The sequence below is a fragment of the Nonomuraea sp. SYSU D8015 genome (genome assembly GCF_008065375.1).
Lineage (GTDB): Bacteria > Actinomycetota > Actinomycetes > Streptosporangiales > Streptosporangiaceae > Nonomuraea.
Window position 1 is genome coordinate 451,863 of record NZ_VJYI01000006.1, and the last position, 112,398, is coordinate 564,260.

Sequence of the window (112,398 nt, forward strand, 5' to 3'; positions counted from 1 at the left end):
GCCGGCAGGATCACGGTGACGGAGGCGTTGAGCGTGCCCGATCATCCGGAGATCTTCGTGGCCGGCGACCTGGCCGCGCCGCCGAAGCCGCTGCCGCAGCTCGCCCAGCCGGCGATCCAGATGGGCGAGCACGTCGGCAGGCAGATCCTGGCGGCCGCCCAAGGGCGGCCGTGGCAGCCGTTCCGGTATCGCGATCCGGGGATCATGGCCACCGTGGGCAAGGCGGAGGCCGTGCTGCAGTTCCCCAACGGGATGACCATGCGCGGGTTGCCCGCGTGGCTGGTCTGGATCTTCATTCACGTGTCTTACCTGCTGGGCGGGCGCAACCGGCTGAGCGTGCTGCTCAACTTCTTCTGGCGCTACTTCGGGCCGCGCCGCAGCCGCACCAGCGTCACCCAGTGAGCGCGCCGGTGAGTGACAGCGCCAGGGCCCGCAGGCCGTGGTCGAGGTCGGTCTCGGGGATGTTCAGCGCCGGGCGCAGCCGTACGGAACGAGGCCCGCAGGGCAGCACCAACACGCCGTGATCCTCCCTGAGCCTGGTCACCAGGGCGTCGCGGGCGGCCTGGTCGGGCAGGTCGAACGCGCACATCAGGCCGCGCCCCCGGACGTGGGACAGCCGCTCCGGGTGCTCGGCCTCCAGCTTGGTGAGGCGTTCGAGCAGCAGGTTGCCGAGCGTGGCGGCCCGCCGGATGAGGCCGTCGCGCTCGATGATCTCCAGGATGCCCCGGCTGCGGACCATGTCGATCAGGCCGCCGCCCCACGTCGAGTTGATCCGGCCGCTCAGCTGGAACACGTTGTCGGGCACCTGGTCGACTCTGCGGCCCGCCATGATGCCGCCGACCTGCACCTTCTTGGCGAACGCCACCACGTCCGGCTCCAGCCCGAGCTGCTGGTAGGCCCACGGCGTCCCGGTCGTCCCGCCGCCGGTCTGGACCTCGTCGAGGATGAACAGCGCGTCGTAGTCGTGGCACAGACGCTGCATGGCCTGCAGGAACTCCGGCCGCATGTGGTTGTCGCCGCCCTCGCCCTGGATGGGCTCGGCGATGAAGCAGGCGATGTCGTGCGGATGGCGCTCGAACGCCTCCCGTGCCTGCGCCAGCGCGCGTTCCTCGGCCGCCTCGACGTCGCCGAAGTGGATGGCGGGCACGTCGATGCGCGGCCAGTCGAACGTGGGGAAGCGGTCGGTCTTGGCCGGCTCGGTGTTGGTCAGGCTCATGGTGTAGCCGCTGCGCCCGTGGAAGGCCTTGGTCAGGTGGAGGACCTTGGTGCCCAGCTCGCGGGGGCGGCCCGCGGCCTCGTTGCGGCGGCTCTTCCAGTCGAAGGCGGTCTTGAGCGCGTTCTCGACGGCCAGGGCGCCGCCCTCGACGAAGAACAGGTGCGGCAGCTCCGGGTCGCCGAGCACGCGGACGAAGGTGTCGACGAAGTCGGCCAGGTGCTCGGTGTACATGTCGGGGTTGGCGGGCTTGTTGCGCGCGACCTGGCCGAGCAACTGGACGAAGTCGGGGTCGAAGGGAGGGTTCACGCCGAGCGGCGCGGAGGCGAAGAACGTGTAGAAGTCCAGATAACGGCGGCCGTTTCGGGCGTCGACGAGCCATGAACCGCGGCTGAGCTCGAGGTCGAGCACGAGACGGTAACCGTCGACGAGCAGGTGGCGGGCAAGGCGGGTGTGTACGTCCATGTCGCCTCCACTGTGGGCAGATGGGTCGCACGTTCCTTCGGGGGAACGCCGTCACATGCGTAAAATTTACGGTACATCTACCCACAGAGTGGAGTTCTTTATGCGTGGGAGTAGACCACGATCGACACCGCGATGTACTGGACGAGGTATGCGGCGATGGTGAACGCGTGGAACACCTCGTGGAAGCCGAACCAGCGGGGCGAGGGATCCGGACGGCGCATCCCGTACACGATCGCCCCGGCCGAGTAGAACACGCCGCCGACGGCCACCAGTACGACGGCGGCCACGCCCGCGCCCTCCAGGAGTTGCGGCATGACGAAGATCGCCGTCCAGCCGAGCGCCAGGTAGAGGACGGTGTAGAGCCAGCGCGGGGCGTTCATCCAGAACATCCGGAACAGCACCCCCGCCAGCGCGCCTCCCCAGATCACGCTCAGCACCGCCACCCGGGCCGCCCCGCCGAGGGCCAGCAGGGCGAAAGGCGTGTAGGTGCCCGCGATGATCAAGTAGATGTTGGCGTGATCGAAACGGCGCAGGAACTCCGCCAGCCGCGGGCCGAGCGTGCTGCGGTGATAGGTCGCCGAAATGCCGAACAACAGAGCCGAGGTGATCGCGTAGACGGAGGAGGCCAGACGGGCCTGCAACGTCGGGCCGAGCGCCACGAGCACGAAACCCGCGACCAAGGTCACGGGCAGTGCTCCAGTGTGCAACCAGCCTCGCAGCCTGGGCTTAACGGTGATGGTCGTCATGAAACCTACGGTACCGTAGGTTACCCCACCGTAGGTTACAACCCGTTCAGGAAGCGCGCGGCGATGGGCACGGCGGTTCCGCGGCCTGACCCGCCGTGCCGTACGAACACGCAAAAGGCCAGGTCGTCGTCGCTGTAGCCGATGAACCAGGCGTGCGGCTCCAGGCCCTCGCCGACCTCGGCCGTGCCGGTCTTGCCCGCCACGCCCTCCGGGAGTCCGAGGTTCGCGGCGGTGCCGTAGTCGACCACGGCGGTCATCATGTCCCTGAGCGCCGTCACGACCCCTTCGTCCATGGGCGCGTCCTCGGGCGGCGTGCCCTCGACGCGGCTCACCTGGTCCTTCGACAGCAGCCTGGGCGAGCGCCAGGTGCCGCTCTGCACGGCGGCGGCGAGCGCGGCCATGCAGAGCGGGCTGGCGACGACCTGGCCCTGGCCGATGGAGTTCTCGCCGAAGAGGTTCATGTCCTCGGTCGCCCGCACGTCTCCGCAGGTGCCGCGGATGCCGGTCACGAACGGCCTGGCGAACCCCCACTCGGCCGCCGTCTCCGCGAGGTCCTTCGAGCTCAGCCTGGTGGTGGCCTGCTCGACGAACGTCGTGTTGCAGGAGTGCGCGAACGCCTCGGTGAAGGTGATGAGGCCGCGATCCACGTCGCCGTCGTTGTTGAAGGCCCGGAATCCTGGGATGGCGTACGTGCCGGGGCACGCGACCTCGGCCGACGGGCCGAGACCGCTCTTGAGCAGCGCCGCCGCCGTGATCGTCTTGAAGATGGAGCCGGGCGGGAAGGTGTCCACCACCGCGCTGTAGTTGTCCTCCAGGCGGTCGGCCAGACCGAGGATCTCGCCGGTGCTCGGCCGGATGACCACGATCGCGGAGTCCGCGACCCCGTCCAGCGCCCGGGCGGCCGCCGCCTGGACCGGGCGCGACAGCGTCGTGCGCTCGACGTTCGCCTCGGGCCGCTTGCTCAGCAGCGGCTTGTCCGGCTGTCCCGGTGCCTTCAGCACCAGCTGCCAGCCGCGGTTGACCTCCTCGAACTCCGGCTTGAGCGGGTCGAGGTACGCCTCCGCGTAGCTGTCGTTGGGGATCTTCGCGCCCTCTGTGGTGACGAACTCGACCGCCGACGTCTCGAGCTCGCCCAGCTCCAGCCGGCCGCCGTCCTTGAGCAGCGGGTGGAGCGTCTCCGGCGTCCACAACACCTTCCAGGCCCGGTCCCGCACGCCCAGCCGCAACGTGCTGTCGAACGGCCACGCCCCGAACTCGGCGAGCTCCCGCACCCCCTCGAACGGCACCTCGGCGGCTCCGTCCCCCAGGCTCTTCAACGGCCCGGGGGCCAGCTCGATGGACTGGACGTGCAACTCCTCGGACAAGGCGCGATGCCGGGCGATGAAATCAGGGGGCGGCTGGTACACCAGCCGTGCCATGGTGGTGACGTCCCCCTTGCGCCATGCGTCGAAGTACTCGGCCGCGGTCCGCGAGGCGGTCCCTTTGACCCGGTTCGACGCCAGCACCGCGAACGCCGACGCCCCGACTATCGCGACAACCGCGATGACGAGCACAATCAGCCTTCTGCGTCGCATACCGTTTCTCCCAGGAGGGATCAGCGTGACACGTGGACAGCGGCAACCGATGCCTGGCCTGTATCCGGTGACGTTCGGCGAGGTCGAACTCCTCCGGGACCTGGACAGGCAGGACGGCTGGGTGCTGTCCAAGGATGGCGTACCTCAGTCATATGTTGATCTGAAAGACCCGACATTTCTGGAATTCGAATACGTCCGTCTCATGGCGGACGTGATCGACCTCCTCGACGAGGGTCCGCTCAGCTGTGTCCACGTGGGCGGCGGCGCCTGCACGATCCCCCGCTACGTCGCCGCCACCCGGCCCGGCTCCAGGCACATCGTGATCGAGCCCGACGGCCTGCTGGTCGACCTGGTGCGCCAGCAGCTCGACCTGCGCTCGGTGCCCCGGCTGAAGGTCATCGTCGAGGGCGGCCGCGAGGGCACGGCGAAGGTGTGGGACGCCTCGGCGGATCTGGTCGTGCTGGACGCGTTCACGGGGGCGACGATGCCGGTGGAACTCGCCACGACCGAGTACATGGGAGACATCGCCAGGGTGCTGCGCCCGGACGGCACCCTGCTGATCAACATGGCGGACGGCAAGGGGCTGGCCTTCGCCAAGCGCCTGCTGGCGACGGTGACCGAAGCCTTCCGGCACGTGGCGCTGCTGGCCGAGCCGGGGATCATGCGGGGGCGGCGCTTCGGCAACCTGATTGTGGCGGCGTCGCGGACGGACCTGCCGGTGGACCTGCTCACTCGGCGGGCGGCGGGCGGGCTGACGCAGGCCAGGTGCGTGCAGGGGGAGGCGCTGAGCAATTTCATCGCCGGCGCGCGCCCCATCAAGGACGGCGATGCGGTGTTAGCCCCGGTCCCCCCACCCGCCGTCTTCGGCTAGCGCGAGGGGCCTCAGCCCCTCGCGCGGAATCTCAGGTGCCCCTGCCGGACCACTTGATCTCGTAGGGCGCCAGCGTGACCTGGCGGCCGTCGACCGTGGCCGTCACCTGCTCATCGGACGTGTTCACCATCACGACCTGGCGCTCCTGACCCAGGACCTTGACCCGCTCGTCGGACGACTGCACCTCGGCCAACGCCACCCCCGACGGGAACCACTTCGTGAAGCCGCTCAGCAGCCCGGCCATCGGCATCTCGTCGCCGGACTTCGGGGCCCACAGGCAGCCGGCGCACTCGCCCGCCTCCTTCTGCTGCGGGTTCCAGTAGAGCGCCGTCGTCACGCCGCTCCTGGCGAACTCCATGAGGGCCGTCGCCTGCACGGCCGTGCGCTTCTTCTCCGACCACCCGGAGTTCTCCGGCTCCACGTACCACTCGGCCCACCACACCGGCAGGTTGTCGCTCTTCTCGCGCAGCCACGTCGTGATCGCGCTGAACTTGGCCTGCGCGGCGAAGTCGTCGGGGACGTTGCCCTTGTCGTTCGTCATGGAGGCGCCGTCGACCACGATGAAGTCGGCGCCCTTCTTGTTGGCGATCCAGTATTCGATGGCCTCCAGCGCCCGCTGGTCGATCGTTCCCCACGGGCCCTTCAGCTCAGAGGGGCGAGGGGAGCGGGCGTTGCTCTCGACCGGGATGTACGGCCCTCCGACCTGGATGTCCTTGTTCACCTTCTTGAGGGCCGTGTAGACCTTGTTGTACATCTCGGTGTAGCCCCTGGCATCCCACTGGTTCGTGGCCGGGTCCCAGAAGCCCTTGAACTCGTTCCACACCATGTAGTGCTTGACGGTCGGATACTGCTTGGCCACCTGGACGGCCAGCTTGGCGAAGTCGTCGAAGTGCTCGGGCTCGGGGGCGACCGTGTGGTTCTTGCTCCAGTCCGTGCGGCCGGCCTGCCCGCCCTTCATCCAGTCGGGCGCGCAGCACAGCGTGATCACGGGCACCGCCCGGGACGACGCCATGAACTTGAGCCGCCGGTCGAGGTCGCGGAAGTAGAACTGGCCCGGGCTCGGCTCCGGGTTGCCGACGCCCCAGCCCATGATGTGCTGGTTCTGCAGCATCGGGACCCGGCCGAGCACACCCCTGGCCTGCTCGACGACGTCCTGCGGCTCGTTGTCGGCGCTGAACTGGGTGTGCGTGACGCCCCAGCGCGGCCAGCTCTCCAGCGCCGGCGGCTGCTCCAGCTCGGGCGCGGGCGAGGTGGGCACCTTCGTGGCCACCTCGCCGCCGACGAACGCGGTGCGGGGCTTGGATCGAACGGAGGCGTACACCATGATGCCCGCCACTAGGACGACCGCGAGGATTCCTGCTCCGAGTGCAAGCGGCCAGGGCGATCGTCGGCGCGCGTGTCGGCCGTCGGTCGGGATCACTGAAGGCTCCTCACGGGTCGCGGACGTAACCGAGGCTGAGTCGTGGCCCAGCCCTCTTTACGTTAGTCGTCCCTCTTGCAAGCGACTTGCCATCAATCGACGCGAGGCGGCAGTTGTCCGCCCGCGGGGCCGGGAACTCCGGCGTAGCGGTACGGAACCGGCGGCCGGCCCGGCTGGACGATGAGGAGGGTGCCGGGAGTGTCGGTGTAGAAGGCGGACTCGACGGCGGCGGCCACGTCCTCGGCCGTCAGCAGCGGGAACCCGGCGTTGACGAACAGCTCCCGCGCCTCGGCCACCAGGGGCGTGTCGGTGAAGCCGGGGCAGACGGCGCTGATCCGGACGTTCCGCGCCGCCAAGGGCTCGGCCAGGGCCCTGACCAGACCGACGACGGCGTGCTTGGTCATGGTGTAGATCGGGTCGCCGGAGTAGCCCACGAGGCCGGCCAGCGACGAGGTGACGACGATGGCGCCGCCGCCGGAGCGCACCAGCAGCGGCACGGCGGCGCGTACGCCGAAGACCACGCCGTCCACGTTGACGCCCACGACCTGGCGGTAGCGCGCCGGGTCGAAGTCGGTGACGTCGACGTCCCCCTTGATCCCGGCGTTGAGGTGCACCAGGTCGAGCCGGCCGTAGCGCCGCTCGGCCAGCGCCACGGCCTCGAGCGAGGCCTCCTCGGCGCTGACGTCGGCCGCCAGCCACGCGCCGTCCACCTCTTTGGCCAGCCGCTCGACCCCCTCGGCGTCGAGGTCGACGAGGACGCACCTGACGCCGCCCGCCGACAGGCGCCGCGCCGTGGCGGCGCCGATGCCGCTCGCCGCTCCGGTGATCAGTGCAACTGTGCTCATGGCGCTCGCTCCTTGCGGATCCTGGTGACGACGTTCAGGGCTGGTCGAGCATGCGGTGCGCGCGGGAGACCAACGTCGGTACGGCGGATCCGATGCGGTCGAATCCCTCCCCCACGGTCTTACCCTGCCGGAAGCGCGCGTGGATACCCTCCACGATGACGGCCAGCTTGAAGTTACCGAAGGCCACATAGAACCCAAGATCCGAAATATCACGCCCAGACACCTTCGTGTAGTGCTGGGCGAACTCGGCGGCGTTCATGAACCCCGGCGCCACCGTCACGTCCCCCGCCACCGGGATCGTCGCCCGCTCCTCGTCCCCCCGATCGTGCCAGTACGTCAGCGTCAGCCCCAGGTCCGCGAGCGGGTCGCCGAGGGTGGACATCTCCCAGTCCACCACCGCCATGATCTCCATGTCGCCGGGCCGGATCAGCGTGTTGTCCAGCCGGTAGTCTCCGTGCACCAGCGTGCCCGCGGTCTCGGCCGGCAGCCGCTCCCGCAGCCGCTCCACGAGCCGGTCGTACTCCGGCAGGTCGGCCGTCTTCGACCGCTCCCACTGCTGGCACCACCGGTCGAGCTGCCGGGACATGTACCCCTCGGGCCGCCCGAAGTCGCCCAGCCCCACCTCGCGGTAGTCCACGGCGTGGATGGCGGCCAGCACCTCGGCCAGCCGCTCCGACAGCCGCCGCGCCTGCTCCGGCGGCGGGTCGCCGAGCTGTTCCCTGGTCCGCACGGCGGCGCCTTCCACGTACCCCATGAGGTAGAACGGCGCCCCGATCACGTCCTCGTCGCCGCAGAACGCGACCGGCTCGGGCACCGGCACGGGCGTCGGTGCGAGGGCCGAGATGACCCGCCACTCGCGCCGCATGTCATGCGCGGTGGGCAGCACGTGGCCGAGGGGAGGGCGGCGCAGCACCAGCCGGCGCTCGCGCGCCTCGACCAGATAGGTCAGGTTCGACCGGCCACCGGAGATGAGGGAGACGGACTGGAGCTCGCCCGCGTCGGGCACGTTCCGGCCCATCCACGCGACCAGGCGGGGCCGGTCAATGCCAGGTACGGTCATGGACAAACATTAGAACGTCACTCGGTCCTGAAAACCAGCTGCCAGTTCTGTAACGTTCCGGAGCTGCGTGGATGACCATTGGCGAGATCCCTTACCCTGGGTAAATACATGTCTGCCAGCATGCTGGAACCCGAGCATGCCGTCAGTGGGAGCCCATGCGCGTAAGTCTTGCCCTCCCCCGAGAGCTGGGAGACAACGAAGTGAGCCGTTGGCGGGCTCTGCAGGAGTCGAGCCCCGCCTTCGACAACCCCTTCCTGTCTCCGGAGTTCACGATCACCGTGGGCGAACTCCGAGAGGTCGTCCAGGTCGCCGTCCTCTACGAGGGCCCTGACATCGTCGGTTTCTTCCCGTTCGAGCGACATCCGATGGGCATCGGCAGACCCGTCGCCGCGGGGCTGACCGACGCGCAAGGGCTGGTCCACGCCAAGGATCTCGAGATCGACGCACGCCGGCTGATCAAGGCCTGCGGGCTCGCGGTCTACGAGTTCGACCACCTGGTGTCCGGGCAGCCGCTGCTGAGCGACCGGCACGACCGCTACCCGTCGCCGATCATCGATCTGCGGGACGGCTACGAGCGCTACACCGCGACGCTGAAGGAAAACTCCGGCAAGACGTACAAAAGCACGCTGGCCAAGTCGCGCAAGCTCCAGCGCGACGCCGGCACGCTGCGCCACGACTACGCCATCACCGACGTGGGCCCGTTGCGCACGCTGCTCGGCTGGAAGACCGATCAATACCGGCGCACGGGGCGCACCGACAGGTTCGCGCACCGGTGGATCGTCGAGCTCGTCGAGCGGCTGCTGGCGACCCAGACCGACGCCTTCGCCGGCGTGCTCGACATGGTCTACGTCGACGACCGGCCGGTGGCCGGCCACTTCGGGGTGCGCACCCGCACGACGCTCGCCGGCTGGTTCCCCGCCTACGACACCCGCTACGCCAAATACTCCCCGGGCCTCATCCACCACCTGGCGATGGCCGAGCGGGCCGCCGCCTCCGGCATCCAGGTGATCGACATGGGCCGGGGCGACAAGGAATACAAGGAGAAGCTCAAGAACGGCGAGCTCGAGGTGGCCGAGGGCCGGGTGGCCACGGCCAGCCCGGCGGCGGGCTTCCACTGGATGATGCGGGTGCCGGTGCGCAAGACCCGGGCCACGGTGATGGCCAACCCGCTGCTGCTCAAGACGGCTGACAAGGCGTTGAAAACCTACGGGCGGTTCCGTACTGTCATACAGCGGTGAACGTCATCGCAGAGCGCACGGGCCGTCACTGCCTGCCGCTACCGTCCAACCGTCTCGGCCTCTACCTGGCACTACGCCACTGGTGCACGCCCGGGCAGCGGTTGCTCATGTCGCCCATCTCGGCCGACGAGATCCTCTTCCTGGTGCTCGCGGCCGGTCTGCGCCCCGTGATCGCGCCGCTGTCCCCCCGTGACGGCAACATCGACGCCTCGCGCGTGGATCTCAGCACGGTCGACGCCGTCCTGACGACCAACCTGTACGGCCTCCCCGACGACGCCCCCGCCTACGCGGGGAAGATCCTGATCGAGGACGTGGCGCACGCCATGGAGACGAGCATCGGCGGCCGGCCGGTGGGGACGTTCGGCCAGGCGGCGGTCTTCAGCCTCTCCAAGCACCCGGCGGCGGGCTCGGGCGGCGTGCTGGCCGTGGAGCGCGAGTCCGACCTGCGGGCCCTGGCCCGCGCGCGAGACGAGCTGCTCGCCCCGGGCTCGCTCAAGGCCGACCTGATCAGCGTGGCCACCTCGATGGCCCGCCAGGCGGCGCTCAAACTCGGCCTCGTACGCCCGGCGCTCGCGCTCATGCGAGCCCTCGGCATGCAGGAGGAGCGCGAGGGCTATCGCATCGCCCTCGACCCCGAGCAGCTGACGCTGGCGCTCAAGGAGGCCCCCGAGCTGCCGCCCTTCGACCCCTGGGTCCGCGCCGACCTGCACGACTACCGCGCGCGCCGCGGCCGGCCGGCCCTCTGGTACCAATCCAGGCGCCTGGCCAAGGTCGCCGCCGACCGCGGGCGCAGGCTGGCGGGCGTCGCCCGGCTGGCCGGGCTCCCCACCGTCGCGCCGGCCGTGCGCGACCACCTGGACCAGCCGCTGTTCCGGGTCCCGCTGCTGGTGCGCGACCGGGACGCGGCCATCGCCGAGCTGGAGCGGCACGGGGTGGCGACCGGCTATCTGTACGACCCGCCGTACGACGACTATGCCCCCGACTTCACCGAGGCGTCCCCCGACCCCGCTCCGGCGCGCTGGTGGGCCCGTCACGTGCTCCCTGTGGACCCGAGCTACGTTCACCGCTCCTTCCCGGTCCTGCGCGACCTGGAGCCCCCTACGGAGCGTCCGTGCGGATCATCCGGAGGAACGCCTTCAGCCCTGTGATGATCTCCTGGTGGTCGCCGAGCCCGTCCACGGTCTCGTCGAAGCGCCGCGTCATGAGGGTGATCCTGCGGTTCAGGTCGTGGTCGGCCTGCTCGAGCTCATGGCGGGCGACGGCCAGGTTCTGGCCGGTCTGCTTCAGCCCGTCCTGGAGTTCGTGGACCGCCGTCTCCAGCGCCTTGACCTGCTCATGCAGGGAGACCACGTCGGCGCGCGGATAGCGGATCTCCCCGCCGAGCGTCCTGACCCGCTCGCGCAGGTGCGAGGTGTACGCCCCGATCGGGCGGAAGCCGGTCGCGAGCAGGTAGAAGCCGGAGAAGTAGTAACCGATCTGCGCACCGGAGAAGTACGTGATCATCGCGATCACGGCTGCCGACACGACGTGGCCGGAGATCGCGAGGACGAGCATGCGGCGCGCGATGTGCCTGGCCTCGTCCTCGCGGTGCCGCGCCACCTCGATGCCCGCCTCCCGGGAGACCTGGATCTCGTGCACCACGTGGCGGGCGGCGAAGCACAGGTTCCACGGCACGGTCAGGACGACGACCAGCCAGAGCAGGCAGATCGCCCCGAAGCCCAGCGAGATGAGCGTGGCCAGCGGCACGCCCGCGTAGAGGACGAGCCAGACGGTGATCAGGGTGACGATCAGCGAGACGAGCAGCAACCACCATTTCATGCCCCCAGCGTGCTCCCCGGGCAGTCACGGCACGAGGGGACCGCTACTCAGAGGGACGCGGGGCCTGGTACTCAGATGCGATCAGCTCGGCCAGGATCCGGCAGCCGCGCCGGACGTCCGCGAGCGACGCGGAGCCGTACCCGATGACCAGGCCGTGCAGCCGCTCGCGGCCGTGGTGGTGGCGGCCGGTGGAGTCGAGCAGGACGCCGCGTTCCCTGGCGCGCTCGATCACGGCGGGCACCACGGCCTCCGGCAGCTCCGCCAGGAGGTGCAGGCCGGCCGTGTCGCCGCGCAGCCGGCAGACGGGCCCGAGGAGCTCCACGACGGCGGCGCGGCGGCGGGAGTACTCCAGGCGCATCCTGCGCAGGTGCCGGTCCAGGTCGCCGCGCTCCAGCAGGGTCGCCACGGCCTGCTGCACGGGGCCGCTGGTGCGGTCGGCCACGGTGCGGCGCAGGCCGGCGATCTCGGCGACCAGCGCGGGGTCGCCGACCAGCCAGCCGACGCCGACGTCGGGCGAGAGGGTCTTGGAGAGCGTGCCCAGCAGCACCACCCGCGACGGGTCGAGGCCGTAGAGGGCGGGAAGCGGGGCGACGTCGTAGCGGAACTCGGCGTCGTAGTCGTCCTCGACGATCGTCGCGCCCGTGCTCCTCGCCCAGGCCAGCAGCCGCTCCCTGCGCGGGATCGGCAGCCGTCCGCCCAGCGGGTACTGGTGGGCCGGGGTGGTGTAGAGCACGCGGAGATCGCCGGGCAGCCCGTCCACGATCACGCCGTCCTCGTCCACCGGGCACGGCACGATCTCGGCGCCCCGGGCCGCGAACACCGTCCGTGCCACGTGGTAGCCGGGGTCCTCGACTCCGGCGCGGGTGCCGGGGCCGAGCAGGGCGAGCGCGCACAGGTCGAGGCCGTTGCCGGTGCCCCTGGTGACCAGGATGTTCTCCGGGCCGACGGCCATGCCCCTGGCGCGGCGGAGGTGGTCGGCGAGCAGCTCTCTCAGCCGGGGCAGGCCGTACGGGTCGGGGGAGGCGACGGGCGGCAGGTCGGCGGCCTTGCGCCAGGCCCGCTTCCAGGCCGCGTGGTCGTAGTCGCGCACCCAGGGCTGGCCGGCCGTGAGGTCGATCCCGGCCTCGGGACGGGCAGGCGGGGGCGGGGGAGGCGTCTCGCGGGGCGGTGTAGGCGCCTCCATGTCGGCCACGAACGTCCCGGAGCCGTGGCGCCCGTCCAGCCATCCCTCGGCGTACAGCTGCTGGTACGCCTCCGTGACGACGGTCCGGCTCACTTCCAGCTGGGCGGCCAGGGCCCGGGTGGACGGCAGCCGCTCGCCGGGCGTCAGCGTGCCGTCCAGCATGGCGCGGCGCAGCCAGTCGGCGAGCTGCGCGCTGAGCGGGTCGGCCGACTCACGTGACAGGGAAACCGGCAGGTCAACAGAGGTGCGCACGAAAGTGGTCCCTGAGAAGAGGGCAATAGTGGCCCTATAGGATAGGTCCACTTCGCGGCTACGGTCGAATCATGCCGCTCTCCACCACACCCCGCACCATGCTCGGCCGCTCGAAGGAACGCGGCAGCACCGACCGGAACGACCTGTACGAAGTGCTCGACACCGGCCTGATCTGCCACCTGGGCGTCGTCGTGAACGGCCACCCGATGGTGGTGCCCACCGGCTACGGCCGCGTCGGCGACACCCTCTACGTGCACGGCTCCACGGGCGCGAGGTCGCTGCGCGCGGCCGACGGCGGCGAGGTCTGCGTCACGGTCACGCACCTGGACGGCATCGTGCTGGCCCGCTCGGTCTTCCACCACTCCGTCAACTACCGCTCGGCGATCGTCTACGGCCGGGCCAGGCTCGTGACGGACGAGGACGAGCGGCTGACGGGGCTGCGGGCCGTGACGGAGCAGCTCGCGCCCGGCCAGTGGGACTACGTCAGGCCGCCGACGCGCAAGGAGCTGGCGGCCACGGCCGTGCTGGCGCTGTCGCTGGAGGAGGCGTCGGTAAAGATCCGGCGCGGGGCGCCCATCGACGACGAGGAGGACTACGCCCTTCCCGTATGGGCCGGGGTGCTGCCGCTGGTCACCGCGTGGGGCGAACCGCAGCCGGATCCGTCGCTCCCAGAAGGTATCGAACCGCCTGTTCACATCCTCCGTCGGGAGTAGTTCCATGAATCAGGTACCACCTGGCAAACCCGACTCCTTGATCGCACGTCTCATCAGGTGGGCCGACTCCTGATGGGAGAGGCATATGGAGTGGAGCGCTCCCGGGTACACCGAGATCAAGCAGCTCGGCGCGGGCGCCGGCGGGCGGGTGGTCCTGGCCGTGCACAACGAGACCGGCGTCAAGGTCGCGATCAAGTATCTCTCGGCGGAGTTGCTCCGCGATGACGCGGCCGTGGCCAGGTTCCAGGCGGAGGCGCGGCTGCTGACCACGCTGCGCGACCCCCACATCGCCACGATGTGGGAGTACATCCAGGACGCCGGCGGCGCCTGCATCGTGATGGAGCTGGTCAACGGCGTCTCGCTGCGCGCCCTGATGCGCGAGAACGGCACGACCGAGCCTGAGGCGGCGCTGGTAGTGCTGAAGGGCTCGCTGCTGGGCCTGGCGAGGGCGCACGCGTTCGGAGTCGTCCACCGGGACTACAAGCCCGAGAACGTGCTCGTCAGGGAGGACGGGGTCAGCAAGCTCGTCGATTTCGGCATCGCCGTGCGGCAGGGGTCGGCCGGGCACCCCGAGGGCACGCCTCCGTACATGGCGCCCGAGCTGTGGGAGGGGCGCCCCGCCTCGCCGGCCACCGACGTGTACGCCGCCACCGCGGTCTTCTTCGAGTGCCTGACCGGGCACCGGCCGTACCGCTCGACCGAGCCGAGCGTGCTCGGCTACCAGCACATGTACGCCCCCGTGCCGCTCCATGACGCGCCCGAGCCGGTGCGCGGACTGATCAGCAGAGGGCTGGCCAAGGACCCGGCGCGGCGGCCGGAGAGCGCGCACGCGTTCGTGGCCGAGTTGGAGGCCACGGCCAGGGCGGCGTACGGGGAGGACTGGGAGGAGCGGGGCAGGCGGCGGCTGGCCGCGCTGGTGGCCCTGCTCGCCCTGCTGCTGCCCACGCCGCCCGCGGCCACGCCCGAGGTGTCCACGTCGTTCGCCAGGACGGTGTTCCGCGGGCTGCGCTCGAACGCCGCCCGCGTGGCGATGGGCGGCGGACTGGCGGCGGCGGTGGCCGTGGCGGCGGTGGTCGTGCTGGCCAACAGGGAGCGGCCGCCCGCGGGGCCGATCGGCGCGGCGGCGGCCGTGCCGCCGTCGCAGGTCACCCCGGAGCTCGCCTCGGTCACGCCGACGACTCCGGAGGCGACGCCCGAGAGCAGCCCGGAGAGCAGCCCTGAGGGCGCGCCGGAGACGGACCCGCCGAGCACGCCTGAGGCCGTCCTGCCCGAGGAGAGCCCCACCGCCTCGCTCGCGGTGCCGCCGACCGCCACCGACCCCGCCACGACGCCGTCGGCCACACCCACCCGGACCCCGGCGCCGTCGGCCACTCCGACCCGGACCCGGACGCGCACCCCGACCCCCACTCCGACCCGGATCCGGACGCGGACTCCGAGTCCGACCCCCACTCCGATCCCCACGCCGACCCCCACCCCGACGCCCACGGTGACCACTCCGTCGCCGATCACGTCCGTGCTCGGGGCGAGTGTGGGCGATCTCACGGTGAACGAGGACGGGGTGGCCCGCGCGACGATCGCCGTGCGCGCCGACGGCACCGCCCCCGTCACCGCCACCGCGGCGTGGACGGCCTCCGGCACGGACGGCCGCACCGAGCGCGTCCGCCTCCTCGGCTCCACCGCCTACACCCGCACCCTCACTTGGTCCATGGGGGAGCGACCGTGCGGCAAGACGGTCACGCTGACCCTCACCACTTCCCCGGCGGCGCCCGGCGGCCCCAGGACGGCCTCGGTGTCCGTGCCGCCCTGCCCGACTCGGGTGACCGGTCTGCGCGTCGCCCTCGACGTGCCGGCCGCGCCGGCCCGCGCCGCGCACGCCCGGATCGGGGTGACGGCCAGCGGCACCGCCGAGATCCCGGTCGAGGCCCAGTTCGCGGTGAACGGCGACCCGGTCGGCACCCGCACGGCCACGCTGTCCGGCCGGACCTCCTACACGCGCACGCTCACCCACGCCTTCAGGTCCCGCCCCTGCGGCTCGACGCTGTCGGTGAAGGTGACCGCGGGCGGCAGGACGGCCACCGCGCGGGCCTCGGTCCCCTGCCCGCCGCAGGTGCGCCAGGTGTCCATCGTCCGGGCGAGCGCGGGCGACGGGCTCACGGCGACCGTGCGGGTGCTCACGTCGACCACCCAGCCGGTACGGCTCAATGTCGCGTTCTCGGCCGGCGAGGTCGGCGACACGCGGTCGGAGGCGCTGTCCGGCGCGACGTCTTACGTCAGGACCTTCACCCTCCCCGTCAAGCGGCTCCCGTGCGGCACGAGGTGGTCGGTGACGGCCTCCACCGACCCGGCGGCGGCCGGCGGCGGCGACACGGCCAGTGGGACGACCGCCGAGTGCCCGTCCGAGGAAGAGCCGCCGAAGTCCCCCGAACCCGAAATTTCGGAAGAGCCCAACAAGATCGACTAACTTCGCAATTCAGACTTATTGGGATATCGGTAGCGGGACTGCGGTTCTCTCTGGTTAAGCTACGGACCGTTTGATGCGGGTGGGGGCCCAGACAACTCCAGAGGAGACCGTATGTACGGTGACGGGCAGTGGGGGGTCCCGGGCTACACCGAGGTCCGCGAGCTCGGCTCGGGAGCCGCCGGTCGCGTCGTGCTGGCCACGCGCGACCACGACGGCGTCGAGGTGGCCATCAAATACCTCAGTGACGAACTGAGGTCCGACATGGGCTTCGTCGCCCGCTTCCGGCACGAGGCCCGGCTGCTGGGAACGTTGCAGAGCGCGTACCACGCCCGCCTGATCGACTACGTCGAGTCCGGCCAGGGCGCGGCGATCATCATGGAGCTGATCAACGGCGTCTCGCTGCGCGAGATCCTCAGATCCGAGGGCCCGACCGGGCCTGAGGCCGCGCTGGCCGTGCTCAAGGGCTCGCTCCAGGGTCTGGCCTCCGCGCACGCCATCGGCGTCGTGCACCGCGACTTCAAGCCCGAGAACGTCATGGTCCAGGGCGACGGCACCAGCAAGCTCGTGGACTTCGGCATCGCGGTCCGGGCGGGCGAGGAGGCCGACGCCGCGGGCACCCCGCCGTACATGGCGCCCGAGCAGTGGTCGGGCACGCCCGCCGGGCCCGCCACCGACGTGTACGCCGCCACCGTGGTGTTCTTCGAGTGCCTCACCGGCACCCGCCCCTACCAGGCGACCAACCTGGCCGCGCTGGCCCGCCAGCACCAGATCGCGCCGATCCCGGTCGAGTCGGTGCCCCCGCCCCTGCACGGCCTGGTCGAGCGCGGCCTGGCCAAGGACCCCGCCGAGCGGCCGCCGTCGGCGGAGGCGTTCCTGACCGAACTGGAGGCCGTCGCGGCCGAGGGGTACGGCCCCGACTGGGAGGAGCGCGGCCGCCGGCGCCTCGCCGCCCTCGCGGGCCTGCTGGTCCTGCTGTTCCCGAGCCCGCTCCAGGACCCCGCGGAAACGCACACGTCGCTCGCCGAGACGCGGTTCGACGCGCCGGTCCGCGTCATGAGCAAGCTCTCCACGAAGATCGCCCTCGGCGCGGTCGCCGTCGGCGTGCTGGTCGCCGCCGTCGTGATCATCTCCACCTCGTCCTCGGACGAGCCCGTGCTCCAGGCGCAGACGACCCGGGTCACGCCGACCGTGGAGGCGGCCGTCACGGAGGAGCCGCCGGAGACGGAGGAGCCGTCGCCCACCCCCGAGGGGACCACGCCGGAGCCGGAGCCGACGCCGACCGCTTCGACGAGCCACGCGCCGCCGCCGGCCGTCGTCCCGACGACCGCCAAGCCCACGAAGACGGTCACGACCAAGCCCAAGCCGACGCCCACCCCGGTCAAGACCCCTCGCAAGACCAGGAAGCCGACCCCCACCCCGACCGAGACGCCCCAGCCCCAGATGAGCGGCGATCTCCCGGACGGCACCCGGCCGCCGTCCTCACCCACCCCGACGCCGACCGCCGGCTCTCCCACGAGCCGGCCCTCCCAGGTTCCCACCACGCCTTCGTCCACGCCCCCGACGGAGACGCCTGACGACGAGGTCCCCAGCGAGGTGCCCCGGCTCACCGTCGGCGGGGCCCAGGCCGCGCTGGTCGCGTTCGGCCTGATGACGTCCGGCGCGGTTCCGGTCACACTTGCGGTGGGACGCCGGATGGCGGGACGCCACAGAAGGAAGCGCTAGACGCGCGCCGGGGGGACGGCGATGGACAACGCTGCGAACGATATCGCCGGATTCCGGCTCACCGAGCACACCTGGATGACCGAGCTCGGCAATTGGATCGACGCGATCTCGCCCGACGGCCGCCGGGCCGGGGCGCTGCTGTTCGATCCGCGGATCATCGGCCTGCCCGGCGTGCGTGACCGCGTGGTCAACGCGGTCATGACCGACCAGCGGCTCGTGCTGGGCGGCCTGACCGGGCTGATCCCGGTCGCGGACGTGGTGGCGGTCGGCGACCAGGTGTGGCTGCTCACCGGCCAGGCGGTCAGCCCGACCCTGGCCGACCTCCTCACCAGCGGGCCCGTCGACCCGTCCGGCGCGGCCTCCGCGCTGGTCGAGACCGCCCAGACCCTGATGGCGCTGCACGCCGCCGGGGTCACGCACGGCTCCGTGCACCCGGGCACCGTGGTGATCACCGCCGAGGGCGCCGCGCTGCTGTCGGAACGCGGCCTGTCCGACGCCATCCGAGGCCTGGTCTCATTGCCCGACCGGGACGCGGCCGGCTGGGCGGCGCTGGCGCGCGGGCTGGCGGCCTCCTTGACTCCGGGCTCGACGCAGGCGGCCCAGCTCTTCGAACGCGCCGCGGCAACGGCGGGCACGCTGGGTCTGGGGGCCGCGCGGGATCTGCTGGTCGCCGAGCAGACGACGCTGCCCGGCGGCGCGATCGGCAGGGAGGGGCTGGCCAGGGCGGCGCGCGGCAGGTCGGCGTTCGCGCAGCCACGGGTGCACGCCCCCACGCCGGTCATGCCGAGGGACGAGGGCGACATCGTCACGCTGCTGCACGTCCCCGGCCGCTCGGCGGGTCCCGTGCAGTTCGGGCCGGGGGTCGGCACGCAGGTGCAGCGACCGGAGACGACGGCCGAGCGGATCTGGCGGGCCGGGCGGGACGGAGCCGCCACCATGCACCGCCCGGGCGGCAAGCGGCCGAGGGCGGCGCGCGCCCGGCGGTGGCGGACGATCTTCGCCACCGCGGTCTTCGCCGCGGTCATGGCGGGGGCGATCCTGGCCTGGTTCAAGCTGAGCGGCGAGCCCGAACTGGCGGTCAAGTCGATCGACGTGGTGGCGCCGAAGAAGACCCAGGGCTGCAACAGCAAGGTCCTGATCACCGGTACGGTCGTCACGAACGGGGCGCCCGGCGAGATCACCTTCGAGTGGCGCAAGAACCTCGACGAGGACGTCGTCAGGGGAACCCTCCGCACGACGTCCGACAAGACGTCCTACACGGTGCCGCTGAGGTGGTCGCTGCAGGGCAAGAGCAACGTCAAAGCCACCGCCACGCTGCGGATCCTGACACCGGGACCGGTGCGCACGGACAAGGCCAGCTTCACGTACAAGTGTTGATGCCCGCCCAGCAATGCATATCAAAGCGGTTCTTACTAATCTGGCGAACATGACCACGCAGACCCCCGCGGGCTGGTATCCGGACCCGTACGGCGAGCCCCAGCTCCGCTGGTGGGACGGCAACCAGTGGACCGACGCCACGCACGCGCAGGAGCACGGGCAGGCGCAGCCCCAGCAGCAGCCGGCCTCCGGGCCGCAACAGCAGACACGACCCGACTGGACGGCCACGCCGGCGAACCCCACGCTTCAGTACGGCCGGCCCACCTACGGTCAGTCCGCCTACGGCCAGCCCACGCCTCCCTCCCAGCAGTGGAGCGGCCCGCAGCTGCCGGGCCCCGGCTACGGCCCGCCGCCCAAACAGAGCAACCCGCTGCCGTGGGTGTTCGGCGGGCTGGCGGCACTGGTGGTGGTCGTGCTGATCGCGGTGGCCGGGATCTTCTACGTCAACAGGAGCAACGAGGCCGCGCTCCCCTCACCGTCCGACACCTTCGAGCCCCAGCCGCCGTCCAACGAGCCGCCGTCGAGCGAGCCGCCGTCCGGCCGGCCGCCCAGCCAGGGGGCCGGGCAACTGCCCCAACCTGCCGGCGGCCGCATCACCGACCCGCAGGCCGGCATCTCGTTCGCGGTGCCCGAGGGCTGGAAGGTCCCGCAGGCCGTCAACCCTCCGACCCCGCCTCCCACCCTGCAGCTGTGGACGGCCGGCGTGGACGCCGTCTCGCAGGAGTCCTTCGACGGCGAATCCGACTGGATGGGCAACGTCTACAGCGGGGTGCTCAACGAGCTCTACCCCTACTCCGACGTCGCGAGCATGGGTGACACGGCCAAGGCCGTCTTCGTGGACTTCTCCGCGCGCTACTACTCGCTGCCGCACGAGAGCAAGATCGTCGCAGACAAGGCCATGAAGATCGGCGACCGGGACGGATGGGTCTTGCAGTTCGAGCTCGACTTCACCAAGGTGTCGGAGCAGAAGGGCTACAAGTGGAAGAAGGAGAACGGCGCGATCGTGCTCATGGATCGCGGCTCCGGTGAGCGCCCGACCATCCTCTACACCTCGGTTCCCGACAATCTGGGCACTGACGTGGTCGGCAAGGTTCTCAGCTCGCTGAAGCCCGCGTAACCAGTGGCACTAGGCTGGTGGGGTAACAAGCGGGCGGATTGCTCCGAGCCGCTGGGCGAGGAGATCGTATGAGTGACTTGCTGGTCTGGATCGACTGCGAGATGACCGGACTCGACCTCGGGCGTGACGCGTTGGTGGAGGTGGCGTGCGTCATCACCGACAGCGAGCTCAACCAGGTCGACGAGGGCGTCGACGTGGTGATCAAGCCGCCGTCGGAGTCGCTGGAGCAGATGTCGGAGGTGGTGCGTGAGATGCACACCGCCTCTGGGCTGCTGCCCGAGCTGGGCAGCGGGGTGACGTTGTCGGAGGCGGAGTCGCTCGTGCTCGACTACATCCGCCGCCATGTGCCCGAGCCGAAGAAGGCGCCGCTGTGCGGCAACTCGATCGGCACCGACCGCACGTTCATCGCCAGGGACATGCCCGGGGTGGACGCCTATCTCCACTACCGGATGATCGACGTGTCGTCGATCAAGGAGCTGGTGCGCCGGTGGTATCCACGGGTCTACTTCGCGGCACCCGAGAAGCAGGGCGGGCACCGGGCGCTGGCCGACATCACGGAGAGCATCAGGGAGCTGCGTTACTACCGCGCGGCGATCTTCGTGGAGCAGCCGGGGCCCGACACGCTGACCGCGAGATCTCTCGCAGAGCGCGTCAGCGGATAAGGAGTGGCGTAAAGACTCCCGAACCCCGCTACACTTTTCCTGTGCCGCCACGCAGTGGGCGGCCGTGGTGGGTGTAGCTCAGTTGGCAGAGCGCCAGGTTGTGGTCCTGGATGTCGAGGGTTCAAGTCCCTTCACTCACCCCAAGTCGGCAACGGCCGGTCCTTCTGGACCGGCCGTTGCCGTTTTCTCCCGACAATCGCCCCAAATGGCGGCATTGCGAGTTATGCTCGCTGTCTAATACCGCTAACGCCGGAAGCACGGGGGCCCTCGGCGATCTGACCGTCTTCGCGCCCCCGGAGGCCGGATGAGAGTCGACGACGCAGCGTTCGATAGCGTGTTCACGTCCTTGAGCAAGCGTGAGGCCGAGGTCATGGACCTCATCGCCACGGGCCAGTCCAACGGCCAGATCGCGCAACGGCTGTTCCTCAGCGAGAAGACCGTCAAGAACCACGTCAATCGCATCTACGCCAAGCTCGGGGTGGACTCGCGCGTCACCGCCATCGGCCTCTGGCTGTCCCGCCGGCAATAGCCGCGCCGCGGGAGGCGCCGGTCTTTCAGGCGCCGAGCTCGGCCGTCCGCAGGTGGCGCTGTGGCCGCCTGCCGCGGCACGTGCACGGGCAGACGGCCACCCGGTGCTCACCGCACGATGTCGCCCAGGCCGAAATGGGGCAGGCAGCTCTCCAGGCCATCGATCTTCACCGGGACCGGGCTGGTGAAGTCGTCGCGGTCGAGGCGCAGGCGTTGCTGGATCGCGCGCCGCCCCCGTACCTGATGGACGGACAGGCCGTCGGGCCGGTAGCCGAGCTTGCGGGAGACCCCCAGCGACGCTGGGTTGTCCAGGAACGCGCCTGAGACCGCCGTCTGGGCGCCCAGCCCGGTGAAGGCGAGGTGAAGTACGGCAGCGCGCATTTCCGTGCCCAGCCCGGCGCCCTGGTGGGCGCGGCCCAGCCACGAGCCCGTCTGCACCTCTCGGGTGACGGCGAAGTCGGAGGCCGACACGTCCTGGGTGCCGATCACGCGGCCCTCGTGGACGACCGCGAAGTTGCAGCACCACTGGTCGGTCCGCCACCGCGCCATGACGCCGAGCTGGTAGCGGATGAGGGCGCCCGGCAGTTCAGCGGCGGGGACGTCGGTCCAGGGCACGCTGAACGGCATCCTCTCCGGATCGTGCACCCCTTCCACGGCCCGGTCGGCGAGCTCGTCGAGGTCGTCCAGGGACGGCAGGCGCAGTTCGAGACGGGGAGTGGTCAGACGCAGGTTGAAGAGAGGCCAGTGACGCATGCCGATCCATTGTTCCGGACCCCGTCGGACAGATCACCTGAATATCGCGCGGTCTGTGTGCTTGATCACGCTGATGAGCCGGCGCGGCGGGCAGAGCCCGGTTTGCGCCAGTACGTGAGGTAACGCAGCAGCCACTCCACCGGCCCGTACCGGTGCCTCTTGAGCCACCAATGGCTGTAGAGGACCTGGGCGGCGAAGATGCCGAGGGCGATCAGCACCTCGACGGGCGGGCTCACCCGGTCGACGAGCGCCAACCCGTACCCCGTGAAGATCAGGGCGCAGATCAGCGACTGCGCCAGATAGTTGGACAGCGCCATCCGGCCGGGCGCCGCGAGGGCCCGGCCGATGCGCGGCATGTGGGGGAGCAGGCGCAGGAACGTGGCCGCGTACGCGGCGGCCAGCAGCGGCGCCGTCACCAGGTCCACCGCCTCGCCCCAGAACTTGTGGACGGTTCCGTTCCAGGCCGACAGCGTGTAGAAGAACGAGCCCGCCAGCCCGGCCGTGAAGCCGATCCACTGCAGCCTGCGCAGCGTCGCCGTGTGGGCGGACAGGTCGTTGAAGGCGGCCAGCTTGCCGACGGCCAGGCCGATCAGGCAGGCGGCCAGGACGGCGGGACCCTGGAAAAGGACGCGGAACACGATGATCAGGGAGAGTTTCCGCACGTGCTCGGAGATGATCTGCCAGGCGGACCCGCCCAGGGCCGCGTCGGACTTGGCGGCCTCGGCCGTCGTGTCCGAGACCGTGCCCGACAAGTCGAGGCCGGTCATGGCCAGGACGGCCAGCAGCACGAAGCCGAGGGCCAGCAGCGCGGTCAGCCCGGCCGCCAGCAGCACCGCGGTCCTCGGCTTGATCCGGCGCAGCACCAGCAGGGCCAGGCCCACGGCCGCGTAGGTGGTCAGGATGTCGCCGGGGAACAGCAGCACGGCGTGCGCCAGCCCGAGCAGGAACAACCCGCTCAGCCGCCGCAGGAACATCGGGACGAAGGGCCGGCGCTGCCGGACGGCCGAGTCGAGCTGGAGCGTGAAGCTGTAGCCGAACAGGAAGGAGAACAGCAGGTAGAACTTGTTCTCCAGGAACAGCGTCACCGCCCACCGCACGCCCCAGTCCAGCGACGAGTCGAACGCGGGCTCCGCCATCCCGGCCATCCGGTAGCCGGAGGCCAGGAAGGCGATGTTCACCACGAGGATGCCCAGGAGCGCGAAGCCTCTTAAGGAGTCGACAGAAGCGATCCGCGCCCCCGCGGCGGGAGGCCGTAGGTCAATAGTTGCGGGGAGTGTCCTCTGTGCCCTCATCGAGTGACATCATTCCGCACATCCTGAGTGTTTCCTGTGGATTCAGTTATTTTGTGCGATGTAGACGAACCGCTCGACGATCACCGCGATGGCCACCACGAAGGCCGGAACCGCCAGGTAGAGGAGGCGCCTGCGGGCCTTCCGCGCCCGGTTCGGGCCGTTCAACCGGATGATTTCGTACCCGAAGAGAGCGACCCATGTCACACCCAGCGCGCCGACGCCCACCGGCGTCCAGGGCGAAGTGGGGTCGCCGCGCCCCTGATACTGGTTCGGCTCGGGGATCTCCGTGCCGCGGACGAATTTCTTCCAGGTGTAGAGCGCCGCGTCCTTGTTCGAGTAGACCCGCTTCAGGTCGGGTGAGGCGTCCAGCGCCGCACGGAACCTCTCGCCCCAGTCGGCCGGGAAGCCCTCGTTGAGCTGCAGGTAGCTGACCTGGCCGCGGCTCACCATGAGGTACGAGTTCCGGGCCGACTCCTTCAGCTTCTTGACCGCGTCCGCGATCTTCGTCGGATCCTTGTGGACGAGGGCCTGCTGGTTGAAGCTGACGATCTCGACGTCCCGCTCGCCCCACGGCATGGTGGGCGTGACCTCGGGGCCCTCCTTCGGCACCAGGTAGATCACCCTGGCGCTGGGCTTGTCGTGGTCGTAGACGTAGTGCATGGCCGCCACCTCGCCGGCGGTGACCCGCTCGAACTTCTCGTTGCCGTACCTCGCCAGGAAGAACGCGAACGCGAACAGCACCGCGAAGCAGGCGGCGAGCACCACCGAGATCTTCCGGGTGAGCTGCGGGTTGAAGCGCACGTTCCGCTTGCGCAGCGGCACGGTCTCCTCGCGCACGTCCGCGCTGTCGGCAGGCAGGTTCGGGAAGAACGCGTACGCGGCCAGCAGACAGGCGCCGGGCAGCGCGAACATGTAGATCCGCAGCCCGATCTCGCCGCCGTAGCTCTGCAGGCCCAGCGCCAGCACCGGCACGCACAGCAGGATCAGCGCCGACCGGTCGAACACGCCGCGCCGCAGCCGCCGGAACAGACCGGCCGCGGCCAGGCCGAGGATCACCACGAGGATGCCGAGCCGTGCCTGGAGCACCATCGCGTGCGCCGGGTCGCTGCCCTCGATCCGGTCGCCGGTGTTGCTGCGGAGGTTCTGCAGGATGTTGCCCAGGCCGCCGAAGATCGCGTCGATCTGGCTCGCCCAGAACCCGACCGTCATGTAGCTGATCCAGGCCAGCACGACCAGCCCGAGGAAGAACGGCAGCGCCCACGTCAGGGAGGTCCGCTTGAAGATCAGGAACGCGGTCACGACGCCGAGCATCATGAACGGCGTGATCTGGTGGGAGGCCACCGCCGCGAAGAACAGCGCCAGCAGCATCATGAGCATGAGCAGCTTGTCGGCGCGGTACGTGCCGGTGTTGGCCAGTTCGCCCGGCGTCATCGCGTCGAGCCTGCCGAGCAGCCTGCGCAGGCCCTTCGGCGGGATCGGCTTGGTCCGCGGCTCCACCCGGCCGAACCAGCGCAGCAGGATCGCCACCCACGCCAGATAGAGCGCGAACGTGAAGCCCTGCGGCGAGAAGTAGTCCTGGCCGATCCACTGCACCAGCACGAACAGCAGCGCCGCGAACCACCGCGCCCGCGTGGTGGCCACGACCTGGCGCAGGATCAGCACGAACGGGAGCAGGTAGAGCAGGTTCGACAGGAGCGGCGTCCACTGCAGGATCGGCGTCATGTCGGTGATGCCGGCGGCCTTCGTCACGAACGCGAACAACGCGAAGAAGCCCGGCCAGCCCATGCGGGCGTCGATGCTGATGGCGGTCTCGCCGGTTCTGCTGATGAAGTCGACGAAACCGGCATGGATGTACGCCGTGGGGAAACGCGGCTCCTCGGCCACGAGGGCGCCCGCGCCGTGCAGGGCGAACGTGATGGCTGCGATCTGGAACAGGAGCAGGAACTTGCGGTCCGTGCTCTGGGCGACCGTGACGAAGAACGACACGATCATGATCAGGATCGCGATGAACGCCGTGGCCGGGAGGGCCGAGATCAGGCCCAGGCCGTCGATGTCGTTGGGATCCACGCCGCGCAGGGGGCCCGGGGGGACCTTGAGGGCGAGGACGTACATGATCAGGCCCTCGAGGACCAGCAGCACGGGCAGCCACTTGGGCGCGCTGGCGATCAGCGCCCCGATCCGGCCGCCGGCGGTGCGCGGCCTTGAGGCCGCCTCTGCCGCCGCTTGCCGCGGTGGGGACTGCTGGGGGAGGGCCGACGGCCCTCCGGGCCCGCTGGGGGCCTTGGAAGGCGCTCCGACGGGCTGCACCAACGCCGACGGCCCGCCGGCGGCCGGCCCGCCGGTGGTCGGTGCTCCGGTGGTCGGTGCTCCGGTGGTCGATGCGCCCGTGGGCGGTGCTCCGGTGGGCATGACGTTCCTGGGCAGCGTCCCGGCGGCGGCCGACGCATCGGCGGCCTTACCCCCGGCGGAGGGCGTTCCCGTCGCCGGCCGCTTGGTCGTCTCCTTGGCGGGCGCCTCGGCAGGCGACGCACCCTTGGATTCGCCCGCGTTCTCCTTCGCCCCCACATTGCCCTGCGCGGCAACGGGCTGCGGCCCGCCGGTGGACTTGCCCCCGGCGACCTGCTGCGGCCCGCTGGTGGGTTGAGGGCTGCCGGTGGACTTGGCGCCGGTCGCCGGTTGAGGGCCACTGGGCGCCTTGGCACCACCGGAGGATGGCGACGTGTTACGCGCCTGACCGCCACCGGCGGGCTGCGGCCCATTGGTCGGCTGGGGTCCGCCGGCAGGCTGGGGTCCGCTCGTCGGCTGGGTGCGCAGGCCGGGGTTGGTCGGGGTCGTGTCAGGGGTCGTCGGCGACTGCGGTTGACCCGTCTTCGCGGACGGCTGCTCCTTGCCCGTCGGGGTGTCGCCCGTCTTCGCGGGCGGCGGCGCCTGGCCCGTCTTCCCCGTCGCGGTGTCGTCGGTCTTCGGCGGCGCGTCCGCGGCTCCCGCCTTCGCCGCCGCACCCTCCGGCGTGCCCGCCTCGGCAGGCGTGGCGGTCGCCGGGGCGCTCGCCTTCTTGGGCGCTGCAGCCGTGGGGGTGCCGGTCTTGCCGGATGCCGGAGACCCGGCCTTGCCGGATGCGGTCTTCGCCTTCCCGGGCGACGTGCTCGGGCCGGGCTTTCCGGGCGACTCGGGCGCGCCGTCAGCCCGCTCGGCGGCGCCGTCAGCGTCCGGGGAGGAGGTGCCGTCGGCCTCCGGGGAGGAGGCGTCGTCGGGACTCTGGACGGGCATGGAGACCGTCCCGGCGGCCCCGGGATCGGAGTCCTCGGCGGCGGTCGGCGGGTGGCCGATGTGGAGAGGGCCCGGGATCCGGAACGTCGTGGTCTGGTCGGCGGCCGCCTCGTCCGGATCGGCCGGGGAGTCCGGGCCCTCGGATCCCTCCGGTGCGGAGGGCTCCTTGTCGAACGTCAGCTTCGGGATGACCCCGGTAGCCTCCGGATCGAAGGGCACGTCTGACTCCTCCTTGTCCCCACGCACGTCCGAGGAGCCGGTGATCCCCGTTGTCATGCCATCGCCGTCCCGTTGCCTCACGTTGACCATCATGAAGCCCCGGACGACCCCTGGGTGACAGTCGCCTTCGCTGCATCGCCGAACTTGAGAATTTTACGTAGATTACCGAAGATCAGGAGTGCCACGAGCAGCTCGCTGAAGAGCAGTCCGTACCCCACCGCGTTCACATGGGCGAACGGGAACAGCGCCAGGGTGGACACCAGCACGAGCACGGCGAGGCCGATCTGGACGGTCGCCAGCGCCCGCGCCCTGCTCTGGGCCCGCAGCGCGCTCAGGTACACCTCGATCAGCACCCGCGGCAGCACGGCAAGCGCCATCAGCCGCAGCAGCAGCGTGCCCTCCTCGGCGAACTCCGACCCGAAGATCGTGAGGATCAGCGGCGCGCCGAGAATCGCCACGGTGATGATGGGTGTGACGATCACGAAGGCCCGTCGCAGGGCCCGCCGGCAGTTCGCGGCCAGCTGGGCGGGGTCGAAGGAGCCCTCGACGGTCAGCGACACGGCCATGTTCATGGCCAGCAGCTCGATCATGCTGGCCAGCGTGTGCGCCATCGAGAAGCGCCCGAACGTGGCCTCGCCCACCTGCGTGGCGATCACCACGGGCACGAGGTAGACGATCGCCAGGATCGACAGCGTCCCGGGGAAGTCCCCTGCTAGGAACCTTCCAATTTCACGCAGGCGGGGCGGCTCCTGGACGGGAGCGGCCTGCTTGACGTGCCGGGGCACGACCACGAAGAAGATCAGCCAGTTGACCGGGATCAGCGCCAGCGCGGTCGGGATCACCCAGGAGACGAAGATCCCGCCCTCGGGCAGCGCGCCCGCCAGCGCGACCAGCAGCCCCATCTTGACCAGGCCGAAGACGAGGTTGTTGAACGGCACGAACGGGGCCCTGCGCAGCCCGGTCAGCACCACGTCCTGCAGCGTGAAGACGGCCCACACGACCACGGACGCCAGGAAGAACAGGCCGGGCCCGAAGCCGCCCAGCACCTGGTACGTCTCGCCCCACATCGGCAGCGTCAGCAGGAAGCCCAGTGCGGCGACCCCGCCGGTGGCGGCGGCCAGGCCGTACCCGCGCAGGATCAGCTCGGGCGTGCGGCGGCCCGCCACCGGCAGATAGCGGGCCAGAGCTCCCACGAACCCCAGTGCGGTCAGCGACGCGAACAGCCGCATCGCCGTGATCACCGCCTGCCCGCGGCCGAACTCCTCGGGCGTGTAGTAGTGGGCGGCCAGCAGCCAGTAGCCCATGCCGAGCACACCGGTGATGACCGTGTTCCCCATGAGCGCGTAGCCCTGGCGGAAAAGGGGGTTGCGGAGGTCGTGGAGGAGCTTCCGCCAGACGCTAGACATTTCCGCGCACCCGCTGCAGCCCGTACCTCGTGCGCCGCACGACCGCGTACCCCTTGGTGAGGATGCGTTCGCGCAGGTAGATGAGAGGTACGGCGGTGCCTTCGACGGCGCGCTTGAACATGTTGATGGTCGTGCCCTTGCCGACCGTCAACCGGGGGATGGCGAGCATGTCGTGCCGGTCCGCGGCGATCGTGTTGGCCACGGCGCAAGCTGCGAAATATCCGGCCTTGCGTACTTCGCGGCGCACCCGGGCGCTGGAGTACCCGTAGGGGTAGGCCATGGTGGCGACCGGCTTGCCGATCTTGTCTTCCAGCAGGCCCTTGTTCCTGCGCAGCTCCTGCCGCAGGTCCTCGGTGCGGAGCTGGTCCAGCTGCGGGTGGCTGTGACTGTGGCCGCCGATCTCGATGCCGGTCTGCGCGGCCTCGCGGGCCTGGCCCCAGGACAGCATGTCGTCCAGCGGCCGGCCCGCGGCCTCCTCGCCCGCGTCGGACACCCAGCCGCTGGTCAGGAAGACCGTGGCCGGGAAGTTGTAGCGATCGAGCAGCGGCAGCGCATGGGTGTGGAAGTCGGCGTAGCCGTCGTCGAAGGTCACCACGACCGGCTTGTCCGGCACCGTACGGCCGTCGATCTTGTTGAGCGCGGCCACCAGGTCACCCAGCGTGAGCGGCGTGAAGCCGCTCTCCTTCAGGTAGGCGAGCTGCTCCTCCAGGTCCGACGGCCGCACCGAGTGCGGGCGGGTCTCGTCGTTGGGGGTGTCGGTGACGGAGTGGTACATCAGGATCGGTACGCGGATCATGACCGTGCCGCCTTAAGCCGTACGGAACCCACCACGTAGCCCCAGGTCGTCCAGGCCAGCCCGATGACGATCGCGGCCGCCCGGCCGAGCCCGCCCAGGTCGCCGCGCACGGCCTCGCCGATTCCGCGCAGCGCGCCGAGCGGGAGCGTCTTGAGTGCGTGCGCCCGCTCGCTGGCCAGCCCGTCCTGGGTGCCGACCTCCTGGGTCACCAGGGCCTTCGACAGCCCTTCCGCGTAGCACCTGGACCTGAAGTACGCGAACCGCTCGCGCTGCCTGGACACCTTGTGCCCGATCACGGCGCGCGGCTCGAACAGCATGACCGAGCCGGGTTTGCGCTGGCTCAGCCGGATGCAGAACTCCGTCTCCTCGCACCCCAGCGGGCGCGACTTGCGCCCCTGCACGCTGCGTCCGATGCCGCTGTGGAAACCGCCCACCTCGGACACGACGTCGCGCAGGAACGCCGCGTTGCCACCCATCACGTTACGGATCGGCGCACGCACCTCGGGCATGCCGCGGTACGTGCAGCCGACCGTCCAGTCGAACTCGTACGGGAACCACCGGGGCCGCCGCCCCGACGCCCACAGGGGGTCGGTGCGGCCGCCCACGCCCACCACTCCGGACTCCTGGAAGCCCTCCTCCAAAGCTTCCAGCCACCCCGGATCGGCGACCGCGTCGTCGTCGAGGAACGCGACAATTTCCCCGTTGGCCGTGGCCACACCGGTGTTCTTGCCGCCGGACAGCCCCTGCTCGTGAGTGTTCTCCACCACGATGGCCTGCGGGTACTCGCGCTTGAGCTTGAGGTGCAGGTCGGGGTTGTGATCGACCACCAGGATCAGCTCGTGTGCCGGGCGTGTCTGGTTCTCGACCGACTCGACTGCCTGCCTGATGTCCTCCCACCGGTCCTCGGTGTAGACGCAGATGACAACAGACGTGTTCACAACGTTCCTTCTTAAGCGACGCCTCGGTCAGCGGCGGGAGTGGCCTTGGGCTCAGGCTGAGGGGAAGTGGGCTGGCGCTTCCACTCCTTCAGGATGGTCTTGAGCACGCGGAAGCCGTCTCGTACGACGTGAAGATTGCTCTCGCCGTGAATGCGGTTGCGCTCGTGGCTCGGCACCTCGTGCACCTTCAGCCCGGCCTTGGCGGCCCGCACGTTCATCAGGGTCTCCACCTCGAAGCCGTCGCAGTCGAGGTTGAGGGTGTCCAGGTGGCGGGCCCAGAAGGCGTTGTAGCCGTAGCACAGGTCGGTGTACTTGGTGTTGTACATGACGTTGACGATGCCGGTGAGGATCTTGTTGCCGAGCCGCCGGTTGAACGTCAGGTCGTCGCTGCCGCCACCCGAGGCGTACCGCGAGCCCTTGACGAAGTCGGCGCCCGTCACCAGCGCGCCCACGAAATTGATGATCTCGCGGCCGTCGGTCGAGCCGTCGGCGTCGATCATCACGATGATGTCACTGGTGCACGCGGCGAAACCGGCGGCCAGGGCATCGCCTTTGCCCTTGCCGGTCTGCGTGATCACCTTCACGTTGGGGCGCAGCCGTTTGGCCACGGCCACCGTGTCGTCGGTGGAGTTGCCGTCGACGAGCACGATCTCGTCGATCCACTGCGGAATCGTGGCGAAGACATGGGGGAGGTTCTCGGCCTCGTTCATCGCCGGCACGACCACGCTCACCGTGGGTGAGATGGCCAGGTGCGGCGTGACGGGCGTGAAGCTCGAGGGCGGCGGCATCGAGCGGAGAGGCGAGGAGTGGACCTTGCCGTTGTGCTTGGTGATCTCGGGACTCATGGCGAGGGATATCCTTCCGGGGCCCTCCCCTGCGGGCCGGACGGAGCCAGCCCCGGGTGCTGCGGGAATGGCGAAGCCGGTGAACGGTGCATGAAGGGTCCTGTGGAGTGAGGGTGTGTGTGCCGGGGTGTGGTGGTGCGCTCAGCGTGCTCCGGTCGGTTCCTTGACGACTGCGTTGGGTGACTCCTGTTGCTGCTGCGTTAAGGTGCGCACCCGACCGAAGCCCTTGAGGACACGGTCGGCCGCTCTATAAAGAGACGGCCGATCCATGACAATTGTTCGGGCTTTGTTGAAAGGAGTTCGGCCCATCCAGTGAACCGCCGCCGTCGCGGACGGTCGTGAGATACGGCCTTCGGCAACGTACAGGACACCGCTCTTGAGCCAGTCCTTGTATTCCTTGCCGCCCTTGCCCATGTCGACCATGTGCAGCCCGGCGTTCGCGGCGGCCTCGGCCATCTGGAGGTGATGGACGATGCCGGGCGAATAGCGGGCGTACTCGGTGTCGTAGGCGGGGAACCACCCTACAAGCGTCGTCGCCGTACGGAGGCCGAAATGTCCGGCGACCGGCACGTCACCCGCATAAAGCATGGTGAGGACGCCTGCGAAGTCTGATGAGTTCTCGGCATGCATCATGTCGGTCAGCTCGACGATCCACGGCTGGGCGAACCTGTCGACCCGGCCGGTGCGGCGGTACTGGTCCGACTTCCAGGACAGCAGCGTGCGCAGCACCTCGGGGTCGGCCGAGGACCACTCGAAGCGCAGCTCCCCCTGTTCGCGGCCGAGCTTGCGCTCTTTGTAGCGGACGGTCTTGAGGTTCTTCGGCGAGTTGGCCTTGACCTGCTCGATCCATGCGTCGAAGCCGGCGGTGAAGTCCATCACCGGCGCGGGGCGCACGTCCGCCTCGTACGGGGCGAACGTCGGCTGCCCGGCCACTAAGTGATCGAAGTCGAACACGCTGAGCTTGCAGGCCCGCAGCAGGGCCTTCGCGTCGAGCTTCAGATCGGGGACCGAGATCAGACCGTGGCATGTGGTGAGGAAGCCGCCGAGCGGTTTGCCGATGCCGAAGCTGTGCCGCTCGTACGGGAAGAATCCCGCGATGCCGCTCCCGTTGGAGATGACCGCCACCCTCACGTAGTCGCGCAAGCGGTCCATCGCCACGGCGAACTCGACCGACAGGAACGGGTTGTCCAGACTCGGGTCGGCCTTCTGCAGCTCACGCCAACGGGCCCGCTCGGAGTCACCGAGCTCTCCCGGCCGAACTACCTGGATGTTCACCTTGTCCTGGCCCCCACTTCGGTCCTCATGCCCTTCCCCCGGTACAACACGCGGAGCACGTACATGAACCCGCCGAGCACGGCGACCGTCGCCACGCCGGCCCTCGGAGACCATGCGCCGAAGAGCAGCATGGCCTCGGCGAGAAGCACGTTCAGTACGAGGCTTGCCGCAGCTCCTACTGATAGTGCGGCAAGTGGGTCACGATCACGCAACAGTCCCACCACTGCCGCTCCTGGAACAACCAGAAGGAACAGGGAGATCAGGAAAGGTCTCAGCGGCGTCTCGATATCGAACAGCGCCACGACCGCTCCCGCTATGCAGGCGAGCCCCACCAGCCAGGCGAGGGCTCTGCGGTGCTGCTTGAGCATCTCCTGTACCTCTCCTGCTCCAACTGCTTAAGGCACGACTGATCGCAATTCATGGGACCAATCCGTGCCGGGACACGTCAATGCCGACGCTTGGCGACGCACTCCGGTTTACCGGCAGGCAGAGATTTCTTGTGTGACGTCCAACACAAGGTCAAGCGGTCTCCGGCCCCGACGTGGTCCCCAAGTCAACCAGAATGCCCTATGTGACCAAGGATGTTCGAGTCGGGGTCCGGTATATACCCGTTTGTCGACTAAAGGCGAGTCTACTGTGACCTGGCGTTCCCTTTACGCGCCGTTCATGCTGTCCGCTGAGGACGTCTCCCGCACGCTGGGTGACTCGGTCGGCTCGGGGGAGGCCGTCGGCTCGTCGATCGGCGGGTCGGATGCCTGGGGCTCCCGGCCGTCCCAGGACAGCGAGCAGACGGCGGTGCCGCCATTCGAGGTGAAGGCGACCCGGCCGGTACCAGACCCGTTCGGGTCGACGACCGTCACCCAGATCTGGACCGAGCCGCCGGCCTTGATCGACCCGCTCGCCGGGAACACGTCCAGCCCCTGAGAGGCGGTCGCGACCCAGGACACCGAGGCGTTGCGGGCGCGGAGCCCGATCTTGGCCGCGCCGTCGATCCCGCTCGGGCACGAGGTGGCGAGCCTGGCGCCCGGCGCCGCGACCCGGCGGCGCGTGGGCGTGGGCGCGGTCGCGGGCCTGGCGCTCGGCCGCGAGGCGGCCGGCCGCCCGCCCGGCGTGGGGCTGGTGGAGGAGCGGGTGGCGCTCGGGCTCGGCGACGGGGAGGGCGACGGCGGGTCGTCCTCCTCCGGCACGGCCTCGGGGGTGGGGCTCTCCGTGCCGGACTCGGTGGGGAGCGTGGGCGTGGGGGCGAAGTGCAGCGCGGTGTCGTTCGCGGCCTCGCCGCCGTTGATCACGACCATGGCGCCGGTCGCGGCCAGCACGCACGCGCCCGCGAGCACCACCGGCGCCAGGCGGCGCGGCCGGCGCCGGCGCGAGCGGTGCTCGGACGTCACGGGGAACCCGGTCCGGTCGAAGCTGTCACCGCGATCCATGATCAGGGTGCGGGTCTGGTCGCGCTCCGGGCTGAGGCACGTGTCGATCACCCGGCGGCGCAGGGAGATCGGCGGGAACGCGACCGGCACCAGGTCCAGCAGCCGTCCCGCCGAGACCTGCCGGTGCCGCCCCTCCGTGCACACCTCGCAGCCGCCGATGTGCCCCGACAGCCGGCGCCGCAGCATCGGGGTGAGCGGTCCCTCCCAGGAATCGACCATCGCCGACAGGTCCGGGCAGTGCGCCCGGCCGGTCCTGGCCAGCACGACCGCCGCGGCGGCGATCTCCAGTTGCTCGCGGGCCCTGCCGAGCTTGGCGGCGGCCTGCCGCGAGGTCAGCGCCAGCACCGCGCCGACCTCGGACGGGGTCAGGCCGTGGCGCAGCGACAGCTCCAGTGCCTCGCGCTCGGGTCGCCCCAGCTCGCACAACGTCTCGCGGACCAGCTCGGCCAGCTCGGGGTCGGCCTGCTCCTCGAGATCGGGCAGCGCCATGCCCTGCGCCGGGGTGCCGCTCCTGTGCGCCATCCTGGCCCGCACCTGGAACCTGGTCAGCGCGTACAGCCAGGCCCGCAGCCGGCCCGGCTCTTTCAGTCGCTCCACGCACCCCTGCGCGGTGACCAGGGCGTCGTGTACGGCGTCCGCCGCCAGCTCCCGATCCCCGGCCATGGAGACGGCGTAGTCGTGCAGGCGCTCGGCGTACGCGTCGAAGAGCTTGGCGGGAGCGTCGGCGTCCGCACGCCGCAGAGCCTCGACGAGCTCATGGTCGTCGGCGCGATCGACGGTCGGCCATCCAGGCACGGATTCCCTCCCCGCAGGTACGACGGGCACTCAAGCCCCACGCGGAGAGGACGCGGCCTCACTTGGACAGGTTCGCCCGCCATGCCCGTTGGGTATGGGGACGCCTGCTTATCGGCTCACTCCGTTCGGCGGCACTCCCTCGCTCAGCCGTCGCAGTTCGGCGAGCAGAGGCGCCGCTCCATGCCCTGCAGGAAGAAGTCGCGGACCTGGAGGATGTCCTTGGCGATGTAGGCCTCGCCGCCCGTGGCCTTGGCGAGCGCGTCCATCTGCTGCTTGCCGGGCGCGGCGTCCGGGCCGAAGGCGATGAGGATGATGCTGACCGGGCGCTTGGGGTTGTAGGTGTCCTTCAGGAACTTCAGGATCGCCGGGTTCTTGACCCCGCCGTCGGGGTCGTCGTTGCCCGCGCCGTCCGTCAGGATCAGGATCGTGTTGATCTTGTCCTGCTGGTACGTCTTGGACATCTCCGTGTAGGCGGCCTTGAGCGTGTCGTTCAGCCCCGTGTCGCCCGTCTCCTTGGCCTGGATGGTCCTGAGCTGGCCGACCAGCAGTTCCTTGCGCAGCGTGCCGTTGATGCTCTCGGAGAGCGGCCCGACCGGGACGAGCTCCTTCCAGTCCTTGCCGCGCCCGTCGAGGTGTGTGGAGAACGTCCACACGCCCAGCTCGGAGTCGGCGGGGAAGAGGCTGAGGCCCTCCGTGGCGATCTTGCTGATGGCCTGCATGCGGGTCATGCCCGTGCCCGGCACGGGCAGAGCCATCGTGCCCGACACGTCGAGCAGGGTGAGCAGGCGGGTGCCGAGGTTCAGCCGGGACCAGGTCTGCACCATCCTGGCCACGGTCGCGCCGTCGGGCGCGGGCAGCGCCTGAGGCGTCGCCGGCGTGAAGCCCTTGTCCTCCGACAACACGGCCCCGGCCTTGCCGTCGGTGCGGAAGCCCGCGTCACGCAGGATCTTCTTGGCGGGCTCGGTGCCCAGCTCCTGCTTGAAGTCCGCCGCCGCCTTCAGCGTCGCCGGGTCCTTGGTGAGGATCGTGACCGGATAGTCGAGGCTGAGCGTGCCCTCCTCGGGATAGAGGGCGACGACCGGCGCCTCCGGCTTCTTCGTGTTGTGGGCGTAGATGGCCTGCTCGGAGGCGACGCCCACCGGGACCTTGCTGCCGGACTTCACGGTGAGGCTGGCCAGCAGCGCCGTCGAGTCGGAGGCGAGCTGTCCCGACAGCTCCTTCAGTGCGCCCACCAGCGCCTTGTCCTGCCCGGCCTCCCTGGCCGTGCCCGCGGCGGCCAGCAGCGCGGCCAGGCCGGCGGAGTTCTTCTGCGGGTCGAGCGCGAGCACGCGGACCTTCTTGCCGGGCCCGTCCACGTTCGCCACGTTCGCTGCGGCGATCATGTTGGACCAGCTCGGCTTGAGCGTGCCCGACAGCTTCGGGGCGGCCGACTTGGCCGCCGCCAGCACGACGGGGGAGGTCGCGATCGAACCCTCGGGCTCCGGCAGCGACCCGCCCGCCGGGGTCTTGCGCATGCTCTCCATGAGCAGGCTCGAGTCCGCCACCCAGAAGTCGGCGGTCACCTTGCCCGCGGCCAGCGCGTTCGCGGTCCTGGCCGCCGACTCCTTGGCCACCGTCACGTCCACGCACTTGCTGTCGATGGAGTGCATCGCCTTGTTATAGTTGCCGGCGATCTTCTTGAGCGCCGGCTCGATGTCGGGGGTCGCGACGACGCGCAGCGCCAGCTTGCCCCCCGAGCAGTCGTGTTCGCGGTTGAAGATGACGAACGCGGCCACACCGAGGAGCACGGCCAGCGCGACGGCCCCGGCCAGCGGCACGAGCACGCGGCCCCGGCTGCCGCGGGCCCGCCTGCGTGATGGGGGTTCGCCGGCTCTGTATCCGCCATCGAGCTCGTCTGTGCGGTGTCGCCCCACGATGTCCTCTTAGGTGTGTTGAGACCTTCCGGAGACCCTAGCGGGAGATGCTCCGCAATACTTCGGGAACGATACTCGGTGTGGTCTGTGGTGCAAAACCGCCCTTTTGGTGTGACGATTACGCTATGTAGCCGGGGTTGGCCGCAAGCGTGACCGGATTGCGGGCAATATCGGCGTCCTTGAATGATCGTTCTCAGTGGGCGCAGGCGTTTCCGCGCCAGGCTCGCCTCCCCTCCCGGACCGCGACCGCCGCCAGCACGAGCGCCACCACCGGATCGACCCACCAGCAGCCCATCGTGTTGAGCCACAGCCCGGCCAGGACGCCCGCCGCCATCGCCCCGCAGAGGAGGTTCTGCGCGCCCTCGCCGGACGTGGCCGCCGAGGCCAGCCGCCGGCCGAGCCGCCGCTTCGCCATGCCCAGCACCGGCATGCTCACCAGGCTGAACGCAGTCACCACGATCCCCAGGGCGCTCGGCGCCGCGCGCTGCCCCTCGCCCAGGTCGTGGGCCACGTGCACGACGAGGTAGGGCGCGAGCAGCCAGAAGCTCACGGCGACCGCCCGCCTGGCGGAGGTCTCCGCGCTCGGCGAGAGCGTGCGCGCCCCGGTGAAACGCCACAGCACGATGAGGCTGGCCGCCGCCTCCACCAGGGCGGACAATGCCCAGCCGATCAGCGCGACCGAGTGCGCGGACAGGCCGGCGGCCAGGCCCAGCGTGCTTTCCACGCCCAGCCAGGCGAGCGTGGCCACGGAGAGTGCGCGCGCCGCGCGGGCGGCGCGCAGCCAATCGGCTGACGCGGCCGGACGCTCATGAATCCGCTGGTCAGGCACCGTGAACCCCCGAACTCCCGGCTATCCGGCCGTCGACAGCGATACGTAACGTACCCATTGCCGACCGTGGCCTCGGAAGACGTCGGCAAAGGATGGTCAAGATTCACCGCATAATGGGCGATGATCGCGGAGGGTGGTTCGGGAGCCGTGCGGGGCCTCGGCGATTCGGGGGTCGAGGATCCGGGGATTTGGGGGAATCGTGCCGTTCACGCCCAGTCACATGGCCGCGGTGGTGCCGCTGATCTCATCTGCGCGCGTACGCAGGTTCGCCGACCCCTGGGCGCTGGCGATGGGCGCGATGGTCCCGGACCTGCCGATCTTCCTGCCGTTCCTGCCCGACTACACCAACTGGCACTCCTGGCTCGGCGTCGTCACCATCGACCTGGCCGCGGTGCTGGTGCTGGTGCCGCTGTTCCACGGCGTCTTCAGAGACCCGCTGATCTCCCTGCTCCCGCCGTCGCTGGCGGGGCGCGCCGCCCTCCTGACCCCTGACCGGCTCCGGCCGTTGCCCATCGCCGTGGGCGCCGTGATCGGCGCGGCCTCCCACGTCGCCTGGGACTCCTTCACCCACTCCACCGGCCCGGAGGAGTGGGGCCCCTGGCTGTCCGTCTCGGTCTTCGGCGTGATCAGGCTGTTCCGCCTCCTGCAGTACACCTCGTCCGCGATCGGCCTGGCCGTCGTGGTGTGGTGGGCGTGGCGGGGCCTGTCCAGGATGGCCCCGGCCGCCGTCCCGGACCGGTTGACGATCTCGCCGCGGGTCCGGCGGGCCGTCATGGCAGCCTGCTCCGTGGGGGTGGTGGCCGGAGCGCTCCTCTGGCCCCTCGTGGACGAGCCCAACCCGGCCTTCGGCCTGCCCAGCGTGATCACCAAGACCGGCGCGGGCACGGTGGTCGGTCTGTGCCTGGTGCTCACCTGCTACGCCGCGGTCTGGCAGGTCAGGCGGCGCATGGCAGTATCGGAAGGTGCTTGAGTACGTCACCGACGCCGGCGACCCGCGACTGTCCGACTACACCGGGCTCCGGGACGTGGAGTTGCGCAAGAGCCTGGAGGCCGAGCGCGGCCTCTTCCTCGCCGAGGGCGAGAAGGTGATCAGGCGTGCCATCGGCGCCGGCTACCCGATCCGCTCGGTCCTGACCACGCGCCGCTGGCTGCCCACGCTGGCCGACGTCCTCGGCGACGCCCTCGTCTACGTGGTGAGCGACGAGATCATGTCCGGCATCGCCGGCTTCCAGGTCCACCGCGGCGCCCTGGCCTCCATGGAACGCCTCCCGCTCCCCTCCATGGACACCCTGCTGAAGGGCGGGGCACGGCGGCTGCTGGTGCTGGAGGACCTGGTCGACCACTCGAACGTCGGCGCGATCTTCCGCTGTGCCGCCGCGCTGGGCGTGAACGGGATCATCCTGTCGCCGCGGTGCGCCGATCCGCTGTACCGGCGTGCGGTGAAGGTCTCGATGGGTGCGGTGTTCTCGATCCCGTACGCGCGGATGGACGACTGGTTCGACGGGCTGACGCAATTGCGCGAGGCGGGTTTCCAGACGCTGGCCCTGACCCCCGATCAGACGGTCACCCCGTTGGACGCCGCCAAACTGGAGGATCGAGTGGCGCTGCTGCTCGGCTCCGAAGGCGACGGGTTGTCCTCGCACTGGCTGCAGGAGGCGGATCAGGCGGTGTGCATCCCGATGAGCGCGGCGGCGATGGCCGCGGGGGTGGACTCGCTCAACGTGGTGGCCGCCGCCGCGATCGCGTGCCATGGGCTGATGCGCGCGACGTGATCGGTGGCTGCAGGCCGAATTCTCCGTTTTCGGCGACGGCCAGAAAATCATGGGCGCGTGTGAAAATGGCGGGCGCATATTCTTCGCCGCGGCAAAAAGCAGAGCCATGGGCGCGGCCTGAGCGCGGTAGCCCCGGCCGCATTTGGCAGCATCCGTCTCGACAGCCCTGTCAGGAGGGCGGCGCGACACCTGCGTGAGCCTGGGGGCGCGGGTTCATCATGCTCCGCTTCCCCGACCCGAGCGAGCCGAAGGTCGTCTATCTGGAGCCTCGTCATGGGTTCTGGAGAACGTAACAAATGAGCGTCAAGAGAATATCGCTGCGAGCGCAGCAATAGGCAGGACCTGGGCCTGGTGGTGCTGCACAGACGCCCCCGTCGAGATGTCCACAGCCATTTCGGCGGTCGGTGCGCTGGTCGGGAACGTCGTCGTGGCGATCATCGCCACCGCGGTCACCCGGCCCTAGCAGGGGTGCCGGTTTCACGTTTCTGGGACAGCTGGGGCTGCTCTGACGTCTCCCGGGCCCTCTTGGTGCCCATAATGGGACTAATAGGTTGATTCTTCGCAATAACGGACATTAGGGTACATCGGACGCCGAGCTCCCTCCCTCCGTAAAGGCCAGTCATGTCCATGACCGCGAAGATCCCGAGAGTGTGGGCGATGGTGCCGGCCATCGCCTTGATCCTGACCACGGCAGGCCAGGCGCACGCCACGCCCGCCGCCGCCGAGCCCCAGCGACCGAACATCATCTTCTTCCTGGTCGACGACATGTCGGCCGAGCTGCTCCAATACATGGACGCCGCCCGCAGCCTGGCCAAGGGCGGCACCACGTTCACCCATTACTACGTCGCCGACTCGCTTTGCTGCCCGTCGCGGGCCTCGATGTTCACCGGCCAGTTCCCGCACAACACCGGCGTGCTGACCAACCAGGGCTGGGACAGAGGCGGCTACAGGGCCTTCGCGCGGCACGAGAGCCGCACGTACGCCGTCGCGTTGGACCAGGCCGGCTACCGCACCGGCTATCTCGGCAAGTACATCAACGAGTACCCGGTGCGCCCCGGCTACAAGGCGCCGGCCGGGTGGGACGAGTGGCACGTGTCCGCGGGCGGCGGCTACAACGAGTTCAGATACCAGCTCACCCGCTACATCAAGGAGAAGGGGGCGAACGTCCGGCCGCTCGACCGCTCCGACGGCACCTACATGACGGACGAGCTCGCGCGGCGGGCGGTGGGCTTCATCGAGCGCTCCCGCGAATACGCGCCGGACAAGCCGTTCTTCCTCCAGGTCTCGCCGTTCTCCCCGCACAACAGGATCAGGGTCAAGCCGGGGGAAAAGGAGCCGCGTTTCCCGCCGGCGCCGCGTGACCGGCCCAAGACCAAGTGGCCCGCCGGGCAGTTCCCGCACGGGGACTGCGGCGGTGCCGACTGCTCGACCCTCGACGTGGCCAAGCTGCCCGCGTTCAACGAGGACACCGCCGACAAGCCGTCCTGGGTGTCCAGGAAGCCCCTCGAGCCGAAGCTCATCGCGGCTCTGCGCAAGGACTTCCGCAACCGGATCCGCATGGTGCAGTCGGTCGACGACATGGTCCAGCGCGTCCTCGGGACGCTGACGGAGCGGGAGCGGCGGAACACGTACGTGGTGTTCACCAGCGACAACGGCTTCCACCTCGGTCAGCATGGCCTGGCGCGCGGCAAGACCACCGCCTACGACCACGACGTACGGGTGCCGCTGCTGGTCAAGCGCCCGGAGGGGAGCCCGCAGGGCGACCTCGTGACCGATGCCATCGCCCAGAACGTGGACCTGTTCGCGACCTTCCTCGACATGGCCGGGATCGACCCGGCGCTCCGCGACAGCCGCGACGGACGCAGCCTGCTGCCCCTCGTCCAGGGCCGCCAGGTGCCGGACTGGCGCGACGTGGCGCTGCTCGAACACACCAAGCCCGGCCGCGGCGGGCCGGGGATCGACCCGGACTCGGACTCTCTGGGGAGGGGCAAGACCATGGCGCCCACCTACGCGGCCGTGCGCACCGCAGGCGAGCTGTACGTCGAGTACGAGAACGACCCGAAACCCGAGTACTACAACACCGTCACCGATCCCCACGAGGAGGCCAACGACCCGGGCAACCCCAGGACGGCCGCCCTCGCCAAGGTGCTCGACACCTTGGTGACCTGCGGCAAGCCGGGCGCGGCGAACTGCTGGGCCGCCGCCCACCAGCGCTGAGCGACCGGTCCGCGCGGGGCCGGGTCGAAGCCGGCCGATGTCGGTGAAGCCCTCGGGCGCCCGCCGGTGGGCCAGTCGCCGCTCCACAACGGCTCCTCGGGGAACAGGGCCGCCCTGTCGCAGCCGTCGCCGATCTCGCCAGGAGGTCGTCCAGGCCGAACTCGGTGAGCACTTCCGCGTTTAGGAGCGTGACATGGGGCACGGGCAGACCTCGTCGTACCCGTCGTGACTCGTCATGAGGAGATGAGGCGAGATGCGTTCCGTGGAGAAAGCCGTGTCGCTGGGCACGAGCATGCTCAGTGCCGCGCTGGCGGCCGCGCTGTTCAAGCGGGTGTGGAAGGTGGCCGCGGGTGAGGACGACGCGCCCGACGCCGACGACCTGGAGCGCGGCTGGGCCGAGGTCCTCGTCGCCGCCATGGTGCAGGGGGCGATCTTCGGGCTGGTCAAGGCCGCCGTGCACCGTGCGGGCGCGCAGGCCTTCCGCCGGAGGAGCGGGGCGACCGGCTGACCTGCTCGACCCCGAGGTCAGGGAGGGCCGGTGAGCCAGTCGGGGTAGCCGTCGACGTCGTGGGCGACCGGGTGGGCGACGATCGGCCCGTGCCCACCGACGACCCTGATCTCCCGCTCCAGGGCCGGTGCGTGCCGTCGCGTGGTGATGAGCGTGAGCCGCCAGGTGCTCTCGCCGGGCGGCGCTTCGTCGATGTCGATGGACGTGGCCAGGCCCGCCCGCAGGATGCCGTCCGCCAGGGCGGCTGCTCTCTCGTGGCCTTCGATCGTCGTGCGGACCTCGATGAATTCCGCCATGAGACTTTCCTTGGGAAGGGGGGACCACCACCCTACCTGCGGCGACCCCCGGGGAAATCGGTTCCGGAGGAATCCGGGCAAGCGCTTGTCAGCGCGGGCACAGGCGGTCGAGCTGGTGGCGCAACACCGCCATCGCGTCGTCAGCGGTGCGCTGGCCGGCCAGCACCGCGGCGTTGAGCCCGGCGGACATGGCGAGCAGCGCGACGGCCTCGGTGCGGGCGTCGAGGCCGGGACTGGCCCGGCTCAGCTGGGCGGCGATGAAGTCCTCCATCGCGTTCGGCGCCGTCAGGAGCGGCTGCGCGGCCAGCGTGGGGTCGGTGACCGCCAGGACCGCATACGACGTGTAGACCAGGTGGAAGACGCGGCTCTGCGCGTCAGTGGGCAGGGCCTCCTGGAGGACGGCCTCGATGACGGCGCGCGGGTCGTCATCGAGGCCGGCGAACCTCTTCTCGAGCCGCTCGGCCATCCGCTCCGCCAGATAGCGGAGGGCGTACAGCATGAGCTGCTCTTTCGTCTCGAAGTAGTGCTGCACCAGATGCAGCGACACCCCGGCCTGCGCGGCCACCGCGCGCATCGTCGCGGCGTGCAGGCCGCGCTCGCCGGCGACCGTCAGCAACGCCTCGGCGATGTCGCGGCGGCGCTGGTCACGAGCCATCCGGAACTCCTGGTGGACGGGCGGGGCAGAGGTTGGTACAAATGTACCCTATACAGTTGTACCAGGAGGCGGGATGGGCACTTTCGCGAGCGGCGAGGCGAGGCAGGCGTTCCTGGACGCGTACGAGCGGGCCATGGCGCTGTGGCCGGACGACCGGGAGATGCTCGACGTCGAAACGAGCTGCGGCACCACCCGTGTCTACCGGCACGGCGTCACGCACGGTGACCCCGTCGTGCTGGTCCACGGCCACGGCGGGAACGCCTCCAACTGGTACGCCCTCGTGCGAGGGCTCGGCGCCCGGCAGCCCGTGTACGCGGTCGACACCGTCCAGGACCCCGGCGGCAGCGTGCAGACGGCCCCGATGGGCGACCCCGCCGCCTGGCTGGAAGAGGTGCTGGCGGGGCTCGGGCTGGAGCGCGCGCACGTGGTGGGTCACTCGTACGGCGGCTGGCTGGTGCTGGGGCTCGCCATCCGGGGCTCCGGCCGGGTCTCCAGGATCACGTTGCTCGATCCCGGCGGGCTTGAACGGGTGCGGCCGGCGTTCCTGATCGGGTTGTTCGCCGCCGTCTTCGCGATGCGGGCGCCGTCGTCGTGGAAGCCGCGGCTGGCCAGAATGCTGGCCGACCACGCGCTCGTCGAGCGGCCGGAGATCATGGCGCCGGTGATGATCGGGGTGCGGTGGTTCCGCTCGGACCGGCCGCCCGCCCGCCCGTACAGGGACGAGGCGCTGCGGCGGATCGCCGTACCCGTGCAGTTGATCTTGGGGGGACGCACCCGGATGTTACGGCCGCGGAGAGCGGCGGCGCGGGCGCGGCGGCTGCTGCCCGGATCCTGCCGGGTGGAGATCGTCCCCGGCGTCGGCCATGGGGTGCCGCAGGAGGTCCCCGAGCTGGTGATCGACCGCATCGTCTCCTTCCGCGGGACCCTGACATGACCGGCAGGGCCGTGGTGCTGGGCGGTGGCGGGGTGCTCGGCATCGCCTGGGAGATCGGGGTGCTGGCCGGGCTCGCCGCGCGGGGCGTCGATCTGCGTGAGGCGGACCTGGTGGTGGGCACATCGGCGGGCGCCCTGGTCGGCGCGCAGCTTGCCGCGGGCCTGGACCTGGAGCAGCTGTACGCTGGCCAGCTCGCACCCCCGGTGGCGGGGGAGCGGGCGCCGAAGGCGTCGCCGCTGGGAATCGTCCGGATGATGTGGCACCTGTCCCGGTCACGGACGCCGCAGGAGTACGGCGCCCGGATGGGCCGGATCGCGCTGGCCGCGAGGACCGCGACGGAGGACGAGCGGCGGGTGGAAGTGGCGCGGTGGCTCGGCGACGTGCGGGAATGGCCCGCGAAACGGCTGGTGGTCACGGCCGTGGACGCGGAGAGCGGCGAACCGGCCGACTTCGACGCCGGCAGCGGTGTCGCTCTGCTGGACGCCGTCTGCGCCGGCATGGCTGGCCCCGGCCTTCGTCCGCCCGTCACCATCGGCAGGCGCCGCTACATCGACGGCGGGATCCGCTCGCCCGCCAACGTCCACCTGGCCGCCGGGTACGACCGCGTCGTGGTCGTCGCGCCCGTGACGCGGGGCGGCGGGGTCGTGCCCGGCGTGGAGCGGCAGATCGCCGAACTGGGGGACGGGGTGCGGGTGGCGCTGGTCGCGCCGGATCCGGTGAGCTGGCGGGAGGTCACGGGACGCTCCCTCGCCAACCTGCTCGACCCGGCCCGCCGCCCCGCCGCCGCCCGCCACGGCCGGTCGATGGACGTGGGGGAGACGGTGGCCGCGGTCTGGCACACCTGACACTCCCACAGGCCCGTCCGCCCTCGCGCGCTAGCCTGCTGGTGGGGGTGGGGCGGTGGAGGAGCGGACGATCAGCTCGTGGGGGAACAGCAGCCGCTCCGGCTCGGCCGCGCCCCCCGACAGCAGCAGCCGCCCCGCCGTCTCCCCGATCTCCTGCTTGGCCTGCCGGATCGTCGTCAGCCCCGCCTCCTCTGCGGCGCTGTCGGAGAACCCCACCACCGACAGCTCGCCCGGCACCTCCAGCCCCAGATCGGCGGCCGCGTCGAGAACGCCCAGCGCGAGCACGTCGGTGTTGGTCAGGATCGCCGTGGGCCGCGGATCGCGCCCGAGCAACGCGTGCCCCGCCTTCCTGCCGGCCTCCCGCGAGTTGCGGGCGACCTCGTAGAACGGTACGTCACCCCAGTCGAGACCGGCCTCCACGCAGGCGTTCTGGTAGCCCTCGCGCCGCCGCCGCATGGCCTCGAACGCCGCGCTCCCCTGCCGCTCCCGATCGGCCCATCCGGTGTAGCCGTCGTCGTGGAGCCCCACCATGGCCACCCCGATCCGCCGGTGCCCGAGCTCCAGCACGTGACGGGCGGCCGCCGCCCCCGCCGCGGGCTCGTCGATGCCGACGAACGGATGGCCGGGCACGTACGGCTCGTCCACGATCACCACCGGCAGCTTCCTGGCCAGCACCTCCGCCAGCGCCGGATGCCCGTCGGGCAGCGACACCACGCAGAACGCGTCGACCACCGCGTCGCGCACGGTCTCGCTGCGCCGGTCGCCGTGCGGCAGCGGCAAGATGAGCAGCCCCACCCCGGCGTCCTCGGCGGCCGTGGCGATCCCCTGGAAGAACCCGATCGCGTAGGGGTCGGCGAACGCGTACGCCAGCGTCTCGCTGAAGATCAGCCCGAGCGCCCCCGCCCGCCCCAGCCGCAGCGACCGGGCCGTCGGGTTGGGCCCCGCGTAGCCGAGCTCGTCGGCCACCTCCAGGATCCGCCGCCGCAGCCCTTCACTCAGCTGGTCGGGGCGGGAGAAGGCGTAGGACACGGTGGCCCGGGACACGCCGAGCCGGTCGGCGATCGTCTGGAGTGTGACCTTGGCCATCGTTCAACCGTATCGAAAGAGCTTGCCAGACGGTTCTTAATCAATTAAGGTCTTAATTGATTAAGGAGGAGATATGGACGCCATGCACGTGCTCGCGCACCAGACCGCGATGGGATACCGGGAGTCGCTGGGCGAGGCGCTGCCGGACGCGCCGCGCAGGCCGCACCGGCCCAGGGCCGGGGTCCGGGTGCGGATGGCTCACTCGCTCAGGTGGACGGCGGACCGCCTGGATCCGGCGTGCCGCACGGCGTGATGCTGCAAAATGTGACGGATCGGACGCTGCCGGGGGAGGTCCCGTGAGCCGGTCAGGCTGCCGCCCCGGCCTCACCGGCACAGTGATCTCGGGACCGCTCGAGGGCGAGCGCGTCCGGGGCGGCATCGTGCCCGCCTCGTGGCTGCTCATATGCGCCGCCCGGGGCATGGGCCACCTGGCCGGCGCGGGACGCATCACATGCGGCTGACCGGGCGTCAGCCGCTCGCGATCTGCTCGCCGGCGTAGTCGAGAAGCTGTTCGGCCGTGGAGAAGCGGCGTTCGTTGGCGTCGCCGAGCAGGACGCCCACCACTTGCCTGCCGCTCCGCTCGCCGGCGAACAGCAGGCAGTACTTGGCCGCGTTCGTGTAGCCGGTCTTCACGCCCAGCACGCCGTCCGTCCGCGACAGCAGCTTGTTCGAGTTCCGCCAGGTGTGCGCCCTGTGCAGGGCGGTCTTGGCGACCTTGTGCTCCTTCGTCCCGACCACGGTCCTGAACGTGCTGCTCGCCAGCGCCCGCTGCGCCAGCTTGGCCTGGTCCACGGCCGTCGAATAGCCGCCGTTGCCCGGGGTGGGCATGCCGTCCGCGTTCGTGTAGCGGGTGTCGGTCAGGCCGAGGGCGCGGGCGGTGCTGTTCATCTTGGCGACGAAGGCCGTCTTGCCGGGGCCGTACTGGCGGGCCAGGGCGTTGGCCGCGTCCGCCCCAGAGGGCAGCATGAGGCCGTAAAGGAGGTCCCTGACCGTGAGGCGCTCGCCCTTCTTCAGCCCGGCCGTGGCGGCGCCGCCATGGGCGGCGTACTTGACGTCCGTCGCGGTGATCGTGATCGTGTCGCTCAGCCGGGCCTCGCGCAGCACGACGTACGCGGTCATGACCTTGACGAGGCTGGCCACCGGCACCCGCCGCGTCTCACTCTTGCCGAAGTGGACCGTTCCCTCCGAGTCGACGACGTACGCGGACGAGGCCTTCACCGTGGGCGGATCGGCCTCGGCGGCTGCCGGCGACGAGATCCCCACAACCACGGCGAGTACGGCAGAACTGATCAATCCCGCAATACGCATGGCAAACATGGTGGCAGGAGATCAAGGGTTTGTTTGCCGAGTAGCGCCATAAAGCCGCATCTGCTGGGGGTAAATGAATGCCATGGCGGGCAGGTTCATCATCAGTGAGGACGGGCAGGGCGGCTTCCGCTTCGCGCTCGTGGCGAACAACGGGCAGACGCTGGCGGTCGGAGAGGGCTATCCGACCAAGATGGCCTGCGTGAACGGCATCGAGACCGTGCGCAGGAACGCTCCGGAGGCCGTCATCGAAGACCGGAGCGATCTCAGCTGACCAGGGCCTTCTCATCCGGCGCGGAGCGGCGCCGCCTCCTGCGTCGCACCGCGAGCCAGGCCCCGCCGCCGACGACCAACACGGCGACGGCCGCCGCCGCGGCGGGCGAGCGCACGGCCAGTTGCAGCCAGCCCCACAGTCCGAACCACCACAAGGGCGCCCAGGTGAGGCAGCCCAGCGCGCTGGCCACCACGTACCAGGGATAGGAGACCCGCAGCGCGCCGGCCACCCACGGCAGCGTGTGCCGGAGCATGGGCACCCAGAAGCACCCGTAGACGGCCAGTGCGCCCCACTTCTCGACGACCCGCTCGACGGCCGCGATCCGCTCGCGGCCCACCTTGACGCCGATGCGCGACTCGTAGAGCTTCTCGCCCAGCTTGCGGCCGACCCAGTAGTAGACCTGGAACGCGCCGAACAGGGCGAGGATCAGGATCGCGCCCACCAGCCAGTAGGGCAGGCCGAGCCAGAACGGCCTCGTGGGGTCATCGATCATCGAGCCCGCCCTCCGGAAGTCATTAGGTCAGCCTTACCTTATTTAAGGTGCAAGCAATTGTCACGCCCGCTTGCAAGCGCCTCGTCAAAGGGTGCAACCCACCGACAACCGACACTCAACCACCCCGCTCCACTCTAAGGGTGAGCAAAAAGGGGTGTTGACGATGTCGACGACGAGAAGCGCAGCGGTCCTGGCCAGTGGCACCGCGAACGCGGCCAAGCTCTTCGTGGCCGCACTCGCGTTCACCAGCGCGTACGTCGGCTTCTCCGCCTACAGTAACGCCAGCTCCGCCACCGAGCCCACGCGGACCGTCACCCTGTCGGCCCAGGAGGTGCCCATCACCGAGGAGATGGCCGCCCCCGCCGAGGCCGGCAGGATCGCCGTGAGCGCCCTGGCCGGGTCGGGGTGCGCCACGTCGTACGTCGCCCGGACCGTGGTGGTCAACACCGACCCCGCCCAGGGTGTGCACTACAGCTGGCGGCTGGCCCGCTGGAGCCCTGCCGACAATTCCTGGCGCACGTATCTGGTGAAGCACGAGGGCTTCGCCGGCGCCACCAGGACCGTCGAGTGGCGGCCGGTGATCTCGCGCAACCCCGGGTGGTACCGCGTCGAGCTGGCCGTCGGCGGCACCGGGACGGTCAAGAGCGACCGGCTCCAGGTCAGCTGCTGACCGACCGCTGCGCCGCCTCCACCCAGCGCGGCACGCCCACCCGCTCGGCCACCTCCAGAGCCTTGTTGTAGTGGTCGCGCGCGGCGTCCGGCTGCCCCAGGCGGATGGCGAGGTCACCGAGTGTCAGCGCCACCGGCCACAGCGCCACCACGCCGGTGCCGGCGCCCGCCACCCGGTCGGCGAACGGCTTGAGCTTGTCGTAGCAGTCGACCATCCGCTCCCGGTCGTCCAGCAGCATGCCGGCCAGCGCCCGCCAGGTCATCGCCAGCTCGTACAGGAAGTCGGGGCGCACCGGCGGACGCGTGGCGGCCACGGCCTTGGCGTCGTTGATGTGCCCGGCCGAGGCCAGGGCCAGCGCGTAGGCGTCGAGCGTCCACTTGGCGCCCTGCTGGTGCTTCGCGGCCAGCAGGTCGACCGTCTCCGCCGCCCGGCCGTCGACCAGGTGCAGGCAGAACGTCGTGATCAGCGGGAGGTCCTGGCGGCCCTCCAGCATGCCCGCCCGCTCGGTCATCCTGGCCGCCTCCCGGTAGGCCCGCTCGGCGCCCGCGTAGTCACCGGCGATCATGAGCCGCATGCCGCCGTACCAGACCACGACCGCGGCCGGGGCCGACAGGTCGTACTGCTTGGCCAGCTGGTCGGCAGCCGCCGCGTGCTCGTCGGCCACCGCGAAGTCGCCCCTGGCCGCCGCGCACTCCAGCAGCACCAGGTGCGCCAGCGCCTGCGTGGCCATCTGCCCCGAGCGCTGGGCCACCTCCAGCAGCTCCCTGCCGATGCTCTCGCGCGTGTCCACGGCCGGGATGTCGTACGACTGCCGCAGCCGCCCGCTCAGCGCCGCGGCGATCAGCGCCGGGTCGCCGCTCTGCCGAGCCAGCTCCAGCGCCTCCAGGGACGCCTGCCGCCCGCGCTCGGGCGAGGAGGAGCCCTCCAGCTCCAGGGCGAGCGTCGTCAGCAGGCTGGCCCGCAGGCGCTGCTCGCCCGCGGGCAGCTCCATGAGCGCCTTCTCGGTGACGTCGACGATCTCCCACGCGGTGCGGGTGAAGTCGCGGGCCATGCCCTTGTGCGGCACGGCCAGCGAGGCCGCCACCTTCGCGGTGATCTCCAGGTCGCCCAGGGGCAGCGCGGCGTCCATGGCCTGACGCCGCAGCAGCCTGGCTGCGTGCATGTCGCCGCACAACGCCAGCGCCCTGATCTGGCGCAGCATGAGCCGCAGCCGCTCCTTGGCACGCTCGGGCTGCTCGCCCTGCTCGTCGCTGCGGGAGCGGTCGAAGGCCGCGATGGCCTGCTCCCACAGCGTGGCCGCCTCGCGGTGGGCGAAGCGCCGCTCGGCCTGCTCGGCGGCCAGGCCCGCGTAGTGGACGGCCTTCTCGGCCGTGTCGGCGAGGAAGTAGTGGTGCGCCAGGGCCGCCACGTCAGACGGCGTGTGCTGCTCGATGACCCTCGCCACTTCCAGGTGCAGCCTGGTGCGGCGCAGCCGGGAGGCGTCGGAGTAGATCGTGTCGCGCACCAGGTCGTGGTCGAACCTGAGCAGCCCGGGACCGGGCTCGGTCACCAGCCCGGCCAGCAGCGCCGCCTCGACGGCCTCGATCACCGCGTCCTCGTTGTTCTTCGTCGCCGCGATCAGCACGTCGAGGTCGACGTCGCGGCCGATCACGGCGGCCTGCAGCAGGATCTGCTGCGCGCCCGATGGCAGCCGCGAGATGCGCCGCCGCAGCACGTCGCGGACGCCGGACGGCACCTGGGAGAGCACCTCGGTGGCGCTGGCCCGGTCGGCCGCGCCCTCGGAGTCGAGCAGGCGCACGGTCTCGCGGACGAAGAACGGGTTGCCGCCGGTGCGCTCGACGATCGACTCGACCGCGTCCTCGTCGATCTCGCGTACGCACGTCGCCCTGACCAGCTCGGCCACGGCCTTCGGGTCGAGCCCCGACAGGCCCACGCGGACCGGGCCCAGCCGGGCCAGCGCGGCCAGCACGTCGGACTGGCGGTCGTCGAGCTCGCTCTCCCTGCACGTCACCACGAGCAGCACCCGGCTGGTCGCCAGCAGGCTCGGCAGCGCACGGAGTAAGGCGAGCGTCTGGTCGTCGGCCCAGTGAAGGTCTTCCAGCGTCAGCAGCACCGGCGCCCGCCGTGCGACCCCGGCCAGGTAGCCGCCGACCGCGCGGTGCAGCCGGAACCCGCCGGAGACCTCGTCCTCGTCGGGGTCGGGCGCGGCGTCGTCGAGCAGCGGTGCGAGTAACTGGGCGTATTCGCCCGCACCGGTCATGCCGACGAGCGTGCGCAGGATCTCCACCCACGCCCACCCCGGCGGGGTGGCGCTGGAGTCGGGGCAGGCGCCGGAGGCGGTGATCCAGCCGTCGCCGGCCAGCTGGCCCTCCAGTCGGCGCAGCAGCGTGGTCTTGCCCGCGCCCGCGACCCCGGTCACGATCGCGACCTGGAACCTGCCCGTGCGCGAGGCCGCCGTGGTCAGCCTGGCCAGCTCGGCGTCGCGGCCGACGAACGGCTCGGGCTCCAGCGGCGGCGGCTCGACGGCCGCGGTCGGCCTGGGCGGCCAGGTGTCGGTGGCCGGCGCCGGCCGGGCGGGCCGCGCCGGGACGGCGAGGTCGAGCTCGGGGGACTGGGCCAGGATGTCGGACTCCAGCTTGCGCAGCGCCGGGCCCGGGTCGATGCCGAGCTCGTCGGCCAGGATGTTCCTGGCCCTGCGCAGCGCGCCCAGCGCGTCGCCCTGCCGGCCGCAGCGGTAGAGCCCCAGCGCCAGCAGCCGCCAGCCCTCCTCGCGGAGGGGGTGCTCGGTGGTGTGCGCCTCGAGGTCGGGCACGGTCTCGGCGTGCAGCCCCAGCCGCAGCCTGGTGTCGGCGTGCCGCTCGCGCGCCACCAGGCGCAGCTCGGTCAGCCGGTTGACCTCGGCCTCGGCCCACTGCTGGTCGGCGAAGTCGGAGTAGGGGGTGCCGCGCCAGAGGTCGAGCGCCTTCTCCAGGCGGCTGCGGGCCGACTGCGGGTCGCCCTCCTCCAGGTGCTCGCCGGCCGCGCGGACGAGCTGCTCGAACCTGAGCGCGTCGACCTGGTCGGAGGCCACCCGCAGCGCGTAGCCGGAGGCGACCGTCACCAGCAGGCGGTTGGGGCCGCCGCGCGGGCGGCCGGGCTCCAGCACCCTGCGCAGGCGGGAGATGTAGACCTGCAGACCCGACTGCGCGCCCTTGGCCGCGTCGTCGGTCCACAAATCGTAAAGAAGTGTGTCAACCGGCACGACCTGACCCCTGGCCACGAGGAGTCGGGCGAGGACGGCCCGCTGCCGCAACCCGCCGAGGTCGAGTTCGTCGTCTTGTTCGTACGCCTCGACTGGCCCCAGAACTCGGAACGCCACCATGTCAGCCGCCACGCTATGCGCGCCTACGAATGACGCACAAGGTCTTTGAGGGGTTTGGGATTGTCACTGGGGGGCCTTCGAGATCGCGGACGGGGACTGCGCGTCGGTGTTCCGGCCGTTGCGCCTGCGCAGCAGCGCCCAAGCGCCCAGAGCCAGGCCACCGAACGGGATCTCGATAGTGTAAGTCCAGAAGCCGAAAAGCAGTGCGGTGGCTATGGCCGGAGCCTCCGGAACGGCGAACGCGGTGATGAGCAGAGCCGCCACGCCGCTCTCCATGATCCCCGCCCCGCTGGGCGTGATCACGGCGCTCGTGAGCACCCGCGACAGGGCGAAGACGGCGATCGACTGGGCCAGGCCCGGCCAGGCGCCGGTGGCGTGCATGCAGGCCGCCATGATCGCCCACTGGAAGCCCAGGAAGAAGATCATGCCGAGCGACAGCCCGGGCCATCGGGTCCTCACGACCCCCGCGGTGTCGGTGCGCAGTCGCTGGAACGCCTGCGAGGCGCCGATCCTCAGGCGCAGCAGCCGGGTGATGCCGTCGAGGACGCGGCCGAGCACGGTGGCGGCGCGGTCCCAGTAGAGCGCGACGGCCACGATCGCGCAGAGCACCAGGATCGAGATCGCGCCCGTCCAGCCCGCCTTGGCGACCGTCCCGTTGGGCGCCACGCCGGCCGACAGCAGCGCGATGATCCCGATGGCCGGCAGGACGAACCTGAACAACGTGTTCCAGATGCCGCTGACCAGCGTCATGACCACGATCGCCCGGTTGCCGAAGCCCCAGCCCCTGGCCATCGCGAACGACAGCGCCACCCCCACCGCCCCGCCGAACGGCAGCAGGTTGCTCACCGCGCTGCCCGCCGCGTTGAGCGTCAGGCCCTGCAGGTTGTTGAGCCCGGGCAGCGAGTTGGTCAGCACGAACGTGTAGGCCAGCAGACTCATCAGCCACAGCGCGGTCATCAGGGCGACCTCGCCGAACCGCAGCGTGCCGAACACCGCGCCGATCTCGGCCCAGGAGACGGGCTTGCCGGTGAGGGTCCGCACGATCTGCGGCAGGTAGACCACGAGCAGCACGGCCAGCCCGAGCGACAGCACGGACAGGGCGATCTGCAGCCACTTGTTCTTCATCGGTGTCCAGTCTGCCGGGTCGCGCCCGGTGGCCACTTCGTCCGGAGGTATTACTTGGGCCACTGCTCGAAAGGATGACGGAGCCGTGTCCCCGGGGGAAGGTCGCGGCGGACGTACCACTCGGTGCCGAAGACGAAGCGGTAGAGCGGGCGGGGGACCTTCAGCATGACGGCGAGCGTGCGGTCGCTGTCGCCGCCGCTCGCCTGTGAGGTGTGCGCGGCCATGGAGGCCCGCTTCTGTTTCGCATATTTACGGACATTGACCCGGTGGGTAATGGTCTCGCTCGACGAGTACGCGCTCTCGAACGTCCGCACGTCGAACTCCGGCGGGAACCGGTAGAACCGGCCCGCCAGCTTCAGCAGCCGCACCAGGGGGTCGCGGTTGACCGTGGCCTCCAGCACGATCTCGGTGCCGGCGATCTGCGCGGCCCGCTTGCCCACCCGGTGCACCTGCACGTGGTCGGGATGCCCGTAGCCGCCCGCCGGATCGTAGATCGCCAGCAGGTCGGCCCCCTCCTCCTGCAGGATCGCGGCCAGCGCCTTGGCCGCCTCTTCGGAGTCGGCGTCGATGAAGGCGTTGTCGGGCCGCTCCTCGGCTATGCCGCCCTTCGGGCTCAGCCCCGAGTCGCCGTAGCCGAGGCACTCGACGCGGGCGCAGCCCAGCACGGCGGCCGACTCGTAGAGCTCCTTCATCCTGGTCTCGCCCAGCGTCTCCCCCGGCTCGATCTCGGCCAGGCCGCGCTCGCCCGCGGTGGCCACCACGAGCACCACGCGGTGCCCCTCGGCCGCGAGCATCGCCATGGTGCCCGCCGTCAGCAGGGCCTCGTCGTCGGGGTGGGCATGGAAGAACACAGCGGTACGTGGAGGCACACGCCCAGATTAGTCTGGGAGGGGTGCGGATCTTTCACGTGAGTGACTGTTACCTGCCGCGACTCGGGGGGATCGAGGTCCAGGTGGCCGATCTCGTACGCATGCAGCGCGAGGCCGGCCACGAGGTGTCGGTGGCCACGGCGACCAGGGGCGAGGCGCTGCCCGGCGTGCGCAGGATCGTCGCCAGGATGCCGTTCGACCTGCCGGTGCACCCGTTCGGCGTGGGGCATCTCACTCGGTGGATCACCTCGTCGCGTCCCGACGTGGTGCACGTCCACACGGGCGCGGTCTCGCCGTTCGCCTGGATGGGCGTGCGGGCGGCGGTGCGGGCCGGGGCGCCGTGCGTGGTGACCGTGCACAGCATGTGGGATCCGCTCACGCGGGGTGTCTACCGGCTGCTGCGGCTGGTGTACGGCTGGCAGCGCTGGGGGCTGGTGGCGACCACGGTGAGCAACGCCGCCGCGGCGCCGATCCGCGGGGTCGCCGGGCCGGGCGTGCCGGTGCGCGTGGTGTCCAACGGCCTCGACCTGTCCGGCTGGGCGCCGCCCCCAGGCGCGCCGGACCGGCGTGACGAGGTCCACATCGTGGCGGTGGGCCGGCTGGCGCCGCGCAAGCACCCCGTGCGGCTGCTGAGGCTCCTCCAGGCGGCCCGGGCCCACGTGCCCGCCCGGATCGCCATGCGGGCCACGATCGTCGGCGACGGGCCCGCTCGCGGGCAGATGGAGCGTTTCGTGGCCAGGCACGGCATGGGCGACTGGGTGTCGCTGCCGGGCCGCTACACCAGGGAGCAGATCGCCAAGGTCCTGGAGTCCGCCGACGTCTTCGTGGCGCCGGCCCCGCGGGAGTCGTTCGGGATCGCGGCGCTGGAGGCGCGGGCGGCGGGGGTGCCGGTGGTGGCCAGGGCGCAGAGCGGCGTCGCCGACTTCGTCGAGCACGGCACCGAGGGGCTGCTCGGCCGCACCCTCGGCGACCTCGCCCGGGCGGTGGCCCGGCTGTGCTCGGACTCCGGGCTGCGCGAGTCCATCGCCGCGCACAACCGCGCCACGCCGCCCGCGGCGGGCTCCTGGCCGACCGTGCTGGAGGGCTTCCAGCGCGCCTACGAGCAGGCGCGAGCGTCTCGCTAGGTCAGCTCAAGGCCGTGTACGGGCTGACGCCGACGTCCGCCGACGCCCACCGGCTGACCGAGCGATGAGCGGCGCGCACTACACGCCCACCGGGCGGCTGCCCGTCGCACTGCCCCCGGAGGAGGCGTTCACGCTGTTCACGCCGCGCGGCGAGGAGCGGTGGGTGGCCGCGTGGCGGCCCCGCTTTCCGGTGGAGACCGCCACCTCGGTCCCGCCCGCCGGACGCGGCCACCCGGTCGTAGACGGGCGCGCCGCCCGGGCTCTCGGGTCCGATCAGCGGCGCAGGACCACGTAGCCGTCGCGCTCGTAGACCTTCACGTACCCCTGTCCCTGGAGCTCGTTGACCTTGGCGAGCTGGTCGTTCGGCGAGCCGAAGGGGAACTCCCAGCGGGCCGTGTCGGCCACCACCCACGGCGCGCCGCGCGGGGTGGGAGACCACAGCAGGACGGTGGTGCGCGAGGTCAGCGCGGGTCCGATCGAGTTGGCGGCCTCCACGACGACACCGGAGGGGATCTTGCTCACCGCCTCCGCGGCCGCGGCCGCCTTGGGCTCCTTGTAGAAGGACGGATGGTAGAGCTGGTCGAACGCGTACTTGGGGACCAGCGTGAGCGCGACCGCGCAGACCGCCGCCGACCAGGCCAGCTTCAGGGCGGTGTCGTCGGATCGCTTCAGCCACCGCAGCAGCCTGGCCAGCCCGTCCACGCCCGCGCAGAAGAGGATCACCACTGTGAACGCGCTGTGCCACATGCTGTCCTGCCACCAGAAGAGGCGGTCGGACAGCATGCGTTCCAGCACGTGCGGCAGCGCCGCCAGCGACAGCGGCGAGAGCAGGCACAGCAGCAGTGTCGGCCACACCAGCAGGAACAGCGTGTCGACCTTGGTCTCCTCGCTGAACGGCAGCAGCAGGGCGGTCAGGGGATCGCGCATGATCCCCAGAAGCGCGCCGGTGATGTCGTCCCCGAGATGCCCGTACGCCCAGAAGTCCTTGGCGTCGCCGCCGAACACGGAGAGCACGAGGCCGCGGGTGAGCAGCACCGCTCCGAGGCCGAGCGTCGCGCACAACACGCCCCGCCACCGCTCGCCCATGACGAACAGGCACAGCCCGAACCCCGCCACCATGAGGCCCATGTCCTCCTTGACCAGGAGGAGATCGATCATCGCGAGGCACGTCGGCAGCATGCGCCCGGCGTGGTAGCGCTCGATCATGATCGCGGTGAGCAGGGGGACGAACATGACCTCGTGCACGTCCAGCGAGACCGTCTGCGCCACCGGCCACGACAGCGCGTACGCGACGGAGACCAGGTACGCGGGCCAGACCCCCAGCACCCGCCTGGTGTAGCGCCACAGGAACGGGATCGCGGCGGCCATCAGCACCGCCTGCGCCACGATCAGCGTCCCTGGCCCGTCGTGGATCCAGTAGAGCGGCGCCAGCACGGCGTAGATGGGGGAGAAGTGGTCGGCGAGCTGGAGGTAGTCCATGCCCCGGTCGCGGAACATGCCGAGCACGGGGACGTACGGCGGCTGGAAGGCGGCGTAGTTGCGCACCGTCTGGTCCGCGAGCACCAGGTCCAATGAGGTGGCCCGGTAGTTGATCAGCTTCACCAGCCCGAGAACGGCGTAGGCCACCGCGGCGAGCAGCGTGATAACGCTTACTCGCAGGCGGTGGCCGGTGAGCCTGAGCCTCGATGAGGCGGCGAGCCCGATTCTCCGTAAGGCGGCGGCGCCGGCCCCCGTCGGCGCTGCGAGTGTGTCACCCGTCACGGGCGACAAGACTAGAACGAATCCGCCCTAATGTGACGCGGCCGCCGTGCCGACCTGCCCCCCACAGGCGGCACGGCGACCGCGCGACTCATGGGTCAGGAGCAGGCAGCGGTGATCTTGCTGGCGAAGCTGTTCATCTTGCCGGTGAACTCCGTGACGCCCGCGAGGTCGCCCTTCTCCATGGTCTCGAAGCTGGCGGCGAGCTCGTTCAGCGCGGCGGCGACGTCGCCGTCGTACTTGCCGGCGAGCTCCTTCGTCTTCTCCGCCGCCGTCGTCGAGGCGTCCCCGACGGCCTTGGTGTCGGTGGCGTTCTTGGTGACCGCCGAACTCCAGTCCGTCATGATCTTGGTGGCTTCGTTGGCGGCGGTGTTGCAGTCAACGGCCTGACCCAGGGCACCACAGGCGGTGGTGAAGACGGCAAGAGTGAACGTCGCGGCCGCGATGGCCAGGCGACGACGAGGGGGAGTCATTTTCCGTGCCCTTCGTTGGTTTAGCGAACGAAGGGAACATTATGGGCCAGGACTTGACCATCACTTGCACCCCACTAACACCATCGGTATCAAGCCGGTGTAAAGCCGTGCAAGGGCACCAGCAAATCCCGCGATGGTATGGAGGAACATGTCGCGTTCGGCGGGGTAGCAGCGGTTTACGCACCGGCGGCCTCGGCGACGTCGTCCACGGTGAGTTGGGGAACGCTATGAAAGCAATAGTCGTGGGGGCTGGGGTCGCGGGTCTCGCGCTCGCGCGTGGCCTGATCGACGCCGGTCACGAGGCCGAGGTGTACGAGGAGGCCCCCGAGCTCCGCACCGCCGGCGGCTCCGTCACGCTCTGGCCGGGCAGCACGGCGATCCTCGACGAGCTCAAGGCGGACCGCGGGCGGGTCGGCCGGCGTCTGGAGACCATGGAGTCCTGGACGAGCGACGGCCGCAGGCTCGTCACCGTCGATCTCACGGCCGCCGAGCGCAGGTACGGCCACCCCACCGTGCACGTGGCCCGCAGCGAGCTGGTCGAGCTGCTCGCCGAGGGGGTGCCGGTGACCTACGGCGCGCCCGTCGAGCACGCGGCGCCCGAACGGGCCGAGGCGCGCCTGGCCGACGGCCGCACCGTGCGCGGCGACGTGCTGGTGGGCGCCGACGGGCGCCGCTCCGTGGTGCGCCGGGCGCTGTGGGGCGGCGACCCCGCCGAGCTGAGCGGCTGGGTCACCTGGCAGGGTTTCACGACCGTGCCCACGTCGCTGACCGGGCAGCGCAGGGCTGTGATGATCCCCGGCACGAAGGGCCTGTGCGGGCTGATCCCGGCGGGGGCCGGCCGGCTGCTGTGGTGGTTCGACGTCAGGTCCGCGCCGGGAAAACCCTTCTGGGCCGGCGACGCCGACGTGGTGGAGCGGCTGCGCGAGCGGTTCGGCGGCTGGGCGGAGCCGGTCCCCACGGTGCTGGAGACGATGGGGGACATCGATTTCTTCCCGCACCACCGTCAGTCGATCCCCAGGGTGTGGGGCAAGGGGCCGACCACGCTGGCCGGCGACTCCGCGCACACCATGCCGCCCACCATGGCCCAGGGCGCCAACCAGGCGCTCGAGGACGCCTGGCTGCTGGCGCGCTCGATCGGCGACCTGCGTTCGACGGCCGACGTGGGCGGCTCCCTGCGCGCCTACGAGCGCGCCCGCTCCAAGGTCGTGCGGCGGCCCGCCAGGATCGCCGCCACCGAGGTGACCAACATGCATCGCCCGGCGGTGCGGCTGGTGCCCGACCGCCTCGCGACCAGGCTCAACACGGCATGGCTGCGCCGGGCCAGCACCTACCTCTTGACGGCCTCGTGAGGGGCTGCCCCGTCAGTGGGTGAACCAGCGCTTGCGCGGATAGCGCACGGTGAGCCCGCCGTACTTCGACCTGCCGCTGACCACCACGCACAGCGCGCCGGGGCGGGGCCTGCTCGGCACGGAGACCTTCGGCTCGTTGTGGTCGCCCCGCCAGGCGTCCACGTTCGCCACCGCGCCCTCCGGCAGGATTATCTTGGCGGAGCCGTACGCGAGGTCGAGCTCGACGTCCACGACGGAATGGGGGACGACCGCCTCGGAGAAGTCGAGCTCGACGCCGCCGTATTTGGACGAGATCCGCAGCCGCCTGGGGACCGCCCAGTCGCCCGAGCGCTTGATGTGGTTGTTCTTCGACTCCAGCTCGACCACGTCGTCGGCTGGCGTGTGCTCGGCCGGGAGATCGGCGATCAGGCCCAGCAGGTCGCCGTAGGTCTTGGCGGTCAGGGCCAGCTCCAGCCGGTCCTCCAGCTCTGGCTGCGTCAGCCGGCCCTCGGTGAACGCTTGCCGCAGCTGGAGCGTCGTCCGCTCACGATCCTCGTCGGAGACCCGCATCTGCATTTCCGACATGTCATGAGCATAGACTTCGATGCGCTCAGAACGGCAGCCTGCGGCCGGAAGGGGTGCGCAGATCGAGGGGTTGCAGCCGACGTGGGTAGCGGGGGCGGCGGATGACCTGGACTCTCTTCACACTGGTGTAGGTACCCAACGGACTGCCATGAAGTCATCATCATTGGGTAGCGTGAGATCCGATGCTGGCCGAACCGTTCTCGCACCCGGCGCTCATCTACCGGAGCGACCAGGAATACGTGGCTGCGACCACGGCATTCGTGCGGGAAGGCCTGACCGCCGGAGAGCCGGTCGCCATCGCGGTCCCCGGTCCCAATCTCGCCCTGATCGAGTCCGCGCTGGGCGCGGACGCCCGGCGCGTGCGGATGCTCGACATGACCGTGGCCGGGCGCAACCCGGGGCGGATCATCCCCGCCGTGCTGCGTGACTTCGCCGACCGCCACTCCGACGGCCGTGTGCGGATCATCGGCGAGCCGATCTGGCCGGGGCGCACGGAGACGGAATATCCCGCCTGCGCCCAGCACGAGGCGTTGATCAACCTGTCGTTCGCCGGCCGGCACGTCACGATCCTGTGCCCGTACGACGCCGTGGGCCTGGACCCAGAGATCATCCGCGAGGCCGCGCGCACCCATCCCGTGCTGCGCGACGTGTCGGGGGAGTGGCACAGCGACGACTACGCGCCCGATCTCGTGGTCGGGTGGCACAACCGGCCGCTGCAGGAGCCCGAGCACTTCGAGTCGCTGCGGTTCGACAGCACCAACCTGTGGGCGGCGCGGGGCCTGGCCGCGCGGCAGGCCGCCGCGCTGGGCTTCACCGGCGACCGGCTCGACGACATCCGGCTGGCCGTGGCCGAGCTGGGCGCCAACAGCCTCGACCACGGCGGCGGCGCCGGCACGATCCGGGTGTGGACGGAGGGCGGCCGGCTGGTGTGCGAGGTCAGCGACAGCGGCCACATCACCGATCCGCTGGTGGGGCGCAGGCCCGTCGATCCGCGCGACCCGGGCTCGCGGGGCCTGCTCATCGTCAACCTGCTCAGCGATCTCGTACGCGTCCACACCAGGGCCGGCGCCACCACCATCCGCGCATACTTCGACCTGCCCTAGCCCGCGTTTCCGCGCCTCCCGGGGAAGAGGGCGGAAGCGGGCCTAACGCTCGATCTCCGACATGTTCGGGTACCGCGTGCCGCGCACCGCGTCCGCGGGCACGGCCGCCGCGAGCGCGTCGAGCTGCTCGGCCGTGAGCGTGATGTCCGCGGCGGCCGCGTTCTCCTCCAGATACTTCAGCCGCTTCGTGCCCGGGATCGGCACGATGTCGTCACCCTGGGCGAGCAGCCAGGCCAGCGAGAGCTGTGCCGCGGTGATCCCGGCAGCCTCGGCGATCCGCTTCACCTCGGCCACGAGCCTGGCGTTGTGCTCGGCGTTCTCGCCCAGGTTGCGCGGCATGTAGCGGCGGAAGTCGTCCGCGGGCAGCTCCTCCGAGCGCGGCAGCGCGCCGGTCAGCAGGCCGCGGCTGATCGGCGAGTACGCCACCAGCGCCGTGCCCACCTCCCTGGCCGCCGGCAGGATCTCAGCCTCCAGACCCCTGGTGAACAGGGAGTACTCGCTCTGCAACGCGGCGATCGGGTGGACGGAGGCCGCCTTGCGCAATGTCTCGGCGCTCACCTCCGACAGGCCCAGATAGCGCACCTTGCCCTGCTCGACCAGCTCGGCCATGGCCCCGACCGACTCCTCGATCGGCACCTCCGGGTTGCGGCGGTGCATGTAGTAGAGGTCGATGTGGTCCACGCCGAGGCGCCGGAGTGAGGCGTCGCACGCGGCCCTGATGTACTCCGGGCTGTTCTCGATCGAGCGGGTGTCGCCCTCGCGCTTGATCCCGAACTTGGTGGCCAGCACGACCTCGTCCCTGCGGCCTTTGACCGCGCGGCCGACGAGCTCCTCGTTGGCGCCCCGGCCGTACATGTCGGCCGTGTCCAGGAAATCGATCCCCAGGTCGAGCGCCCGGTGGATGACGGCGATCGACTCCGCCTCGTCCGTCTGCCCGTAGAACTCGGACATGCCCATGCAGCCGAGACCGAGCGCGGAGACCTGAGGGCCGCCGGTTCCGAGAACGCGCTTGTTCATGCCTGCTCCCATCGTCATGTCCTCAGGTTCGCCCTTAGAGCGCGCTCTAAGTCAAATCGGGGGGGCGGCCCCCTGCACCACCCTGAGGGGGCAGGCCCTACCCAGGGTCACTTCCGCACAGCTCAGCCCGGGTCCCCCGAGAGGGCCCCGACTTAAGTACTAGGGGGCACTTCAGGGCCGTTTCGGGCCGATCTCCGATACTCCGGAATGCCGCGCTCCACGAGCTTTGAGGGCATGAAGGGATTGCTTGTCAGTGGATTCGCGGCCGTCGGCATCGGCACCGGCGCCATGGTCACCCTGCACGCGGAGGCCGGCCTCGACCCGTTGCACAGCGTCATCAGCGAGTACGCCTTCCACGAGTCCGGCTGGCTCCTGCCCGCCTCTCTCACGTTGTTCGCCGTGGGATCGGCGCTGATCGCCGAGGCGATGCGCCGGGCGGGCGTGAACCGCTGGGTCGTGGGGCTGCTGCTGGCGTGGGGCGCGAGCATGTTCCTGATCGGCGCCTTCCCCACCGACCGGCCGGGCGTGCCGCTGTCGCTGTCGGGCGGCATCCACCGGTACGCGGCCTTCGCCGCCTTCCTCGTCATGCCCGTAGCCGGGCTGCTGCTGGCCAAGGCCAGGATCCGGTACGCCAGGGCGATGCGGATCCTGTGCGGGCTCGCGCTCGGCGCGCTGGTGCTGGTCGTGATCCCGTACGTGGTGCGGATGTTCGGCATCCCGCTCACCAACGACGACATCCCGGCCGGGCTGACCCAGCGGGCCGTGGTCGTCACCGAGCTCGGGGTGCTGGCGGTGGCCGGCCTGTCGATGCTGCGCTCATGGCCCCACTCCGTGAGGCAGGCTCGGTCGCCCCATGCCGCCGCCTTCCCCCGCTCTGGTCGCTCCGCTCCCGCCGCTCCTCCAGTCGCCGGCACTCCCTCGCCGGGGCAGTCCGCCAGGCGCTCGCTGGTGGCGCGGCCGGTCGTCCGGCAGGCGTGAAACAGTTCGCCCTGGATAGAGGGGTGAAATGACGATCCTGATTGCGTACGACGGGTCCGACGACGCCAAGGCGGCGATCACCTTCGCGGGGGAGATCATGAAAGGGGAGTCGGCCGTCGTGCTGACGGTGTGGGAGCGGCTGGCGATGACCTCGGCCAGGGCGTCGGCCGGGCTCATGACCGGCATCGGGGACGTGGCGGGGGACGAGGCGCTGGGAGAGGCGATGCGCGAGCTGGCCCGGCACGGCGCCGACCTGGCCAGACAGGCCGGGCTGAACGCCACCCCGCGCTGCGACGTGGACGCGGTGGCCGTGTGGGCGACGATCGTGGACGTGGCGGACGAGATCGACGCCAAGCTCATCGTGACCGGCACCCGTGGGATGGGCGCGGTGCGTTCGCTGCTGCTCGGCAGCACGTCGGACCGGGTGCTGCACCACGCGGGCCGCCCGGTACTGGTGGTGCCCGCCCCCGAGAGCGGCACCTGATCGTTCCGGATTCCGCCTCGCCGCGTTCGCCCCGCCGTAACCGGGGCCGCGTTCGACCTGTCGGCGGCATGCGGCAGAGTGGGTGGCCGCTGGATCGGCAGAGGAGGCGGAGACGTGGCCGAGGAACTGGCGCGGCGGCTGGGCACCACCGACGCGGTGGTCGTGGGGCTCAGCGCGATGATCGGCGCGGGTGTGTTCGCCTCCTTCGCGCCCGCCGCCGCGGCCGCGGGTGAGTGGCTGCTCGTCTCCCTCGCGCTCGCCGCCGTCGTGGCCTACTGCAACGCCACCAGCTCCGCCCGCCTGGCCGCCCTCTACCCCGAGTCCGGCGGCACCTACGTCTACGGCAGGCGGCGGCTCGGCCCGCTCTGGGGCTACCTCGCAGGCTGGGGCTTCACGGTCGGCAAGACCGCCTCCTGCGCGGCGATGGCGCTCACGTTCGGCTCCTACGTCGCCCCCGGCCTGGCCAGGCCGCTGGCGATCGGCGCGGTCGTGGCGCTGACCGTGCTCAACCTGTACGGCGTGCAGCGCTCGGCCGGCGCGGCCAAGGTGATGGCGGCCTTCGTGCTGGCCGTGCTGGCGGCCGTGATCGTCGTGGGGCTGTTCGGCGACTCGACTGTCACGTTCGGCTGGTTCGCCCACACACCCCTGGACGACGCGCCGTTCTCCCCCACCGGCGGCCCCGACGCGTGGGGGGTGCTGCAGGGCGGCGGGCTGCTGTTCTTCGCGTTCGCCGGATACGCCAGGATCGCCACGCTCGGCGAGGAGGTCCGCGACCCGTCCAGGACCATCCCCAAGGCCATCGGCATCGCCCTGGGCATCACGTTCGTCGTCTACACGCTGGTCGCGATCGGCGCGTTGCGCGTGCTCAAGCCCATGTTGCTGGCCACGTCGCAGGCCCCGCTGACGGACCTCGTCAGGGAGGGCGGGGCCGGGTGGCTCGCGCCGGTCGTGGGCGCGGGCGCGACGGTGGCCGCGCTCGGTGCGCTGCTGGCGCTGCTGCTGGGCGTCTCCCGCACGGTGCTCGCCATGGCCCGCGAGCGGGACCTGCCCGGCGTGCTGGCCGCCGTCGACCCGGCTCGGCAGGTGCCGCGGCGGGCCGAGCTGGCGGTCGGGGTCGCGGTGATCGTGCTGCTGCTGGTGGCCGACCTGCGGGGCGCGATCGGGTTCTCGTCGTTCGGCGTGCTGGTCTACTACGCGATCGCCAACGCCAGCGCCTTCACCCTCACCCGGGACGAGGGGGCGCCGCCGAAGGCCGTGCCCGTGGTCGGCCTGGCGCTGTGCCTGCTGCTGGCGGCCACGCTCCCGGCCGTCTCCGTGCTGGGCGGGCTGGCGGTGTTCGCCGTGGGGCTGATCATCTGGCTCGTGCGGCACCGCCGCCGCTAGCATGGGAGCATGACGATCTCGCCGGTGATGATGAGCCCCTAGGGGCTTTCATCGGCGACGTCGTGTTGAGGCCCTGCGACCCGGGGCCTCTCGTCGTGTCGGGGCCCCTTGGAGGCATCCGATGTACATCACGACGACCATCCCGTACGTCAACGCCCGCCCGCACCTCGGCTTCGCCCTGGAGCTCGTCCAGGCCGACGTGCTGGCCAGGCACCATCGGCGGCGGGGCGAGCCCGTGCGGTTCCAGACCGGGACCGATGACAACTCCCTGAAGAACGTGCTGGCCGCGGAGGCGGCGGGCGTGCCGGTGCGGGAGCTGGTGGACAGGAACGCGGCCGCGTTCGAGGGGCTCCGCGGCCCGCTGGACCTGTCGTTCGACTCCTTCATCAGGACGAGCACCCATCCGGGGCATCGCGCCGGGGTCGAGCGCATCTGGCGGGCCGTCGCGCACGACCTCTACCCACGGCACTACGAGGGGCTCTACTGCGTGGGCTGCGAGCAGTTCTACACCGAGGGGCCCTGCCCCGAAGGGCACCGGCAGCCGCTGCAGACCGTCTCGGAGGAGAACTGGTTCTTCCGGCTCTCCCGCTACCAGGACGCCCTGAGCGAGCTGATCCGCGGCGGGCGGCTCAAAATCGAGCCGGTCACACGGCGGAACGAGGTGCTCGCGTTCGTCGAGTCCGGGCTGGCGGACATCAGCGTCTCGCGGTCGGCCGCCCGCGCCCGCGGCTGGGGGATCCCCGTGCCCGGCGACCCCGGCCAGGTCGTCTACGTGTGGTGGGACGCGCTGGCCAACTACGTCACCGCACTGGAGGGCGACGACTACGAGCGCTGGTGGGTGGCCGAGCGGCGTAAGGTCCACCTGATGGGCAAGGGAGTGATCAGGTTCCACGCGGTGTACTGGCCCGCGATGCTGCTGTCCGCCGGCCTGCCGCTGCCCACGCAGATCTTCGTGCACGACTACCTCACGGTGGCCGGGCAGAAGATCAGCAAGTCGTCGGGCGACGCGGTCGATCCGGTGGCCCTCGTGGAGGCGTACGGGACCGACGCCGTGCGGTGGTGGCTGCTGCGCGAGGTGCCGCGCGTGGGCGACGCCGACTTCACCGCCGAACGCCTGGTCGCCAGGGCCGACGAGGACCTGGCCAACGGCCTGGGCAACCTGGTCAACCGGGTGGTCACCATGGTCAGCCGCTTCCTGGACGGCCACGTGCCCGCCCCCGGCGAGGACCTGGCCGACGTGTCCGGCACAGTGTCCGGCACGGTGTCCGACACGGTGCATGAGGCGCTGGAGGGTTACGACTTCCGGCGGGCGGCCGCGGCGGTGTGGAGGATCGTCGAGGAGGCCAACCGGTACGTCGAGCGCACCCAGCCGTGGCGGCAGGACGGGACGGCCCGTGAGGCGTCGCTGGGCACGCTCGTGCACGCGTGCCGGGCGCTGGCCGTACAGCTCGAGCCGTTCCTGCCCACGGCGGCGGCGCGGGTGGCGGCGGCGGTCGGCGGAGAGCGGCTGGAACGAGCCGCGCCGCTCTACCCCAGGCTGGTTGACGCCGGTCGTGCCGGCGTCTAGGTTGGCGCAAACCGACCAGCCGGTACGGAGGCGGCCATGCCCACCGTCAACACCGTCCGCGGCCCCGTGGACGTCGACGATCTCGGCCAGACCCTGATGCACGAGCACATCTTCGTCCTGTCCCCCGAGCACCTGGACAACTACGGCAGGGGCGTCTGGTGGGACGAGGAGTTCCGGGTCGCGGACGCGATCGCCAAGCTCAACGCGCTGGCCGCGAAGGGGGTGCGGACGCTCGTCGACCCGACGGTGTGGGGCCTCGGCAGGTACATCCCACGCATCCAGCGCATCGCGGCGCAGGTGCCGGGGCTGCACATCGTCGTCGCGACCGGCCTCTACGCCTTCGAGGAGCTGCCGCACCAGTACGAGCACCGCGGCCCCGGCCTGCTCCTGGACATGCCGGACCCGATGATCGACGACTTCGTCCGCGACCTCACCGACGGCATCGCCGACACCGGAGTCAAGGCGGCGTTCCTGAAGTGCGTGGTCGAGCAGAAGGGGCTGACGCCCGGCGTCGAGCGCATCTGCCGGGCCGTCGCCCAGGCGCACGTGCGCACGGGCGCCCCGATCGCCGTGCACACGAACTCCTTCACCCAGAGCGGGCTGCTCGCGCTCGACCTGTTCGCGAAGGAGGGGGCCGACCTCACCAAAGTGGTGGTCGGGCACGCGGGCGACACCAACGACCTCGACTACCTCATGCGGCTGGCCGACACCGGCGCGACGCTCGGGATGGACCGGTTCGGCCTGGACATCTACAACCCGACCGCGCAGCGCGTGGCCACGATCGCGGCGCTGTGCGAGCGCGGATACGCCGACCGCATGGTGCTCAGCCACGACACCGCCTGCTTCATGGACTACTTCGGCACCGCCTGGGACGAGGCCCGCCGCACGCTGGCGCCGAACTGGCGCTACGATCACATTCACGACGACGTCTTGGCCGCACTGCTGGACTCTGGTGTGACCGACGACCAGATTGAGCAGATGCTGGTGTTCAACCCGAAGCGCTACTTCTCGTAAAGTGGGTGGATCGGGCGAGTAACGTTGGTAGGTGGAGCTGGGTGACTTCGGAGCAGGCCTTGTCGATAAGCCTCGGACTCCAGGGACCCTGCGTCATAGCGAGGCTGACAGGAGACTTCGACTTCGGCTCCGCCGCCGAGGTCCGCGACCGTGTCACCAAGGCCCTCGATCTCACCCAGCCCCCGCTGCTCGTCATCGACATGCAGGCGGTCAGCGTGTGCGACTCCTCCGGGCTGTCCGTGCTGGTCTACCTGCACAAGGCCGTCACCGCCTCGGGCGGCCGGCTGTTGCTGTCCGGGCTCAACGGCAGGTGCAAGCACCTGTTCGCGATCACCGCCCTGGACAAGTTCTTCGACATCCGCAGCACGGCCGAGCTGGCCATCGCAGAACTCAACGAAGCCGGGAATTCGCCGCCGTTTACCGGGTAGTGCCCCGTCATGTCGGCCGAAGAGCCCGACCTGCTCGGCTTATATCTGGAGCAGATCGGAAAGACCCCCCTGCTCTCCGCCGCTGACGAGGTCGACCTCGCCAGGCGGATCGAGGCAGGCCTGTACGCGGGCCATCTGATCGCGCGCGGTGAGGGCACGCCAGAGCTCGACCTCGTCGCACTCGACGGGCGCCGCGCCAAGGACCTGTTGATCAGGTCCAACCTGCGTCTGGTGGTGGCGGTCGCCAGGCGCTACTCCTTCCGCGGCCTGCCGCTGCTCGACATCATCCAGGAGGGCAATCTCGGGCTGATCAGGGCTGTGGAGAAGTTCGACTACCGGCGGGGCTACAAGTTCTCGACGTACGGGATGTGGTGGATCCGCCAGGCCATCGAGCGCGGCATCCACGACAAGAGCCGCACCGTGCGGCTGCCGATCCACGTGGCCGAGGAACTGTCGCGGCTGATCAGAGTTGAGCGGCAGCTGGCCACGGAGCTGGGCAGGGAGCCGACCGACGCCGAGCTCGGCGAGGCCGCCGAGCGCTCGCCGCGGCAGGTGGCCGCGTTACGGGTGCTCAGCCAGGACATGGTCAGCCTGGACGTGCCGGTCGGCGAGCACGGCGAGGGCCGCATCGGCGACCTGCTCGCCGACGAGGACGGGGCGCAGGTGCAGGAGCTGACCGAGCGCCGCGCCCTCAGCGACGAGCTCCACCAGGTGGTCACGGCGCTGCCGCCGCGCGAGGCGTTCATCATCAGGCTCCGGTACGGGCTCAGCGGCCAGGAGGTCCAGTCGTACAGCGAGATCGGCGAGCAGCTGGGCCTGACCAGGGAACGCATCCGCCAGCTGGAGAAGCAGGCGCTGAAACGGCTCAGGCAGGGAGGGCCGCTGCTGGCGTGGGCCTCGTAGCTCAACCCCGATAAGACCGACGTAAGCGGATAACCGTTTCGTATCGGATCAGTGCGGCGAAATGAAGACTTGTCCGCATTCCTGATAGTAGTCAGACCGGCACGAGTCGCTGCCAAGGGGGAGCGACCGACTCTGCACAGGGGGCAGAATTGATCAAGAAGCTTGCCGGTACGGTGTTAGTCGCGGCTGCCGCGACCACGCTCATGGCCGCGCCCGCCGCCGCGTCGTCGACCTCATCGGCGTCAGCGGAATCCGCCACCACCGCTGCCCGGCAGCTGATCCGGTCGAAGGTCTCCTTCGGCAGGTGTGAGGACACCTGCACGATCCGGGTCCGCGTCAAGAACATCTCGGGCAAGCGGCTCTTCAACGTCCGCCTGAACGCCCGGCTCAGCGTCAACGGCAGGAAAGTCGGGACGTGCACCGAATATGTCGGCACGATCCGGCCCTACGGGACCCGCTACACGAGCTGCACGGTGCGCACCAGCTCGCTGAGCCGCGCCTACAACAACTACCTCGACGGCCTGACCGGCTTCAGGTACTACGCCAGGACGAACGTGTCCTACAGGTACTACCGCTGAGTGAAGGCGGGGCCGGGCCCTCCGGCTCGGCCCCCACGGCTCACGCGGTGACGAGGAGCGCTACCCCGATGAGCACGACGACCGGGACGATCCACATCACGGCCTCGACAGCGAACTCCTTGTACATCGCGTAAGTCTCCTTTGGAACGCCCGTTCAGGGCACCGCCGAAACGTCACTGCGCAGCATAGCCGCCCGCGACCACTGCTCGATTCCATGGGGATCACACAGTGATCGCTCCGTCGGAGGCGGAGCCGACCGTGGCGACGTACTTGGCCAGCACACCCCGCTCGACCGGCCGCTCGGGCAGCCGCCAGGCGGCGCGTCGCTCCGCCAGCTCCGCCTCGGGCACCAGCAGGTCGAGCGTTCCGGCCGCACTGTCGATCACCACCGGGTCGCCGTCCCGGACCAGCGCGATCGGCCCGCCGCGGTACGCCTCCGGCGTCACGTGACCGATGACCAGTCCGTGCGAGACGCCGCTGAACCGGCCGTCGGTGACCAGCGCCACGGAGGAGCCGAGGCCCCGGCCGACGAGCGGGCCGGTGATCGAGAGCATCTCGCGCATGCCGGGACCGCCCGCCGGGCCCTCGTACCGGACGACGATCACGTCCCCGGCCAGGATCCGGCCCTCCTGGATGGCGGTGTAGCACTCGTCCTCCGAGTCGAACACCCTGGCCGGGCCCTCGAACCGGAAGTCGTCCTTGCCGCCCAGCTTGAGCACGCAACCGCCGGGCGCGAGCGAGCCGCGCAGGATGGCCAGGGCGCCACGCGGCTTGAACGGCCGCTTCACGCTCGCCACGACCTCCTGCCCCGGCGCCTCGCGGGCGTCCGCGGCGACGTCGGCGAGCGTGCGGCCGTCCACCAGCGTGACGTTCTCACGCAGCAGCCCGGCCTCCAGCAGCCGCCGCACCACCAGCGAGGTCCCTCCGGCCCGCCACAGGTCGGCGGCCGTGTGGTCGCCGCCGCTCGGCTTGAGCCCCGTGATGATCGGGACCTCGCGGCACACCGCGCCGATCTCGTCGATCTCCAGCGGCAGCCCGGCCTCGCGCGCTATGGCGAGCAGGTGCAGCACGGCGTTGGTGGAGCCGCCCATGGCCGCGACCGAGACGATCGCGTTGTGCAGGGCGTCCGCGGTCAGCACCCGCGAGGGGCGGGCGTCGCGGGCCAGGGCCGCCATGGCGATCTCGCCGACCCGCCGGGCGGCGGCGTTCTTCTCCTCGGCCACCGCCGGGATGTCGCCGACCCCGAACGGCGCCAGGCCCAGGAAGTCGGCGACGCTGCCCATGGTGTTGGCGGTGTATTGAGCGGCGCAGGTGCCGGCGCCGGGGCAGGCGTGCCTGGCCAGGTCGTCCAGCTCGGACTGGTCCAGGCGGCCGACCGCCCGCTCGCCGAGCGCCTCCCACATGTCCTGGATCGTCACGTCCCGCCCGCGCCATCGGCCCGGCATCATGCTGCCGCTGTAGAGGACCACGGACGGCACGTCCAGCCGGGCCAGCGCCATGATCGCCGCGGGCACCGTCTTGTCGCAGCCGACGATCGCCACCAGCGCGTCGAAGCCGTGCGCGCGGCCCATCAGCTCGATCGAGTCGGCGATGACCTCGCGGCTGATCAGCGAGGCACGCATGCCCGGCGTGTGCATGGTGAGGTTGTCGGAGACCGCGATCGTGTTGAACTCCATCGGCATGCCGCCTGCCGCCCGCACCCCCTCGGCCACGTGAGCGGCCAGCTCGCGGTGGGTGAGGTTGCACGGCATCGTGCCGGTCCAGGTGGAGGCGATGCCGACCACGGGGCGGCGCATCTCCTCCTCCGACATCCCCATGGCGTAGAGGTGTGAGCGGGCGGGCGCGCGGTCCGGATCGTCGGCGATGTGCATTCTGGTGGTCACATATCCATGATTCCTCACTGCTCCCTTATGCCCCACGGTGAGCCGTACTCCACAAGAAGGTCCAGGAACGGCCGTGGTTCGAACGCCTCGGGCCCCAGCACGCCGGTGCCCTTCCAGACGCCCTCCGCCAGCAGCTCAAGCGCGACCACCGGGTTGACGGCGGTCTGCCAGACGACGGCCTGGGAGCCGTACTCGCGCATGGACCACTGGTTGTCCACGACGTGGTAGAGATACACCTCGCGCGGCCGGCCGTCCTTGACGCCCTTCACCCACGTGCCGGCGCAGGTCTTGCCGTGCATGCGGTCGCCGAGCTCGGCCGGGTCGGGCAGCACGGCCGCGACCACGTCCCGCGGCGCCACCCTCGCGGTGCCGCGATCGGTCCGCACCGGGACCGGCTCGGTGCTGTCCACGCCCAACGCGTGCAGGGTCTTGAGGGTGCCGATGAAGTCCTCGCCGAGGCCGTACTTGAAGGTCACCCGCCGCGCCGGGATCCACCGGGGGACGAGCAGCACCTCCTCGTGCTCGACGTTCACGCACTCGACCGGGCCGATGCCCTCGGGGAAGTCGAAGACCTCCGGCTCGCTGAACGGCTCCGTCGTGTACCAGCCGCGGTCCTTGTCGTAGATGACCGGCGGGTTGAGGCACTCCTCGATCGTGGTCCAGATGGAGAACGACGGGGCGAACTCGTAGCCCTCGACCGTGAGGTTCGCGCCGTCCCTGATGCCGATCTCCTCGATCTCGTCGAAGAGCTCGTCGGCGGCGTACCGGGCGAACACGTCGGCGAGCCCGGGCTCCACGCCCATGCCGACCAGCGCCAGCCTGCCTTTCGCCGTCCATTCCTCTTCCCGGGCGAACTGCTCGTCGCCCAGCTTGACGCCGACCTCCTCGTACGGGCGCTCGGGGTGCGGCTTCGACATCGACATCGCCATGTCGAGATAGTCGGCTCCGCCCGCGAGCGCCGCCTCGAACAGCGGCAGCACGAAACGCGGGTCGGTGGCGTTGAGCAGAACGTCGCACCCGTGCTCGGCGAGCAGCGCGGTGACGGCGGCCGAGTCGGCGGCGTCGATCCTGGCCGGGGTGAACCTGCCGGCGCGCTCGCCCAGCGCGGCGACGGCCGCCTTCGCGCGGGGGAGGTCGTAGTCGGCGACGACCATGTGGTCGAAGAAGGGGCGACGGGCGGCTATCCGGGTGATGGCGGTGCCCACGCCGCCGGCTCCCACGAGAAGGATACGCATGACGATAAATCCCCTTATAGATGCTTTTGGGGGGCGGTGTCGTCAATCCAACTCGACTACGCTCATCAACGTCAATGGCGTTGGCATAAGGAGGGATCCGGCGTGGCCAAGCGGGTGGTTCCGGAGGCGGCGCGCAGGCGGCGGCGTCCCACCAAACAGGGGCAGGTCCTCACGCATCAGCTCATCGTGGAGACCGCGCTGCGGATGCTGCGCGAGCACGGCGCGGCCGGCCTGACCGCCCGCCGGCTCGGGCTGGCGCTGGGCGCCGACGCCAGCACCGTGTACCGCTACTTCCGCGGCATGGACGACCTGATCCTGGCCATCGCGGACGAGCTGTTCGGGCAGGCGATCGCCGGCTGGTCCTCCGGCGGCGACTGGCGGGCCGACCTGCGTGAGCTCGGGCTGCGCATTCACAACGCGTACCTGGCGCACCCGCAGGCCGCCGTGCTGACCGCCAGCCGGGTGACCGGGCGTCCCAACGAGGTGGCCACCGACGAGATCATCCTCGGCGTCCTGCGCGGGGCCGGCTTCCCGGACGGCGAGGCGGTGCGGATCTACCACGCGTTCATCGACCAGGCGCTGGCCTTCGCCATCCTGGACGCCGCCACGCTGGCGCTGCCCCCGGCCGCGCGGGAGGCCGACGAGGAGGTGTGGCGGAACACGTACGCACGCCTGCCCGCCGCCACTCACCCGAACATCGCCGCCACGGCGCCGCTGCTGGTCGCCCGCATGAACGACAGCGCCTACCCGACGGCCCTCGACATGCTCCTGTCCAGCGCCGCCGCCTCCCGCGACCCAGGCCGTCCGGCGTAGCCGTCTCAGGGTGGCAAGCAGGAGCGCCAGGGCGGCCATGGCCTATTTAGTGGTGTCAGCTGAGAAGACGAGGGGCGAGCTCCTCGAGCTGGTCGACCGCGGCGGCCAGATCGTCCGTCAAAGGGTGGAGCAGGACGTGGTCGGCGCCCGCGGCCAGATGCCGCTCCAGCCGGGTGGCGACCGCGTCCCGGTCTCCCCAGGCCAGGACGGCGTCGACGAGGCGGTCGCTGCGCTCGCCCGCGAGGTCGGCGTCCCCGTAGCCGAGCCTGCGGTAGTTGGCGGTGTAGGGGTTGTGGGTGTTGCCGCCGCCGCGGCCGAACAGCGCGCGCATCCGCCCCCGTGCCCGGACCGGGTCGGTGTCGAGGACGAGGGCCTGGTGCGGGATGAGCAGAGCGTCGGGGCCGAGAGCCCCGCGGGCGGCCTCGGTGTGCTCGACCGGTTGCAGGAACGGATGCGCGCCATCGGTCCGTTCGGCTGCCAACGCGTGGGCCTTCGGTCCCAGGGCCGCGAGGACGCGCGGGTAGCGGGCGTCGGGCAGGATGCGGGCGGCGGCCTCGTCCATGGCGTCCAGGTAGGCGCGCGTCGCGCTCAGCGGTCGCTCCCCGCGAGGCCCGCCGAGGCCGAGAAGCAGCCGCCCCGGGTGAGCCTCTGTGAGGGTGGCGGCCCCGGTGTGCATCGCCATCGGGTCGCGCATCGTGATGTTGGCGATGCCGGCGCCCGCGACGAGCGTGGTGGTGGCACTCAGGACGACGGCGAGCTGGGTGAAGATCTCACGTCCGCCGATCGGCGAGGACGCCGGGGGCTCACCGGTCCACAGCGAGCCGTACCCGAGCTGCTCGATGCGCGCGAACTGATCGCGCTGCCGTGCCACCGGCGTGGTCAGCAGCGTCATCGGCGGGACCCACACGCCGAACCGGCCGAGCCGATCTGCCGGGGTCGTCATAATCGGAGCCTCCCTCCGGTTATTGGGAGCACTAATATACGGAGGGAGGCTCCGGTTTGTGAACCCCGAGGAGGAACAGGTGGCCGACAGCAGGGCCCCACGTGCCATGCGGGCGGACGCACGACGCAACCGTGACCGGCTGCTGGCGGAGGCACGTGCCGCTTTCCTCGACCATGGCACCGACGCCTCACTGGAGGACATCGCCGCCCGTGCCGGGGTCGGGGTCGGCACGCTGTACCGGCATTTCCCCACCCGCGAGGCGCTCCTGGAGGCACTGCTGCGCGAGCGGTTCGACGCCCTCACCACCAAGGCGCGACGCTTGGCCGGCCATTCCTCCGCCCGTGACGCGCTGATCGCGTGGACTCTTGACTTCGTGGAGACCACCACCACCTACCGCGGCCTGACCGCGGCGGTGATGGCGACATTGCGTGACCCGGCCTCGGCCCTGCACGCCTCTTGCGAGGCGATGCGCGGAGCGGGCACGGCCCTGCTGATCCGTGCGCAGGAAGCCGGGGACGTGCGTGCCGACGTCGCGCCGGTCGAGTTCCTCGCCCTGGTCGCGGGCGTCTCATGGGCGGGCGAGCAGATGGCGGGCGGTGGGCTCCGCGGCGACCGCCTCCTCCCGCTGCTCTTCGAGGGCCTGGAACGGCGAGACTAGGCGCTGAGCCGCCTGAGGATCGCCGCCGTGGTCTCGTCGGCGGGCAGGAACGCTTCGAGGCGCAGCTCGGACAGCGTGACGTCGAGGGCGGTCGCGAACGACGTCAGCGTGGTGATGAGGCGCAGCTCGCCTTCCGGCACCCGCAGCCGCAGCGGTACGGCGAAGCCCAGGTGCTCGGCCGGCGGATCGAGGTCGGGGAGGTAGCCGTCCAGCTCGGCCACGAACTCCTCCAGCGCCGCATCGGGGCTCCGCCGTGCCTGCCCGCGCAGGCTGGCAGTGATGTGGCGGCCCCACTCGGCCAGGTTCTCCACCCTGCGGGCCATCCCCTGGGGATGCAGGGCCAGGCGCAGCACGTTGATCGGAGGCTCCAGCAGCGCGGGCGCGGCGCCCTCGCAGAGCACGCCGAACGCCGGATTGGCGGCCACCAGCTCGCCGTACGGCCGCACGACGACCGCGGGATACGGCATGTGCCCGGCGAGAATGCTTTCCAGCGCTTCCCGTACCGGGCCCAGCTCGGGGGCGTCGAGACGCGACTCGGCGTAGATCGGCGCGTAGCCGGCGGCGAGCAGGAGGTCGTTCCGCTCCCGCAGCGACAGGCCGAGGGACTCGGCGAGCCGCACCACCATGGCGCGTCCTGGTCGGGAGCGTCCCTGCTCGAGGAAGCTCAGGTGGCGCTGGGTCGTGTCGGCCTTGATCGCCAGATCGAGCTGGCTGAAGCGGCGACGCGTCCGCCAGCACCGCAGCTCACGAGCGAACTGATCAGGTTCCGCCGGCACCGTCATGTCCCCATTCATACTGGACGTCCGCGGCGGCGCGATTCCCTTCAGGGAATCGCCGCGCCGCCCGGATCGGCCGCACACTGCTGCGCATGAGCAACGCAGTTGATGTGAAGCACTTGGCCGACCGTTATGTCGCCCAGTGGAACGAGCCCCATCCGGCGGCGCGCAGCGCGCTCATCCGCGAGGTCTGGGCGCCCGACGGGATCCAGGTTCTGGTCGACCCGCCCGAGGCGATCCGGGACGCCGCCGCGGCGCTCGCGTTTCCCGTGCCACCGCTGGAGGTCCGCGGCCACGACGCCTTGACCGCCAGGGTGACCCGGGCCTACGAGATGTTCGTCGCGCCGGGCGAGCACGTCTTCGAGGCCGCCGAAGAGCCGTTCCTCCTGCTGCCCGGCGTGCTCGGCATCCGGTGGTCGATGGTGTCGACCCGCACGGGCGAGCGCGTCGGCGGCGGCCTGGACATCCTGGCCCTGGACGAGGAGGGCCGGGTCCGTACCGACCACCAGTTCATCGGGACGGATTGATGCGTTTCGACAGCGCCGTGCCCCCGCCGTTCGAGGCGTTGTTCATCCCCGTGCTCATCCCCGTGTTCATCCCCGTCTGACCGGCGGCCACAGGCGCTCACAGACGGCGCTGAGCGATGCGTTTGCTGATTCCGGCCAGGGACTCGTCGGCCATGAGCGAGGGCAGACGGGGCGCGTCCTCGTCGATCTGACGCAGCACCGCGGGCTGGTCGCCCGAGAAACGCGTCCAGGCGCGCAGCACCTCGGGCATCGCCGCGACGGCCGCGTCCGACATGATCGCCTCTCGGGGCAGCCACGAGGTCAGGAACTGCGACACCCTGGCCGGGCTCCACCACAGCGGCCGATCCCCGATGAACTCGGCCAGCCTCTCGAACGCCTCCCGCGCCCCCGGCAGGTCGGGCAGCTCGTCGAAGCGCGACATGGTGTCGTCGCCGGGCGCCCGTACGAGACCCGGCACGCCGCGGGCGCGGGCGATGGCCAGTGGACGGACCTGGGGCAGTGTGTTGGCGACCGCCGTTCCCATGATCCGGTCGCCCAGCTCGAACGCGTCGAGGATGCGCCCCGCGACCACCCCGGGATCGGCCGGCCACAGCCCCAGGTCGTCGAGGAACTTCACCTCCTCGACCAGCGCGTCGACCGCCAGCCCGCCGTTCGGCTGGTCGATACCCACGACGAGGATGTGCGGCTCCTTGCCGTTCTCGTACCGGAAGGACAGGCTGGCGAGGGTCTGCTCGCCGTACGGGTCGGCCTTGCCGTACCACGCGCCCTCGCACCTGACCCGGCCCATCCGGCGCACCCACTCGGGCAGCGTGCCCACGAGCCCTTCCGCGGCCCGCGCGTACGCCGCCGCGGCCGCCGCTCCGTCCGCGTCATCAGCGGCGGTCTCCGGGCCGGCGCCGCCGGTGTTGACGGCGGCCAGAGCCACGAGGGTGAGCCGCGCTTCCGCCCCGCCGTCCTCCGCCAGCTCCCGCAGGAAGGGCTCCACCGCGTCCGGTGCGAGAGCGGCCGTGAGCCGCGCCGCCCATAGCTCCGTGCGTAGCGGGGAATGCCACCTGAGCAGGTCTCGGGCCTGGGTGATGGCGGTGGAAAACGCTGATGTGCTCACCGTTCGACCGTATCGCCCCGGCCCCGCCCGTACGACGCCGCCACGTTCCGCCCGCAGCGGAGCCGGATGAATCCCTTCAGGATCAGGAGGTCCTTCGGGCGTCGGTGTCCACGCCGACGCCCGAAGCCGTCACCCACGGAAGGGCTCGCGACCGTTCAGCGCTTGTCGTCGCCGGTCAGCCCCGCCTTGCGGAGGGCCTCCGCCATGGCGCCCATGGGTGCCGGGCGGTCCTGGCGGCGCTGCCCGCCACGCTGCCCGTCGCCCCTGCCGCGCTGGCCACCATCGCCCCGGCCACCATCACGTCGACCACCGTCACCACGGCCGCCGTCGCCCCGGCCGCCGTCGCCCCGGCCGCCGTCGCCTCGCCCGGCGCGCTGGCCGTCGCCGCGGACGTCCTGGCCGCGGGCACCTTGGCCCCTGCCACGCTGGCCACCGTCACCCCGGCCGCCTTCGCCCCGAGCGCCGTCACCACGGCCTCCGTCGCGTCCGCCGCCCTGGCGGGACGATGACCGGCGGGAGCCGTCACCGGGCTGCTGGGCGGCGGCGGTGTCGTCGTCCAGGCGCAGCGTCAGGGAGATGCGCTTACGCGGGATGTCGACGTCGAGCACCTTGACGCGGACGATGTCGCCGGGCTTGACCACGTCGCGCGGGTCCTTGACGTAGGTGCGGGACATGGCCGACACGTGGACCAGGCCGTCCTGGTGGACGCCGACGTCCACGAACGCCCCGAACGCGGCCACGTTCGTGACCACACCCTCCAGGATCATGCCCGACGTCAAGTCGGAGATCTTCTCGACGCCTTCCTTGAACGTGGCCGTCTTGAAGGCGGGACGCGGGTCGCGGCCCGGCTTCTCCAGCTCGCGCAGGATGTCCGTGACCGTCGGCAGGCCGAACTGCTCGTCGATGAAGTCGTGCGGCTTGAGCGCCCGCAACGTCGCCGTGTTGCCGATCAGCGACTTGAGGTCCGTCTTGACCGAGCCCAGGATGCGGCGGACCACCGGGTAGGCCTCCGGGTGCACGCTGGACACGTCGAGCGGATCGTCGCCGCCCCGGATGCGCAGGAAGCCCGCGCACTGCTCGAACGCCTTGGGCCCGAGCCGGGGCACCTCCTTCAGCGCGGTGCGCGTGCGGAAGGGGCCGTTGGCGTCGCGGTGGCGGACGATGCTCTCCGCCAGCGTCGCGCCGATGCCCGACACGCGCGTGAGCAGCGGCGCGGACGCGGTGTTGACGTCGACGCCGACGGCGTTGACGCAGTCTTCGACCACCGCGTCCAGCGAGCGCGACAGCTTGGACTCGGCCAGGTCGTGCTGGTATTGGCCGACGCCGATCGACTTCGGGTCGATCTTGACCAGCTCGGCCAGCGGGTCCTGCAGCCGGCGGGCGATGGAGACAGCGCCGCGCAGCGACACGTCGAGGTCGGGCAGCTCCTGCGAGGCGTACGCCGAAGCGGAGTAGACCGAGGCCCCGGCCTCCGAGACCACGATCTTCGTCAGCCCCGGCACGAGCTTGACCAGCTCCCCGGCCAGCTTGTCGGTCTCGCGCGAGGCCGTGCCGTTGCCGATGGCGATCAGCTCGACCCCGTGCCGCTGCACCAGCGCGCCGAGCACCGCGAGCGACTGGTCCCACTGCCGCTTGGGCTCGTGCGGGTAGATGGTCGCGGTGTCGACGACCTTGCCGGTGGCGTCGACCACGGCGACCTTCACGCCCGTGCGCAGCCCCGGGTCGAGGCCCATCGTCGTGCGGCTGCCCGCCGGCGCGGCCAGCAGCAGGTCGCGCAGGTTGGCCGCGAACACCCGCACCGCCTCGTCCTCGGCCGCCTGCCACAGCCGCATCCGCAGGTCGATGCCCAAATGCACGAGGATGCGGGTGCGCCAGGCCCAGCGCACGGTCTCGGTCAGCCACTTGTCGGCCGGGCGGCCCTGGTCGGAGATGCCGAACCTGTCGGCGATGCGCATCTCGTAGTCAGGGCTGTCGTCGGGCTCCAGCGCGACGGAGAGGATCTCCTCCTTCTCGCCGCGGAACATCGCCAGGATCCGGTGCGAGGGCAGCTTCGTGAACGGCTCGCCGAAGTCGAAGTAGTCGGAGAACTTGGCCCCCGCCTCCTCCTTGCCCTCGCGCACCTTGGACACCAGCCGCCCGCGGCTCCACAGCTGCTCGCGCAGGTCGCCGATGAGGTCGGCGTCTTCAGCGAACCGCTCGATCAGGATCGCCCTGGCCCCCTCCAGCGCCGCGCCCGCGTCGGCCACGCCCTCCGTGACGAACCCCTCGGCCACCGCCAGCGGGCTCAGCGTCGGGTCGGCGAGCAGCTGGTCGGCCAGAGGCTCCAGCCCCAGCTCGCGGGCGATCTGCGCCTTCGTGCGCCGTTTCGGCTTGTAGGGCAGGTAGATGTCTTCGAGCCTGGCCTTGGTCTCGGCCGCCATGATCTGCTCGCGCAGCGCGTCGTCGAGCTTGCCCTGGGACTCGATCGACTCCAGGATCGCCGCCCTGCGCTCCTCCAGCTCACGCAGGTAGCGCAGCCGCTCCTCCAGCGTGCGCAGCTGCGCGTCGTCGAGCGCGCCGGTGGCCTCTTTGCGGTATCGCGCGATGAACGGCACGGTCGCGCCGCCGTCGAGCAGCTCGACCGCGGCCTGCACCTGCCCGTCGCGTACGCCGAGCTCTGCCGCGATCCGCTGGTGAATAGAGAGCACTTGCCTGCCTTTCGATGGTCCCGCCGGTCAATTGTGCAGGACTACGCCGTCCTTCATGACCAGACTGCGCCCAGGGTGAACGACCACCGCCTCCGCGGCGCCGCCGCACGGCACCACGACCAGGTCGGCCCGGTCGCCCGCGGCCAGCCCGTAGCCCTCGAGCCCGAGCAGGCGGGCCCCGCCGTAGGTGGCCGCCTCCAGCGCCAGCTCGATGTCCTCGTCCCCGCGGAACGTGCTGCGGTAGGCGACGTGCATCGCCCGCTCCAGCATGTCGCCGCTGCCGTAAGGACCCCACAGGTCGCGGATGCCGTCGTGCCCGCAGGCCACGGTGACGCCCGCGGCCCGCAGCCGCTTCACCGGCGGCACGGGGAAGCTGTAGACGGCCCCGGTCACCACCGCCACGCCCGCCTCGGCGAGCCCCTGGATCAGCCGGTGCTGGTAGGCCTCGTCGAGCTGGCCGAACGCATAGGCGTGGCTGACCGCCACCCGGCCGCCCAGCCCCAGCACCCTGGTGCGCTCGATGATCAGCTCCAGCTCCCACCCGCCCAGCGAACCGCCGTCGTGCAGGTGGATGTCGAGGTGGGCGCCGTAGCGCTCGGCCAGGCCGAAGATCACGTCGAGGTGGCGCACGGGATCGCGGTCGATGCCCGCCGGGTCGAGCCCGCCGACGGCCTCGACGCCGCTCTTCAGCGCCTCCTCCAGCAGCTCGGCCGTGCCCGGGTTGGTGAGCAGGCCGTGCTGCGGGAAGGCGACCTGGCGCACCTCGACCGGGGAGCGGGCGGCGGCCTCGCGCACGGCCTCCACGCCGCGCAGCCCGACCAGCGGGTCGATGTCGGTGTGCGTGCGCACGTGGGTGGTGCCGGCCTCGCTCATGCGCGTGAGCAGCGCCCCTATGCGCTCAACGCTCGGAACGCCGAGCTCGGCACGTCTGCCCAGGTCGTTGCCGATGCGGCCGGCCAGGGTGTCGTCGGCCGAGTGCGGCACCCACGGCCCGCCGTAGAGCGTCTTGTCGAGGTGGCAGTGCCCCTCGACGAGGCCGGGCAGGACGAGCTGTCCGGCGATGTCGACGACCAGGGAGCCTTGCGCGTCGATGCCCTGGCCCACGCTGTGGATCAGGCCGTCGCGGACGAGGATGTCGGCAGGCGCCGAGAGCCCCCAGGGGAGCCCGCCGCGGAGCAGCACGTCGGTCATGCCCAGAACCCTAGACCGCGGAGCCGACGATTTCCGTGCCTCCGACGTGACCGTTTGGGGTCAGGCAGGCCGCGTGGCGGAGAGCTCCAGGCGATGGATGAATCCCGGCTCCAGCCCGTTCTCGCCGCAATGCGTGCAGTGCAGGCCCGACATGTCGGAGATCGTAATCAGATCTCGTCCAGGTGAGCCACGTTCGCCACGTCGGCGGCGTCCGCGCTCGGCCGGCCCTCCAGCCAGGCGTCCAGGATCTCGTCGAGCACCACGTCGGAGGTCAGCCGCAGGCTGAGCGCCAGCACGTTGGCGTCGTTCCACTTGCGGGCCCCGTCGGCGGTGTAGGCGTCGACGCACAGCGCGGCCCGCACGCCGGGCACCTTGTTCGCCGCGATCGACGCGCCCGTCCCGGTCCAGCAGCACACGACCGCCTGGTCGGCCCGCCCCTCGCTCACGTCTCTCGCGGCCAGCTCGGAGGCCCACGCCCAGTCGTCGCGCTCCTCGTCGTTGAGCGCGCCGTGGGTCACCACCTCGTGCCCGCGCCTGCGCAGCTCGGCCACGACCCGCTCGGCCACCCCGTCCTTGCTGTCGGCGGCCACTGAAATCCGCATGCGCCCCTCCGTTCGCTCACCCCACATGTACCAGCGCCCCCGGCTGGAATCGAACCAGCGACCTCCTGCTTCGGAAACAGGCGCGCTCTCCGCTGCGCCACGAGGGCCGGTCCCCGTTCTCCGCATCACCGCCACTCCCCACTGCTTCTCCGCAGGGGGGCCAAGAAGCACTCACCGTGTCGGGAAGTCCTGATGGCCGGCCTGCGACGAGGCGGCACGTGTGGAAGACCGGGCTCGGTGGCGGGTGCGGGGATCGAACCCGCCTGATGCGACTTATGAAATCGCCGGGCACACCAGCGCCCTCACCCGCCTCGACGTCGACGGGCGGGTGCCTGGAGCTCAGACTCAGGACACGCCCGTACGGCGCCGCATACGCATTCGCCGGGTGTCCATGGAGCTCCTCTCAACGGGTCTGACACGATCCTGGCCATCCGAAGAGACCGGCGCAACGCAATTACCGGCCCCCACACGTCTCCGGGTGGCGGATTGAGGCGGCATGTGGTTGGTTGTGGCGCTAAATGAACATTGACGTGAGCGATATCCCGGCTCTCGCCCGAGGGTGCGCCGTTCTCGGCACCGGTGGCGGAGGCGACGTGCGTACAGGGTCGCTGGCCGCGGCCCGGGCCATCCGCGAGTACGGCGAGGTGCCGCTGGTCCGGCTGGGTGATCTTCCGGAGGACGCGCTGGTCGTGCCGCTGTCCGGGATCGGGGCGCCGACGGTCAGCCACGAGATGATCCACAGCGAGGACGAGCCCAAGCGCATCGCCGAGGAGGTCGAGAGAGTCTTCGGCCGCCCGCCGAGCGCGGTCATGTCCTGCGAGATCGGCGGCTCCAACGGGGTCGCCCCGGTGGCCTGGGCGGCCCAGCTCGGGCTGCCGCTGCTCGACGCCGACGGCATGGGGCGGGCGTTCCCCGAGGTCCAGATGGTGTCGATGTACGTGGCGGGGCTGCCGGCCGACCTGGTGATCATGTCCGACGTCGCGGGCAACGTGGTGACCATCCGCCCGGTCGACGGGCTCTGGTCGGAGCGGCTGGCCAGGGCCGTGTGCGTGGCGGCGGGATCGTCGGCGCTGATGGCCGACTACGTGCTGACGGCCGCGCGGGCGCGGGGCGCGGTGATCGAGGGCACGGTCACGCGCGCGCTGGAGATCGGCAGGGCCACCGAGGGCGCGACCGACCCGCTCCGTGCCCTGCGGGAGCAGCTCGGGGCGGCCCGGCTGATCACCGGCAAGCTGACCGATGTGGAGCGGCGCACCACGGGCGGGTTCGCGCGGGGGACGGCCACCGTCGAGGGCACCGGCGACGACCGCGGGCGGAGCCTCACCCTGGAGCTGCAGAACGAGAACCTGGTCGCCGTCGAGGACGGCCGGGTCAGGGCCATGGTGCCCGACCTCATCACGGTCGTCGACACCGAGACCGCCGCCGCCGTTCAAACCGAGGGGCTCAGGTACGGCCAGCGCGTCACGGTCCTCGCCTGGCCCTGCGACCCGCTCTGGCGCACGCCCAAGGGGCTGGAGACGGCCGGGCCGCGGGCGTTCGGGTACGAGCTGGACTACGTTCCCGTCGAGGAGTTGACCGCCCATGGCTGACCTGCCGGAGCTCGGGATCGGGATCGACGTCGGAGGCACGAACACCGACGCGGTCGTGCTGGACGCCGGCGGCCGGGTGATCGCCAAGGCCAAGCGGCCGACCACCCCGGACGTGACCGAGGGGCTCCGGGCGGCGCTCGACGCGGTCCTGGAGGAGCTGGGTCCCGGTGCGCAGCGGGTGACCCGCGTCATGCTGGGCACCACCCACGCCACCAACGCGATCCTGGAGCGCCGCAACCTCGGCAAGGTCGCCGTCCTGCGGCTCGGCGCGCCCGCCACCACCTCCGTGCCCCCGCTCTCGGGCTGGCCCGACGATCTGCGCAAGGCGGTCTCGGCGGGCGAGGCCGTCGTGGGCGGCGGGCACTACGTGGACGGCCGCGAGATCGGCCCGCCGGACCTCGACGGGATCCGCCGTTTCCTGGACGGCGCCGAGGCCGAGGCCGTGGCGGTGACCGGCGTGTTCAGCCCGGCCAGCGCGGAGCACGAGCGGCTGGCCGAGGAGCTGATCAGGGCCGAGTACGGCCTGCCGGTCTCGCTCAGCCACGAGATCGGCTCGCTGGGCCTGCTCGAACGCGAGAACGCCACCGTGCTGAACGCCGCGCTGTACGGGGTCGCCGCCGACGTGACCGGCGCCCTGGCCGCCGCATTGGCCGAGCGCGGCCTCCGGGCCCGGCCGTACCTGGCGCAGAACGACGGCACGCTCATGACGCTGGAGCACGCCGCGCGGCTGCCGGTGTCGACGATCGGCTCGGGCCCGGCGAATTCGCTGCGCGGGGCCGCGTACCTGTCGGGGGTGTCGGACGCGATCGTGGTGGACGTGGGCGGCACCTCCACGGACCTGGGAGTGCTGGCCGGCGGGTTCCCGAGGGAGTCGGCGGCGGCGGTCGAGATCGGCGGGGTGCTGACCAACTTCCGCATGCCGGACATCCTGGCCATCGCGCTCGGCGGCGGCACCGTGGTACGGGAGCACGGCATCGGCCCCGACTCGGTCGGCTACCGGATCGTCCGCGAGGCGCTGGTCTTCGGGGGGGCCACGATGACGATGACCGACGCCGCCGTGGCCGCCGGACGGACGCCGCCTGGCGCGGCCGGATGGCGGGAAAGCCTGGGTGACATGTCGGAAAGAAACGCAGACATCCTGGAAAGGGCGGTGGCTGTCGCGGACGAGATGGTCGTCGACGCCGTGGACAGGATGGCGCTCGGCAAATCCGGCCGTCCGCTGGTCGCGGTGGGTGGCGGGGCGTTCCTGCTGCCGGCCCGCGTCCCCGGCGCCGCCGAGGTGATCCGTCCCGAGCACGCCGAGGTGGCCAACGCCGTGGGCGCCGCCATCGCGCTCGCGAGCGGCAGAGTGGATACGATCTTGCCTGCGGGAGATAGCCGGTCGGAAGCCATCGAAAGGGCCAAGGAGGAGGCGGCGGCGCGAGCCGTGGCGGCGGGGGCGGATCCCTCCGGCGTCGAGATCGTCGACGTCCTCGAGGTGCCGCTGAGCTACCTCTCCGAGCCCGCCGTGCGGGTACACGTCAAAGCAGCCGGACCCCTCGCCCGGTGAAAGATCGAAAGGATCCCCCCACCATGCGCTGGCACAAGCGTCTGCTCGTCGCCGGGGTCACCGGTGCCTTGGCCTTGACCGCATCCGCGTGCGCGGGCGGCCAGGTGCGCGGCGCCGGCGGGACACCAGCCCCCCAGGCGAGCACCAGCACCAGTCAGGCCGCGCAGGCCAACGACAGCACGTTCGTCTACGTGCCCAACCTGGACGTGGTCACCGACTGGGACCCGGCGACCTCCTACTCCAACGAGATCGTCGCCCTGTCGAACATCTACGAGGGTCTGACCAGGTACAACTCCCAGACCAAGAAGGCAGAGCCACGTCTCGCCACCGAGTGGACCGCGGCGGACGGCGGCAAGGAGTGGACGTTCAAGCTCCGGCAGGGCGTGAAGTTCCACTCCGGCGCCACGATGGACGCCGAGGCCGCCAAGAAGGCCATCGAGCGGACCATCGAGAAGAAGGGCGGCGCCGCCTACATCTGGGACGCGGTCGACAAGATCGAGGCCGTCGACGCGGCCACGCTCAAGTTCACGCTCAAGTACGCCGCGCCGCTCGACCTCATCGCCTCCTCCGGTTACGCCGCCTACATCTACGACGTGGACGCCGTGGACCCCGACGGCAAGAAGACCGCCGGCACCGGCCCGTACACGATCGACTCCTGGCAGAAGGGCAAGGAGACCGAGCTCACGCTGAAGGCGTTCGACGGCTACTGGGGCGGCTGGAAGCCGGAGCAGTACAAGAAGGTCGCCTTCCGCGTCACCCCCGAGATCACCACGGCCTGGCAGCTCCTGCAGAAGGGCGAGGTGAACTTCGTCCAGCGGCTCAACCCGCAGCTCTTCGAGCAGGCGGGCATGACCGGGAACGTGCAGACCTCTCGGTCACCGTCGTTCCAGAACCTGCTCGTGCTGTTCAACACCGCCTCAGGACCGGCCAAGGACGTGCGGGTGCGCCAGGCGCTGCAGGCGGCGATCGACTACGACGGCCTGGTGGCCGCGCTCAAGGGCTCGGCGCAGAAGGCCAGCGGCCTGGTGCCGCAGGGCCTGCTCGGCCACGTCAACGGCATGGAGCCGAAGCAGGACCTGGCCAAGGCGCAGCAGCTGCTCGCCGAGGCCGGATACGGCCCCGACCTCCCCGAGCTCAAGCTCAGCCTGACCTACGCCCAGGGCGACGAAGACCAGAAGCTGCTGGTCACCCTGCTGAGCTCGGCGCTGAACAAGCTCAACGTGACCCTCCAGGCCAAGCCGATGACCTGGAACGCCCAGTGGGACCTGGGCAAGAAGCAGGGGCAGGACATCTTCGTCATGTACTGGTATCCGGACTATCCGGACGCCTACTCGTGGTTCCTCAACGTCTTCAAGAGCGCCGAGAAGCCGCAGTTCAACCTGTCGTACCTGAAGAACGCCGACATCGACGCCCAAATCGACTCGCTGCCGCAGCTCACGGCCACCGACCAGCTCAAGGCCGACACGGCCTACCAGGAACTGCAGAAGAAGATCATTGAGGAGCAGGCGGCGGTGGCGGTGCCGTACGTGCAGACCTACCAGCGCGCGCTCACCGCCGACGTCGAGGGATACGTGGACAATCCCGCCTATCCCAACGTGGTCTTCTTCTACGACCTCAAGCGCGCGACCTGACCCATGCCGCGCTATCTGGCCCGCCGGCTCGGCCAGGCCCTCCTGGTCGTGGCCGGCGTGGTCATGCTCACGTTCTCCGTCATGCGGCTGGTGCCGGGCGACCCCGCGGTGGCGTACGCCGGGCCGAAGGCCACGCCCGATGAGCTGGCCGCGGTGCGCGAGCGGTTCGGCCTCGACGACCCCCTGCCGCTGCAGTTCGTGAACTACGTGCGCGACCTGCTCACCGGCGACTGGGGCATCAGCCTGCACACCAGGCGGCCCGTGCGCGACGACCTCTACCAGGCCTTCCCCGCCTCGCTGGAGCTGGTCGGCGCGGCGCTGGTCATCGCGATCGTGGTCGGCATCCCGATCGGGGTGCTAGCCGCCCGCTATAAGACGAAATTTCCGGATTTCGGGGTGCGGTTCACCAGCATGCTGGCCGTCTCCATGCCCGTCTTCTGGCTGGCGCTGACCCTGCAGCTGGTGTTCGCCGGCAACCTGGGCTGGGTCCCGATCGCCGGCGAGTACGACTCCTCGCTCGACACCACCAGCCCTCTGACCCTCTGGACGAACATCACCATCGTCGACGCCCTCATCACCGGCAACTGGCCGATCTTCACCAGCACCCTCGAACACCTCGTGCTGCCCGCGCTCGTCGTGGCCGCCTACCCCACGGGCGTGATCGCGCAGATGACCAGGGCGGCGCTCATCGAGGAGTCCGGCCAGGACCACGCCAGGCTGGAGCGGGCGCTTGGCTTCGGCGAGACGTCCATCCTGACCAGGTTCGCCCTGCGGCCGGCGCTGAGCCCGGTCCTGTCGCTGATCGCCCTGGTCTTCGCCTATTCGATCGTGAACGGCTTCCTCGTCGAGGCCGTCTTCAACTGGCCGGGCCTGGGCCGCTACGCCGCCGAGTCGATCAAGTCGCTGGACACGCCGGCCATCGCGGGCGTCACCCTCCTGATCGCCTTGGTGTACACCCTGGCCAACCTCGTCGTGGACCTGCTGCAGGGCGTCGTGGATCCGCGGGCGAGGGCGCGATGACGGCCACCGGGGCGCCGCTGCGGCGCAGGCTGCCGAGGATCCCCGACCGGTTCGCCGCGCTCGGCGCAGTGATCATCGTGATCGTCGTCCTCGCCTCGCTCCTGGCTCCGTGGCTGGCGCCCTATCCCGACGATCCCAATCCGCTGGAATCTCTGCAGCCGCCGAGCGCCGCGCACTGGCTCGGGACCGACAAGGTCGGGCGGGACGTGCTCACGCAGATCCTGTACGGCGGCCGCACCTCGTTGTTCATCGCCGCCGCCGTGCTGGCCGTCTCGGCGGTGGTCGGGGTGACGCTCGGCGTGGTCGCCGGGTACGCGGGAGGCTGGATCAGAGACATGATCATGCGGGTCACGGACGTGTTCCTGGCCTTCCCCGCGCTGCTGCTCTCCCTGGCGCTGGCGGTGGTGCTGCAGCCCGGCGTGAACACCGTCGTGCTGGCCATCGCGGTGACCTGGTGGCCGTGGTACACGCGGCTGGCCGCATCCGTGGCCGCGTCGATCTCCACGCGCAGCTATGTGGACGCCGCCCGCTGCCTCGGCGTGCCGGCGCCGCTGATCATCCTCAGGCACGTGCTGCCGAACTCGCTCACCCCGGTCCTGGTCCAGATCTCGCTGGACGCGGGCGGGGTGATCCTGACCGCGGCGGCGCTGTCGTACCTGGGGCTGGGCGCGCAGGAGCCGACGGCCGAGTGGGGGCTGATGGTGCAGCAGGGCCAGACGCTCTTCACCACGAACTGGTGGGTGGTCACCTTCCCGGGGCTGGCGATCCTGGTGACGGCGTTCGCGTTCAACGTCCTCGGCGAGGGGCTGCGCAACGCGCTCGATCCCCGGAGGGCGGTCAAATGATCGAGGTACGCGACCTCCGGGTCAGCTATGGAGGCCGGGTCGTCGCCGACGTGCCCGAGCTCGACGTGCGGGAAGGCGAGTGCGTGGCGATCGTGGGGGAGAGCGGGTCGGGCAAGACGACCACGTTGCTGTCGTTGCTGGGCCTCACCACAGATGCCGAAATTTCAGGACAAATCCGCGTCTGCGGGGTCGACGTCCTGACCGCCCCGCCGCGCCGCCTCCGCGAGATCCGCGGGGCCAGGGCGGCGCTCGTGATGCAGTCGCCGCAGGCCGCCCTCAGCCCCGCCACCCGCCTCGGCGTCCTCATGCGCCGCGCGCTTCGGCTCCACGGCAGGCCCGCCACGGAGCCGGCCATGGCGGAGGCCATGGAGGCCGTGCTGCTCGACCCGGCCCTCCTGCGCCGCTACCCACACGAGATCTCCGGCGGCCAGGCCCAGCGCTTCGCCATCGCGCTGGCCATCGCCCTCGGCGCGGAGGTGATCCTGGCCGACGAGCCCACGAGCGCGCTCGACGTGACCGTGCAGGCCGAGGTGGTCGGCGTGCTGCGCCGGCTCAGGGCCGAGCGCGGCCTGGCGCTCCTGCTCGTCTCTCACGACCTGGCCCTGGTGTCCACGATCGCCGACCGGGTGCTCGTCATGAAGGACGGCGCGGTGGTCGAGTCGGGGCCGGCGCCGGAGGTGCTGGCGGAGCCGTCCCACCCGTACACGCGCGAGCTGCTGGAGGCGCTGCCGTGACCATGCTGAGGGCCGAGCGGGTGACGCTCGGGTACGGCAAGCGCCCGGTCGTGCACGACGTCTCCCTGGACGTCACGGAGGGCGGCGTCGGGCTGATCGGGGAGAGCGGGTCGGGCAAGACGACGCTGGCGCGCGCCTTCCTGGGCCTCCTCAGCCCGATGTCCGGGACCATCTGGTACGGCGACCAAACGCTGAAAAGTGTGGATATGCGGAAGTTCCGCAAGGACGTTCAACCGGTCTTCCAAGCCGAGTCCCTCGATCCCCGGATGCGCATCGGCAGTTCCATCGCCGAGGCCCTCCCCAGAGCGGCCAGATCGAGGGTGGGGGAGCTGCTCGAACAGGTGGGCCTGGACCCCGGGCTGGCCGCCCGCAGGCCGCACCAGCTCTCCGGCGGCCAGCGCCAGCGCGTGGTGATCGCCAGGGCCCTGGCCGTCGGCCCCCGCCTGCTCATCCTCGACGAGCCCACCAGCGCGCTCGACGTGACGGTCCAGGCCAAGATCCTCGATCTGCTGGCGGGGCTGGACACCGAGCGCCTGCTCATCACCCACAACCTCGCGGTCGTGGAGCGGCTCTGCCGCACCTCGCACGTGCTCTTCGCGGGCCGCGTCGTCGAGTCGGGTCCCACGGCCGACCTGCTGGCCAAGCCCGCCCACCCGTACACCAAGGCCCTGCGTGACGCCGTGCCGAAGCTCGGCGGCCCCCCGCCTGAGGCCAGGGGCAGGACGGAGGCCGTTCCGGCGGCGACGGGATGCCCGTACCGGCTGCGCTGCCCGCTTTCCGTGCCGGAGTGCGAGCAGGCGCCGCCTCTACGGGCCTTGGAGAGCCGTCAGGTGGCCTGCCACCGGGCGGAGGAGGTTCTGCTCACTTGATGACCCTCTGAGCCCTCAAGTGGGCGCAGACGTCGTCCGTGAGCTTCTCCATCAACCGGGTGAGCTCCGCCCGGTCCGCCGCCGACCAGCCGGCCATCGCGCCCCCGAACCAGTCGGTGGTCACTTTGCGGCACCTGTCCGCCACCTCGGTGGGCGCGATGCGCCAGGCTCGGCCGTCGTCGGGGTCGCGGACGCGCTCGACCAGGCCGCGCTGCTCCAGGGCGGCGACGTGCCTGGTGACGTGCGGGCTCTCGACCTGCAGGGCCTCCGCGATCGCGCCGACATGTCACAGCGGTCTGAGAAGTCGGCATCAGACCGCCACGTCACAGCGCCTTCAGCCCGCTGATCACCTCCAGCAGCACCTTGGCGTCCGGCGCGGGAGGCGGGTGCTCGACCTGGACGAGCTGCTGCGCGTGCAGGTCGCCCACCAGCACCCGGACCACCCCGATGGGCAGGTTGAGCTCGGCGGCCACGTCCACGAGCCGGGTCGGCTTCGTGCACATCTGCAGGATGATCAGATGCTCGGGCCCGAGGCCGACCGGCGGCGTGAGACCGCCGGCGGTGATGATCACCGCGATGAGGTCGATCGCCTCGCTCGCGGGGACCGTACGGCCCCTGGTCAGCAGGTAGGCGGGGACGATCGGACCGGCGTCCTCGTCCAGCCAGCGCTCGTCACGACTCACTTCGCACCACCCGCATGGGGCGCACCGGCTCCTCCGCCGGAGCGGGATCCTCGGGCTCGGCCACGTGCTCTTCCGGGATCAACACGATCGCGGTGGTCCCTCCATATGGTGAACCGCGCAATGTCACGCGGATGTTGTGCCTGGCGGCCAGGCGGGAGACGACGAAAAGGCCGAGCCGATCGCTGTCGGCCAGGTCGAACTCCGGGGGGCTGGCAAGCCGCTCGTTGTAGTCGGCCAGCTCCTCTGCGCTCATCCCGAACCCGCGGTCCTCGACCTCGAAGACGAAGCCCCGGGCCGCCGACTCGCCGCGCACGATGACCGGGGTCTGCGCGGGGGAGTAGACGGTGGCGTTCTCGATGAGCTCGGCGATCAGGTGGATCACGTCACCGACCACGGGCCCGGCGAGGCGCTTGCCGGGCATCGGCTCGACGGTGACCCGCTTGTAGTCCTCCACCTCGGCCGCCGCGCCGCGGGCCACGTCGAGCAGCGGCACCGGCCGGCTCCAGCCGCGGCCCGGCGTGGCGCCGGACAGGATGATCAGGCCCTCCGCGTGGCGGCGCATGCGGGTGGTGAGGTGGTCGAGCTTGAACAGGTCCTCCAGGGCCTCGGGCTCGGTCGCCCGGTGCTGCATCTCCTGGAGCTGGATGCGCTGGCGGTGCAGCAGGGTCTGGCTGCGCCGGGCCAGGTTGCGGAACACGTGGCCGACGCCCTCGCTGAGCTGCGCCTGCCCGACCGCGGCCTCCACGGCGGTCTGCTGGACGGTGGAGAACGCCTGGCCCACGTCGTCGATCTCGGTCGTGGTGCTCGCCACCGACAGCTCCGGCATCTCGACCTTCTCGCCCTTGCGCAGCTTGGCGACCACGTCCGGCAGCCGTTCCTGGGCCACCTCCAGCGCGACCAGCCGGAGCGCGCCCAGCTCCTTCGACAGCCGGTTGCCCATCCGCAGGGAGAACACGATCGACACGACCACCAGCGCCAGGCACAGGCCCGCCAGCATGAAGGCGCGGTTGAGCACCTCGTCGGCCACCGGCTCGGCACGCGCGTTCAGCATCTCGCTGGCCCGCATCTGCACGGCGTTGAAGGACTTCGCCAGCCCCTCCGTCGTGCTGAGCCACGCCGCGGGCGTGGCGCCGGCGATGATCTGGTCCTCCATCATCCGCATCCGCTGGTAGGCGGCGGAGGTGATCAGGGCGACGTTGGCGTCGCGCAGGACCGGGTCGAGTTCGGTGAGCGACTGGTCGATCAGGAAGCGCCGGTTGCCGACGATCTGGGTGAACAGCCTGCGCTCCGCGGCCGTGACCGGGCCGAGCGCGATGGCCTGCTCCCTGGTCAGCAGCTCCTTGGCGTATCCCATGTCGATGACCACGCGGGACTGCTCGTAGATCGGGATGTCGTCGATCAGCGCGACGTGCCGGTGCAGGCTGAAGATCGTGTCGATGATCGCGTTGTACGCCTCCACGGTGTGCAGACGGTCGAACAGGCCCGTGTCGATCTCTCCCCTGATCGCGTCGAGCCTGTCGAGCTGCGTGTACACCGCGTCCACCTGTGTGCGGATCTCTTCCGATCGGTCCTTGGAGTTGCTGGAGAGCTGCCTGAACGTGTCCCTGGCGGCGTCTGTACGGGTGCGCTGCTCGGTGACGGCTGAGCTGCCGGCCGCCCGGCGCAGGAGCTTGGCCGAAACGAGACGCTCACGCTGGATCTCGCTGATCAGTTTGTACGCGGGATGACGGAGGTTCGTCCAGAGTGTCTTGTATTCGCGTAGCTCCAAACCCTCCGATGCGGTGACGGCGGTGATGACCCCCCACAACACCACCATGGAGGTCAGCGGCACCAGCAGTAGTCCGATGATCTTCAAGCGGATCGTTCGGCTACGACCCATGGCACCTCACTCCGGTCGGTCCCCTGCTGGCAACCCCGGACGGGACAGGCCCCGAGGATAGCAATTCGATCACCAAAATGCCCAATTTTTCGGGACTTTTGGACACGTGCTCCCGGCTTTCGTGATCTTGGAGTAGGTTTCCCGGGTACATCGCCGAGAGAGGGAGATGCGTTGCGCCGTCGTCTCGCAGCGGCCGCCGCGCTGCTGCTCCTCGCGGCCTGCGCACCGGCCCCCGAGCCACCGCGGGCGCCGGCGGGCGAGGCGCCGTTCGTCCAGGTCCGGAACCTGGAGGTCATCACGGAGTGGGACCCCAGCCTCTCCTACTCCAACGAGCTCGTCGCCTTCCAGAACATCTACGAGACGCTCACCTTCTGGAACCCGGTCACCAAGAAGTCCGCCCCGCGCCTGGCCACGTCGTGGCGGGCCTCGGCCGACGGCCGGACCTGGACGTTCAACCTGCGCCCCGGCGTGACGTTCCACACCGGCCGGCCGCTGGACGCCGAGGCGGTCAAGGCGTCGATCGAGCGCACGATGGCGGCCAGGACCGGCGCCTCCTACATCTGGGACGCCGTCTCCTCCATCAGGGCCGAGAGCCCGTCGACCGTGACCTTCACCCTGAAATACCCGGTGCCCCTGGACCTGGTGGCCTCCTCCGGGTACGCGGCCTACATCTACGACACCAAGGCGGCCCCCGACCTCGGGAAGTGGTTCAAGGAGGGCAGGGACGCGGGCTCCGGGCCGTACACGGTGGCCAGGTGGCAGAAGGGCAAGGAGGAGGAGCTCACGCTCAAGGCGTACGACAAGTATTGGGGCGGCTGGGACAAGCCCCACTACAACATGGTCAAATACCGCGTCGTCCCCGACCCCGACCGGGCCTGGCAGCTGCTGCTGCGCGGTGAGGCGACCTACGTCGAGCGGCTCAACCCGCGCCTGTTCGCCAAGGCGCGGGTCACGCCCGGCGTGCGCACGTCGGAGCGGCCCTCGTTCAAGACCGCGATGATGCTGTTCAACACCGCCGAAGGCCCCATGAAGGACGTGCGGGTACGCCGCGCCATCCAGAAGGCCGTCGACTACCGGGGCCTGCTCAAGGACCTGAAGGGCGCCGGATCACGGGCCAGCGGCGTCATCCCCGAGGGCCTGATGGGCCACGTGCCCGGCCGGACGCCCCGCCAGGACCTGGCCGCCACGGAGCGGCTGCTGCGCCGGGCCGGGTACGGGCCGGGAGGCCGGCCGCTGCGGCTGCGCCTGACGTACGGGGAGGGCGACACCGACTGGCGCCTGCTGGCCACGCGGCTGGAGGCCACGCTGAAGCCGCTCAACGTCACGGTCGAGTCCCGCGCCATGACCTGGATCGCGCAGTGGGACCTGGGCAAGAAGCGCGGCCAGGACATCTTCGTGATGTATTGGTGGCCCGACTACGCCGACGGCTACTCCTACTTCGGCAACGTCTTCCACAGCGGGAACCCGCCGGTGTTCAACCTGACCTACCTCGACGACCCGGGGCTGGACGCGCTGCTCGAGACGGTGCCCGAGCTGACCGTGACCGACAAGCAGGCGGCGCAGCGGGCGTACGAGCAGGCCACCCGGTGGGTGCTGGACCAGCGGGCCGCCGCCGCGCTGCCCTGGGTGGTCAACTATCAGCGCGCCTACCAGGGCGGCATCCAGGGCTACGTCGACAACCCGGCCTACCCCGACGTCGTCTTCGCCTACGACCTGCGCCCCTCCGGCTGACCGTCACCAGGCGACGGCGCTCCCTCGACCCTTTCGCGGAGCTTGGTCCTGATCTCCTCGGGAGTGTAGGCGCGGCGGCGGCGTTCGGCACGCGCGATCACCACTCCCGTGGCCGCCACACCCATGATTCCCGCCAGACCGAGCATCTTCCACCAGCGCATGTTGCCTAGGCTAGCGTTGTGCTGACTCTCGACGAGGCCGTCAAGGTGACGCGGACCGGCGATCTCTGGATCTTCCGCGGGCGTTCGGTGCCCGACCGCGCGATTCAGACGATGACCAACAGCCCGGTCAACCACGTGGGCATGGCCATCGTGATCGAGGACCTGCCGCCCATGATGTGGCACGCCGAGCTCGGCAGGTCGCTGCCGGATCTGTGGGCGGGCGCGCACCATCGCGGGGTGCAGCTGCACGACCTGCGTGACGCGGTCACGGTGTGGGCGGACAAATACGGCCAGAGGGCCTGGCTGCGCCAGCTGGAGCCGGAGGCCACGCCGGAGATGGAGGACGCCGCCCTGCGCACGGTCGCCCGGCTCGACGGCACCCCGTTCCCGTCCACGGCCCGCCTGGCGGCCCGCTGGTTCCGGGGGCGCGTCCCGCGCCGGACCCGCAAGGAGGCCACGCTCGAGAGCGCCTACTGCGCCGAGGTCGTGGCGGTCACGTACGAGGCGATGGGGCTGCTGCCGGCCGGCCGCCGCCCCAACTGGTACGACCCGGGCAGGTTCTGGAGCGGCGACGACCTCGAGCTGCTCGCCGGCCGCAGGCTCGGCAACGAGATCACCGTGGGAGTGGAACGCACGCGGGCCTGACCCTGGTCAGCGGCAGCGTGACGGCCATGACCGCGGCGACCAGCGCGAAGCCGAGCGGATAGCCGGTCTGGCCCAGCACCAGCCCGAAGCCCATCGCCCCCACGCCCATGCCCGCGTCGTAGGCCAGGTTCCACAGGGCGCTGACGCGGGAGGGCTCGCCGCGCTCGAACATCAGCGCCAGCGTCGCGTTCTGCAACACCCCGAACCCCGCGCCGAACAGCACCATCCCGGCCATCACCGCGACCGGCGCGTCGACCTGGGTCTGCAGCGCGACCCCCGTGACGGCGGCGAGCACACCGGGTGGGAGCAGGCGGGCGTGACCGTAGCGGTCGCCGAGCCGGCCGGCCAGCCACCGGGCCGCCGGCGTCGTGAGCGACTGGGCGAGCAGCGCGGCCGAGGCCAGCTGCGGGGAGCCCGCCAGCGGCAGGAACGTGATCAGGACGCCGGTCGCGGTGGTCACGGCCGCGAAGATCAGCGACGGGCCCGCCAGGTCCCGCAGGCCCGTGCCGTGCTCTGCGCTCCGGTACGCGGGCCTCGACCTGGGGAGCCCGCGCACGGCCGCCAACCCGGCCAGCGGCACGAGCCCCGCTGCCACCAGGACCGGGGTGAAGCCGATCGTGTCGCTGCCCCACAGGCCCAGGGGCAGGCCGAGGACCGACGGGATGCCGACCGCGACGCCGTACAGGCCGAGGCCCTCGCCGCGCCGCTCGGCAGGCACCAGCTCGGCGGTCAGCGCCGTGCCGGCCACCACCACGATGCCGAGGCCGGCCCCGCGCAGCAGGCTGATCGCCAGGACCGCGGGGAGGGCGGCCGACAGCGGGAGCAGCAGGGTGGGCAGACCGAGCAGCGCCAGGCCGAGCCCCATCACCGCGCGGTGGCCGAAAGCGGACAGCAGCCACGGCACCGCCAGCTCGGCCAGGACCGTGGCCAGCATCATGACGCCGGTGGTCAGCCCCGCCCCGAACTCTCCCGAGCCGCCTCTCACGACGTACAGGGGGATCGCCGAGAAGAGCAGGTAGAAGCCGAACAGGCCGGCCATCGAAGCGGCCATCATCAGGTTCATCGAGCGTGTCATCATGCCCACGACGGTGACGGAAGGGACCCTCGGCCACATCGGGCAAGATGCTTAGCCGCCTCTTCAAAACGGGGCCGCCTCCTCATAATGGGGGACGTGTTCGTCGGGCGTGAGGCGGAGCTGCAACGGCTGGCGGCCGCGCAGGCCCGCACGCCGGCCGCGGTTCTGGTGGTCGGCGAGGCGGGCATCGGCAAGTCGCGCCTGGTCCGCGAGTTCGTCGGCGGGATCGACGCGCTTGTCGCGGAGGGCGGAGCCGATCCGGGCGGGACGGCGTACGCGCCGTTCGTGCCGGTGCTGCGGCGGCTGGTCAGGGAGTACAGCGCCGGGCTGGTCCCGGGCGGCGGGCGCAGCGGGCTGGCCCGGCTGCTGCCCGAGCTGGGCGAGGTGGCCGAGCTGCCCGGGATCGGGCGGGCGCGGCTGTTCGAGGAGGTGCTGCTGCTGGTCGAGCGGGCCGCCGAACGGCGTCCGCTGGTGCTCGTGCTGGAGGACCTCCACTGGGCCGACCCCGCCACGCGAGACCTGCTGGTGTTCCTGCTCCGCAACCTGATGCGGCCCGGCGTCCTCGTGATCGCGACCTCACGGGAACAGCTGCGGTTGCCGGGCGCCGAGCTGGTCAGAGTGCCACCGCTGGCGCGCGACGAGGTGGCCCGCATGCTCGGCTGGAACGGCGCGGCGCGGCACCCCGACGACGGCGCGGGGCAGGCCCCCGACGGGATCGCCGGGAGGGCGCCGCGGGACGGCGCGGAGCTGGATGTGATCGTGGCGCGCAGCGAGGGCAATCCGCTGTTCGTGGAGGCGCTGGCCGACGCGGGGGCCGGGGCGGCGACACCGGCCTCGCTGCGCGAGCTGCTCCTCGCCGGGGCCGACCGGCTCGATCGGCGCAGCCTCGGCGTGCTGCGGATCGCCGCCGTGGCGGGGCGCAGGATCCCCCACGACGTGCTGGCGGCCGTGGCCGGGCTGGACGAGCTGGCGTTCGACGAGGCGCTGCGACCGATCGTCCGGGCGCGGCTGCTGCTCGTGGACGGCGACGGCTACGCGTTCCGGCACGCGCTGATCCGTGACGCCGTCTATGACGACCTGCTGCCGGGGGAGCGCCGTCGCCTGCACGCCCGCTGCGCCGAGTCCTGGCCGGAACCGGCCGCCGACCACTGGTACGCGGCGGGGGACCGGCGCCGCGCCTTCGAGGCCGCCTGGCAGGCCGCCCGCTGGGACCGCGTGCTGGAGCTGTGGGACGAGGGCGACACCGGGGGCCGGGACCACGCGTGGGTGCTGGAGCAGGCCGCGCGCGACGCCCTGTGTGAGGGCGACGCCGAGCGGGCCGAGGAGCTGGCCACCCGGGCGTTGGACGAGGTGGCCGATCCGCTGCGCGCCGCCCACCTGCTGGAGTTGCGCGTCGCCGTACGCGACCTGCTCGGCGACCTCGGCACGGCCTCCCGCCTGTACGCGGAGTTCAGGGCGAGCCCGCCGGACGACGACAGCCTCCTCATGTCGTACGCCAGTGAGGCCGACGTGCTCGAGGCGGCCGGCGAGCACGCCAAGGCGGAGTCGGTCGCCCGCGCGGGCCTGGCCAGGGCCGGGCGCCTGGGCATGGCCCGCACCAGGGGCGCCCACCTGGCCGCGAACCTCGCCGAGCCGCTCGTCTCGCTGGGCCGCTGGAAGGAGGCCCGCGAGGTCATGACGGCGGCGCTCGCGCTCGACCCGGCGCCGATCCACCGGGCCTGGATCCTCATGGTCCTCGGCACGCTCGCGGTCTGGGAGGGCGCTCTGGACGAGGCCGACGACATCATCCGCCTGGCCAGGCCGCTGATGCGCGGCCGGTCGCGCGGCTACGACTCCTGCCTGGAGCCGGATCTGCTCGAATGCCGGCTCGCGGTGGCCACGGCCGACGCGGAACGGGCCGGGCGGGTGACCGATCACGTGCTGGCCGAGCACGACCTCAGGCTGAGCCGCCGCTACGCCTGGCCGCTCCTGGCCCTGGCGGCCCGCATCGGACGCGTACGCGAGGCGCCGGCCGGCATCTCCATCACAGGACCGGTGCAGGAGGCGTACCGAGCCACGTTCGAGGCCGAGTGCGGCGGGTCCTGGGCGGCGGCCGTGGCCCGTTGGCGGGCCGTCGGGCAGCCGCACGCGCTCGGCCAGGCGCTGGTCCGCGCGGCCGAGCAGGACCCGGCGGAGGCACGCGGCCTGCTGCGCGAGGCGGCCGCGATCGCCGACCGCCTGTGCGCCGAGCCGCTGCGGCGGGAGGTGGAGTCGGCCGCTACCACCCTGCGCGTCGGCCTCACCACGGACCCGGCCCTTTCCGCTCGCGAGCTGGAGGTGCTCGGGCTGGTCGCCGAGGGGCTGAGCAACCGGCAGATCGCCGAGCGGCTGTTCATCTCGGCCAGGACGTCGGGCGTGCACGTCTCGAACATCCTGGCCAAGCTGGGGGCGTCCTCCCGCGTGGAGGCCGCCGCCCTGGCCCGGCGAGACGGGCTGATCTGACCGGCGCCGCTCTCCCCACGGTTGTGCCCGGACCCGATGGACATCCGCGTGCTCGGCCCGATCGAGGTGTACGACGACGGCGCCGAGATGCCCATCGAGGGAGCCCAGCAGCCAAGGCCATCGTCCAGCTCAAGGTGTCCAGCTGCGTAAGACGCTGGGCGACCGCATCGCCGGCACCACCGCCGGCTACTCGCTCGCCGTCCCCGGCCGACGAGGTGGACCTCGGGTGCTTCCGCCTCCTGGCCGCCGAGGGGCGGGCGGCAGGCCGCCACCGCCGCGTGGGCGCGGGCGCTCTGTCTGTGGCGCGGGCAGCCCCTCCAGGGCCTCGGCACCGCGTGGGTACGACGGGCGGCGCAGCCTGTTCACGACGCCGACCGCCGGGCACCCGGGACCGCCCTCGATCATGCAGGAGGAGGGCAACTGGGTCGTGGTGGACTGCAACGACAAGGCGCTGTGGACCACCAAGACGGCAGGCAACCCGGGGGCCTGGCTCGCGGTCGGCGGCGACGGCCGGCTGATCGTCTACTCACGCGACGACAAGCCGCTCTGGACGAGCCGCTGACCGGCGGATGATCGGGCCGGGCGGTCCCCCTGCACGGGCCGCCCGGCCTTTGTCATACTCGCGAGATGCGGCATCCGGTGAACACGCTGACCGCGCGATGGGCGGCGGCGCTCGGCGCGGGGGAGTCCTACGTGATGTCGGGCGCGGCCGTGTGGCCGCTCCTCGCCTACCTCGCCCAGGCTGCCGACGGCCAGGGGCGCACCGAGCTCAGGACGGCCGTGGGGGTGGACGCCGACGCCGTGCCGGCCGTGCTGGACGCCCTGCGGAAACCGGCCGTGCGCTCGGCCATCGGGCTGTGGACCGCCCGTACCCTGCCGCTGAACCCGTCCTGGCTCGCCACGCTGCCGTCCGGCATGCGCGGCGAGCTGACCGGAGACCCGGCCGCGGACCGCTCGGCCCTGGACGCCTGGGCGTCCTCGCAGACCGGCGGGCTCGTCCCCGCCATGCCCGTGACGCCGTCCGAGGACCTCCGGCTCGTCCTGGCCGCCGCGCTCACCGTCAGGACCGCCTGGCTGCAGCCGTTCGAGGATGACATCAGGGTGTTCCGGAGCGGTCCCTGGGCGGGCCGGGAGCTGGCCGTCCTGTGGCGAAGCACGACCGCTCTCGACGTGCTCCGCATCGCCGACACCCCGTCGGGGCCGCTCACGATGCTCCGCGTGACGGGCGACGGCGGCGTCGACGTACACCTCCTGCTCGGCGAGCAGGACGAACCCGGCGAGGTGCTGCCGGCCGGCATCGATGCCCTGAGCGGCCTCTTACCGTGGCGAGAGTCGGGACCCGGCGTCCGGACGGAGATCGTCCCCTCGAGCACCCCCGACGACGCCCTGAACGTCACCGTGCCGCGCTTCACCGTCACCTCCGCGCACGACCTGCTGCGCCTGCCCGGCGTGTTCGGCCTGGGCACCGTCACCGACACGCGTCGCGGCCACTTCCCCGGGATCAGCCCCGAGCCGCTCGCGATCGGCCAGGCCGCGCAGGCCGCCGTCGCCGTCTTCGGCGCCACAGGCTTCGAGTCCTCCGCCGTCACCGCCTTCGGCGCCGTCCCCGGCAGCGCGCCGCCCGCGAGGCCCTACCGGGTCAGGCGCGTCGACGTGCACTTCGACCGCCCGTTCGGCTTCCTCGCGGTCGAGCGCGACAGCGGCCTGATCCTGACCGCGGGCTGGGTCGCCGACCCAGGGCCGGCAGAGCCGGTGGCACGCTAGGAGCATGCGCCTGGCAACCTGGAACGTGAACTCCGTCAAGGCACGCCTGCCCCGCGTCCTTGAGTGGCTGGACGAGACCAAGCCCGACATCCTCTGCCTGCAGGAGACCAAATGCCCGGCGGAGGCGTTCCCGGCGGCGGAGGTGGGCGCTCTGGGGTACGCCGCCGCGGCCCACGGTGACGGCCGCTGGAACGGCGTCGCGCTCCTGTCCAGGGTGGGGCTGGAGGAGGTCACGCTGAGCTTCCCCGGCGAGCCCGGCTTCGGCGAGCTCGACGGGGTCGGCGCCGCCCGCCCCGAGGCCCGCGCCATCGGCGCGACCTGCGGCGGGCTACGCGTGTGGTCGGTGTACGCCCCGAACGGCCGCACGGTCGACTCTCCCCACTACCTCTACAAGCTGGACTGGTTCGCGGCGCTCCGGGACGCGCTGGCGGCCGAGATCGCCGCGGGGCCCTTGGTGGTGTGCGGCGACTTCAACGTGGCGCCGACGGACGCCGACGTGTGGGATCCCACGCTGTTCGTGGGCGCCACGCACGTGACCCCCGCCGAACGCGAGGCGCTGGCCGCGCTGCGCGCCCTCGGCCTGCACGACGTGGTGCCGACGCCGATGAAGGGCCCGCACCCGTTCACGTACTGGGACTACCGGGCCGGGATGTTCCACCAGAACAAGGGCATGCGCATCGACCTCGTGTACGCGAGCGCAGAGGTGGCGGGGCGGGTGCGGTCGGCGTACGTGGATCGTGAGGCGCGCAAGGGGAAAGGGCCGTCCGACCACGCGCCGATCGTGGTCGATCTGGAGCCGGTGAATTAGTTAATTACAAGATGCCGTCGTCCGAGTATCCTGTGTTCTCAAATGTTTCGGGGGCCTTGACGCTCTAAGGACCACAGGGGGATCTCCGTGGAACCCGCAGACGGCCGCATCATCTTATTCATCCTCCTCGGCCTGGCCGTATTCGCCCTCGGCCGCCGCTTCCAAACCATGATCCTCATGCGTCAGGTGTGGAAGCAGAGCGCCAAGCAGGTCACTGCCAGGAAGGTCGTCGCGCACAACGCGGCGAAGGCAATGATCGGAATAACGCTGATCTCGGTTTTCGTGATCTGGTTGGTGCTCAACCTGAACCGTGTCATGTGAAAAGCAGCTCATGGCTGATTACCTGATCGCGTGATGGCCGGACAATTGGCCGGTATGCCGGTTTACCGCCCATTTGTCCGGCGCACGACAGGCGAAGTCATACCGCGGAACAACACGGAACCCGCGGCGGCCTGCGCGCGGCTCCGGACGGGGGAGCCGCGCGCCTCCGCATGTACGAAATAGACCCGGAACTCAGGAAGTCACGAGGCTCCGCGGCTTCGGCCGACGGCCGAGACGACGCCAGAAGCGAGAACGGCGGCGCCGGCGGCGGCCAGGCTAACCGCCCGCGTCAGGCGTACCGCACGGCGGATGTCCCCGACCCCGGGCTTGGGCCCGTCGCCCATGGTCGGCCGGTGCTCGGTCCGTCCTCCGTAGACGTTCGTGCCGCCGAGGGTGACCCCGAGCGCGCCGGCGAACGCGGCCTCGCAACGCCCGGCGTTCGGACTGGGATGCCGATGCCCGTCCCGCCGCAAAACCCGCATCGCCCCCCGCCGATCCGGCCCGGCCAGGACCGTGAGCAGCCCCGTCACCCGCGCGGGCACGTAGTTCGCCACGTCGTCGAGCCGTGCCGCCGCCCACCCGAACCGCCGGTAACGCGGCGACCGGTGTCCGATCATGGCATCCAGCGTGTTGACCGCCCGGTACGCCAGCAGCCCCGGAATCCCCGCCACCGCCCCCCAGAACAGCGGCGCGACGACGGCGTCGGAGGTGTTCTCGGCGAGCGACTCGACGGTCGCCCGCGCCAACTCGGGCGCCTCCAGGGCAGAGGGATCCCTGCCGCACAGGTGCGGGAGCCGGCCTCTGGCCCGCTCCAGGTCGTCGCGTTCGAGCGCGTCGGCCATGTGGACGCCCTCGCGCTCCAGCGTGGTCCCCCCGAGCACCGCCCAGGTGGCTAAGGCCGTCGCCGCCGTACGCGCCACAGGGTTGGACACCCGCTGCGCCGCCATCCCCAAGGCGGCCGCACCTCCGACGCAGACCGCGACGTGGACGACTCCACGCGCCTTGTGATCGCCGTACAGGGCCTTCTCCAGCCTCGCCGCCGCGCGGCCGAACACCGCGACCGGATGCGCGGCGCTACGGGGATCACCGATCAGCCGATCGAGTGCCACGCCGAGAGCCAGTCCCAGGGGGTCATACCAAATGGGCATGAAGCTCATCTTCGTGCACATCCAGCCAGGCCGCCGCCCTCCGGATGCGCTCACCCGCTCCGCCCGCCCACATCTTCGCCCAGTTGCCCCCGGCCGCGGCGCGGCCGCGCATGACCACGTAGGAACGATGGAACCGGAGCCGGGCCAACTCGATCAGCCGACGCCGCTCCCGAGCCGGGACACCGTAGGCGTCACAGAAGAGCCGCAGCCGAGCGCCCACATCGACGTTGCGGAGCAGCGGGGGCCGATCGACGGGATCAGCGATGGGGGCCCAGTGCCGCAAGGTCGTCACAACGTCGAACAGCCTGGTGGTAGGCCGGGCGAGATCAAAATCAATCAACGCATAAGGCACGAACCCCGCGTCCGCCGTCGTGCCTCCGGCTCCCCCCGCCCGAAACACCACGTTGTCCGGCGTCAAATCACAATGCCCGATGACTTCCGGCTCCCTGTCATCGTTGGACCCGCCTTCCCACCCCTCCATCGTCAACGGAAAACCGGCGGTCGCATCGTGGAAGGCCCGCAACAGCCCACCTAAGCACCCCAGAGCCTCATCGCTCGCGCTCTCCAGCCGAAGCCCCGTGGTGCCGGGAAGATAGGTCAGAACCTCCCGCCCAAGCCCATCCATCCCCAAGACCCGCGGCGCCCCCGCGAACCCCACGACCTCGAGGTGCCTGAGCAAGGCATGCACAGCAGGCGTAGACGAACTGACCGGCCTCCGAACGGTGTCCCCGACCCGCACCACCCCGTCAGTCACATCCCCACCCTGCAGGGGTATCTCATGCAGGAGCGTCGCGACCATGCCACGACAGCTTAGACCTTCCCACCCCCCCACCCGCCCCGCCTTTTGCCTCCGTCCCCTCCGTCCCCCTCCACCGACCCCCTTGTCCCCCTTGACCCCCTTGACCCCCTTGACCCCCGGGAAGCGTTGGAAGCCCCGATGCCCGCCCTTCAACCCCGCCCGCACATATCTGCCCCTCATGGAACAACCTCGGAAGCCTCCAGAACCCCGGTCACGCCTCGCGCCGCACCCCCGGCTGACCTCGAGGACCACGGGTCCCGCGAGCACCGCTCGCACTGATGTGACGGGGCTGACGGACTGACACGGTGAAAACCTGTGCATGACAAGTCGCCGGATCATGCACAATAAGGCGGGAGCGCCCTTAGCTCAGCTGGATAGAGCACCGGACTTCTAATCCGACGGTCGCAGGTTCGAATCCTGCAGGGCGCGCTTGGATCAAGGCTTGGGCCTGCGGTTTCTGGGAGACCCAGAATCCGATGGTCTAGCTGAACGGATCGGGGAGACCGAAGGGAGACCTTCAGTTTCGGACGGTTCGCCCACGGCCACGGCCCGGGGGACCAGAGACACGCTCGCTTCCGCCGCTTCCCGCGCCAACTCCGGCAGCACGTTCGTGTACGTGTCGCTCGTGATCGCCAAAGACGAGTGCCGCAACATCGCCGACGTCGTCTTCATGTCGTTGCCCGCCGCGAGGCTGAGCGTCGCCGCGCCGTGGCGGAGGTCATGCAGCCGGATCGGCGGCAGGCCGGCCGAGAACGCCAGCCGCTCGAAGTACTCGCTCACCCAGCTCGGCTTCAGCTCGGTGCCGTCCTCCTGAGTAAAGATCCGGCCCGTCTCTGTCCATGAGCCGCCCCACGCCAGCTTTTCCTCCTTCTGGCGCTTGCGGTGGAGCCGCAGCACGTCCAAGGTGGCCCGGTCGAGCGCGACCGGCGCGTCACTGGACTGCGTCTTCGGCTGGCCCTCCTTCACCTCGCGATCCACGATCGTGAGCTGCTTCTTCACCCACAGCACGCCGTCGTCCAAGTCGAGATCCACCCAGCGGGCGCCGCACGCCTCGCCACGGCGCAAACCCCGGAACGCCACCAAGTGGAACAGGGCGTACAGGCGGTCCCCGGCGATGTGGTCGAGGAACGCGCCGAGTTGCGCCGGCGTCCACACCATCACCGGCGACGGCCGCAGGTCCGTTATCGCCCACACCTTGACGGCAGACGTGGGCGGCTCGTTCGGATCCGCACGCACGGCGGCCAGCCGCGCCTGGAACGCCTCGTTGAACGCTGCGACGCGCGATCGCGTCCACACGACGCCCTTCGGCCGGGGCGCCGACTCCAGAGCCACCAGAGCCGCCGCGTTGAACGTGACGAGATGCTCTCGCTCCGCGTCGGCCAGCACGGTCCGGATCGTCGCCTTGATCCGCTGCTTCGTCGCCGGTCCCGTGATGCGCTTGCCGCGCACTGAGGCGCGCACCGCCGGATCGTCCGACGCGCGGGCGGCCAGGATCGCGGCGTTCTTCTCGTCGATCCGCTCGAAGACCCTCTCCACCACCGGCGCGAACAGCTTGTCCAGCCGAACGCCGTCGAGCACCTCACCGAAGTGTGCGTCATGGTGGGAGATGTAGCCGATCAGCGTGGACTCGCGGACGTCCCGCAGGCGCTTACGCCGCGGCGACGACCACACCCGGCCCGGAGTGGCCCTGCTGCTGTCGGAGCGCAAGAACACCGACGGCTCGGTCGCCCGCGTCGGCGATGAGACGCTCCGGGCCGCGCTGGCCAGGGCCGCCGCCGTCCATCTGCCGGAATGGGCCGACGTCCTGACCCCGCACGTGCTGCGGCACTTCTGCGCCTCCCAGCTCTATCAGCAGGGCATGGACCTGATCGCCATCCAGCAGTTGCTCGGCCATGCATGGATCGCCACCACGATGAAGTACGTGCACGTCACCGGCACTCACATTGAGGACGCCTGGGCTGCGGGCCAGCAGCGCGCGGCCACCCGGCTGGAAGGACTGCGGCGATGAAGTGGAATCTGCGGCTGGCGGCTGCCAACCGCGGCATCTGGAAGGCCAGCCAGCTGCAGCGGATGCTCGCCGAGCACGGCCTGAAGATCAGCGCTGGGAAGGTGTCCGGCCTGTGGTCGGGCGAGCCGGCCAGCATCAAGCTCGACGACCTTAACGTCATCTGCACGGTGCTGAACTGCGGCGTCGAGGAACTTCTGATCCCCGAACCGGACAAGGTGCGCAAGACCGACGACCAGCAGACAGCCCCGGCGGCGGGCCGCGGCCTCGAACGCGCCGATGGTGACACCACGCCAGCGTGACGGCCGCTCGCTGCCGCCCCCGTGAGATGCCGTACTCCGCCGACCGCAGCCCGGCCAGCTGCATCGACTGCATGGCCTGGGGCATCTTGAACGGGCGACGCTGCACCGCCTGCACCCTCTGGCGCAACAAGCACCGCGGCGACGAGCAACCCTGCGCCGGGTGCGGCCGGTCGGCCCTGCTGCGCAACCATCACTGCCGCATGTGCTGGAACCAGGCCCGGACCGAGGCTCACGCGACCGGCTCAGCGGGCGGAAGGGCCATCGCCTCCCGCTTCCTGGACCAGGTCGGCGCCTTCCATCAGCTGTTCTTCGCCGGCATGCTCAACAGCCGAGGCGCCTCAACGACCCCGCCCCGCACCCACAATCGGCGGGGCGCGCCTCGCAAACCGCCCCCTGAACCTGCCCGGCACCCGCCGATCCGCTGGATCCAGCTCCGACTGCTCGAGGCACGCCGCGACTTCACCCGCTTCGACGCCGCCACCGACGCCGACCCCGGCAACCCCTGGCTGAGGTGGGCAAACTATGTCGCCCACCAGCTCGGCGAGACCCACGGCTGGCGCCGAGGCATGCACGACAACGTCCGGAGGGCCTTAACCGTCCTGCTGTCCCGACACACCGCCGGCGACGTCATCCGCTACTCCGAGCTGTTCCCTGCCATCCGGGCCATGGACATCAGCGTCGAACGTGTGGCCGAGGTCCTGACCGAGATGGGTGTGCTCATCGACGACCGGCGCCCCTCCTTCGAAGTCTGGCTGGAGCGCAAGCTCGACGGCCTGGCCGACGGCATCCGCGCCGAGACCGAGCACTGGCTACGAACCCTGGCCCGGGGAGGTCCCCGCACCGCAGCGCGCAAGCCGGACACCGTCTGGACTCACATGAACAACGTCCAGCCTGTTCTTCTGGCCTGGTCACAGCGCTATGACCATCTGCGCGAGATCACTCGCGAGGACGTTCTGGCTGCCCTCGCTGATCTGACAGGCTCCCGCCGGATCCAGCTGCTGATCTCGCTGCGCTCGTTGTTCGCCTTCTGCAGGAAGACCGGGAAGATCTTCCGCAACCCCACACGCGGCATCAAGGTCGGGCAGCAGCCCTACCGGCTCGCGCAGCCACTCGCCTCGACCGACATTGATCAGGCCGTTCAGACAGCCACCACTCCGGCGGCCCGGCTCGCCCTCATGCTCGCCGCCGTTCACGCCGCCCGCCCCGGCGCGATTCGCGCCCTGCTGCTGGAAGACGTCGACCTCGGCAACCGACGGCTCACCATCGCCGGATGCCCTCGGCCGATCGACGACTTCACCCACCAGATCCTGCTCGAATGGCTGGACCACCGCCGCACCCGCTGGCCCAGCACCGCCAACTCGCACCTGCTCATCAACCAGATGAGCGCCCACGGAACGGGCCCGGTCAGCACCATCCACTTCGCCAAGACCCAACTGCGTGGTCAGGCCGCAACCCTCGAACGCCTGCGCGTCGACCGCCAGCTCGACGAAGCCCTCACGCACGGCCCCGACCCTCTCCACCTCTCCGCCGTCTTCGGACTGGACCCCAAGACCGCCATCCGCTACGCCGAGAACGCCCGAGCCCTCCTGGCAGCCATGATCGAGGAACAAGACCCCGCCAGTCGTGACGAACCCAAGGGTCCAAACGCCCTATGAAAGCTGAAGACCCCCAGGTTCATCCTGAAGACCCTTCAGTTCGCCTGAACTCTGGGATTTCCGGGGGTCTCAGAGGGCGTTATGAGAGGGCATGAGGCTTTGATGTCTTTGTTTCTGTAGGGATTTTCCGGAATTCGGTTGACGTTGCGTGTGGGTGCGCTGCACTGACAGTTATGGGCGAGCGCATGCCATACCCCAGCGATCTCTCCGATGAACGCTGGGAGCTGATCCGGCCGATCATCTCGGCATGGAAAGCACAGCACCCGTCAGTCAGTGGCCACCAGGGCCACTACGACATGAGGGAGATCGTCAACGCGATCCCGTACCAGGCGCGGACCGGCTGCCAGTGGCGCTACCTGCCGCATGACCTCCCGCCGTACAGCGCCGTGTACTACTACTTCTCCACCTGGCGCGATGACGGCACCGATCAGACCATCCATGACCTGCTGCGCTGGCAGGTGCGTGAGCGAGCGGGCCGGGCCGAGGATCCCAGCGCCGTCATCTTGGACACCCAGACCGTGCACACCTCGGCCAACGCCCCCGCCGACACCACCGGACTGGATCCGGGCAAGAAGAGCCGAGGCCGCAAACGCGGCATCGCCTCCGATGTGCTCGGGCTGGTGATCGCCGTGGTGGTGGCCGCGGCCAGCGTGCACGACAACGCCATCGGAACGGCGCTGCTGGACAAGGTCGCCGCCGCCAACCCCAGTGTGACCAAGGCGTGGACCGATGCCGGGTTCAAGAACGCGGTCGCCGCGCACGGCGCCGGCCTGGGCATCGACGTGGAGGTGGTGCACCGCGACCCGCACACCCTGGGGTTCGTGCCGCTGTCCAAGAGGGAGGAGCAGCGGGCGTAGCCGATGCGAATGTCGGCGGTCCGGGCGTCGGGGTCGACCGGGGCCGGCGGCGGGGTACCGGGCCGTCAGGGCCGGCCGGGTCCCCGGTCGGTGGGGGTGAGTACCCGCAGGTGCTTGGTCAGCCGCGGCACTTTGGTGAACCGGCCGGTGTGATAGCTGCCGGCGACCGCCCCCGACCGTGCTCGGCAGGGCGAACCGGCTTCAACGCCGCAGCGCGGGCACGGGTGGTGTTCCACCTCATCGGCGTCGCGGGTGTTATTGTCCGCGGATTCGGCGGCGGGATCCGAACGTTCGCGGGGGCGTGAGGCGTCGGCCATGCCCGAATCCTCTCACAAACATTTCTCACAACATGAGGGATCGACCACTTGCGTGAGACCAGGTTTTGAGAGGGATTCGAGGGCTTGCCGGTTCGCCGTCACGCTGACGGCGGACCTTGTCTCAGAATCGAGCGTTTCTGAGAATCAGATACCCGGTCGAGGACGCACACCGTGGCCCGGCACTCGGGTCCGTGTCACCAGACGCAAAGTAGCTGTGAGTAACTGGGGGCTCCCGGACGGCTTGACATAAAGCTGTTAGCGAGCAACGCGGCCTGCGGAAACGTCTCCGCCGTCGTTATCGCGGTGGCGAGCGCCGGACTCATCCCCGAACGCCCGGACTGAAACTCGTGGCTGGGCACCGCAGCCGTCACCCGCTGTGGCCTGCGGCAACGCTCTACTTTGGGGCTCGTTGCACGGACCCGGGCGGAGGGCCCGTATTCGGTGGCAGCACGACGGCGCCCCTATTCGGGGGGCAGACCAAGTACGGGAGAAAGGGGCAGTCACGTCTCTGCCCACAGCTAGTTCGTGGTCCTGGGCGCGTGGGGGGTGGCACAACGCCGTGCTCCTCGCGGGCCGGGCGGCCGCGCCGGCTGCTGGTGCGACTGCTGCTGGCGGCAGCCGTTTTCGCGGTGGTGACGTGGGTGTGGAGCTGGCAGGCCGGGCTGGCGGCCGCAGCGGGAAGGAAGGGCCACGTGCCCAAGATGCACGCTCAGGCGGAAAGGGCGCCTATGTCGGCGGCGACTCGGGCGAAGGCCCGGATGAGGTGGCTCTCGGTGGCTGTGCGCCAGATCAGCGCCCATCGCGCCGAAGGGGCGTCGCGGATGGGAACGTACGCGATGTCGGGCCGGGCGAAATAGCGCGCGGCGTGCGCATGGGCGGGCGAGACGGCCTCGCCGTTGGACAGTAGGGGGAGCATTTCCGCTGAGCTCGTGACGGCGGGGCCGATGGGGATCGGCCGGCCGCTGGGCGTGTGCCGGGGGACGAGCGCCTCGCGCCAGTAGTCCGGCTTGGCGCCGCTCATGACCACCTCATCGGCGAGGTCTTCGTAGGAGATCGATGGTCGGCCTGCGAGCCGATGCTTGGTGCCAACGGCCAGGACAACGGGCTCGATGTAGACGGTGGGGCCGACGGTGAGGTCTGGTTCTTCGACCGGCAGCCAGACGATCTGCACATCGACCGCTCCCGCGCGTAGCAGGCCGAAGGGATCGCTGAAACTGACGTAACGAAGATGAATGTCGCAGTCGGGGTGGCGGGACTGGAAGGTGTCGAACAACGGGCGCAGGTCTTCATGGTTGGCGTTGACCATGCCGATCCGGAGCTGGCCCGTCTTGCCCTGGGCAGCCAGTTTGGCCCGGTGCATGCCGTCCTGCAGCCCGGTGTAGACGGGCCAGAGGTCGTCGCGGAGCTGCCGGCCGAGGGCGGTCAGCCGGACCGCGCGGTTGGTGCGCTCGAACAGCGGGGCGCCGATCTGGCGTTCCTGTTTCTTGATGGCCTGGGTGATGCGGGCGGGGCTGACGCGCAGCCGTTCGGCGGTCCGCCCGAAGTGCAGCTCTTCGGCCAGAGTCAGGAAGATCTCGATGTCGCGAAGTTCCACGATCCTCCTTGGCATTAACCCGAGGGTTAATACCGCCTTGCGTAGGTTGTCGTTGTTTTAGGTAATGGTGCGCGTTGATCCTAGTCGCCGGGAGATTCAGAGCACTTCTGGAGTGACGAGATGACGCCTTTGGCGGGCAAGACGGCGTTGGTGACCGGGGCCTCGCGCGGGATCGGCCGGGCGATCGCGCGGCGGCTGGCGGCTGATGGGGCGCTGGTGGCCGTGCACTACGGCAGCAACGACAGCGCTGCCCGGGAGACGGTGGAGCTGATCGGCAAGGACGGCGGCCCGGCCTTTCCGGTACGGGCCGAGCTGGGCGTGGTCGGGGATGTGGAGACCTGTTCGCCGCCCTTGAAACGGGCCTGGCCGCGCAGGCCCGCCAGGTGCGGCTGGACATCCTGGTCAACAACGCCGCCATCACCGCCGACTCGATCGAGACGATCACACCTGAGGCCTTCGATCGGCTGATCGCGGTCAACGCTAAGGCACCGTTGTTCATCATCCAACGGGCCCTGCCTTTGGTGAACGACGGCGGTCGCATCATCAACCTGTCCACGGTGGCGACCAGGATCGCGGTGCCCGAGCAGCCGTATGCGATGAGCAAGGCCGCCATCGAGGTGCTCAGCCGCTCCCTGGCCCAGCTGGTCGGCGGGCGGGGCATCACGGTCAACGCCGTGGCGCCCGGCCCGACGGTCACCGACATGAACCCGTGGATGCTCGACAACCCCGCGGTCCAGCAGGTGGTGGGCAGCGGTAACGCCATCCCCCGGGCCGGGCAGCCCGCCGACGTCGCCGAGGTGGTGGCCTTCCTGGCCGGCGAGGCGGGCCGCTGAGTGACCGGGCAGGTCATCGACGCCTCCGGCGGTTGCTTCCTCGGCCCGCGGGTGTGAGGACAGGCCCGGCCGCATCCCGTCGTTTCCCGGACCACACCGTTCGCCGGCACCTTTGTCCGGTCAACCGTTGCCACCGGGCGTCGGTACGTCCGGTGGCCGCCGGCAGCCGGCGTCCGTGATCGCCTCATGCCCCAGCAGCGGCATCCGCTCCTGCCGCTCCTCCAGGCCGCCGCCGAAACCCTCACGGATGACGCCGCCCCTGCTGACCAGCCCTCGCGCTCGCCTGTCGATCGTGCGATGTCGTGTCAGCGGCCGCGTCAGGACGGCAACGGCCCGGAATCAGAGCAGTCGGCGATGGTGATGCCGTGAACGGTTCGGCGATCGCAACCTCAGGAGGTACCGGTGGGGCGGCGATCTTTTCCGTTCAGTTGAATTTCGTAACAATTTTGAAGGAGCACACCAGAATGTCCGTCACCCTTTCCGAGCAGGACAAGCTCACCCTGCGGACCGCCGCGTGGGGCGCCGTCTCGTTGATGTCGGCCGCCGGCGCCGCCGGCTCGGCGCACCGGGTCGGTACCGAGGGCTCCATCGCGTTGACCTCCGCGACCGGCCTGGTCGGGCACGTGCTCGCCAAGGCGCCCAAGGGCCTGCGCGGCACGTCGGTCGCCGCGCTCGCCGACCAAGTGCTGCCGGCCTTGACCGCCTCCATGAGCCTGCTCCGGCAGCAGGCGCCGGCCGAGGCCGACAACTTCCGCCGTACCGTCCTCGTCGCCGTCGAAGCGGCCACCATGCCGCAGCAGGGCGCGCCCAGCCCCACCCTGACGGAGATGGCCCGCAAGATCACCGAGGCCCTCGACGCCGCGTCGGCCGCACCGGACCGTCCCGAGCTGCAGAAGATCATCCAGGAGATGGTCGATTCCGGTTTCGTCGGAGTGACGCTGCGCGTGCGCGACCAGCGGGGCGAGTGGGTCGGCAGCGCCGGGTCGGGCCAGCTCGGCGGGACCGAGCAGCCGCCGGTGGACGGGCACTTCCGGATCGGCAGCAACACCAAGACCTTCACCGCGACCGTGGTGTTGCAGCTGGTGGCCCAGGGCAGGATCGGGCTGGACGCCCCGGTGGCCGGCTACCTGCCCGAGTTCGGGCTGGACGAGCGGATCACGGTGCGGATGCTGCTGCAGCACACCAGCGGGGTGTTCAACTTCACCGGCGACTACTACCCCGAGTACGTGCCGGGGGTCGTCTACCAGGGCCGGGAGTGGGTGGAGGGCCGGTTCCGCACCTACCGGCCGGAGGAGCTGGTACGGCTGGCGCTGTCCAAGCCGGCCCGGTTCGAGCCGGGAACCGACTGGAGCTACTCCAACACCAACTACGTGCTGGCTCGGCTGCTGGTCGAGAAGGTCACCGGCCGCTCGCTGGGCGAGGAGATGCGGCGGCTGATCCTGCGGCCGCTCGGGCTGTCGGGCACGGTGGTGCCGGACACCTCGACGGACGTTCCCACGCCGCACGCGCACGCCTACTACCGCTATGAGGAGGACGGTCAGGAGCAGGTGGTCGACGTCACCCGCCAGAACCCGTCCTGGATCTCGACCGGCGGCGACATGATCTCGACCACCGCCGATCTGGCCACGTTCATCTCGGCGCTGCTGGGCGGCCGGCTGCTGCCGGGCGAGCTGCTGGCCGAGATGTGCACGCCGGAGGCGAAGGCCGGCTATGGCTTGGGTGTGTTCGTCCAGGACGTGCCGGGCGGCGGCAAGGTCATCACGCACAACGGCGGCATCACCGGCCACGCCGGGCTGATGTACAGCACGCCCGACGGCGGCAGGACGCTGACCGCCTCGCTGAACTACGTCGACGACGCCGCCCTGTCGATGGGGGAGGCGTTCCAGAAGGGGACGCAGCGGCTCGTCCAGGAGGTGTTCGGCGGCAAGTAGTCGGGTCGCCGCTGACAAGGATTTCGAGCTGATCGTCGTCGCCGGGGCCGGGCACCGACTCATCGGCTTTCTGCACTACTTCCGCAAGCGCGCCTGGACTTCCTGATAGGCGAGCCGATGGGCACGCAGCCGCCCGCCTCCCCCAATCCCCCTTACTCATCGACCCCGAATCGCTCGGCGACGTGTTCGCCTGAGCGCGACACCGAAAGACAAGGAACCATGAAAACCTCATCACCATCAGCGATCACGCAGGCCAAGGTTCTGCGGCGAGTGGCGGTCACGGCGCTGGCGGCAGCGCTGCTGGCCGGGGCGGCTGTGTCCGCACCCGGGGTGGCCGCCGCGGACAGCAGCGCTACCGCACCGAAAGCCGCTGCCGGGCAGGATCGCCCGGAGCTGCAGAAGGCCACGCAGGCGTTCGTCGATGCCGGCTTCCTCGGGGTGCAGGTGCGCGTGCACGATGAGCGGGGAGGGTGGGTCGGCAACGCGGGGGTACGCAAGCTGGGCACGACCGCGAAGCCGCCGACGAACGGGTCGTTCTGGGCGGGCAGCATCATCAAGCCCGTCACCGCGACCGTGGTGCTCCAGCTGGTGGCCGA

At 70.8% G+C, this 112,398-nt stretch carries 108 protein-coding genes, 4 tRNA genes and 1 pseudogene (2 of these 113 running past the window's edge); 60 read left to right on the forward strand and 53 right to left on the reverse strand.

Annotated features, from left to right (window positions below; genetic code table 11):
- Positions 1-402, forward strand: partial view of an NAD(P)/FAD-dependent oxidoreductase gene (locus ID574_RS27305; RefSeq protein WP_188191808.1) — the final stretch only. The gene continues 819 nt to the left of window position 1, outside the view; only the last 402 of its 1,221 coding nucleotides appear in the window; its start codon lies off the left edge, out of view; it ends in the stop codon at positions 400-402.
- On the opposite strand, the gene lat is transcribed toward ID574_RS27305, so the two are convergent.
- The 3 genes from lat to ID574_RS27320 form a co-directional block, all read right to left on the reverse strand.
- Positions 392-1,678, reverse strand: a complete 1,287-nt coding sequence (gene lat, locus ID574_RS27310; RefSeq protein WP_188191809.1) for an L-lysine 6-transaminase — start codon at positions 1,676-1,678, stop codon at positions 392-394. The genes ID574_RS27305 and lat overlap by 11 nt on opposite strands.
- Positions 1,679-1,776: 98 nt before the next feature.
- On the reverse strand, positions 1,777-2,424 hold the full coding sequence (gene trhA, locus ID574_RS27315) for a PAQR family membrane homeostasis protein TrhA (RefSeq protein WP_188191810.1): 648 nt from the start codon (positions 2,422-2,424) through the stop codon (positions 1,777-1,779).
- Positions 2,425-2,459: 35 nt separating this feature from the next.
- Positions 2,460-3,998: a penicillin-binding transpeptidase domain-containing protein gene (locus ID574_RS27320; protein WP_188191811.1), complete on the reverse strand. Its 1,539-nt coding sequence runs from the start codon at positions 3,996-3,998 to the stop codon at positions 2,460-2,462.
- A gap of 25 nt (positions 3,999-4,023) precedes the next feature.
- Between ID574_RS27320 and ID574_RS27325 the strand changes: the two genes are divergently transcribed.
- Positions 4,024-4,869 carry a spermidine synthase gene (locus ID574_RS27325; protein WP_336245545.1) on the forward strand — a complete coding sequence of 282 codons (846 nt, stop codon included), beginning with the start codon at positions 4,024-4,026 and terminating at the stop codon, positions 4,867-4,869.
- A 31-nt stretch (positions 4,870-4,900) separates the two neighbouring features.
- On the opposite strand, the gene ID574_RS27330 is transcribed toward ID574_RS27325, so the two are convergent.
- The 3 genes from ID574_RS27330 to ID574_RS27340 all read right to left on the reverse strand — a co-directional run bounded on the left by ID574_RS27330 (position 4,901) and on the right by ID574_RS27340 (position 8,194).
- Positions 4,901-6,193: a glycoside hydrolase family protein gene (locus ID574_RS27330; RefSeq protein WP_223167101.1), complete on the reverse strand. Its 1,293-nt coding sequence runs from the start codon at positions 6,191-6,193 to the stop codon at positions 4,901-4,903.
- 188 nt (positions 6,194-6,381) lie between these two features.
- The gene (locus ID574_RS27335; protein WP_188191812.1) at positions 6,382-7,134 is read right to left on the reverse strand and encodes an SDR family oxidoreductase; all 753 of its coding nucleotides are present in this window, start codon (positions 7,132-7,134) and stop codon (positions 6,382-6,384) included.
- Between the two features lie 34 nt (positions 7,135-7,168).
- Entirely contained in the window at positions 7,169-8,194 is a 1,026-nt protein-coding gene (locus tag ID574_RS27340; protein WP_188191813.1) for a phosphotransferase family protein, read from the reverse strand.
- 200 nt (positions 8,195-8,394) lie between these two features.
- Between ID574_RS27340 and ID574_RS27345 the strand changes: the two genes are divergently transcribed.
- Complete coding sequence (locus tag ID574_RS27345) at positions 8,395-9,432, forward strand: GNAT family N-acetyltransferase (protein WP_223167102.1); 1,038 nt, start codon at positions 8,395-8,397, stop codon at positions 9,430-9,432.
- Positions 9,429-10,580, forward strand: coding sequence for a DegT/DnrJ/EryC1/StrS family aminotransferase (locus ID574_RS27350; protein WP_188191815.1), 1,152 nt, complete (start codon positions 9,429-9,431; stop codon positions 10,578-10,580). Before ID574_RS27345 ends, ID574_RS27350 begins: the two co-directional genes overlap by 4 nt.
- On the opposite strand, the gene ID574_RS27355 is transcribed toward ID574_RS27350, so the two are convergent.
- On the reverse strand, positions 10,531-11,250 hold the full coding sequence (locus tag ID574_RS27355) for a hypothetical protein (RefSeq protein WP_188191816.1): 720 nt from the start codon (positions 11,248-11,250) through the stop codon (positions 10,531-10,533). The genes ID574_RS27350 and ID574_RS27355 overlap by 50 nt on opposite strands.
- Positions 11,251-11,293: 43 nt before the next feature.
- Positions 11,294-12,685, reverse strand: a complete 1,392-nt coding sequence (gene pdxR / locus ID574_RS27360) for a MocR-like pyridoxine biosynthesis transcription factor PdxR (protein ID WP_188191817.1) — start codon at positions 12,683-12,685, stop codon at positions 11,294-11,296.
- 71 nt (positions 12,686-12,756) lie between these two features.
- Between pdxR and ID574_RS27365 the strand changes: the two genes are divergently transcribed.
- The 8 genes from ID574_RS27365 (at position 12,757) to ID574_RS27400 (ending at position 21,266) form a co-directional block, all read left to right on the forward strand.
- The gene (locus tag ID574_RS27365) at positions 12,757-13,398 is read left to right on the forward strand and encodes a pyridoxamine 5'-phosphate oxidase family protein (RefSeq protein ID WP_188191818.1); all 642 of its coding nucleotides are present in this window, start codon (positions 12,757-12,759) and stop codon (positions 13,396-13,398) included.
- An 85-nt stretch (positions 13,399-13,483) separates the two neighbouring features.
- The gene (locus ID574_RS27370) at positions 13,484-15,859 is read left to right on the forward strand and encodes a serine/threonine-protein kinase (protein ID WP_188191819.1); all 2,376 of its coding nucleotides are present in this window, start codon (positions 13,484-13,486) and stop codon (positions 15,857-15,859) included.
- Positions 15,860-15,970: 111 nt separating this feature from the next.
- The gene (locus ID574_RS27375) at positions 15,971-17,581 is read left to right on the forward strand and encodes a serine/threonine-protein kinase (RefSeq protein WP_188191820.1); all 1,611 of its coding nucleotides are present in this window, start codon (positions 15,971-15,973) and stop codon (positions 17,579-17,581) included.
- Between the two features lie 21 nt (positions 17,582-17,602).
- Positions 17,603-18,958: a protein kinase family protein gene (locus ID574_RS27380; protein ID WP_188191821.1), complete on the forward strand. Its 1,356-nt coding sequence runs from the start codon at positions 17,603-17,605 to the stop codon at positions 18,956-18,958.
- A 49-nt stretch (positions 18,959-19,007) separates the two neighbouring features.
- Entirely contained in the window at positions 19,008-20,075 is a 1,068-nt protein-coding gene (locus ID574_RS27385) for a DUF2510 domain-containing protein (RefSeq protein WP_223167103.1), read from the forward strand.
- 68 nt (positions 20,076-20,143) lie between these two features.
- The gene (gene orn, locus ID574_RS27390; RefSeq protein ID WP_188191822.1) at positions 20,144-20,737 is read left to right on the forward strand and encodes an oligoribonuclease; all 594 of its coding nucleotides are present in this window, start codon (positions 20,144-20,146) and stop codon (positions 20,735-20,737) included.
- A gap of 67 nt (positions 20,738-20,804) precedes the next feature.
- A tRNA-His gene (locus ID574_RS27395) sits at positions 20,805-20,880 on the forward strand.
- Positions 20,881-21,083: 203 nt separating this feature from the next.
- A complete protein-coding gene (locus ID574_RS27400) occupies positions 21,084-21,266 on the forward strand; it encodes a helix-turn-helix domain-containing protein (protein ID WP_336245546.1) in 183 nt (60 codons plus the stop codon).
- Positions 21,267-21,373: 107 nt separating this feature from the next.
- On the opposite strand, the gene ID574_RS27405 is transcribed toward ID574_RS27400, so the two are convergent.
- From ID574_RS27405 to ID574_RS27460, 12 genes are all read right to left on the reverse strand, one after another.
- Positions 21,374-22,018 carry a GNAT family N-acetyltransferase gene (locus ID574_RS27405; protein WP_442939327.1) on the reverse strand — a complete coding sequence of 215 codons (645 nt, stop codon included), beginning with the start codon at positions 22,016-22,018 and terminating at the stop codon, positions 21,374-21,376.
- Between the two features lie 65 nt (positions 22,019-22,083).
- Positions 22,084-23,196, reverse strand: coding sequence for a DUF418 domain-containing protein (locus ID574_RS27410; protein ID WP_223167104.1), 1,113 nt, complete (start codon positions 23,194-23,196; stop codon positions 22,084-22,086).
- A gap of 156 nt (positions 23,197-23,352) precedes the next feature.
- Positions 23,353-26,799, reverse strand: coding sequence for a hypothetical protein (locus tag ID574_RS27415; protein ID WP_188191824.1), 3,447 nt, complete (start codon positions 26,797-26,799; stop codon positions 23,353-23,355).
- Positions 26,800-26,888: 89 nt separating this feature from the next.
- Entirely contained in the window at positions 26,889-28,205 is a 1,317-nt protein-coding gene (locus ID574_RS27420) for a lipopolysaccharide biosynthesis protein (RefSeq protein WP_188191825.1), read from the reverse strand.
- The gene (locus ID574_RS27425; protein ID WP_188191826.1) at positions 28,198-29,001 is read right to left on the reverse strand and encodes a polysaccharide deacetylase family protein; all 804 of its coding nucleotides are present in this window, start codon (positions 28,999-29,001) and stop codon (positions 28,198-28,200) included. Before ID574_RS27425 ends, ID574_RS27420 begins: the two co-directional genes overlap by 8 nt.
- Positions 28,998-29,939 (reverse strand): glycosyltransferase family 2 protein, encoded by a 942-nt coding sequence (locus tag ID574_RS27430; protein WP_188191827.1) that lies wholly within the window; start codon positions 29,937-29,939, stop codon positions 28,998-29,000. Before ID574_RS27430 ends, ID574_RS27425 begins: the two co-directional genes overlap by 4 nt.
- An 11-nt stretch (positions 29,940-29,950) precedes the next feature.
- Entirely contained in the window at positions 29,951-30,784 is an 834-nt protein-coding gene (locus ID574_RS27435) for a glycosyltransferase family 2 protein (RefSeq protein WP_188191828.1), read from the reverse strand.
- 141 nt (positions 30,785-30,925) lie between these two features.
- Positions 30,926-31,936, reverse strand: coding sequence for a GNAT family N-acetyltransferase (locus tag ID574_RS27440; RefSeq protein ID WP_336245547.1), 1,011 nt, complete (start codon positions 31,934-31,936; stop codon positions 30,926-30,928).
- Between the two features lie 119 nt (positions 31,937-32,055).
- Positions 32,056-32,427 (reverse strand): hypothetical protein, encoded by a 372-nt coding sequence (locus ID574_RS27445; protein WP_188191830.1) that lies wholly within the window; start codon positions 32,425-32,427, stop codon positions 32,056-32,058.
- Positions 32,428-32,712: 285 nt separating this feature from the next.
- Positions 32,713-34,281, reverse strand: coding sequence for an RNA polymerase sigma factor (locus ID574_RS27450; protein WP_188191831.1), 1,569 nt, complete (start codon positions 34,279-34,281; stop codon positions 32,713-32,715).
- Positions 34,282-34,424: 143 nt separating this feature from the next.
- On the reverse strand, positions 34,425-36,104 hold the full coding sequence (locus ID574_RS27455; protein WP_188191832.1) for a substrate-binding domain-containing protein: 1,680 nt from the start codon (positions 36,102-36,104) through the stop codon (positions 34,425-34,427).
- Positions 36,105-36,387: 283 nt separating this feature from the next.
- Positions 36,388-37,023, reverse strand: a complete 636-nt coding sequence (locus ID574_RS27460) for a cation efflux transmembrane domain-containing protein (protein ID WP_223167105.1) — start codon at positions 37,021-37,023, stop codon at positions 36,388-36,390.
- 199 nt (positions 37,024-37,222) lie between these two features.
- Between ID574_RS27460 and ID574_RS27465 the strand changes: the two genes are divergently transcribed.
- From ID574_RS27465 to ID574_RS27480, 4 genes are all read left to right on the forward strand, one after another.
- Positions 37,223-37,993, forward strand: coding sequence for a DUF4184 family protein (locus ID574_RS27465; protein WP_188191833.1), 771 nt, complete (start codon positions 37,223-37,225; stop codon positions 37,991-37,993).
- Complete coding sequence (locus tag ID574_RS27470; protein ID WP_188191834.1) at positions 37,986-38,795, forward strand: TrmH family RNA methyltransferase; 810 nt, start codon at positions 37,986-37,988, stop codon at positions 38,793-38,795. Before ID574_RS27465 ends, ID574_RS27470 begins: the two co-directional genes overlap by 8 nt.
- A 621-nt stretch (positions 38,796-39,416) precedes the next feature.
- Complete coding sequence (locus tag ID574_RS27475; protein ID WP_188191835.1) at positions 39,417-41,012, forward strand: sulfatase family protein; 1,596 nt, start codon at positions 39,417-39,419, stop codon at positions 41,010-41,012.
- Positions 41,013-41,265: 253 nt separating this feature from the next.
- Positions 41,266-41,520: a DUF4235 domain-containing protein gene (locus ID574_RS27480; RefSeq protein WP_188191836.1), complete on the forward strand. Its 255-nt coding sequence runs from the start codon at positions 41,266-41,268 to the stop codon at positions 41,518-41,520.
- Positions 41,521-41,537: 17 nt separating this feature from the next.
- Here the strand turns inward: ID574_RS27480 and ID574_RS27485 are convergent, their stop codons facing one another.
- On the reverse strand, positions 41,538-41,816 hold the full coding sequence (locus tag ID574_RS27485) for a hypothetical protein (protein ID WP_188191837.1): 279 nt from the start codon (positions 41,814-41,816) through the stop codon (positions 41,538-41,540).
- Between the two features lie 88 nt (positions 41,817-41,904).
- Positions 41,905-42,471 (reverse strand): TetR/AcrR family transcriptional regulator, encoded by a 567-nt coding sequence (locus ID574_RS27490; RefSeq protein WP_188191838.1) that lies wholly within the window; start codon positions 42,469-42,471, stop codon positions 41,905-41,907.
- A 73-nt stretch (positions 42,472-42,544) separates the two neighbouring features.
- On the opposite strand from ID574_RS27490, the gene ID574_RS27495 reads away from it, so the two are divergent.
- A complete protein-coding gene (locus tag ID574_RS27495; protein WP_223167106.1) occupies positions 42,545-43,405 on the forward strand; it encodes an alpha/beta fold hydrolase in 861 nt (286 codons plus the stop codon).
- Complete coding sequence (locus tag ID574_RS27500) at positions 43,402-44,250, forward strand: patatin-like phospholipase family protein (protein WP_188191839.1); 849 nt, start codon at positions 43,402-43,404, stop codon at positions 44,248-44,250. The genes ID574_RS27495 and ID574_RS27500 overlap by 4 nt, the downstream gene beginning before the upstream one ends.
- A 30-nt stretch (positions 44,251-44,280) precedes the next feature.
- Here the strand turns inward: ID574_RS27500 and ID574_RS27505 are convergent, their stop codons facing one another.
- Positions 44,281-45,336, reverse strand: coding sequence for a LacI family DNA-binding transcriptional regulator (locus ID574_RS27505; protein WP_188191840.1), 1,056 nt, complete (start codon positions 45,334-45,336; stop codon positions 44,281-44,283).
- A gap of 73 nt (positions 45,337-45,409) precedes the next feature.
- On the opposite strand from ID574_RS27505, the gene ID574_RS27510 reads away from it, so the two are divergent.
- Together ID574_RS27510 and ID574_RS27515 are read left to right on the forward strand one after the other, a co-directional pair.
- Complete coding sequence (locus ID574_RS27510) at positions 45,410-45,589, forward strand: hypothetical protein (protein WP_188191841.1); 180 nt, start codon at positions 45,410-45,412, stop codon at positions 45,587-45,589.
- A gap of 43 nt (positions 45,590-45,632) precedes the next feature.
- Positions 45,633-45,797 carry a hypothetical protein gene (locus ID574_RS27515; protein ID WP_188191842.1) on the forward strand — a complete coding sequence of 55 codons (165 nt, stop codon included), beginning with the start codon at positions 45,633-45,635 and terminating at the stop codon, positions 45,795-45,797.
- A gap of 7 nt (positions 45,798-45,804) precedes the next feature.
- Here ID574_RS27515 and ID574_RS27520 read toward each other — a convergent pair whose 3' ends face one another.
- Positions 45,805-46,644: a D-alanyl-D-alanine carboxypeptidase family protein gene (locus ID574_RS27520; protein ID WP_223167107.1), complete on the reverse strand. Its 840-nt coding sequence runs from the start codon at positions 46,642-46,644 to the stop codon at positions 45,805-45,807.
- A gap of 73 nt (positions 46,645-46,717) precedes the next feature.
- Here ID574_RS27520 and ID574_RS27525 point away from each other — a divergent pair, with 73 nt between their 5' ends.
- Positions 46,718-46,915, forward strand: coding sequence for a YegP family protein (locus ID574_RS27525; protein ID WP_223167108.1), 198 nt, complete (start codon positions 46,718-46,720; stop codon positions 46,913-46,915).
- Here ID574_RS27525 and ID574_RS27530 read toward each other — a convergent pair.
- Positions 46,908-47,408 (reverse strand): DedA family protein, encoded by a 501-nt coding sequence (locus ID574_RS27530; RefSeq protein ID WP_188191844.1) that lies wholly within the window; start codon positions 47,406-47,408, stop codon positions 46,908-46,910. The two genes, ID574_RS27525 and ID574_RS27530, sit on opposite strands and share 8 nt — an antisense overlap.
- A 163-nt stretch (positions 47,409-47,571) precedes the next feature.
- Between ID574_RS27530 and ID574_RS27535 the strand changes: the two genes are divergently transcribed.
- Positions 47,572-48,078, forward strand: a complete 507-nt coding sequence (locus tag ID574_RS27535) for a hypothetical protein (protein WP_188191845.1) — start codon at positions 47,572-47,574, stop codon at positions 48,076-48,078.
- On the opposite strand, the gene ID574_RS27540 is transcribed toward ID574_RS27535, so the two are convergent.
- The 3 genes from ID574_RS27540 to ID574_RS27550 form a co-directional block, all read right to left on the reverse strand.
- Entirely contained in the window at positions 48,068-51,439 is a 3,372-nt protein-coding gene (locus ID574_RS27540; protein WP_188191846.1) for an ATP-binding protein, read from the reverse strand. The two genes, ID574_RS27535 and ID574_RS27540, sit on opposite strands and share 11 nt — an antisense overlap.
- A gap of 63 nt (positions 51,440-51,502) precedes the next feature.
- Positions 51,503-52,564 (reverse strand): lysylphosphatidylglycerol synthase domain-containing protein, encoded by a 1,062-nt coding sequence (locus ID574_RS27545; RefSeq protein ID WP_188191847.1) that lies wholly within the window; start codon positions 52,562-52,564, stop codon positions 51,503-51,505.
- Between the two features lie 50 nt (positions 52,565-52,614).
- Positions 52,615-53,433, reverse strand: coding sequence for a PIG-L deacetylase family protein (locus ID574_RS27550; RefSeq protein WP_223167109.1), 819 nt, complete (start codon positions 53,431-53,433; stop codon positions 52,615-52,617).
- A 38-nt stretch (positions 53,434-53,471) separates the two neighbouring features.
- On the opposite strand from ID574_RS27550, the gene ID574_RS27555 reads away from it, so the two are divergent.
- Positions 53,472-54,557, forward strand: a complete 1,086-nt coding sequence (locus tag ID574_RS27555) for a glycosyltransferase (protein WP_223167110.1) — start codon at positions 53,472-53,474, stop codon at positions 54,555-54,557.
- 64 nt (positions 54,558-54,621) lie between these two features.
- Positions 54,622-54,852, forward strand: coding sequence for a hypothetical protein (locus ID574_RS27560; RefSeq protein WP_188191849.1), 231 nt, complete (start codon positions 54,622-54,624; stop codon positions 54,850-54,852).
- Here the strand turns inward: ID574_RS27560 and ID574_RS27565 are convergent.
- Positions 54,831-56,318: a DUF2079 domain-containing protein gene (locus ID574_RS27565; protein ID WP_223167111.1), complete on the reverse strand. Its 1,488-nt coding sequence runs from the start codon at positions 56,316-56,318 to the stop codon at positions 54,831-54,833. The genes ID574_RS27560 and ID574_RS27565 overlap by 22 nt on opposite strands.
- 95 nt (positions 56,319-56,413) lie before the next feature.
- Positions 56,414-56,788 carry a hypothetical protein gene (locus tag ID574_RS27570; protein ID WP_188191850.1) on the reverse strand — a complete coding sequence of 125 codons (375 nt, stop codon included), beginning with the start codon at positions 56,786-56,788 and terminating at the stop codon, positions 56,414-56,416.
- Between the two features lie 227 nt (positions 56,789-57,015).
- Between ID574_RS27570 and ID574_RS27575 the strand changes: the two genes are divergently transcribed.
- Entirely contained in the window at positions 57,016-58,137 is a 1,122-nt protein-coding gene (locus ID574_RS27575) for an FAD-dependent oxidoreductase (RefSeq protein ID WP_188191851.1), read from the forward strand.
- Positions 58,138-58,149: 12 nt separating this feature from the next.
- Here the strand turns inward: ID574_RS27575 and ID574_RS27580 are convergent, their stop codons facing one another.
- The gene (locus tag ID574_RS27580; RefSeq protein ID WP_223167112.1) at positions 58,150-58,701 is read right to left on the reverse strand and encodes a DUF1707 SHOCT-like domain-containing protein; all 552 of its coding nucleotides are present in this window, start codon (positions 58,699-58,701) and stop codon (positions 58,150-58,152) included.
- A gap of 182 nt (positions 58,702-58,883) precedes the next feature.
- On the opposite strand from ID574_RS27580, the gene ID574_RS27585 reads away from it, so the two are divergent.
- Positions 58,884-59,804 carry a sensor histidine kinase gene (locus tag ID574_RS27585; protein WP_188191852.1) on the forward strand — a complete coding sequence of 307 codons (921 nt, stop codon included), beginning with the start codon at positions 58,884-58,886 and terminating at the stop codon, positions 59,802-59,804.
- A 42-nt stretch (positions 59,805-59,846) separates the two neighbouring features.
- On the opposite strand, the gene ID574_RS27590 is transcribed toward ID574_RS27585, so the two are convergent.
- Positions 59,847-60,821: an aldo/keto reductase gene (locus tag ID574_RS27590; RefSeq protein ID WP_188191853.1), complete on the reverse strand. Its 975-nt coding sequence runs from the start codon at positions 60,819-60,821 to the stop codon at positions 59,847-59,849.
- A 234-nt stretch (positions 60,822-61,055) separates the two neighbouring features.
- On the opposite strand from ID574_RS27590, the gene ID574_RS27595 reads away from it, so the two are divergent.
- From ID574_RS27595 to ID574_RS27630, 8 genes are all read left to right on the forward strand, one after another.
- Complete coding sequence (locus ID574_RS27595; protein ID WP_188191854.1) at positions 61,056-61,799, forward strand: DUF998 domain-containing protein; 744 nt, start codon at positions 61,056-61,058, stop codon at positions 61,797-61,799.
- Between the two features lie 28 nt (positions 61,800-61,827).
- Entirely contained in the window at positions 61,828-62,283 is a 456-nt protein-coding gene (locus ID574_RS27600) for a universal stress protein (RefSeq protein WP_188191855.1), read from the forward strand.
- Between the two features lie 114 nt (positions 62,284-62,397).
- On the forward strand, positions 62,398-63,666 hold the full coding sequence (locus ID574_RS27605; RefSeq protein ID WP_223167113.1) for an APC family permease: 1,269 nt from the start codon (positions 62,398-62,400) through the stop codon (positions 63,664-63,666).
- A gap of 121 nt (positions 63,667-63,787) precedes the next feature.
- Entirely contained in the window at positions 63,788-65,233 is a 1,446-nt protein-coding gene (locus ID574_RS27610) for a methionine--tRNA ligase (protein WP_188191857.1), read from the forward strand.
- A gap of 36 nt (positions 65,234-65,269) precedes the next feature.
- On the forward strand, positions 65,270-66,247 hold the full coding sequence (locus ID574_RS27615; RefSeq protein WP_188191858.1) for a phosphotriesterase family protein: 978 nt from the start codon (positions 65,270-65,272) through the stop codon (positions 66,245-66,247).
- 41 nt (positions 66,248-66,288) lie between these two features.
- Complete coding sequence (locus ID574_RS27620) at positions 66,289-66,675, forward strand: STAS domain-containing protein (protein WP_169789150.1); 387 nt, start codon at positions 66,289-66,291, stop codon at positions 66,673-66,675.
- 9 nt (positions 66,676-66,684) lie between these two features.
- Positions 66,685-67,578 (forward strand): sigma-70 family RNA polymerase sigma factor, encoded by an 894-nt coding sequence (locus ID574_RS27625; RefSeq protein WP_188191859.1) that lies wholly within the window; start codon positions 66,685-66,687, stop codon positions 67,576-67,578.
- A gap of 149 nt (positions 67,579-67,727) precedes the next feature.
- Positions 67,728-68,156 carry a hypothetical protein gene (locus tag ID574_RS27630; RefSeq protein ID WP_188191860.1) on the forward strand — a complete coding sequence of 143 codons (429 nt, stop codon included), beginning with the start codon at positions 67,728-67,730 and terminating at the stop codon, positions 68,154-68,156.
- Positions 68,157-68,377: 221 nt separating this feature from the next.
- Here ID574_RS27630 and ilvD read toward each other — a convergent pair whose 3' ends face one another.
- Positions 68,378-70,039, reverse strand: a complete 1,662-nt coding sequence (gene ilvD / locus ID574_RS27635) for a dihydroxy-acid dehydratase (RefSeq protein WP_223167114.1) — start codon at positions 70,037-70,039, stop codon at positions 68,378-68,380.
- 14 nt (positions 70,040-70,053) lie between these two features.
- On the reverse strand, positions 70,054-71,274 hold the full coding sequence (locus ID574_RS27640) for a saccharopine dehydrogenase family protein (protein ID WP_188191861.1): 1,221 nt from the start codon (positions 71,272-71,274) through the stop codon (positions 70,054-70,056).
- A gap of 102 nt (positions 71,275-71,376) precedes the next feature.
- Between ID574_RS27640 and ID574_RS27645 the strand changes: the two genes are divergently transcribed.
- Positions 71,377-72,087 (forward strand): TetR/AcrR family transcriptional regulator, encoded by a 711-nt coding sequence (locus tag ID574_RS27645; RefSeq protein WP_188191862.1) that lies wholly within the window; start codon positions 71,377-71,379, stop codon positions 72,085-72,087.
- Positions 72,088-72,142: 55 nt separating this feature from the next.
- Here ID574_RS27645 and ID574_RS27650 read toward each other — a convergent pair whose 3' ends face one another.
- Positions 72,143-73,030: a TIGR03620 family F420-dependent LLM class oxidoreductase gene (locus ID574_RS27650; RefSeq protein WP_188191863.1), complete on the reverse strand. Its 888-nt coding sequence runs from the start codon at positions 73,028-73,030 to the stop codon at positions 72,143-72,145.
- Between the two features lie 79 nt (positions 73,031-73,109).
- Between ID574_RS27650 and ID574_RS27655 the strand changes: the two genes are divergently transcribed.
- A complete protein-coding gene (locus tag ID574_RS27655) occupies positions 73,110-73,688 on the forward strand; it encodes a TetR/AcrR family transcriptional regulator (protein ID WP_223167115.1) in 579 nt (192 codons plus the stop codon).
- Here ID574_RS27655 and ID574_RS27660 read toward each other — a convergent pair.
- Positions 73,685-74,470, reverse strand: coding sequence for a helix-turn-helix domain-containing protein (locus tag ID574_RS27660; RefSeq protein WP_188191864.1), 786 nt, complete (start codon positions 74,468-74,470; stop codon positions 73,685-73,687). The two genes, ID574_RS27655 and ID574_RS27660, sit on opposite strands and share 4 nt — an antisense overlap.
- Positions 74,471-74,556: 86 nt before the next feature.
- Between ID574_RS27660 and ID574_RS27665 the strand changes: the two genes are divergently transcribed.
- Positions 74,557-74,991, forward strand: coding sequence for a hypothetical protein (locus ID574_RS27665; protein WP_188191865.1), 435 nt, complete (start codon positions 74,557-74,559; stop codon positions 74,989-74,991).
- 97 nt (positions 74,992-75,088) lie between these two features.
- Here the strand turns inward: ID574_RS27665 and ID574_RS27670 are convergent, their stop codons facing one another.
- From ID574_RS27670 to ID574_RS27695, 6 genes are all read right to left on the reverse strand, one after another.
- Positions 75,089-76,096 carry a hypothetical protein gene (locus tag ID574_RS27670; protein WP_188191866.1) on the reverse strand — a complete coding sequence of 336 codons (1,008 nt, stop codon included), beginning with the start codon at positions 76,094-76,096 and terminating at the stop codon, positions 75,089-75,091.
- Between the two features lie 155 nt (positions 76,097-76,251).
- Positions 76,252-78,783: a Tex family protein gene (locus ID574_RS27675; protein WP_188191867.1), complete on the reverse strand. Its 2,532-nt coding sequence runs from the start codon at positions 78,781-78,783 to the stop codon at positions 76,252-76,254.
- Between the two features lie 27 nt (positions 78,784-78,810).
- Positions 78,811-79,974, reverse strand: a complete 1,164-nt coding sequence (locus tag ID574_RS27680; protein WP_188191868.1) for an amidohydrolase — start codon at positions 79,972-79,974, stop codon at positions 78,811-78,813.
- Between the two features lie 167 nt (positions 79,975-80,141).
- On the reverse strand, positions 80,142-80,576 hold the full coding sequence (locus ID574_RS27685; RefSeq protein WP_188191869.1) for an RpiB/LacA/LacB family sugar-phosphate isomerase: 435 nt from the start codon (positions 80,574-80,576) through the stop codon (positions 80,142-80,144).
- A gap of 34 nt (positions 80,577-80,610) precedes the next feature.
- Positions 80,611-80,683, reverse strand: a tRNA-Arg gene (locus ID574_RS27690).
- A gap of 131 nt (positions 80,684-80,814) precedes the next feature.
- Positions 80,815-80,887, reverse strand: a tRNA-Met gene (locus ID574_RS27695).
- 207 nt (positions 80,888-81,094) lie between these two features.
- Between ID574_RS27695 and ID574_RS27700 the strand changes: the two genes are divergently transcribed.
- Genes ID574_RS27700 through ID574_RS27730 form a run of 7 tightly spaced genes read left to right on the forward strand, consistent with a single transcriptional unit; the run spans position 81,095 to position 88,813 of the window.
- Positions 81,095-82,165, forward strand: a complete 1,071-nt coding sequence (locus ID574_RS27700; RefSeq protein WP_188191870.1) for an S-methyl thiohydantoin desulfurase family protein — start codon at positions 81,095-81,097, stop codon at positions 82,163-82,165.
- Entirely contained in the window at positions 82,158-83,714 is a 1,557-nt protein-coding gene (locus ID574_RS27705; protein ID WP_188191871.1) for a hydantoinase/oxoprolinase N-terminal domain-containing protein, read from the forward strand. Before ID574_RS27700 ends, ID574_RS27705 begins: the two co-directional genes overlap by 8 nt.
- A gap of 23 nt (positions 83,715-83,737) precedes the next feature.
- Positions 83,738-85,345, forward strand: a complete 1,608-nt coding sequence (locus ID574_RS27710; RefSeq protein ID WP_188191872.1) for an ABC transporter substrate-binding protein — start codon at positions 83,738-83,740, stop codon at positions 85,343-85,345.
- Between the two features lie 3 nt (positions 85,346-85,348).
- Positions 85,349-86,365 (forward strand): ABC transporter permease, encoded by a 1,017-nt coding sequence (locus tag ID574_RS27715; RefSeq protein WP_188191873.1) that lies wholly within the window; start codon positions 85,349-85,351, stop codon positions 86,363-86,365.
- Entirely contained in the window at positions 86,362-87,210 is an 849-nt protein-coding gene (locus tag ID574_RS27720) for an ABC transporter permease (protein WP_188191874.1), read from the forward strand. Before ID574_RS27715 ends, ID574_RS27720 begins: the two co-directional genes overlap by 4 nt.
- Positions 87,207-87,944, forward strand: coding sequence for an ATP-binding cassette domain-containing protein (locus tag ID574_RS27725; RefSeq protein WP_188191875.1), 738 nt, complete (start codon positions 87,207-87,209; stop codon positions 87,942-87,944). Before ID574_RS27720 ends, ID574_RS27725 begins: the two co-directional genes overlap by 4 nt.
- A gap of 2 nt (positions 87,945-87,946) precedes the next feature.
- A complete protein-coding gene (locus tag ID574_RS27730; protein WP_223167133.1) occupies positions 87,947-88,813 on the forward strand; it encodes an ABC transporter ATP-binding protein in 867 nt (288 codons plus the stop codon).
- Here the strand turns inward: ID574_RS27730 and ID574_RS61740 are convergent.
- The 4 genes and pseudogenes from ID574_RS61740 to ID574_RS27745 form a co-directional block, all read right to left on the reverse strand.
- The gene (locus tag ID574_RS61740) at positions 88,806-88,937 is read right to left on the reverse strand and encodes a hypothetical protein (RefSeq protein ID WP_262496048.1); all 132 of its coding nucleotides are present in this window, start codon (positions 88,935-88,937) and stop codon (positions 88,806-88,808) included. The genes ID574_RS27730 and ID574_RS61740 overlap by 8 nt on opposite strands.
- A 33-nt stretch (positions 88,938-88,970) precedes the next feature.
- Positions 88,971-89,087: pseudogene (locus tag ID574_RS62895) on the reverse strand (MarR family transcriptional regulator); the annotation flags it as partial.
- A 49-nt stretch (positions 89,088-89,136) separates the two neighbouring features.
- Positions 89,137-89,496, reverse strand: a complete 360-nt coding sequence (locus ID574_RS27740) for a DUF742 domain-containing protein (protein ID WP_188191877.1) — start codon at positions 89,494-89,496, stop codon at positions 89,137-89,139.
- Complete coding sequence (locus ID574_RS27745) at positions 89,486-91,375, reverse strand: sensor histidine kinase (RefSeq protein ID WP_223167116.1); 1,890 nt, start codon at positions 91,373-91,375, stop codon at positions 89,486-89,488. The genes ID574_RS27740 and ID574_RS27745 overlap by 11 nt, the downstream gene beginning before the upstream one ends.
- Positions 91,376-91,546: 171 nt before the next feature.
- Between ID574_RS27745 and ID574_RS27750 the strand changes: the two genes are divergently transcribed.
- Complete coding sequence (locus ID574_RS27750; RefSeq protein WP_188191878.1) at positions 91,547-93,106, forward strand: ABC transporter substrate-binding protein; 1,560 nt, start codon at positions 91,547-91,549, stop codon at positions 93,104-93,106.
- Here ID574_RS27750 and ID574_RS27755 read toward each other — a convergent pair.
- Positions 93,082-93,267, reverse strand: coding sequence for a hypothetical protein (locus ID574_RS27755; RefSeq protein WP_188191879.1), 186 nt, complete (start codon positions 93,265-93,267; stop codon positions 93,082-93,084). The two genes, ID574_RS27750 and ID574_RS27755, sit on opposite strands and share 25 nt — an antisense overlap.
- Positions 93,268-93,285: 18 nt before the next feature.
- Here ID574_RS27755 and ID574_RS27760 point away from each other — a divergent pair, with 18 nt between their 5' ends.
- A complete protein-coding gene (locus tag ID574_RS27760; protein WP_188191880.1) occupies positions 93,286-93,912 on the forward strand; it encodes a hypothetical protein in 627 nt (208 codons plus the stop codon).
- Here the strand turns inward: ID574_RS27760 and ID574_RS27765 are convergent.
- Positions 93,881-94,990, reverse strand: a complete 1,110-nt coding sequence (locus tag ID574_RS27765; protein WP_223167117.1) for an MFS transporter — start codon at positions 94,988-94,990, stop codon at positions 93,881-93,883. The genes ID574_RS27760 and ID574_RS27765 overlap by 32 nt on opposite strands.
- Positions 94,991-95,083: 93 nt before the next feature.
- Here ID574_RS27765 and ID574_RS27770 point away from each other — a divergent pair, with 93 nt between their 5' ends.
- The 5 genes from ID574_RS27770 (at position 95,084) to ID574_RS27790 (ending at position 100,361) form a co-directional block, all read left to right on the forward strand.
- Positions 95,084-97,468: an ATP-binding protein gene (locus tag ID574_RS27770; RefSeq protein WP_188191882.1), complete on the forward strand. Its 2,385-nt coding sequence runs from the start codon at positions 95,084-95,086 to the stop codon at positions 97,466-97,468.
- A gap of 403 nt (positions 97,469-97,871) precedes the next feature.
- Entirely contained in the window at positions 97,872-98,030 is a 159-nt protein-coding gene (locus ID574_RS27775; protein ID WP_188191883.1) for a hypothetical protein, read from the forward strand.
- A 65-nt stretch (positions 98,031-98,095) separates the two neighbouring features.
- The gene (locus ID574_RS27780) at positions 98,096-99,232 is read left to right on the forward strand and encodes a serpin family protein (protein ID WP_188191884.1); all 1,137 of its coding nucleotides are present in this window, start codon (positions 98,096-98,098) and stop codon (positions 99,230-99,232) included.
- A 4-nt stretch (positions 99,233-99,236) separates the two neighbouring features.
- Entirely contained in the window at positions 99,237-100,040 is an 804-nt protein-coding gene (locus tag ID574_RS27785; RefSeq protein WP_188191885.1) for an exodeoxyribonuclease III, read from the forward strand.
- 87 nt (positions 100,041-100,127) lie between these two features.
- Positions 100,128-100,361, forward strand: coding sequence for a hypothetical protein (locus tag ID574_RS27790; RefSeq protein ID WP_188191886.1), 234 nt, complete (start codon positions 100,128-100,130; stop codon positions 100,359-100,361).
- 200 nt (positions 100,362-100,561) lie between these two features.
- Here ID574_RS27790 and ID574_RS27795 read toward each other — a convergent pair whose 3' ends face one another.
- A complete protein-coding gene (locus ID574_RS27795) occupies positions 100,562-101,509 on the reverse strand; it encodes a cobalamin biosynthesis protein (RefSeq protein WP_188191887.1) in 948 nt (315 codons plus the stop codon).
- Positions 101,493-102,308: a phosphotransferase gene (locus tag ID574_RS27800; protein ID WP_188191888.1), complete on the reverse strand. Its 816-nt coding sequence runs from the start codon at positions 102,306-102,308 to the stop codon at positions 101,493-101,495. Before ID574_RS27800 ends, ID574_RS27795 begins: the two co-directional genes overlap by 17 nt.
- Positions 102,309-102,663: 355 nt before the next feature.
- On the opposite strand from ID574_RS27800, the gene ID574_RS27805 reads away from it, so the two are divergent.
- Positions 102,664-102,737, forward strand: a tRNA-Arg gene (locus ID574_RS27805).
- A 6-nt stretch (positions 102,738-102,743) separates the two neighbouring features.
- On the opposite strand, the gene ID574_RS27810 is transcribed toward ID574_RS27805, so the two are convergent.
- On the reverse strand, positions 102,744-103,886 hold the full coding sequence (locus ID574_RS27810; protein WP_188191889.1) for a tyrosine-type recombinase/integrase: 1,143 nt from the start codon (positions 103,884-103,886) through the stop codon (positions 102,744-102,746).
- 43 nt (positions 103,887-103,929) lie between these two features.
- Here ID574_RS27810 and ID574_RS27815 point away from each other — a divergent pair, with 43 nt between their 5' ends.
- From ID574_RS27815 to ID574_RS27830, 4 genes are all read left to right on the forward strand, one after another.
- Positions 103,930-104,316, forward strand: coding sequence for a tyrosine-type recombinase/integrase (locus tag ID574_RS27815; RefSeq protein WP_223167118.1), 387 nt, complete (start codon positions 103,930-103,932; stop codon positions 104,314-104,316).
- Positions 104,313-104,615, forward strand: coding sequence for a helix-turn-helix domain-containing protein (locus ID574_RS27820; RefSeq protein ID WP_223167119.1), 303 nt, complete (start codon positions 104,313-104,315; stop codon positions 104,613-104,615). The genes ID574_RS27815 and ID574_RS27820 overlap by 4 nt, the downstream gene beginning before the upstream one ends.
- Positions 104,612-106,270 carry a site-specific integrase gene (locus tag ID574_RS27825; RefSeq protein WP_188191890.1) on the forward strand — a complete coding sequence of 553 codons (1,659 nt, stop codon included), beginning with the start codon at positions 104,612-104,614 and terminating at the stop codon, positions 106,268-106,270. The genes ID574_RS27820 and ID574_RS27825 overlap by 4 nt, the downstream gene beginning before the upstream one ends.
- Positions 106,271-106,455: 185 nt before the next feature.
- On the forward strand, positions 106,456-107,127 hold the full coding sequence (locus ID574_RS27830; RefSeq protein ID WP_223167120.1) for an IS5 family transposase: 672 nt from the start codon (positions 106,456-106,458) through the stop codon (positions 107,125-107,127).
- Between the two features lie 65 nt (positions 107,128-107,192).
- Here the strand turns inward: ID574_RS27830 and ID574_RS27835 are convergent, their stop codons facing one another.
- The gene (locus ID574_RS27835) at positions 107,193-107,444 is read right to left on the reverse strand and encodes a zinc finger domain-containing protein (RefSeq protein WP_223167121.1); all 252 of its coding nucleotides are present in this window, start codon (positions 107,442-107,444) and stop codon (positions 107,193-107,195) included.
- Between the two features lie 709 nt (positions 107,445-108,153).
- Positions 108,154-109,038: a LysR family transcriptional regulator gene (locus ID574_RS27840; RefSeq protein WP_188191892.1), complete on the reverse strand. Its 885-nt coding sequence runs from the start codon at positions 109,036-109,038 to the stop codon at positions 108,154-108,156.
- 120 nt (positions 109,039-109,158) lie between these two features.
- Here ID574_RS27840 and ID574_RS62270 point away from each other — a divergent pair, with 120 nt between their 5' ends.
- The 4 genes from ID574_RS62270 to ID574_RS27860 all read left to right on the forward strand — a co-directional run.
- A complete protein-coding gene (locus ID574_RS62270; protein ID WP_188191893.1) occupies positions 109,159-109,506 on the forward strand; it encodes an SDR family NAD(P)-dependent oxidoreductase in 348 nt (115 codons plus the stop codon).
- Positions 109,422-109,871: an SDR family NAD(P)-dependent oxidoreductase gene (locus ID574_RS62275; RefSeq protein WP_188191894.1), complete on the forward strand. Its 450-nt coding sequence runs from the start codon at positions 109,422-109,424 to the stop codon at positions 109,869-109,871. Before ID574_RS62270 ends, ID574_RS62275 begins: the two co-directional genes overlap by 85 nt.
- Before the next feature lie 464 nt (positions 109,872-110,335).
- Positions 110,336-111,802 (forward strand): serine hydrolase domain-containing protein, encoded by a 1,467-nt coding sequence (locus ID574_RS27855; RefSeq protein WP_223167122.1) that lies wholly within the window; start codon positions 110,336-110,338, stop codon positions 111,800-111,802.
- 219 nt (positions 111,803-112,021) lie between these two features.
- Positions 112,022-112,398, forward strand: partial view of a serine hydrolase domain-containing protein gene (locus ID574_RS27860; protein ID WP_188191895.1) — the 5' portion only. 865 nt of this gene lie beyond the right edge of the window; the window shows 377 of its 1,242 coding nt (coding positions 1-377); its start codon is at positions 112,022-112,024; its stop codon lies off the right edge, out of view.

Excerpts from the sequence above, each read along its gene's own strand:
- lat (WP_188191809.1), bottom strand. The coding sequence starts at position 1,678 with ATGGACGTACACACCCGCCTTGCCCGCCACCTGCTCGTCGACGGTTAC.
- trhA (WP_188191810.1), bottom strand. The coding sequence starts at position 2,424 with ATGACGACCATCACCGTTAAGCCCAGGCTGCGAGGCTGGTTGCACACT.
- ID574_RS27320 (WP_188191811.1), bottom strand. The coding sequence starts at position 3,998 with ATGCGACGCAGAAGGCTGATTGTGCTCGTCATCGCGGTTGTCGCGATA.
- ID574_RS27330 (WP_223167101.1), bottom strand. The coding sequence starts at position 6,193 with ATGGTGTACGCCTCCGTTCGATCCAAGCCCCGCACCGCGTTCGTCGGC.
- ID574_RS27335 (WP_188191812.1), bottom strand. The coding sequence starts at position 7,134 with ATGAGCACAGTTGCACTGATCACCGGAGCGGCGAGCGGCATCGGCGCC.
- ID574_RS27340 (WP_188191813.1), bottom strand. The coding sequence starts at position 8,194 with ATGACCGTACCTGGCATTGACCGGCCCCGCCTGGTCGCGTGGATGGGC.
- ID574_RS27355 (WP_188191816.1), bottom strand. The coding sequence starts at position 11,250 with ATGAAATGGTGGTTGCTGCTCGTCTCGCTGATCGTCACCCTGATCACC.
- ID574_RS27365 (WP_188191818.1), top strand. The coding sequence starts at position 12,757 with ATGCCGCTCTCCACCACACCCCGCACCATGCTCGGCCGCTCGAAGGAA.
- ID574_RS27370 (WP_188191819.1), top strand. The coding sequence starts at position 13,484 with ATGGAGTGGAGCGCTCCCGGGTACACCGAGATCAAGCAGCTCGGCGCG.
- ID574_RS27375 (WP_188191820.1), top strand. The coding sequence starts at position 15,971 with ATGTACGGTGACGGGCAGTGGGGGGTCCCGGGCTACACCGAGGTCCGC.
- ID574_RS27380 (WP_188191821.1), top strand. The coding sequence starts at position 17,603 with ATGGACAACGCTGCGAACGATATCGCCGGATTCCGGCTCACCGAGCAC.
- ID574_RS27385 (WP_223167103.1), top strand. The coding sequence starts at position 19,008 with ATGACCACGCAGACCCCCGCGGGCTGGTATCCGGACCCGTACGGCGAG.
- orn (WP_188191822.1), top strand. The coding sequence starts at position 20,144 with ATGAGTGACTTGCTGGTCTGGATCGACTGCGAGATGACCGGACTCGAC.
- ID574_RS27405 (WP_442939327.1), bottom strand. The coding sequence starts at position 22,018 with ATGCGTCACTGGCCTCTCTTCAACCTGCGTCTGACCACTCCCCGTCTC.
- ID574_RS27420 (WP_188191825.1), bottom strand. The coding sequence starts at position 28,205 with ATGTCTAGCGTCTGGCGGAAGCTCCTCCACGACCTCCGCAACCCCCTT.
- ID574_RS27425 (WP_188191826.1), bottom strand. The coding sequence starts at position 29,001 with ATGATCCGCGTACCGATCCTGATGTACCACTCCGTCACCGACACCCCC.
- ID574_RS27435 (WP_188191828.1), bottom strand. The coding sequence starts at position 30,784 with ATGAGTCCCGAGATCACCAAGCACAACGGCAAGGTCCACTCCTCGCCT.
- ID574_RS27440 (WP_336245547.1), bottom strand. The coding sequence starts at position 31,936 with ATGGACCGCTTGCGCGACTACGTGAGGGTGGCGGTCATCTCCAACGGG.
- ID574_RS27445 (WP_188191830.1), bottom strand. The coding sequence starts at position 32,427 with ATGCTCAAGCAGCACCGCAGAGCCCTCGCCTGGCTGGTGGGGCTCGCC.
- ID574_RS27475 (WP_188191835.1), top strand. The coding sequence starts at position 39,417 with ATGTCCATGACCGCGAAGATCCCGAGAGTGTGGGCGATGGTGCCGGCC.
- ID574_RS27480 (WP_188191836.1), top strand. The coding sequence starts at position 41,266 with ATGCGTTCCGTGGAGAAAGCCGTGTCGCTGGGCACGAGCATGCTCAGT.
- ID574_RS27485 (WP_188191837.1), bottom strand. The coding sequence starts at position 41,816 with ATGGCGGAATTCATCGAGGTCCGCACGACGATCGAAGGCCACGAGAGA.
- ID574_RS27490 (WP_188191838.1), bottom strand. The coding sequence starts at position 42,471 with ATGGCTCGTGACCAGCGCCGCCGCGACATCGCCGAGGCGTTGCTGACG.
- ID574_RS27495 (WP_223167106.1), top strand. The coding sequence starts at position 42,545 with ATGGGCACTTTCGCGAGCGGCGAGGCGAGGCAGGCGTTCCTGGACGCG.
- ID574_RS27500 (WP_188191839.1), top strand. The coding sequence starts at position 43,402 with ATGACCGGCAGGGCCGTGGTGCTGGGCGGTGGCGGGGTGCTCGGCATC.
- ID574_RS27505 (WP_188191840.1), bottom strand. The coding sequence starts at position 45,336 with ATGGCCAAGGTCACACTCCAGACGATCGCCGACCGGCTCGGCGTGTCC.
- ID574_RS27510 (WP_188191841.1), top strand. The coding sequence starts at position 45,410 with ATGGACGCCATGCACGTGCTCGCGCACCAGACCGCGATGGGATACCGG.
- ID574_RS27520 (WP_223167107.1), bottom strand. The coding sequence starts at position 46,644 with ATGCGTATTGCGGGATTGATCAGTTCTGCCGTACTCGCCGTGGTTGTG.
- ID574_RS27525 (WP_223167108.1), top strand. The coding sequence starts at position 46,718 with ATGAATGCCATGGCGGGCAGGTTCATCATCAGTGAGGACGGGCAGGGC.
- ID574_RS27530 (WP_188191844.1), bottom strand. The coding sequence starts at position 47,408 with ATGATCGATGACCCCACGAGGCCGTTCTGGCTCGGCCTGCCCTACTGG.
- ID574_RS27535 (WP_188191845.1), top strand. The coding sequence starts at position 47,572 with ATGTCGACGACGAGAAGCGCAGCGGTCCTGGCCAGTGGCACCGCGAAC.
- ID574_RS27540 (WP_188191846.1), bottom strand. The coding sequence starts at position 51,439 with ATGGTGGCGTTCCGAGTTCTGGGGCCAGTCGAGGCGTACGAACAAGAC.
- ID574_RS27545 (WP_188191847.1), bottom strand. The coding sequence starts at position 52,564 with ATGAAGAACAAGTGGCTGCAGATCGCCCTGTCCGTGCTGTCGCTCGGG.
- ID574_RS27560 (WP_188191849.1), top strand. The coding sequence starts at position 54,622 with ATGAGCGGCGCGCACTACACGCCCACCGGGCGGCTGCCCGTCGCACTG.
- ID574_RS27570 (WP_188191850.1), bottom strand. The coding sequence starts at position 56,788 with ATGACTCCCCCTCGTCGTCGCCTGGCCATCGCGGCCGCGACGTTCACT.
- ID574_RS27575 (WP_188191851.1), top strand. The coding sequence starts at position 57,016 with ATGAAAGCAATAGTCGTGGGGGCTGGGGTCGCGGGTCTCGCGCTCGCG.
- ID574_RS27580 (WP_223167112.1), bottom strand. The coding sequence starts at position 58,701 with ATGTCGGAAATGCAGATGCGGGTCTCCGACGAGGATCGTGAGCGGACG.
- ID574_RS27585 (WP_188191852.1), top strand. The coding sequence starts at position 58,884 with ATGCTGGCCGAACCGTTCTCGCACCCGGCGCTCATCTACCGGAGCGAC.
- ID574_RS27590 (WP_188191853.1), bottom strand. The coding sequence starts at position 60,821 with ATGAACAAGCGCGTTCTCGGAACCGGCGGCCCTCAGGTCTCCGCGCTC.
- ID574_RS27595 (WP_188191854.1), top strand. The coding sequence starts at position 61,056 with ATGAAGGGATTGCTTGTCAGTGGATTCGCGGCCGTCGGCATCGGCACC.
- ID574_RS27600 (WP_188191855.1), top strand. The coding sequence starts at position 61,828 with ATGACGATCCTGATTGCGTACGACGGGTCCGACGACGCCAAGGCGGCG.
- ID574_RS27610 (WP_188191857.1), top strand. The coding sequence starts at position 63,788 with ATGTACATCACGACGACCATCCCGTACGTCAACGCCCGCCCGCACCTC.
- ID574_RS27615 (WP_188191858.1), top strand. The coding sequence starts at position 65,270 with ATGCCCACCGTCAACACCGTCCGCGGCCCCGTGGACGTCGACGATCTC.
- ID574_RS27625 (WP_188191859.1), top strand. The coding sequence starts at position 66,685 with ATGTCGGCCGAAGAGCCCGACCTGCTCGGCTTATATCTGGAGCAGATC.
- ID574_RS27640 (WP_188191861.1), bottom strand. The coding sequence starts at position 71,274 with ATGCGTATCCTTCTCGTGGGAGCCGGCGGCGTGGGCACCGCCATCACC.
- ID574_RS27650 (WP_188191863.1), bottom strand. The coding sequence starts at position 73,030 with ATGACGACCCCGGCAGATCGGCTCGGCCGGTTCGGCGTGTGGGTCCCG.
- ID574_RS27660 (WP_188191864.1), bottom strand. The coding sequence starts at position 74,470 with ATGACGGTGCCGGCGGAACCTGATCAGTTCGCTCGTGAGCTGCGGTGC.
- ID574_RS27665 (WP_188191865.1), top strand. The coding sequence starts at position 74,557 with ATGAGCAACGCAGTTGATGTGAAGCACTTGGCCGACCGTTATGTCGCC.
- ID574_RS27680 (WP_188191868.1), bottom strand. The coding sequence starts at position 79,974 with ATGACCGACGTGCTGCTCCGCGGCGGGCTCCCCTGGGGGCTCTCGGCG.
- ID574_RS27685 (WP_188191869.1), bottom strand. The coding sequence starts at position 80,576 with ATGCGGATTTCAGTGGCCGCCGACAGCAAGGACGGGGTGGCCGAGCGG.
- ID574_RS27700 (WP_188191870.1), top strand. The coding sequence starts at position 81,095 with ATGAACATTGACGTGAGCGATATCCCGGCTCTCGCCCGAGGGTGCGCC.
- ID574_RS27705 (WP_188191871.1), top strand. The coding sequence starts at position 82,158 with ATGGCTGACCTGCCGGAGCTCGGGATCGGGATCGACGTCGGAGGCACG.
- ID574_RS27710 (WP_188191872.1), top strand. The coding sequence starts at position 83,738 with ATGCGCTGGCACAAGCGTCTGCTCGTCGCCGGGGTCACCGGTGCCTTG.
- ID574_RS27715 (WP_188191873.1), top strand. The coding sequence starts at position 85,349 with ATGCCGCGCTATCTGGCCCGCCGGCTCGGCCAGGCCCTCCTGGTCGTG.
- ID574_RS27720 (WP_188191874.1), top strand. The coding sequence starts at position 86,362 with ATGACGGCCACCGGGGCGCCGCTGCGGCGCAGGCTGCCGAGGATCCCC.
- ID574_RS27725 (WP_188191875.1), top strand. The coding sequence starts at position 87,207 with ATGATCGAGGTACGCGACCTCCGGGTCAGCTATGGAGGCCGGGTCGTC.
- ID574_RS27730 (WP_223167133.1), top strand. The coding sequence starts at position 87,947 with ATGCTGAGGGCCGAGCGGGTGACGCTCGGGTACGGCAAGCGCCCGGTC.
- ID574_RS27745 (WP_223167116.1), bottom strand. The coding sequence starts at position 91,375 with ATGGGTCGTAGCCGAACGATCCGCTTGAAGATCATCGGACTACTGCTG.
- ID574_RS27755 (WP_188191879.1), bottom strand. The coding sequence starts at position 93,267 with ATGCGCTGGTGGAAGATGCTCGGTCTGGCGGGAATCATGGGTGTGGCG.
- ID574_RS27765 (WP_223167117.1), bottom strand. The coding sequence starts at position 94,990 with ATGATGACACGCTCGATGAACCTGATGATGGCCGCTTCGATGGCCGGC.
- ID574_RS27775 (WP_188191883.1), top strand. The coding sequence starts at position 97,872 with ATGCAGGAGGAGGGCAACTGGGTCGTGGTGGACTGCAACGACAAGGCG.
- ID574_RS27780 (WP_188191884.1), top strand. The coding sequence starts at position 98,096 with ATGCGGCATCCGGTGAACACGCTGACCGCGCGATGGGCGGCGGCGCTC.
- ID574_RS27785 (WP_188191885.1), top strand. The coding sequence starts at position 99,237 with ATGCGCCTGGCAACCTGGAACGTGAACTCCGTCAAGGCACGCCTGCCC.
- ID574_RS27795 (WP_188191887.1), bottom strand. The coding sequence starts at position 101,509 with ATGCCCATTTGGTATGACCCCCTGGGACTGGCTCTCGGCGTGGCACTC.
- ID574_RS27800 (WP_188191888.1), bottom strand. The coding sequence starts at position 102,308 with ATGGTCGCGACGCTCCTGCATGAGATACCCCTGCAGGGTGGGGATGTG.
- ID574_RS27820 (WP_223167119.1), top strand. The coding sequence starts at position 104,313 with ATGAAGTGGAATCTGCGGCTGGCGGCTGCCAACCGCGGCATCTGGAAG.
- ID574_RS27830 (WP_223167120.1), top strand. The coding sequence starts at position 106,456 with ATGCCATACCCCAGCGATCTCTCCGATGAACGCTGGGAGCTGATCCGG.
- ID574_RS27835 (WP_223167121.1), bottom strand. The coding sequence starts at position 107,444 with ATGGCCGACGCCTCACGCCCCCGCGAACGTTCGGATCCCGCCGCCGAA.
- ID574_RS62270 (WP_188191893.1), top strand. The coding sequence starts at position 109,159 with ATGACGCCTTTGGCGGGCAAGACGGCGTTGGTGACCGGGGCCTCGCGC.
- ID574_RS27855 (WP_223167122.1), top strand. The coding sequence starts at position 110,336 with ATGTCCGTCACCCTTTCCGAGCAGGACAAGCTCACCCTGCGGACCGCC.